Consider the following 112465-nt stretch of genomic DNA (forward strand, 5'->3'; position numbering starts at 1 on the left):
CCAGAGCCAGAGCCAGAGCCAGAGCCAGAGCCAGAGCCAGAGCCAGAGCCAGAGCCAGAGCCAGAGCCAGAGCCAGAGCCAGAGCCAGAGCCAGAATTGGACGCTGTGGATACTTTGCCAACGGCCCCCGAGGCCACTCAACAAAGACGCGGCAGCCTGATTGCCCGTAGCCGGGAAATGGCACGCTTGGAAGCAGAGTTGGCTGCTCAACAGGAAACCAGTCGCTCTCGCCCCCGAGTCAGGCGTATCAGCAGCAATAGCCAAATGACTAGCGAAGAAGCCTTGTATCTTCAGCAATGGGAAGAGCGAGTTGAGCGAATCGGTAACCTCAACTACCCGGAAGAAGCGAGAAGGCAGGGACTCACCGGCAGTCTGCGTTTGCTGGTGTCGATTAATGCCGATGGCAGTATTCGAGAGGCACAGTTGTTGACCGCTTCCGGTCACCAGCTGCTGGATGAAGCGGCCCTGAATATCCTCAGGTTGGCTGCACCCTTCCCGCCCCTGCCGGAAAGCCTGCGTGAGGAATCGGAAGTGCTGGAAATTGTTCGTACTTGGCGCTTTGGAAGTAACTGGCGGGCGAATTAAACTTTTATTCCGCGTATAATTTCGCCATCATCAGGATCCAGACATCAATGAGAGAGTGCTGTGACCAGTTTGCGAGATCATTTTTTGTTAGCCATGCCCCAGCTTAATGACCCCCACTTTAGTGGTTCCCTGACCTATCTCTGTGAGCAGGGCAGCCAGGGTGCTCTGGGTCTGATCGTCAACAAGCCGATGCAGCTTAATTTTTCTGAGCTTCTGGAGCAGATGCAGCTACCCATCGATCACTGCAAACACGGCCAACAACCTATTTACCGCGGCGGCCCCGTGCATACCGACAGAGGCTTTGTGATCCATACTGGCAAACCGGAATGGAAGGCTTCCCTGCAAGTCAGTGAGCAGCTGACGATGACGACCTCGGTGGATATTCTCGAAGCCCTGGCGGAGGGAGAAGGCCCAGACCAGTTTTTGATTGCTCTGGGCTGTGCGGCCTGGGAGGAAGGTCAACTGGAAAAGGAGTTGAAGGAAAACAGCTGGCTGACTTGTGCAGCCTGGAAGCAGGCTCTTTTTGATCTGCCAGCAGAACAGCGTCTGGATGCAGCCGCTGCCAGCCTGGGCATTCAACTGGAGCTGATCAGTGGGCAAGTTGGCCATGCCTGAGCCAAAACCGCGCATTCTTCTCGCCTTTGATTTTGGTAGCAAGCGACATGGAGTGGCCTTGGGTAATGAATTGACCGGCACAGCGAATCCCTTGGATGTTATTCCCGCCAGAGATGGCATCCCTTCCTGGGAGCTGCTTGATCGGTTGGTTGCAGAATGGCAGCCGGATGCTTTTCTGGTGGGTTTGCCGGTGGAGCTGGATGGCTCACCAACCCCCTTAAGCTTAAGAGCTACCAAGTTCGCCCGGCGATTATTTGGACGCTACGGCAAGGCCTGTTACGGCATGGATGAAAGGGGCACCACCAAAGCAGCTAAACGCCTGGTTGCCCAAGCTGGGCACAAGGGTAACTATCGCGAAGACCCTGTGGATAGTTTTGCGGCTGCTTTTATTCTCCAGGCCTGGCTTGATTTGCAGCAGTCACCCGAAGAGGCAGGCGAGGCTGCACGCTACCTGCAACCCTTGGCAGGACCACAGATTTAGATACACAGAAGACTGGTTAGGAGCCAAATGATGAGTCTGACACCCGAGTTGCTACAACCCAGTGTTCTTTTGGATCGCCTGGCGACGGCGCTAAAATCCAGAATGGCTGAGCAGGGAATTGAAGAGCCCTTGCTGGTGGGTATTTATACCGGCGGCTATTGGGTTGCTGAAGCTCTGCGTAAACGGATGCAGGTTAACTGGCCCCTGGGTGGGCTGGATACTTCCTTTTACCGCGATGATTTCTCGGAAAAAGGACTGAACCCAGGTGTTAAGTCTTCAAATTTGCCGCTGGCAACCAAGGACCGTCATCTGATTCTGGTGGATGATGTTCTCATGTCCGGACGCACCATTCGAGCCGCTATGAATGAACTGTTTGATTATGGTCGTCCAGCCTCCATTACTCTGGTGACTCTACTTGACCTGCAAAGACGCGAGCTGCCTATCCAGCCGGATTTGTGTGGGCAGGCTATCGATCTGGCTACAGGCCAGCGTATCAAGTTATCGGGTCCAGACCCCTTGGAATTCAATCTGATCAATCTGAAAGAGGAAGGTCAGGCATGAGCTATCCTGCCAATCCACGCGATATCCAATTGACAGCTGAGGGTCAGCTCAAACATTTTTTGAGTATCAGTGGTCTGCCCAAAAGCCTGCTAACCGAAATTTTGGATACTGCAGAATCCTTTGCCAATATGGGTGAGCAGTCGGTTAAAAAAGTGCCTCTGCTACGCGGCAAGACCCTGGTAAACCTTTTCTTTGAAAATTCGACCCGCACCCGGGCCACTTTTGAACTGGCAGCCAAGCGCTTGTCGGCTGATGTACTGAATCTGGATATCAAGACCTCCTCAACGGCCAAGGGCGAAACCCTGATGGACACCCTGCAAAATATGGAAGCCATGCATGCCGATCTTTTTGTGGTCCGCCATGCCGATTCAGGTGCCGCCCATTTTATTGCCAGTCAGGTCACACCTCAGGTGGCGATTATTAATGCCGGTGATGGTCGCCATGCCCATCCTACGCAAGCCATGCTGGATATGTTCACCATACGTCGGCATAAGGGTGATTTTGCCGGACTCAAGGTGGCTATTGTTGGCGATATTCTGCATTCACGAGTGGCACGCTCACAAATTCGAGCCCTGACCACCCTGGGCGTTGAAGAAGTGCGCCTGGTGGCTCCAAACACGCTTCTGCCCGCTGGGGTTGAGGATCTGGGTGTTCAACTCTATACCCGAATGGAAGAGGGCATCAGGGATGTGGATGTGGTGATCATGCTGCGGCTACAAAAGGAACGCATGAGTGGTGCCCTCTTGCCTTCGGAATCCGAGTATTACCGTTTGTATGGTTTAACTAATGACAAACTGGCTTATGCCCATCCTGATGCCATCGTGATGCATCCAGGGCCGATTAACCGAGGGGTAGAAATAGAATCGGCTGTTGCCGATGGGCCCCGTTCGGTGATTTTGCAGCAGGTGGGTTATGGTATTGCGATTCGCATGGCCGTGATGAGCATGGCTGTCAGTGGACAAATGCAGGAAAGGTCACAGATTTCATGAAGCTTTCTATTCTTGGCGGTCGCGTTCTTGATCCAGCCCAAAACCTGGATCAAATACTGGATGTGCATCTGGATCAAGGCAGTATTCTTGCCCTGGGTGAAGCCCCGGCAGGTTTCCAGGCGGAGCAAACCCTGGATGCCAAGGGTTTGCTGGTAACCCCAGGTTTTATTGATCTTTCCTGCCATCTGCGTGAACCTGGACCCAGCTACAAGGGCAATATCCTCAGTGAAACCCGCGCAGCCCTGGCGGGTGGTTTTACCAGCGTTTGCGCGCGCCCGGATACCCAACCGCCGGTAGACACACCAGCAGTGGTCCGTGTGGTTCGGGAAAGAGCCGAAGCTGTGGCTCAGGCAAGGGTTCTTCCGCTAGGTGCGCTTACTCAGGGTCTGGAAGGTCAATTGCTGAGCAATATGGCTGGCCTGCAAGCTGCTGGCTGTGTGGCTTTAACCAATCTGCGTTTACCGATTCAGGATACGCTGGTTCTCAGGCGCTGCATGGAGTATGCCTCGACCCATGATCTCTTGTTAATCTTCTATCCCGAGGATTTCAGTCTGGCCGCGGGTGGCTGTGCCCATGAAGGGGCCATGGCCTCCCAGCTGGGCCTGCAAGGCATTCCTGAAACAGCAGAAACCCTGGCCCTGGCACAACAGCTGTTGTTAATCGAGCAAACAGGCATTCGGGCACATTTCAGCCAGCTGTCCACAGCGCGCTCTGTGGAATTGATTGCTGCAGCCCGTAAGCGTGGCTTGCCCGTTACTGCTGATGTAGCGATTAGTCATCTGATTTATACGGACCGCGAGCTGGAAGACTTTGATAGTAACTTTCACTTGCAGCCACCTTTGCGTAGTGAAAAAGATCGTCTGGCTCTATTGCAGGGCTTGGTGGATGGACATTTGAGCGCTGTGACCAGTGGTCACTTACCCCACGAAAGAGCGGCAAAAATGGCGCCTTTTTCAGCTTCTGAGCCAGGCATTAGCAGTCTTGAAAGCCTCTTGCCCTGGATGCTGCAGCTGGTTAATGCAGGCTATTTAAGTGAACAGCAATTTGTTGCCAGCCTGACCTCAGGGCCTGCCGGGATTCTGAGCCAGAAGCTGGGTAGCCTGGAACCCGGCCAGCCAGCTGACCTGACCTTGTTCGATCCCCAGCAATCCTGGACTCTGAATGCTTCCAGCTGCTACTCAGCGGGTTACAATACGCCTAGCTGGGGCCAGACCCTTCAAGGGCGAGTCTTGGCAACCCTGGTTGCTGGTGAAGTGCGTTACCGCCTGGATCTATAACAACCAAGAGGAATTGATCATGGCTGCCATCAAGCCTGCTTTTGTACCTGAACTGAAAGAACACACCTGGGAAGCTCCCCTGGGAAAAATTGTTTGTGTGGGGCGCAACTATGCGGAGCATGCGGCAGAATTAAATAACCCGGTTCCTAAAGAACCTTTGTTGTTTATCAAGCCAGCAACGGCAGCAGTGACTATGCAGGGCAACTTACAACTTCCCGCGGGTCGGGGTGGTGTGCACTATGAAACTGAAATAGCTTTGCTGATAGGTCAGCCACTCAAGCAGGCAAGCCCTGAAGAGGCCATGCAAGCCGTGGCCGGAGTCGGTTTGGCTCTGGATCTGACCCTGCGTGATCTGCAGTCCAAGTTAAAAGAAAAAGGCCACCCTTGGGAGGTCGCCAAAGCTTGGGATGCTTCCTGTCCATTAAGTCCTTTTATCGCTGCTTCCCAGGTTGCGGACTGGCAGAACCTGGAGCTGAGCCTGAGTATCAATGGCGAAGAAAAACAAAGGGGTGTGAGTCACCAGATGCTGACTCCTATTCCTCAACTGCTTGCCTATATCAGTCAGCATTTTACCCTGATGCCAGGTGATATAGTGATTACCGGTACGCCAGCAGGTGTGGGTCAATTGCATTCGGGCGATCATTTGCAGCTGGCTTTAAAGGACTTCTTGACCCTAGAAACCCAGGTTGCTTAATTAAGGATCACTATGAGCAAAGTTGACGACTGATAAACTTTTGTGTAATTTTGTTATTTCCATTTGAAAATTGTGGCGTTCTTCCAGGCAAGCGCTTAGGCTGATAGCTATAACTCCTCACTGGAGGTGTGGCTTATGTATGAGAGCAGTTTGGTTAAAGAGCTGAGCCGTTATCACACTCTGCCTGATAAGCTACGCTTTTTGGGTGAACGCATTCGTCAAGAAAATCCCAAGGTAGAGCGCTTTTCGGTTGCGCTTTATCAACCCGGTTCCGATAAGGTCAGAACCTTCTTCACAACCAGCCCTGTGCAGGAAGCCATTACTCAATATGAGTTTCCTTTATCGCAGGCTTGGTCTTTACGTCAGCTTGCACTTGAACGCCATCCCCGGGTGATCAATGACCTGACCCAACTCTTGCCCTCGGAACAGGATAGCCGTCAGGTTAACCCCCACACAGAGAAATTGGTTAAGCAAGGCTGGCGGGCTAGTTTTACTTCGCCTTTGCTTTGTGCCGATGAGCTTTTGGGTTTTGTGTTTTTTAATTCCCGCAGCGTCTTTACGTTTCGAGGCCCGTTATTACAGCAGCTCGAGCTTTACAGCCAGCTGATTGCCCAACTGGTTTATCAGGATCATGCGGCCATACGAACCCTAACCGCTGCGGTGCGTTCCACATTATCCCTTTGCGCAGGCCGTGATCCGGAAACCGGCGGCCACTTGGAGCGGATGGCACAATATGCGCAATTGATTGCCAGTAAACTGGAACCCAAGTGGACCTTTAGTGATCGCCAAATCCAACACCTGCTGCTTTTTGCACCCTTGCATGATTTGGGTAAGGTTGCCATTCCTGACACTATTTTGCTTAAAAAAGGGAAGTTAACTCAGGATGAGTTTCGCAAGATGCAGGAGCATACCCTCAAGGGCATTGAGTTATTGGAAGCGGTTATCAGCCATCATGGCCTGGAAAACCTTCCCGATGTGCAGATGCTGAAGAACATTATTCTCTATCATCATGAAAAAATGGATGGTTCCGGCTATCCCTATGGTGTGAGTGGAGAAGCGATACCGATAGAAGCAAGAATCATCGCGGCTGCCGATGTTTTTGATGCCCTGACCAGTGAGAGACCCTACAAGAAACCCTGGAAGCTGGATGTTGCCTATGCAGAAATGCAGCGTATTGCTGGCAAACATTTGGATATTGATTGTGTTGAAGCCTTGTTAAATCATCCAAGCCAGGTTGCGGCCATCCTGGATCAACATGCCTCGGATGTGGTTGAAGCCTGACGCCCTTTCCAAACCTACTCCAAATAGGTGTAGCCGGTTAAGCCTTCCTCAAAGAGTTTCAGAAATAAGGCTTTTTCTTCACTATTTAGTGGGCTGGCTGCAAGCTGATCTTTTAAGGCTTGCATCAGGTTTTCGCTGTCAAAATTGACATAGCCCAGCACCCGGTCAACAGTATCTCCCTTGATGATGTTTTCCAGGCGGGGTAAACCGGCATCATCCAGAACCACATCAACAGAGTCGGTATCACCAAACAGGTTATGCAGATCACCAAGAATTTCCTGGTAGGCACCGGTTAGAAAAAAGCCCAGCAGTTTTTCTTCATCATCAGACCACTCGGGAAGCGGCAGGGTGGTTTCCAGCCCTTGGCCATCAACATACTGATCAATACGTCCATCTGAATCACAGGTAATGTCCTGAATGATGCCACGCCGCCGAATAGGGCGATCAAGACCACTCAAGGGCAAGACAGGGAAAACCTGCTTGATTCCCCAGACGTCGGGTAGCGATTGAAACAGCGAGAAATTGACGAAAAGCTTATCGGCCAGTTTTTCATGCAGTTCATCCTGAATTTCACGGTGCACCCGGTTACCCAGGCTCAAGCGTCGCTGAATTCTGGCCAGGGTGCAGGTGTAAAGGCGTTCTGCATGGGCGCGGGCACTCAGGTCCAGTAGGCCATGGACATACATATCTTGAGCTTCGGATAAGGCTTGGACAATATCATGCCAGCATTCAACCAAAGAGCGTTCATCGACTTCATCATCAGCTTGTGAATAGATGCGCCAAAGCTCATGAAGAATCAGGGGAGCTTCTTCTTCGGGTTCATCAGGTGGCGTCAGGTCCGGCTGCTCATGGTCAATCACATTGGTGATGAGTACCGCATGGTGGGCTGTGAGTGCCCGCCCCGATTCACTGATCAGGTGTGGGTGAGGCAGCTCGTTGGCTTCACAAACCTGATGAAGAGCATGGACAACATTGTTGGCATACTCTTCCATGGAATAGTTCATCGAGCAGCTACTGCGCGAACGGGTTCCTTCATAGTCGATGCCCAGGCCACCCCCTACATCGACCACTTTAATGGGTGCGTCCAGGGCCAGTAACTCCTGGTAAAAACGGCCACATTCTTTCAAACCGCGTTGAATATCGCGGATATTGGCGATCTGTGAACCCAGATGAAAATGCAGCAGTTGTAGCGAACTCAAAGCATCCGCTGCGCGCAGTTGTTCAACCATGGCCAGTATTTGGCTTGCCGCCAGCCCAAATTTGGACTTTTCACCACCACTGTCCTGCCAGTGCCCCTTGCCTACTGATGACAGCCGGGCACGAACCCCCAGGCGCGGTTGAACGCCCAGCTCCTTTGCCTCTTTGAGTACCAAAGCGACTTCAGACGGCTTTTCAACAACGATATAAACCCGGTGGCCGAGACGCTCACCCAAAAGGGCCAGGCGAATATACTCAGGGTCCTTATAGCCATTGCAGACCAGGGTTGAAGGGGTTTTTGATGAAAGCGCTAGAACGGCCAAGAGCTCAGGTTTGCTGCCTGCTTCCAGTCCCACGCGGGCATCAACCCGGGCCTGGCTTTCCAGTAGCTCCTCAACAACACGTCTTTGTTGGTTAACCTTGATCGGGTAAACCGCTGTATAGCCACCTTTATAGTCGTGGTTTTCCATAGCTTGATCAAAAGCAGCACAGAGCCGGTTTACTCGGTCTTGGAGGATATCAGGAAAGCGAACCAAGACAGGAAGGGTCATGCCATGTGCACGCAGATCATCAACCAGCCTAACCAAGTCCAACTGGTCTTCACGTTGTGAAGAAGGTTGAACACTAACCCGGCCCTGATGGTTGGCAGAAAAATAGCCACTGCCCCAGTGTTTGATATTGTAAACCCGGTTGGCATCTTCGACCTGGTATGCTGGCATTTTTATCTCCCTGTTGGCTGTTGTTTAAACGGCGTCTTTGCCGGTTTCACCGGTACGAATACGAATAACCTGATCCAGGGGCGAAACAAAGATCTTGCCATCACCGATCTTGCCGGTATTGGCAACCTTAACGATGGCATCAATGACGCCTTCGAGTTGATCATCATCGACAGCAATTTCCAATTTGACCTTGGGAAGAAAATCAACAACGTACTCTGCACCCCGATAGAGTTCGGTATGGCCTTTTTGGCGACCAAAACCTTTGACCTCAGTAACAGTAATGCCTTGAACGCCCATGTCAGAAAGGGCTTCACGGACATCATCCAATTTGAAGGGCTTGATAATTGCAGTGACCAGTTTCATTTTTTGACTCCTCGCTTGGTAGTTAAGACCAAGGATAAAGGTTTAACAAAAAAAAGGGCACCCCAAAGGGTGCCCAAACTTCCATGCTCACCTGTTACGGTCAATCAAAGACCAATTACTTGCCTTTGGTGAATTCTGGGTAGGCTTCCAAGCCACACTCAGCGATATCCACACCAGCATACTCTTCTTCTTCGGTAACGCGGATACCCATGATGGCTTTAAGGATCAGCCAAACAACCAAGCTGGTGATGAAGACCCAAGCGAAGATAGCAACACCGCCCAGGATCTGTGCACCAAAGCTCGCGTCAGCGTTGGTCAGAGGTACAGCCAGCAGGCCCCAGATACCAACAACACCGTGAACAGAGATGGCACCAACAGGGTCATCCAGGCGCAGTTTGTCCAGGAAGACGATGGAGGCAACAACAATCACACCACCAACAGCACCAATCAAAGTGGCAGCCTGTCCGCTGGGAGCCAGAGGCTCAGCAGTGATGGCAACCAGACCAGCCAGAGCACCGTTCAGAGCCATGGTCAGATCGGCCTTTTTGAACCAAAGCTTGGAGAAAATCAGGGCAGCAATAACACCACCAGCAGCAGCGGCATTGGTGTTAACGAAAACCTGAGCAACGTTGTTGGCTGATTCGATATCAGACATTTTCAGCTCAGAACCACCGTTGAAGCCGAACCAACCCATCCACAGGATAAAAGTACCCAGAGTGGCGAGAGGCATGTTGGCACCTGGGATGGCGTGAACTTCACCGTTAGGTCCGTACTTGCCTTTACGAGCACCCAGGACGAGTACACCAGCAAGGGCAGCAGAAGCACCGGCCATGTGAACGATACCGGAACCGGCAAAGTCGGAGAAACCAGCCGCATCCAACCAACCTTCACCCCAAGTCCAGTAACCGGAAACAGGATAGATGAAGCCAGTCAGAACTACAGCGAAGGCCAGAAAAGCCCAAAGCTTCATACGTTCAGCAACGGCACCTGAAACGATCGACATAGCAGTCGCTACGAACACAACCTGGAAGAAGTAATCGGAGCGCATGGAGTAGTAAGGAGCATCCTCACCACCGGCCAAAACAGCATCCAGAGTGTTTTCTTGACCAATCAGGAAGCCAAGGCTGGGCAGAATGCCGCCGCCTGGGCTGGAGTACATGATGTAGTAGCCTACGAACAGGTACATGGTGCAAGCAATCGCAAAGAGAGCGATGTTTTTGGTCAGAATTTCTGCGGTATTCTTGGAACGAACCATACCTGCTTCAAGCATCGAGAAGCCGGCAGCCATCCACATGACCAGTACACCACAGATCAGAAAATAAAAAGTGTCGATTGCGTAAGTAATATGCAGTATGTCTTCCATCGTTATGTCCTCAGTTGATCCACCGCTTAAACGGCATCATTGCCACGTTCGCCAGTACGGATGCGGATGGCTTCATCCACAGGTGAGACGAAAATCTTACCGTCACCAATTTTTCCGGTATTGGCTGCATTGATGATGGCTTCAACGACGCCCTCTACACGGCCATCATCGATGGCAACTTCAATTTTCACCTTGGGCAGAAAATCAACAACGTACTCAGCGCCGCGATAGAGCTCGGTGTGACCTTTTTGACGACCAAAGCCTTTGACTTCAGTGACAGTTATCCCTTGAATGCCTATCTCTGATAAGGCTTCCCGTACATCATCCAATTTGAAGGGTTTGATAATGGCTGTTACCAGTTTCATGCCTGTATCCTCTCAGCCGGTTCTTCGATGACGCAGCCAAAGCCACGCCGTTAATTCGTCAACTGGCCTACAGCAGTGGTTGTGCCACCTTTTATTAAATTCTTTAATAACAGGTAGTTAGATTGTTATCGGATGCTGGCTAAGGAAAATCCTGGCGACTGAGAGGTTAAAAAAGCACCATAATGAAGCCGGGGGCTGCGCTTTTGTGGTGCAAAGGCGCTTTAGCTTTTTCCAAAAGTGAGCTGTGCTAAGCTAGCAAGAGGAGGAAACCATAATGATCAATTCAGATATCTTGCAACGACTGACCCAAGAAATATCCGGCCGTCTCAATGCAGCAGGGCAAACAACGCCAGGTTCAACCGCTTTAAAAAGTCTGGTTCAAGAAGCAGTCAGCAAGCTGGACCTGGTCACACGCGAAGACTACGAGCGCCTCTTACAGATCCACCAGCGTACCCGACAGCGCGTGGATGAACTGGCAAAAAGGGTCGAGGAGTTGGAAAACAAGGCTGCTTCTGATAAAAATTAGGGAGATTTGATAGACAAGGAGGTTGCAATGAGTCTGGCGCTAATCAAAAGCCGAGCCCTCTTGGGGTTGGCTGCACCGGAAGTCAGAGTTGAAGTTCACTTAGCGAATGGTTTGCCTGCGTTTAATCTGGTAGGACTGCCAGAAACAGCCGTCAAAGAAAGTCGGGACAGGGTACGCAGTGCTCTACTGACTGCAGGTTTCGAATTTCCCAGCCGACGTATTACCGTTAACTTATCACCCGCTGATCTACCCAAAGAGGGTGGGCGTTATGATTTGCCCATTGCTCTGGGCATTCTGGTGGCTTCTGGTCAGGTGCCGGCAACCCAGGTAGACAACTTTGAGTTTGTGGGTGAGCTGGCGCTGAATGGTGAACTGAGAGCGGTTAAAGGGATTTTACCCACGGCTTTAGCCGTTGCACAAAAAAAGGGCAAGCTGCTTTTGCCCGCGGATAATGCAGCTGAAGCTGCGCTGGTTAGTCAGCTGGAAGTTAGGGCCGCCAGCCACCTGTTGGATGTTTCCGGCTATTTATTGGGGCAGGTGCCGCTACCCTTAGCTGAGGCTGGATCCCTTGCACCGGAAGTGCACACAGGCCCTGACCTTGCCGATATTAAAGGCCAGGCCGCTGCGAAACGTGCGCTGGAAATTGCTGCTGCTGGTGGCCATAACCTGCTTTTCAAGGGGCCGCCCGGGTCAGGAAAAACCTTACTGGCCAGTTGCTTGCCGGGTCTCCTGCCTGCTTTGGATGAAGAAGAGGCCCTGCAGGTTGCGGCTATAGATTCGATTACCCGTGGTTTTGATCCGGGGCGTTGGCGGCAGCGTCCTTTTCGAAGTCCGCACCATTCCAGTTCAGCCGTGGCCTTGGTTGGTGGTGGCAGCAACCCCAGGCCGGGTGAAATCAGTTTGGCCCATCAGGGGGTTCTGTTTTTGGATGAGCTGCCTGAGTTTGCCCGACAGGTTTTGGAAGTCTTGCGTGAGCCTCTGGAGTCCGGAGAAATCCACTTGGCTAGAGCGGCCAGGCGGGCGACCTATCCAGCTCGTTTCCAGCTGGTAGCTGCAATGAATCCTTGTCCTTGTGGGCATTTAGGGAACTCAGAGCAAAGCTGTAGCTGTAGTCCTGGCCAGATTCAACGCTACCAGGGGCGCTTGTCCGGCCCTTTACTGGACCGTATTGACCTCCACTTGGAGGTGCCCGTTTTGCCTCCTGAAGAGCTTTGGAAACCTTCTCAGGGTGAAAGCAGTCAGCAGGTACGCGCCAGAGTGGTGCAGGCAAGGCAACGACAAAAACAACGCGCGGGCAAATTGAATGCCCACCTGAGTGCTGCTGAACTGGAAGCCGGGGTTCCCCTGGATAGCGAGCTGCAACAGCTGCTGAGTCAGGCCATGACGAAAATGAAGCTTTCAGCCCGTGCGGCTCATCGCGTGCTCAAGGTTGCTTTGACTCTGGCTGACTTGGAAGAGCACAAGCTTTCACGCCATCATTTATTGGAAGCTATGGGTTATCGACAATTTCTTTGATCTGTCCCCTAGTCTGAATTTTAGCCCTCAGGCACAATCGGTTAATAACCTTGTAAAATAACTGGATGCTGCCCCTTGCTGAAACAGCTGAAATTACTAACCCAAACCCTGAGAGGTTTTGTATTTTCCGCCATCATGCTGGTGACCCTGGTTGTCTTCCTGGGCGTTACCCTGGCTGCTTCTCTACTTTATGAAAACATCCTGACCCGCCAAGCCGAACAGACCTCGCAAACCCTGGCTGAACAGACGTTCAATGCCATGTTTCAAGTGATGCGCCAGGGCTGGACACGTGAACAGCTGGAAGCTTTTTTGGATGCAACCCAAGCTGCTTTTGCTGATAGTCCTTATGAAGTTGAAATCTACCGAGGTCTCCGTGTTGAAGAGCTTTATGGCAGTGTTCAGCAGCCACCCAAGGATGAAGCCCTGGAAGAAGTCTTTAGAGGCGAGGGTGAACAGGTTATAAGAGATACCAACCTGGTACGTCGAATTTACCCGATGCAGGCGCGTCAGGAATGCTTGAGCTGCCATGTTAACGCTGAAGCCGGCGATGTTCTTGGGGTGATTGATATCCGCCAGGATTTGCAGTCAATCAGTAACGAAATGAGGCGCAACTATATCGCCCTTTTTGTCGCTTGCGGCTTCCTCGTGTTTCTCTTGGCCATTATCATTACCGGTTATGTAGCCAGACGAATAGAGGCTTCAACTGAAGCGTTCAAAGGGCAATTGGTCAAGGTTGAAAGCGTCAAGGATTTCAAACAGCTGGATATCAGTGGCAGCGAATTCCAATTTGCAGAACTTAATGAAGCCTTCAGCAGTGTTAATTATCTGGTTGAGCAGTTGAAGGATGTTGCCGTTGACAAGGATATTTTGGAATTTGAAATTCGCCTGTTGGAAAAATTCATTATCACTTCGGATATCGTTCGGGATTGGCGGGAGTTTATTAAGGACCTGCTGATCGATATCAACACCATTCTGGAAGCTCATTCACTGGTAACCGTTTTCCAGGTTGAGGATGAAGGCTACGAGCTGGAGATTTTCTGGCGGCACCAGGTCAGCGAAGAAACCCGATCTTTGTTTGAGCAGGTTGTACGTCAACAGCTGGAACAGAACTCCCACTTCCATCGGGAAGCACCTATCCTGGGTATTATTCATCATATTGCTGACCCCAGTGTTGAAGAGGTCGCCAGTCAAAAAAGCCTGACCCTTCAGGATATCGATCTACAAACCAAGTCCTTGTTGCTGGAAACACCCAAAATTGGTGGAGTTGTTGGTATAGGGGTGCAGTCGGATATTGCCCGTGATCCCATACGTCATATGGTGATTGGTAGCATTCTGACTACCCTCTTGAATCTGGTTGGATCGGTTAAAGCCATCTACAAGTACACCAAGGACTTAGAATATTATGCCACCCGCGATCCTTTAACCGGTCTTTATAACCAGCGCCTGTTCAGAGAGCTGCTGGGCTATGAAATTGGCCGTTCCCAACGTCATGACACGACCTTTGCACTCTTGATGCTGGATTTGGATAACTTCAAGAACGTCAATGACCGCTATGGCCACAGCTTTGGTGATCAATTCTTGCAAGCTTTTGCCCGAACCCTTGAAGAATCGGTGCGTCCGGGTGATATTCTGGCCCGTTATGGGGGCGATGAATTTGTGTTGGTTCTGCCTGAGTCGGGCGAAGAGCAGGGCTACAACGTGGCCCGCCGCATTACCCGTAACCTGGAAAAGCTGGTCTTGGTGACGCCGGATGGCAACCGGGTTAGAGCAACCAGTTCCGTGGGCATTGCCATTTACCCCCATCACAGCCAGAACCCCACAGACCTTTTTGTGATGGCCGATAATATGATGTACAAGGCCAAACGCAGTGGCAAAAATGCCATTGCTGTTCCGGATGACAATGAGGTCGCAGAGGTTTTCCGGGAAGTGGGTGAGAAAAATGAAATGATCCTCAATGCTTTGGAAGAAAGGCGGATTGAACCCTTTTTCCAACCCATAGTTGATCTTAAAACCGGAGAAATCGCCATTCATGAACTGCTGATGCGCATTCGTGAAGGTGACAAGGTGATCAGTGCTTATGAGTTCATCGAGGTGGCGGAAAATATAGGTGTTGTTCACCGGATGGACTATCAGTTGATTGAAAAGGCCTTTGAACAGATAGAAGCCCAAAAGTACCAAGGCCAGATTTTTATCAACCTTTCCCCGCGTTCGTTAATTATTGGTGAGTTTATCGGGCGGGTTCATGGCTTGGCACGTGCGCATCAAATTGATGCCGAAAGAGTGGTTTTTGAACTGACCGAGCGGGAAACCGTCAGCAATATGTCACTGCTGGAAAAGTTTGTTCTGGATCTGAAGCTGGAAGGGTTTAACTTTGCAATCGATGACTTTGGTTCTGGCTTTTCTTCCTACCATTACATCAAGCACTTCCCCATTGATGTGATCAAAATTGAGGGCGAATTCATTCGCAATATGCTGCAGGATGACAAGTATATGGCTTTTGTGAAAAGTATCGTGACCCTTGCCCAAAATCTGGGTATGAAGACGATTGCTGAATTTGTCGAAGATGAAGCCGTTTTGCAGGCTGTTAAGGACTTGGGGATTGATTATGCTCAAGGCTATTATGTGGGCCGCCCCCGTCAGGAACTGATCAGTAGCGACCCTAGAATGCAGCAGTTATTGAGCTGAATTATTTCAAGTTCTTCAGAATATTCAGTGAAGGGGCGGCTTGGTTCAGGGTATAAAAATGAATACCTGGCGCACCACCATCCAAGAGCTGTTGACAAAGACGGCTGACAACCTCTTCACCAAATTTCTGAATGGATTCAGAATCATCACCATAGGCCTCCAACTGCTTGCGAATATAGCGTGGAATTTCGGCACCACAGGCATCAGAAAAGCGGGCCAGTTTGGTGTAATTCATGATTGGCATGATGCCGGGAATGATGGGTAGCTCAATACCTGCCGCCCGGACACGCTCAACAAAATAAAAGTAAGCATCAGCATTAAAGAAGTATTGGGTAATCGCACTATCCGCTCCTGCTTTGCATTTACGAATAAAATTTTGCAGATCGGCTTCAAAACTCGGTGCCTGGGGATGCGCTTCCGGATAGGCGGCTACTTCAATAATAAAGTCCTGGGCAAATTCTTCACGAATGAATTCAACCAATTCATTGGCATAACGCAGCTCACCACCCATACCCATACCGGACGGCAAATCACCGCGTAGAGCAACCAGGCGCTTGATACCCTTTTCACGATAACGCTGCAGCCGCTCGCGCAATTCCTGACGTGTTGCCCCTATACAGGAAAGGTGGGGCGCTGCTTCTATTCCGGTTTGCTGGTGTAAATCGAGTACCGTTTGCAGAGTGCCATCTTGAGTGGAGCCACCCGCACCATAGGTTACCGAGAAAAATTCAGGCTGGCTGGCTGCCAGTTGTTCACCCACACGCAAAAGTTTCTCCTGACCCGCAGAAGTTTTGGGCGGAAAAAACTCATAACTAATAGGAACACTAAGGTGTGACATGGGTAAAAAATCCACTGCTAGATGAAAGCAGATCAGCTTACCCTGTTATCTGGATGAATAAAATGCTTTAAAATTGAAAGTTATTGCCCTTGCGGATGAATAGAATTCATCCGCTTTGCTTGCGACCCAAGACAGTTGCCAGCCAGATACCCACAAAAATAAAAGCGACGCCCAGCCAATGAAAGGCTTCAAGACGCTCGCCCAAAAACACACTGGCCAAAAGCAGGCCCCAAACAGGAATCAGGTGAATAAAATAGCCCGCCCGATTAGGGGTGAGAATTTCTACCCCCTTGTTCCAAAAAAGAAAGGCTGCAATGGAAGCAAAAACTGCAACATAGCCAATACTTAACAGGCTGGTGGTGTTAAAGGCCAGGCTTTGTTCCAGGACCAGCAGTTCGTATAAATAGAAGGGTGTAAGAAACAGCCAGCCAAGAATAACTGTTAAGCCAAAAAAGGCCATGCCCGGTAGTCCAGTGGGCCTTTTGCGGAGCAAGGCGGAATAGAGTGCCCAACAAATCACTGCACTCAATACCCAAAGGTTCCCATTTCCCGTTGCCAAGTGGTTCAAGACTTCCAGTGGACTGCCTTTGCTGACCAGAGCAATAATTCCCATCAGCGAAACCAGCATGCCAGCAATTTGTAACTGGTTGATTTTTTCACCAAAAAGCACCCAGGAAAATGCCAGAATAAAAACCGGGCAGGCAGATAGCAGCAGGATGGCATTGCTAGCAGGAAGGCTCTGCAGCCCCAAATAGACCAGAGTATTAAAACCTGTGACGCCCAGCAGGGACATCAGGGACAAAAGCTTCCAGTGGCTGATAAAAATCTGTCTGGCTTGCCAAAGTGGCCGGACAATAAACGGCAGGATAAACAGCAATGCTACCAGCCACCGCCACCAAGCGAGGGCTAGCGGGGGAATTTCAGCATGAACCGCGCGACCAACTACAAAGTTGCCACCCCAGAATAGCGTGGTCAGAATCAGCAGCAGGTAAGCCAGCCACTCCAAGCGCAAGGGTCGTGTGTGTAAATTCATCTAGCTGCTTATCCTTAGTATTCGGTAAGTGTACTGCTCAAGATTATCATGTATTCTTGCTTCGCTAGGAAGTTTCCTGAAAACCTCCTAATCCCAATTCAGACTCATAAAAACAAAAGAGGACTTACCAGTGCCGTTGTTAGCGCTGATCGTTCGGATCATCAGCAGGTTCAACATCATCATTGGCCATATGTTTTCCTGGTTTTCACTGGGTATCGTACTGGTTTGCTTTACGGTGGTTGTACTGCGCTATGCTTTTTCAACTGGGGCCATCTGGTTGCAAGACTTGTACGTCTGGCTGAATGCCATGATGTTTATGGGAATTGCTGGCTTTGCCCTGTTCAATAACTCTCACGTTCGTGTGGATATCTTCTATCGCCCTGCATCACGCCGGCATAAAGCCTGGGTGGATATGTTTGGTGGTCTCTTTTTCGTTGGGCCCTTTGCCTGGGTGCTGACCTATTGGAGTCTGCCTTATGTTCAGCGGTCTTGGCGCTTTTTGGAGGGCTCTGCCAATTTTGGAGGTATGCCGGGCCTTTATATTATCAAGAGCTTTATCTTGGTATTTGCGTTTGTGGTCGCACTACAAGCCTTAGCCATGTTCTTGAGAGGTATTCTGGTACTAGCCAATAAAGAAGAACTCCTGCCAGAAGAATATCGCTACCAGGAGGATAAGTAAGTATGGACTATCAACTGATTGGCGAGATTCTCTCGGTGATGATGTTCTTCTCTATCATCGGTGTATTGATGCTGGGTTATCCGGTCGCTTTTTCATTGGCCGGGGTTTCCCTGTTTTTTGCCGGTGTTGGCTACCTGTTTGGTGCTTTTGACCCTTCTAACCTGACCAGCTTGGCACCTCGTTATGTTGGCGTGATGCTCAATGAGGTTTTGGTTGCTGTTCCCTTGTTTATCTTTATGGGGATGATGCTGGAACGATCTGGGATAGCCGAGAAGCTTTTGATCACTATGGGTCGCTTGTTTGGCACTCTGCGTGGTGGTTTAGGTCTTTCGGTGATTGTTGTAGGTGCCCTTCTGGCAGCTTCGACGGGTATCGTTGGTGCTACAGTAGTTACCATGGGTCTCTTGTCGCTACCGGCGATGATGCGTGCCGGTTATGACCCGCGCTTGGCAAGTGGTGTTATCTGTGCTTCGGGTACTTTGGGGCAAATAATACCTCCTTCGACAGTGCTCATTTTCATGGGTGACATGCTGTCTGGGATTAATGCTCGGGTACAAATGGAAATGGGTAACTTTGCACCTACACCTGTTTCGGTCGGCGACCTTTTTGCTGGTGCCTTCTTGCCTGGCATGATGCTGGTTGGGATCTACATGCTGTGGATGATTTTTAAGGCCATCAAGGAGCCTGAGTCCTGTCCTGCGCTGGTAGTAACTGATGAAGAAAGGCGTAACCTGGGCAAGGATATTTTGACCAGTTTGGTGCCGCCACTAATGCTGATCTTTGCTGTCCTTGGGTCCATCCTGACAGGTATAGCAACACCCACGGAATCAGCATCAGTTGGTGCCGTTGGTGCTATGCTCCTGGCAGCTTTGCGTAAAAAGCTAACTTTGACTAATTTGCGTCAGGTGATGCTGGCAACAGCCAATACCACAACCATGATCTTTATTATTCTCTTGGGTGCCTCGGTATTTTCGTTGGTATTCCGAATGATGGGTGGTGAGGATCTGGTCAATGACTTCCTGAATAGCTTGCCGGGCGGAAAGTTGGGTGCGATCATATTTGTGATGCTGCTGATGTTCTTCCTAGGCTTTATTCTGGATACCTTTGAGATCATCTTTATTGTTCTCCCCATTACCGCTCCGGTTTTGTTGATGATGGGTGTTGATCCCATTTGGCTAGGGGTTATGGTTGCTGTGAATTTGCAGACCAGCTTCCTGACACCACCCTTTGGTTTCTCGCTCTTCTATTTACGAGGGGTGGCGCCGAGCAGTGTCTCAACGCGAATGATTTACGAAGGTGTATTGCCTTTCGTGTTCTTGCAGTTGTTTGCAATAGGGATGCTTATTGCCTTCCCAGAAATTGTAACTTGGTTGCCTAATGTGCTTTACGGTCGCTAATAAACACGCTGCCATTAAAAAGCCCCGCTTAAGCGGGGCTTTTTTTGTGCAATAGTTAAGCAGGCTGCTTAGCTGTATTTGATGTACTTTTCGCGGGCCAAGCCAAACTTCTGGTCAACCAGCTCAGTACGTGTACGCAGCAGATTAAAGCTTTTAACAAAGCTTTCTGCTGTTTCACGAGTCAGCGCATCCCGGTGCTCGCGGAGTTCATTGACAATATCCATGGAAGCCTTGGCACCTGCCTCAAGCAGGTCTTCAGGGAAGGTACGCAGGTTAACGCCATGATCTTCAACCAGAGTACGCAGAGCTATGGGGTCATTGGCGTAGAAGTCAGAAGCCACTTGGTCATATTCAGCCTGACAGGCAATTTCAACAACTTTCTGCAGGTGTTCAGGTAGCGCTGAGAATTTAGACTTGTTCACAACCAGTTCGGTTGCCAGACCTGGCTCAATAAAGCTGGGCAGGTAGTATTCTTTACAAATCTGATGGAACCCCAAAGCCAGGTCATTATAGGGGCCTACAAACTCTGCAGCATCCAGGGCGCCAGACTGTAAAGCTTGGTAGATTTCACCAGCAGCCATGTTGGTCACGTTGGCACCCATACGGCTCCAGACTTGACCACCTAAGCCGGGAGTACGGAAATTGATGCCCTGAATGTCATCCAGGCTTTTGATTTCTTGGCGAAACCAGCCGCCAGCCTGAGTGCCTGTATCACCAGACAGGAAGCCTTTAACACCAAACTGATCATAAACCTTGTCCCAAATTTCCTGGCCCCCCATGAAGCGAATCCATGCGGAAAGCTCACGGGAAGTCATACCGTAGGGAACACCAGTAAAAAATGAAGTTGCTGGGCTTTTGTTTTGCCAGTAGTAGGCAGCACCATGACTCATTTCTGCAGAGCCTTCAATAACCGCGTCAAAGGATTGCAGAGGAGGCACCAGCTCACCTGCTGAATAAACACGAACAGTCAGCTCGCCACCGGACATGGCAGTAATTCGGTCAGCCAAGCGTTGGGCACCTACGCCCAGGCCGGGGAAGTTACGAGGCCAGGTGGTAACCATGCGCCAAGTGGTGCGACGGTTACGGGCAATGGCTGGAGCTGCAACACTGGCTGCAGCAGCACCTGCACCTATAGCCGCTGTTTTGATAAATTTGCGGCGTCCGCTGTTCATTTCGTTATTTTTCATGATTGGAAAGCTCCAATTGTCATTTTTCTTGTTAAAAGTAGCAGTCGTCTGTTTCGCATCCCTGACCAGGATGAATTAAAATGCTAATCCAAAACACCGACCTAATTGAATACTACACATAAAATTGTGTAGAGGAACAGAAAAAATTAGGATTTCAACTAATTGAGGAAGAGCCATGATTGACGACTTGCCCGGAGCAGAAGACCCCGAACTTCTACGCCAGAAGCTGGCTTTGGAAACTGCCAGCATAGGTTGGCGTGAGCTGGAGCCTCATTATGCCCGAGGCGTGGTTGTACAGGTGACGGAGAGCTTGGATCTGGTTGAAGTGGGTTTTGAGCTAATACAAGACAACAAATCACAGGTTCAGAAGTGGATGTCTTCGAGTGAACTGGGCCCCGTGAACCCTGAAGAAGCTGATCGCTGGCACCATAGTGAAGCTTCTGTGTGGGCACTGGTGGTTGCGCCTTGGGTTTTGGTGCAGAAAAAAAAGCCCCAATGAAAACAACCTTTGCAGCCGAGGACTACCAGCCCCCTCAAGAACCCTGGCTGGACATTTTGTATCAGGATGACTGGTTGGCTGCGATCAATAAACCATCGGGTCTTTTATCCACACCGGGTCGTGATCCGGGTTTGCAGGACTCGGTGGCAACACGAATCAAATCCCTATCCCCCTATGCAGAGCTGGTTCACCGCTTGGATATGGATACTTCGGGTGTGCTTTTATTAGCACTGCGTAAACAAACTGAAAGCGCCCTCAAGACCCAGTTTCAGGAGCGTAAAACCAGCAAAGTTTATTTGGCCCGAGTTTGGGGGCAGCCACCGGAAGCGGAAGGTGAGATTGATTTGCCGTTAATTTGTGACTGGCCAAGACGACCCTTGCAAAAGGTCTGTTTTGAAAAGGGCAAGCCTTCCAAAACACGCTACCGCTTACTGGAAAAAGACAAAGAGACGAGCTTGCTGGAGCTGCATCCGATTACTGGGCGTTCCCACCAGCTGAGAGTCCATTTAATGAGCCTGGGTTGCCCGATTCTGGGTGATCGTTTTTATGCTCAGGGTAGAGCTTTGGCAGCCAGTAATCGGCTGTTGTTGCATGCACTGCAGCTAACCTTTACACACCCTGAATCGGCTAAGCAAATGACCATGATGGCCCCTTGTGATTTTGCCTAAGCGAAAAAAACCGGAAGCCTTGGCCTCCGGTTTTTTTGGAACTGCTTGATGGATCCATTATTTCTTCATGGCTTTAGCTTTTCTGGCACGCCAAATACCCTTTTCAATTTCCACCAATACCAGCACCAGAGCGCCATAGGCAAGCATCATAATCCAGTGAGTCAACTCCAGAGGAGCACTTTGGAACAGCAGGTTCATCACTGGTGTATAGATGAAGGCCAGTTGCGCCAGAAGCATTGCCCCTATGCCCGCCCAGATCCAGGGGTTGGAGAAGGCGGGTGTCTGGAACAGGCTCACGGTTAGAGAACGGCAGTTGAAGAGGAATACACTCTGAACAACAACAAACAGAGTTACCGCCAGGGTTCTGGCCACCTCTTCACTTTCACCTTGAGCCAGAGCCCATTGGAAGAGGCCGAAAGCACCGATCAGCAGTAGAGTACTGACCGAGACGATGCGTCCCAGCATTTCAGCATTGAGAATGGGTGAGTCAGGCTCGCGGGGCATACGTTTCATAATGCCCGGCTCTTTAGGTTCAAAGGCCAGCATTAGACCCAGCAAGACGGCTGTGGTCATGTTCAGCCAGAGTGCCTGAACAGGTAATACCGGCAAGGTGGCGCCCAGTAGTACAGCAAGCATGATCACCATGCCCTGACCTAGGTTGGTGGGCAGTATCCAGGTGATAAACTTCACCAGGTTGTCAAAGACGTTACGGCCCTCTTCAACAGCACCTTCAATCGTAGCGAAGTTATCATCGGTTAGCACCATATCGGCTGCTTCCTTGGAAACCTCGGTACCGGCAATACCCATGGCAACACCGATATCAGCCTTTTTCAGTGCTGGAGCATCGTTGACGCCATCACCGGTCATAGCAACCACATGCTTTTTGGCCTGGAGCGCGGTGACCAGTTTGAGCTTCTGTTCAGGAGCAACCCTTGCAAAAACAGCGACTTTTTCCACTTCTTTAAGAAGTTCGTGATCGCTCATTTCGGCAAGCTCACGCCCAGTCAGTACCCGGTGCTCATCTGCATCGGGGTCTGGGTTGGTGATGCCGATTTGCTGGGCAATAGCTCTTGCGGTTAAAGCATGGTCGCCGGTGATCATTTTGACGGCAATGCCTGCTTTCTGACAGGTTGCTACCGCACTGATGGCCTCTTTACGAGGTGGGTCGATCATGGCTTGCAGGCCGATAAAGGTTAGTTGCTCGGCTGCTTCCTGGCTCTGAAAGCGATCAAAGGTTTGCTCGTCTTTGGGAACCTTCTGCATGGCAATACACAGGACACGCAGGCCCATGGCAGCAAAGCGCTCAGCCGTGGCGGTAATCTTGTCGCGATCCAGTGCCAAGCTATTGCCTTGCGCATCCAGAGCATCCTTACAGCGAATCAGGGTGCGTTCCAGGGAACCCTTTAGGAAGATGACGTTATTTTGATCATCGAACTCATGCAGGGTGGCCATATACTGGCGATCTGATTCAAAGGGGATGATATCCATACGCGGATACTTATCCATCTGTTCGCTTTGTTGCAAGCCAGCTTTTACAGCCGAAGCAATCAAGGCGCCTTCGGTGGGGTCACCCTGTACCTGCCAAAGCCCTCCATCCTGTTTAAGCTCGGAATCATTGCTGATAGTGCCCGCTAGCAGACACAGGCGCAGACCTTCTTCAAGGTCCTTAAGGGTTTCGCCATCGGTTGTTTTGATTTCACCGTCCGGCTGATAACCACTGCCATCCAGGTCAAATTCCTGATCACCGGCAAAGACTTTTTGCACCGTCATCTGGTTTTCAGTCAGGGTGCCGGTTTTGTCGGAGCAAATGATGGTTGTAGAGCCGAGGGTTTCTACAGCGGGTAGCTTACGGACGATGGCATTGCGAATTGCCATGCGCCTTACCCCGATAGCCAGGGTAATGGTGACCACCGCAGGCAAACCTTCAGGAATGGCGGCAACAGCCAGAGCCACTGCAGCCATAAAGGTTTCCACCCAGTGCTGACCATGAAAGAGGCCGACAATAAAGGTAATGACAGCAAGCGTCAGGATCACATAAAGCAGAATCTTGCTGAAAGCGTGAATCTTCTGGGTGAGCGGGGTATCCAGACTGACGGCTTGAGAAATCATATCGGCTATTTTGCCGGTTTCAGTGTCGTCACCGGTGCCACTGACCACGCCCATGCCGGAGCCATAGGTGACCAGAGTGCCAGCAAAAGCCATATTGACCCGGTCACCCAAGACGGTGTCTTTGTCCAAAGAAGCTCTTTCTTTTTGTACGGCAACCGACTCACCGGTTAGAGCGGATTCATCAATTTGTAGGTCGCGGTTTTTAAACAGGCGCATATCAGCAGGCACCTTGTCACCGGAAGCCAGCAGGACAATATCACCTGGCACCAGTTGGGTAGCCGGGACAGATATCTTCTTGCCCCCGCGTATGACGGTGGCACTGGCCGACATCATTTTTTTCAGGGAATTAATGGCGTCTTCGGCTTTGGCTTCCTGCATATAGCCGATAATGGCGTTAATCAGCACTACTGCAAAAATGACTGCCGAATCAATATATTCTTCCAAAAAGAAAGTGACTGCGGTGGCAACGAGAAGAATATAAATAAGAGGGTTGTGGAATTGCAGCAAAAAACGCTTGATGGGTGAAATAGGTTTTTGGGCAGTGATGCTGTTTTCACCAAACAGTCTCAGCCTTTCTTGAACTTCCTGGTCGCTTAAGCCTTCGTGATGATCACTCTTCAGGGTTTCAAAGACATCCTCTTCGGCGAGATGGTGCCAAAGATCTTTCGGTAAATCTTTCACGGCGCTCCTCCGTTCCAGCACTAGGTAAATCCTACCTGTATACAGGGGTTTAAGTTAGCACAGAACGATTACGGAAGCATTAAGCTGACAAATAATAAGGACAAAAATAAAGTGGCAAAGGACTACAGATGAAACTCTTTCCAGATGCCTGGAGTTTTGACCAGGCGCTCTTGGTATTTAAGCGGCGACCCCTACAAGAGCTGTGGCATATTCAGCAGAAGAATCAAAAAAACCATTCTTCCAGAAGTCTTGCCAACCAGGTTCTCAGCAGGGGTCGCATTGGCTAGTTAGTAGCGATAGGCATCCGTTTTAAAGGGGCCATGTTGGGGAACACCCAAATACTTGGCCTGATCTTCAGTCAGCTGGGTGACGACACCACCAAAGCCTTCCACCATATAGCGAGCCACCTCTTCATCCAGCTCTTTAGGCAGCACTTCCAGGGTAATTTTTTCTGCTTTTTGCTCGGCAGAAAGGTTGGCAAAGCCGCCTTTGAACAGGTGGATCTGTGCCAGCACCTGGTTGGCAAAGGAGCCATCCATAATCCGGCTGGGGTGGCCGGTGGCATTACCCAAATTCACCAGGCGGCCTTCGGACAAAAGAATCAGATAGTCATCACTGGCTTCATTAAACTGGCCGGGTTTGCCGTCACGGAAAACCTTGTGTACCTGAGGTTTGATTTCCTGCCAGGCCCAGTTCTCGCGGGTGTAGGCGGTATCGATTTCATTATCAAAATGGCCGATGTTGCAGACCACCGCACCCTTTTTCAGTGCCTTCATCATGGGCGCATCACAGACATTAACGTTACCGGTGGTGGTGACCAGCAGATCGATTTTGCCCAGCAGTATTTTATCAACGCCGTCATCCTTGCCGGTATTCTTGCCGTTGAGATAAGGTGAAACCACTTCATAGCCGTCCATGCAGGCTTGCATGGCACAGATGGGATCAACTTCAGTAACCTTGACGATCATGCCTTCCTGACGCAGCGAAGCGGCGGAACCCTTGCCGACATCACCATAGCCAATAACCAACGCCTGTTTACCGGACAGTAGGTGGTCGGTGGCGCGCTTGATGGCATCGTTCAGACTGTGGCGGCAGCCGTACTTGTTGTCATTCTTGGACTTGGTAACCGCATCATTGACGTTAATGGCAGGTACTTTCAGAGTTCCGGCTTCCAACATTTCCAGCAGGCGGTGAACACCCGTGGTGGTTTCTTCAGAAACACCGTGGATACCGTCCAACAGGTGTGGGTACTCATTATGCAGGATTTCAGTCAGGTCGCCGCCGTCATCCAGCACCATGTTGGGTACCCAGCCATCCTTGCCTTCAATGGTTTGCTTGATGCACCAGAGGTACTCTTCTTCAGTTTCGCCCTTCCAGGCAAAAACCGGAATGCCGGCAGCGGCGATGGCAGCGGCAGCATGGTCCTGAGTCGAGAAAATATTACAGGAGGACCAGCGAACTTCGGCACCCAGATCAATAAGGGTTTCGATCAGCACGCCCGTTTGAATGGTCATGTGGATACAACCGGCAATCCGTGCACCCTTTAGAGGTTGCTCAGCATGGTACTTCTGGCGAATCTTCATCAGGGCTGGCATTTCGCTTTCAGCAATATGCAGCTCTTTACGGCCCCAATCAGCCAGCTTGATATCAGCAACCTTGTAATCATTAAAGCTCATAAGACACTCCGTTTAACAGTTAAAGACTAACAATCCGCCTCAACAGGCAGAAAGTCGGGTCATTTCAAGTTGAACGGGCGCCGTTGAATGCTGCTTCCTACTTTGAGCCTGACAGACGAAAAAGCTGCTGCAGCGCCCCTCAAAGCAGGGAAGGGAGGCAGCCAAAGCAGCTACCATCTGTTTATTGTAACGCCTTGGGCGGTTTTTGGAAGCAGGATTGGGGTTGGCGTGAATCAGCTGAACTTATTTTGATGCAACCACCTCGCCAGCCAGTCGTAAGCGGGTTCGGGCCTGCCAAAAAAATAACCCTGGTAGGCCAGGGTGCCGGGGGCTTTCAGGAAGTCAGCTTGCTCTTGTGTCTCAATGCCTTCTGCAACCACCTGAAGCTTTAAATTATCGGCTACAGCCAGCATGACATCGACCAGGGCAGCATCCTCAGGGTTTCTGGGAGCATCCTGCACGAAGCTGCGATCAATTTTCAGCTCATCAAAAGGCAGGCGTTTAAGGTAGGCCAAAGAAGAATAGCCTGTTCCAATTTTCGATTTCAAATGTATCTCTGGCAGTCTCTGCCAGTCCCGCCTCAAAATAGATGGCCTGATTGCCACCATGACGCTTGGCGGCTGCCAGAGCCGTACTGGCCTTCTGTAAAAGGTCGTTTGATTGCGCTTCTCGTAAGCCCTGAGTATCGGCAATTCCCAAACTGACAGAAAGTTGGAAGCTTTCGCCATCCAGCTCCAAGGGTTGGTTCATAGCCTGCAATAACGGGTTTTCCAGTGTTATGCAGCTGGCGAGAACAGCAAACTCATCGGCACCCAAGCGATAAACCTGGCCTTGCTTAGCAACCAGTGTGAGCAGGCGCCGGGCAACCTCTTGCAATAGCTTGTCAGCAAGACGGCTGCCTCTGACATTGTTGATGACTTTAAAGCGGTCGAGGTTTATCACCAGAAGCTGCTTCTCGATGGCATCCATGCCTGACGATCCAAATCTTCGAGAAGTGCCGCTCGGTTGGGAAGCTGGGTTAGTTTGTCAAAGTAGGCGAGGTGGTGAATACGTGCCTGACTGGCTTTGAGTGCCGTATTGGAGCGTTGAAGGTGGATGGCAATCAGCGCTAACAGGAAACCAAGTAACAGAAGAAGTATTGAAGCGGGATATTGCACTCTTTCCCAAGCCTCACGAATACTCAAATCACGAGATTCATCAAAAGGAGGCAGGCCCAGTTCCCTTAAGAGTTGATCAATAATGCGATAGTCACCGGGAATGGTAAAACCGGAGATACCCAGGCTCTGTGCGACTTCACCCTGATGAGGTAGAGACTGAAGGCAGGCCGCCAGTAAGGCCAGGAGGCGTCCGGTCATTGATCTGCTCCTGGCTGATCTGGACATGCCTTCTCCCATATTTAGTAAATTAGTGTTACTACATTTTGCTAGTTGTTCCTCTGATAAATCAAGTCCCAAACACCATGGCCAAGTTTTTCACCCCGTTTTTCAAACTTGGTTAAAGGGCGGGATGCAGGGCGAGGCACAAAATCCTGACCCAGTTCAGCGGTGTTTGCATAGCCGGGTGCAGCGTTCATGACATCACGCATGTGTTCGGCATAGGCTTCCCAGTCGGTAGCCAAGTGAAAGCGACCACCGATTTTCAGTTTTTTGCGTACCGTTTCCACGAAAGGCGGCTGGACGATGCGCCGCTTGTGGTGCTTTTTCTTGGGCCAAGGGTCCGGGAAGAAGAGTTGGAAGAGATCAATCGATTCATCCGGCAGGCACTGGTTAAGCACCTCGACAGCATCATCCCGGTATACTCGCAGGTTATCCAAGTTCAGGTCACCCGCTTCACAAAGTAGTTTGCCGACACCGGGCAGATGAACTTCGATGCCAATAAAATCATGATCCGGCATGGCTTGCAGCTGTTCCAGCAGGGAGTTGCCCATGCCAAAACCCACTTCAACCACTAGAGGTGCCTGGCGGCCAAAGACGCCCGCTGGATCAATGCGCCCTTCATCCAGCGAAAGGCCATAACGCGGCAGGAAGTCATTAATGCCGCGTTGTTGGGCTCCGGTCATCCGGCCCTGGCGCAATACAAAGCTGCGAATACGCTTGTCATGAATGGCATCACCAGCCCGGTCATGCTTGTTGTCTTGCTGCTGGCTGCTACTCATGAATTGATCAGTCCTTCCAGAGGTGAGCTGGCGCTGGCATAGGCTTTTCTGGGCATGCGTCCGGCCAGGTAGGCTTCACGTCCAGCCTCGATGGCTTTTTTCATGGCACTGGCCATAAGCACCGGGTTTTGGGCATGGGCAATGGCGGTGTTCATGAGTACACCATCACAGCCCATTTCCATGGCGATGGCTGCATCTGAAGCCGTGCCGACACCTGCATCCACTAATACCGGAACCTGGGCATCTTCCATGATCAGGCGAATATTATGCGGGTTGAGGATGCCCAGGCCTGAGCCTATCAGAGAACCCAGCGGCATGATGGCAATGCAGCCCATGGCTTCCAGTTCTTTGGCCGCGATGGGGTCATCATTGCAGTAGACCATGACTTCAAAACCTTCGGCGATCAGCTTTTCAGTGGCCAGAAAGGTTTCGCGCATATTGGGGTAAAGGGTTTTTTGGTCGCCCAGAACTTCCAGTTTCACCAGGTTATGGCCATCCAGGAGTTCGCGGGCCAGCATGCAGGTGCGCACCGCATCCTTAGCGTTATAGCAGCCCGCAGTGTTAGGCAGCAGGGTATAACGCTCTGGGGAGATAACATCCAGCAGATTGGGCTCATCCGGGTTTTGACCAATGTTGGTCCGGCGCACAGCGACGGTGACGATTTCGGCACCACTGGCAGCGATGGCTTCGCCGGTTTCCTGCAAGTCTTTGTACTTGCCGGTTCCCACCAAAAGGCGTGAAGAAAACTCACGGGTACCCAGTTTAAAAGTGTCTTGTTTAGTCATGCCTGCTCCTGAAATTAACCGCCACCTATGGCGTGAACAATTTCCACCCGGTCATTGGCTTGCAGACGCTGAGTGGTATGACGGCTTTTGGGGATGATTTCTTCATTGACTTCAACGGCCAGGCGTTTGCCAGCCAGCTGCAGCTGCTCAAGGAGATCAGCCACGCTTTGGCCTTCTTCAAGCTGATGGGTTTCCCCGTTCAGTGTGATTTGCATGGGCTCCTCCGATTCATGGGCCTATTCTACCGGATTTTTATTCTCCTGTTATCCTATTAGGAAGCACAAGCACAGTAGTTAATCAGAGTTTTCTTAGGTTGGGGATTTGGACAGGAGAAGGTGGTGGTCAAGGATCAGAAAAAAGCAGTCTTGTTTGCCCTGGGCGCTGTGGCCTGCTGGTCGACGGTGGCCACCGCCTTCAAACTGACCCTGGCGCATTTTTCGGTACTTCAGTTACTCTTGGTGGCAACCAGTTGTTCGGTTATTTTACTGCTGGTGCTTTTGTGGCGTCAGGGGAAGCTGCATCTTTTGGGTTACTGGCTGCGGCAGAGGCCGGGGTTTTTCCTGCTCTCTGGTTTGATGAACCCTTTGCTTTATTATCTACTCTTGCTGTATGCCTATGATTTCTTGCCGGGACAACAAGCGCAAACGCTGAATTATACCTGGGCGATAACGCTAAGCCTCTTGTCAGTGCCTTTTTTGGGGCAGGTGATTCGCAAGCAGGACTGGATTGCCATTTTTCTGGGCTATTTGGGTGCAGCCGTGATAGCGACTCGGGGTGATCTATTGGGATTGAATTTTGTCAGTGGCTGGGGCGTGGCTCTGGCTTTGGCGTCAACACTGGTATGGTCGGCCTACTGGATTATTAACACCCGTAATCAGGCGGACCCCCTGGTGGCTTTAACCCTGAACTTCCTTTTGGGCTTGCCGTTGATTGCTCTGGCGACCTGGATCTGGTCGGATTTTCAACTGCTGGCCTGGCAGGGTTGGTTGGGTGCGGTTTACCTGGGCTTGTTTGAAATGGGTTTTGCTTTTGTGATGTGGTTGCTGGCTATGCAGTATGCAGAAAGCACCGCCAGAATCTCCAACCTGATTTTCATTTCACCTTTTGTGTCCCTGGTGCTGCTGTATTTTTTGGTGGGAGAGCAAATTTATCCCTCCACCCTGATAGGTCTAGTGATGATTATTCTCGCCTTGATGGTTCAGCAGTACCAAGGCAAGCCCAACCCTGAAGAGGGTCGGGCTCCTTCAAGCTAGCATCAAGGTCCTAGAAGAATCTTCACGCTGTCGTCTGCTTCACTGGCTGGCAAATAACCTAAAGCACCAGGGGTGTTGGCAACAGCAGATCTCATGGCGGCCACTGAGTCAAGGCTGCGTGGTGGCTGTCCGCGACCTGTAAATACCTGCTGAGACCAAAATGCATTAAGCTGCGAAAGCGATCGTCCAGTGTAAAGGCTATGAAAAGTAGCTTTATGTGGCGATGAGTCGTTCATCTCTAAGGGAGTTGCAAGGTTTCCATTAGGCAGCTGCTGGCTGCGCCCTAAGAAAATATCACGGACCTGGTTTTGCGTGATCCCATCGGGTACTGAGGGATGGCCAATAACAACCAGATCACCAGCGATCAAAGGCAAACTCAAGAGCAGTGCTGCACAGGTTAGAAGTGTTTTTTTAATCATGATCATCCTTCTTTAAAAGACGCTGTCGAGGCGAAGGCTGTAAATATTGCTGCTGGATCCTGCCAAGCTGCCTGTGCCGAATTGGCTAACAACTCCGCCCAGCTGATCGCTGCTTTCGTCAACATAGGTCCAATCGGCGGTAAGTGAGGTGCTGTTGAGCAGGTCCCAGCGAAGACCTAGGCTGTAGCTTTGGCGGTCAATGTTAAGCAGGTTGTTGGTTTCGTCACGATTACTATCATCCTGGGTTTCTAACCAGGCTGCCGTTGCGTAGGGCGTAAAGGAACCTAAGCGATGGGCGATGGTTAAATAGGCGGCATCACGGTCAGCAATCATATTGGAATCCACCTCAATACGAGTGATTTCGGATGTGATTTGCCAAAGGCCATCATCGTACTCAAGACCAACACCAAAAAAGTTGCCGCGATCACTGGCTGCTAAACTCTCAACAGATACTTCAGCGGTGGCTGCATTAACACGTAGCGTCCAAATATAATCAGTCCAAGAAGCAACACCACCAAAAATATTACGGAACTCAAAGCTGCCCTCTTCAGTGTGACCAGTAAAAGCTTGAACATTGGTGCTGCCATAGGGCAAGAAGTAATTGTAATTAACATCTACACCTGTATAGCTGCTAACAGGTACGCCACCATAAACTTCGTTGTTGGGGCGAAGAGCGGTTTGTGCATAGCCGACTTCTAAAGAATCTGAGTGCATAAATAGAGGTAGACGTAGTTTACCGGCACGCACTTGTAGGCTAGGTGCGAGCTGGTGGCTAAGGTAGGCCCACTCCATATCGGTTGACCAGTCATCGCTGCCTCGTGCGACCATTTGTAAAGTCAGGCTGGTATCGCGACTGAAGTTATAGCGGCCTTGAAGACCGAGCAGGGTGTTTTCTTCCACTGCAGAGCGTTCAGTGTTGCCTGCATAGCCTGCATCATTGGTAGCACGGCTGTAACCAGTGCTGAAAAAACCATTAAAGCGTAGGCGTTCTGCTTCAGGGCTGGCCAGCTGTTGCTGGACATTACTGAGTTGTTGCTCAAGCTGGTTGATACGTGCTTCATCAGCGGCTAGCAAGATGCCACTGTGACTAGCAGCCAAGAGTGCTAGACCTGTCACCAGAGGTGTCAGGGTACATGAAATCTTTTGCATAAGGATTTCCTTAAGTAGTGTGGTTGGTTTTTTACACGCGAAACTGACTAGAGGCTTCTGTTAAGGTGCGGGTAATTTGGTCAATGTCCTGACTTACCTGATCGAGGCGCGAAGTTTCTTCAGTAACTTGTTCTGCATTACTGTGGATATGCTGTACATGTTGAAGAATTGACTCGAAGGTGCTGCTTTGTTCGTGAGTGGCGGCAGCAATTTGCTCATTAATGCCGTTGATATTGCCAACATTGCTAATAATATGCTCTAGCGTTGTAGCTGAGGAGGTGGTTGCTTCAACGCCCTGCTCAGCTTTTTGAACACTAATTTGCATAGCTTCAATAGCTGTTTGTGATGCTTGCCCTAGTTCTTTGATAATTTTGTAGATTTCATCTGCTGCTTCGGAAGTACGAACTGCCAGAACTCTGACTTCATCAGCAACAACAGCAAAGCCTCGGCCATGATCACCTGCCCTAGCCGCTTCTATGGCAGCATTTAAAGCCAGTAGGTTGGTTTGTTCGGCCACATCCTGGATGGTTTTCAAAAGATGCCCAACATTGTTTGCTAGGTCACCAAACCTGTTTACAGCCTCAGAGGTATTGCCCACTTCTTCAGCCAGGCTATTGATAGTGGCAATATTGTTATTGAGTACCTGCTTGCCCTCAGATGCTGCTTGATCTGCATCCTGCGCTTGGTTAGAGGCGTCAGCAGCAAAACGGGCCACTTCATGAACACTCTGCATGAGCTCTTGAATCGCATTGTGGGTTGAAGCGATTGCAGTCGACTGCTCTTGAATGCGGTGGAAGTTGTCGGTGCTTGATGAAGTAAGGCGAGTGGATACTTGGCTAAGCCCTTGAATATCCGTTGCTATACGTCCAAAAGTTTGGTGAAGTTTGTCAATAAATTGGTTGAAGTTATTGACCAGGGGGCGGATTTCATCTTTGCCCTGATACTGAATACGTGTAGTAAGGTCGCCTTGTCCTGAATTCATATCTTTTAACAGCGATGAAACCCGTGCCAAGTTACCAGTAATCGAACGACTCGTGATAAGACTTAAACTAGCCAAGGTAAAAATGGCAATAAATGCAATCAAGGCTGCGATTTGGTTTGCACGGCGCGATTGATCAATGGTGGACTGAATAGCTGAAGTAAACCTATCTTCCGTAGTTAGATTCATTTGTTTAAGTTGTTGATGCAGCTTTTCTAGCCTCTTGGCATTGGTCGTAGCTTGTTCGCTGATCTCTGCAAAATTAACATTTCCACTCATAAACTCTTCTGCAATGCTGCGAGCAGATGAGTACCAATCCTTTAGTGCTTTTTCTGCAGTTTGGCTTTCATTAACGAAATCACTACTCAGCTGGGGCAGCTTTTTCATAGCCGCAAGAGTTTTTTCATAGTTGCCTTGAGCATCATTAAGTGCTTGATCGTCGCCAGTAGTGACCGCACTGTTGATCTGAAACTCAATCAATTGCAATAAGGACTGGTTGCGTGTAGTAAGCTCAACCGCAGGATAGAGCTGGTAGTTTAAGTGCTGGAGAGTTTTGCTATTGCTGCGTTCTGTAATCAGGCTAAAGCCTTGGCTGGTCATAAACGCAAGTAGGGTGATTACAATAAGAATAGCGAATTTTTGGCTGATTTTCAGATGGTCAAGCATTTTGGCGCCCTCAGGAAGCATCATTCCTTGAGCTTTACTTCAAACAGGTGTTTTAATCGGAGCGCATATTAGCTTGTGTAGATACCAACTACAAGGCTATTTTGTGCGAATATGAGTTAATGGTGTTTTTTTTTGGAATGTTTATTAATGGCCTGTTAACAGAAGTTCTTAATTCGTTTTCGGAGGTACTGAATAGCTTGCTACCACATGGGCTACCAGGGTTTCGGCATCGCCTTCACTGTAAAGCTCAACTTCGCCAATAATCAGGCGTTTACCTTGTTTTAAGAGCCTGGCTTTGGCCATCAAGGCTTTATCGGCTTGGGGTTTGTTCAGAAAGTGGCAGGTAAAATCAGTGGTCACCGCCAGAGCAACAGGGCCGATTTTGGAAAGTAGCGCAACATAGATGGCCACATCAGCCAGGGCCATCATGGTTGGGCCGGAAACAGTTCCACCGGGGCGCAGGTGTGAGGTGTCTACGGGCAGGCGCAAAAGGCTGTAGGCTTCCGCAACTTCCGTGATTTCACCGAGATATTGAGGAAACTCCTTTTCCAGGAAAAGGATCATTTCTTCGCGGTTCATTTTTAACGGACTGGTCATTTCAGGCCCCTAGTTATCTTTGTTGTGTTGAGAAAATTATGCAGCAATGACAAGGTCTTGTAAGCACTCGTGAGGCTTCTTGCGTGACTGGTAAGTTTTATTGCTGGTTCCTTGAGAGGTTTGGGATTAAGATGCCGGGGCTTTTCCTTCCCTTTGAGGTTCACCGCTTTGAAACTAATTTCCTTTGACGCTTTGCGTACTTTGGGGTTGCCTGGTGTCCGCTATATCAAGCCAGAACGTATGTATGATCATCTTGATGAAATTCGGGATGCTGACTGGTTGCTATTTCCTGAATACTGGCAGATCAATACGCTGCTCTACGGCCTGAAAAAGCGGATTTTTCCCAGCCCTGCCAGCTATTATTTGGGTCATAACAAGGTTGAGCAGACGCGGGTTTTTCAAGCTGTTTGTCCCGAGCATCTGCCCAAAACGGCAATTCATGGCAGCTCTCGCTCAGCTTTGCAGGAAATACTCGACAAGTTTTCCTTTCCCCTGGTCGCCAAAGCAATCAAAAGCTCTCGGGGTGAAGGTGTTAGCCTGCTGGCTTCGGAAGCGGAACTTTATGACTGGGCAACGCATAATGAAGTGCTATATATCCAGGAGAAACTGGAGATCCACAAGGATCTAAGGGTGGTCTGGGTGGCTGGTGAGCTTCTGGATGCTTATTGGCGAATTGCGCCTGAAGGAGGCTTTTTGAATAACGTTTCCCAGGGTGGCAGGGTCAGTCGGGAAGCTATTCCGCAGGTGGCTCTGGATTTGGTTCGGCGGCTGGCGACCCAGCTCAATATCGATCATGGTGGTTTTGATCTGGCCTTGGTTGATGGTTGGCCTTACCTGTTTGAATTTAACCGCTTGTTTGGCAGTCAGGGTATGCTGGTAGGTAAAGTCAGCTTTAGTGAAGCCTTGCTGAAATACTTAAATCAGCCACAAGCAGCCTTAGCCATTTCTTGAATTACCAATCTGGCCGTTCATCTCCTGGGCAACATCAACGGCATAGTTGTCGGTCATACCGCCAATAAAGTCCAGGGCGCGTCTATAGCTTTGGTAGAGGGGCCAGTCTTCTTCGGGCATGTTTTCACCAATGAGTGCTAGGACTCGTTGATGTTTAAAGCTTAGCTGCCCTTGATGATGGTGGCGGGCATTGCAGGCTTCACAGAAGGTTTCCAGCAGGGTGCCCAGGGTTGAATAGGCACCGATTTCCAGCTTGGCTTTGCGCTGATGGCGAAAAATTCGATCCCTGGCCAGTGTTTTGGCTGCTCTGACTCCTTCAGCTATGTGGGTTGGACAAACATCAATCAGGTCCTGATTAAAGCGCCCTTCCAGTAGTGCCTGCTGGTTTTGAACAAAAACCTCAATGACTGCCTCGGTCATTTTCTCCATGGCCTGACCTCTCAGTGCGGCAATTCGCCTGCGCTGGGAAGCTTTGGCTAGTGTATCAAAACCTTCAGGCTGTCCTTGGCCGATGGTTTCCAGGATGCTGGCTACCTCGTCATATTGCAGGATTTCCATTTCCAAACCATCTTCAAGATCCAATAAGGCATAGCAGATGTCATCAGCCGCTTCGACCAGATAGACCAAAGGGTGTCTGGCCCAGCATTCATCGGCTCTTTGTAATAAACCCAGGTGTTCAGCAGTTAGTTGCAGCAGGTGCTTTTCACTTTGAAAAGCAGAAAACTTGCCCTTTTCGTTGGCATGTTCAACCGTCCAGGGGTACTTAAGCATGGCGCCCAGAGTGGCATGAGTAAGCCGCATGCCACCAGTGAACTGGTTGTATTCGATCTGGGTAACCACTCGGAAACCCTGAGCATTGCCTTCAAAAGTGGTTAAGTCCTGGCGTTCGGCATCACTTAAACCCTGCAGCAGACCCTGACGCTCCGCCTGTTGGAACCAGTCGCGAATGGCATATTCGCCTGCATGCCCAAAGGGTGGGTTACCGATATCATGGGCAAGACAAGCAGCCTGGACGATAACCCCCAGGTCAGCAGGAGCAATCCAATTAGGCAATTGCTCTTTAAGTCGCTCACCGGCCAGCATACCCAGGCTGCGGCCCACACAGCCCACTTCCAGCGAGTGGGTTAGGCGGGTATGAATATGATCATTACTGACCAGAGGATGAACCTGAGTTTTTCGACCCAGACGACGAAAGGAACCGGAAAAAATAATCCGGTCATGATCCTTGTGAAAAGGGCTGCGCCCTGGCTCTTCACGGGATGAACGATGGCTGCCCAAGCGGCTGGCGCTGAGCAGCTGTTGCCAGTTCATCCGGCTATTTACGGTCATGCCCAAGCCTTAGAAATTAAGGCGAAAACCCAGGTGGAAGCCATCTTCAATAGGATCATTAAAGTCCTTGTCATCAGATTTAAGGTGCAGATAACGATAGCCCAAAAAGACATCGGTATTCTGGATCACCCGATAGGCAATGCGCGCACCGGCTTCATAGAGGTATTCGGTATCCCCAAAGCTGGTGACTTGAGGAGCAACCCAGCCATAGCCGCCCAGAGAAATATGAGAAGCACCAGGAACGATATGGTAGAAGAGCCCACCAAACGCCAGGGCAAGGCCTGAAGTAGATTCAGGGGCTGTGTAACCATAAAGACGTGCACCCACAGCTGCACGGAAGGTTCGATTGTCTGTTTCTACGCCCTGAAAGCCGACAGTGAAAACGCTGGCCGAATCATCGGAGTGTTGTTCGGTGTAAAGAATACTGCCATTGATGTGCAGGTTTTGAGCACCAGTAACGGCTCGGTCATATTCAAACTGAATGCTTTCATTATTCAGGTTGGCTTCGAGCGAGCCAGGTGCCAGTGAAAAGGCCGATGCTTGAGCGGAAAACAACAAAGCTGCTGCCGCAACAGTTGAAAAAAGTGACTTGTTAACTGACATGATGACTGTCCTTTGTGAAAACTGGCTTAGCAAACGCCATAGGTCTGGCGGTAATTTTCTATCGCCGGGGCATAAGACTGCAAGTCAGACTTGGTGTTCAGATGTTCAATAATATTATCCAAAGTAATAATGCTGACGACCGGAATGCCCAGATCCTGTTCGACTTCTTGAATGGCTGATCTTTCACCTTGGCCTCTTTCCTGGCGATCCAGTGCAATGACGACACCGGAAATCTTGCCTTTGGCCCCTTCGATCTGCGGCAAAACCTCGCGGATAGCGGTTCCAGCGGTAATGACATCATCAATTAGGAGGACACGTTGGCCTGTAAGGTCGGCACCGACCAGCTGACCACCCTCGCCATGGGTTTTGGCTTCCTTGCGATTGAACGCAAAAGGTGTGATCTTGTTGTAATTGGCTGCTAGGGTACTGGCTGTAGCTGCAGCCAGAGGAATGCCCTTGTAGGCTGGGCCAAAGAGAACATCAAACTCGATACCCGAGCGTTGAATGGCTTCGGCATAACAATGGCCGAGTTTGGTAAGGGCTTCACCGGTATTAAAAAGGCCAGCATTAAAAAAGTAGGGGCTGACGCGACCGGATTTAAGGGTGAACTCACCAAACCGCAATACCTGCTGTTTGATGGCAAAATCGATAAACTCTTGTTGATAATCTAGCACAGCAATTCCCCAAAAGTATTAAGGTCAGGTATCATACACCCTAAATAAATGTGTATCACGCAGGAATGGGAACTACTCACGCTATGAAAGTGATCACCCTGAATGTTGGCGGAATCAAGCAAGCCGTAGAAAAGGGCTTCCTCGACTGGCTCCAGGAGCAGGATGCTGACGTTGTCTGCGTCCAGGATGTGCGCACCAAAGCCTACAAGCTGGGTGATGCCATTGAACGTCCTGAAGGCTGGGAAGGTTATTTCTTTGATGCTGAACAAGATGACTTTGCGGGAACGGGAATTTATTGCCGTTCCATGCCTAAAGCCATTATGACCGGTCTGGGCTTTGAACTGGCTGATCGTGAAGGGCGTTATATTCAGGCCGATTTTGACAAAGTCAGTGTTTGCAGTTTTCAAATGCCTTCGGGGATTAACCCTGCAGAAAAGAAACTCTTTATGGAGCAGTTCCTGGAATACCTCACCAAACTGCGCCGTAAGCGTCGCGAATACATTATCTGCGGTTCCTGGAATATTGCCCACAAGACGCTGGATCTGGCCAACTGGCAAGACAACCAGCTGAGCATCGGCTTTCGTCCCGAAGAGCGTGCCTGGATGGATCAAGTCTTTGGTCCGCTGGGCTATATTGATGCCTTCCGTGAAGTGAATCGGGATGCTGATCAATATACCTTCTGGCCTAATGCAGAAAGAGATCGCGAGCGTCAGGAAGGCTGGCGCTTGGACTACCAGGTGACCGGTCCTAATTTGCGCCGTGCCATCAAAAAAGCCTGGATAGACCCCAGTGTTAAGTTCTCAGCGCATGCACCGCTTTATGTTGAGTATGACCTCTAATTAAGATGCTGCCGGACCCCTTGAGGTCCGGCTTGCTTTTTATTTAGATGGTTTCCAGTGCCTTTTTCTGTAAGGCGGTGATTTCGTTGCAGCCCTTTTCAGCCAGCTCCATCATGGCATTCATTTCCTGGCGGGAAAAAGGCTGGCCCTCAGCAGTGCCCTGAACTTCGATAAACTGGCCGGCTTCTGTCATGACCACGTTCATATCGGTTTCACAGGCAGAGTCTTCTGCATAATCCAGATCCAAAACCGGCTCACCCTTATAAATACCGACAGAGACAGAAGCAATATACTGTTTGAAGGGGTCTTCTTTAAGCAGCTTCTGGAGCTGTAGGCTACGCAAGGCATCGACCAGGGCAACGCAAGCGCCGGTAATCGAAGCCGTGCGCGTGCCGCCATCGGCCTGGATCACATCACAGTCCAGAGTAATGGTGTATTCGCCCAGTTTTTTGAGATCCACTGCAGAGCGCAGTGAGCGGCCAATCAAGCGCTGAATTTCCAGAGTGCGGCCACCCTGTTTGCCACGAGTTGCTTCGCGATTGTTGCGCGAATGAGTGGCACGAGGCAGCATACCGTATTCAGCTGTTAGCCAGCCTTGGTTTTTGCCCCTCAGCCAACGAGGAACGCCTTTTTCGACACTGGCGGTGCAGATCACCTGGGTAGCCCCAAAACTAACCAGTACTGAGCCTTCAGCATGACTGGTAAAATGACGTTTCAGGGTGATTTCGCGTGTCTGATCCGGGGTTCTTCCGCTGGGTCGCATGGTTTCTACCTAAAGCCTTGAATGAATGAACTGCGCATTATACACATTAAGGATTTAACATGATTGCCAGCATGACCGCCTTCGCCCGCCGTGAAGTTCACCTACCCTGGGGTAGTCTGAGCTGGGAAATTCGTTCAGTTAATCAGCGCTACCTGGAACCCAACTTCCGCTTACCCGACAGCCTGCGTAACCAGGAAACGGCACTGAGGCATCGCCTGAAGCAAAAACTGGCCAGAGGCAAGCTGGACTTGAATTTGAAGTTTTATCCAGCTGATGAGCGCCAAGACCTGGTGCTCAATGAAACCTTGTTGGACAAATTAATTGCCAGTGCTGAAAAAGTGCGCAGTAAAATGCCTGCGGCAGCGCCTGTTGATCCTTTGAAACTTTTGGAATGGCCCGGTGTTATTCAAGCCAGTGAAACAGACGAAGAAGAAGTTCAGGCTCAGGTATTGTCACTTTTTGATTTGGCACTGGAAGACCTGCAAGCCCACCGGCTGCGGGAAGGTGAAGCCCTGGCCGCCATGATTGAAGAGCGCCTGGTACAAATCAGTATTCACTTGCAAAATGCCCAGAGCTATCTCCCAGCCGCCTTGGAAGCCTGGCGGGAAAGCCTGCTTGAGAAAGCAGCCAAACTTCAGGTCGAAGTCGACCCTGCACGCCTGGAACAAGAAGTCGTCATGCTGGCGCAAAAACAGGATGTCGCTGAAGAACTGGATCGCCTTGAAGCGCACGTTACCGAAGTACGCCGTGCCCTGAAAACAAAAGGCCCTGTGGGTCGCCGCCTGGATTTTCTGATGCAGGAAATGAACCGCGAAGCCAACACCCTGGGTTCCAAAGCTATGAACCTGGACATGACCCAGGTTGCTATGGACCTTAAGGTGCTTATCGAACAAATGCGCGAGCAGGTGCAGAATATTGAGTAGCTTTGTGATCAACGAGTTGAACTACTAACGATACTTCTCCAGTATTGATTCAAGACTTGACCAGGGTAAGCGGCTACCAGACTCGCGCATTAGTCGTTTGGCAGTGTCAATCTGATCAATAGTGGCCAGCTGGTGTATTAACATTTGTTCTAGTATCCATAGGGTGCCCAGTTTTTCTATTTGCTCTTGGTCTGCAGCCTTACGCAGCGTTTATCGCCGGTTATCAGTGGGCACTGCTCTTGCCTTGCCTTGCCTTGCCAGTGCTAAGGCAAGGCAATCATTGGTGCTGGGGCCAGAGTAGTGCTCAACTAATTGCAGTGCGTAGTCCATGCTTTCCGGAGTAAGCTCTCTCTGTTGAAGCCCTTTAGCTAGAAGATGGTTATGGTGTGCTTCTAATTCTTCTGCAAATAGAATGTCTGGCACAGCAAACTGATAGGGTAGTTGGAAGAGTTCATTAATCAGTCCTCCTTCCTCAAGGTCGATAAGGATATTTGTGTCACTGATCAGTAGCTGTAGCATCCATGCCTCCTAGTTTCCGCTCTTTCCTTAATGCAGAAGTTGATATGCAGAGTAATTCGGCCGCTTTACTCTCTGCTAAGTAATCTTCCGCAAGGGCACGATAGACTAATTGCCGGTAAAGATAGGTTTCTTCACAAGGGTAGGGGTCACCGGGCTCTTTAGTGCGCCACCCTTTACTGGAGAAAATGCGGATCATCTTTTGCTTTTCAGCATCGCTAATTATCTTGCATTGATTAGCTCTGATCAGGCATCCCATCATACTCAGCCCAAACTCGTGCTTGAGCATATAAAGCTCTTGCGGCTCCAAATGACTACGATGCCCACCCAAACGTTGAAGAGTTGATTTTTGAGGTAAAAGGAAAGCCCCAGCAAATCGGTTGCAGGCTTTTTCTTCATCAATTGATTCATCCAGACGCCCATGAAGCAATAGGTGGCCCAGTTCATGGGCAAGAGTAAAACGCTGCCGGTCACCAGGCCAGTGCTTGGAGACAACGATAACGGGAGTACCATTAACAGAAGCTGCCAGGCCATCAAGCTTTTGGTTAACCTCAATTGAGGTGACGATAACTAAAATGCCTCTGGATTCCAGCATGTCAATCATGTCCGGAATAGGGTTTAAACCTAGCTCCCATGCTTCACGAACAGTGTTGGCAACGGCTTCTATTTGAGTAAGCTGGCTTATGAGCTTTGGAAGCCCTTGGGGTGAGGCAAACTTTTTGACTGGGGCTTTAGGGTAAAGAGACACTAGACTAGTCCAGCGTTCTGCTTGGTCAAGAACATCAGCCTCGATTTGGGCCAGAATCTTTTTTGGAGTAGTTGAGCGCTTACGGTATTCGACCCCTTTAAGCTCCACCTTTACAGGTCGAAAGAAATATTCAGACCTTACACTCAGTGCTTTTGAGAGCTTAATGAGCTGCCCTGATGATGGGACAAGGTTACCCTTTTCGTACTTGTTGATGGTAGTTTGGGATACACCTATCTGATCTGCTAAAGCACGTAAAGATAAACCTGCTGCTTTGCGTGCTCGCAGTATGCGTTCACCAATCATCTCTGCCCTCCTTGGGTTTACAAATAAAAAATAATTTTGTTAATTGTAAACTGCAGTGTCCTTCTTGTCATTTTCACAGCGGCAATTTTTAAAGAAATCTTAACCCGATTTTGCCAGCTCAAGAATGGGTCCATCCAACAAGTCCATCAGATCACCAAAGTAGCCGCGAGAGTAGGCGGGGCGGGTGGGATCAGAAGTGATGGCGAGCGCCAGTTGTAACTCAGGGTGAGCGGCGAGTATTTGACCACCAAAACCTCTGGCCAGAATATAACCACTGTCGGTAATGAACCAACCATAGCCATAACCCATGCCGGAGAAGGGCGATTGGGTTTGTGGAATGACAGACGATCGAATCCACTCTTCTGAAATAACCTGCTGACCTTCAAAACGACCACCGTCACGCATTATGAGTGCAACGGAAAGCATGGCGCGTGGTGTTAGGGCCATTTCATTGCCGCCCAGATAGTAGCCTTGAGGATCTCGAACCCAGGGAGGAATACTGATCCCCAGAGGCTGACCCAAGCGCTGACGAGCGAGTTCCAAAAGGCTAAGACCGGAAGCTTCGGTCAGCACAGCGCCCAGCACATGAGTGGTGCCTGTGGAATAGATCATGCGTCCGCCTGGCTGACTGACCAGGGGCCTGGAAAGTGCATCAGCAACCCAGTTGGAAGAGGCAACCCAAGCCCCATACTGAGCACCTGAAGTACCTTGCAAGCCAGCCTGAAGGGTCACCAGATTTTCAAGAGTAATCTGGCTGACCTGTTCACTGGCACTTTTAGGAATCAGGTTGGGTGCAATTTCACCCAAGGGGAGGTCCAGCGAAGTGATTTCCTTGCGTTCAAGACAGCTAGCTAGAAGCAAAGCAACCAGGCTTTTAGAGCAGGATTTGATATTTGCCAGGCTATCCAGCCCAGGCCCTTTGGGTGCCTGGGCATAGATCAATTGATCGCCCTGTTGGATCTGAATGGAGTGAAGCTGATCTAAAGCGCCGATTGCCTGATCGAGTGCTGAACTGCTTTGTCCAAAAGCAGCAGGCAACCAAGGGACGGTCAAACCAGCCAGGGCAAGTTTGTTAAAAGTTCGGCGCGTTATCATGGTTGCTCACAAGTAGTTATTCGGGTCAGGTTTCAAAACGGCTCAGTTGGCTATTAAGTTGACCAACTTCTTGACGAATCAGTTCACTGGCTGTGACAACCCGCTCGGCTTCACCACGGTTATGATCAGCAATACCTGCAATATGTACGATACGTTGGTCAATGTCTTGAGCAACCTGATGCTGCTCTTCTGCTGCTGCCGCAATTTGGGTATTCATTCCTCTGATTTGATCAACCGCTTCAACAATCGCATCCAAGGCTTCGGTGGCCTGATGGACCTGATCAACATTTTCAGTGGCTTCATTGGAATAGTGGATCATTGACTCGGCAGCCCGGCTGGCTTCTGATTGTAGATGGACAATAATGGTGTCAATTTCTCCAATGGAATCCCGGGTACGGCTTGCCAGATTGCGAACTTCATCAGCCACCACGGCAAAACCACGCCCTGCCTCTCCGGCTCGGGCCGCTTCTATGGCCGCATTCAAAGCCAGAAGGTTGGTTTGTTCGGCAATACCCGTGATCACTTCCAGAACCTTGCCTGCTGATTGGGTTTCTTCACGTAATTGGTGCAGGCGATCAGCACCCTCTTTTAAGTTGCTTGATAAATTTGAAAGCTGGTCAGAAGTACGTTTAACCAGTTGTTGACCAGATCGCGCACGTTCATCGGCTGAATCCGCCGCTTCTGCAGCACTGGAAGCATGGCTGGCCACCTCGGCTACGGTTGCTGTCATTTCATTCATGGCGGTAGCCACCTGATCCAGATCCTCGTGCTGCTGACGAATACCTTCACCCGTGGTATGGGCCGCTTCAACCACTTCTTGCACATGCTGGTTGGTGGTTTGGCCGGTGATTTTGGTTTGTTCGAGCAGATTAACGATTTCATCCTGCATACGGTTGTAGGCAGTGAACATCTGACCAATTTCATCTTCTTTATAGGTGACCTGCAAACGCCGGGTGAAGTGGCCTGAACCGACTTGCTGCATGCCTTTTAGTAACACCTGAATATTATCCATCAATTGGCGCATACCGAAGATTCGACCCAGAACAACCAAAACCAGGATGGCTGTGACACACGCAAAGGCCAGCCAAGCCAGGAATCTTTGAGTACTTTCTGCCTTCCGTGTCATAAGAGTAACGGCTTGATTCATTTCTCTCAGCAGAGTGACTGACTCTTGTTCGAGCTGTTGAATATTACTTGAATTGGGATTGTTCACTACTTCTTGTAGCGAGTCTTGTATTTGTTGCCAAAGATCATCGACCCGCTGCATTTGCTGTTGAATTTCCGGGTCATCTATTGCACTGATATTGCGCTCTGGATTGCCCTGGATCAGATCCTGATGAGCCTGTTCAAACTGACGCTGAGTTGCGTTTAAAGTGGCTTGATCGCCAACCCCTTGTGTCAGCAGCAAGGCTTCCTTGGTCATCTTTTGACTGAGCATGCGTTGAGCACCAGCGACATTGATAGTCTCTGGAGAAACAGAAAGGCTCATAAACAAGGAAGCGGAGGCAGTGGCAGCCAAGATAAAAATAAGAGCATAGGAGAACAAAAACTGCCGATCCAGGGTTTTCAAACCCAAGCTTCGCAAGATAACCGAAAGGAGCTTTGCAATTTGCTGATTCATAAGAAAAACCTTGAAGATGAAAGAAAGATTCAAACAGGAGCTAACTATACCTGATCTTTAGGTTTTATCTTATGCGCGACATCAAGCCACGAAGAGTCAAGTTGCTTCTTGCAAGCGACAGTTTTCCCCTTCAATTTCCTGAAGTTCCCGTGTTTTATCCAGAGTTTTGCGCAGTTGGGTAATTTCCTTGCGGTGGGCGGTGCGTAGTTGTTTACGCAGTTTGCCCATGACAAAGCGGCGTAATTCCTGGTCGGTTTCCAGTAGTAGGCCGGGTACAGGAACAGGTTTTTTGGTTTCTTCGTCAACGGCGACCATGGTGAAGTAGGAGGTGTTGGTGTGTTTGACGACATCTTTTTTGAAATCTTCGGAAATGACCTTGATACCCACTTCCATAGAGCTTTTGCCGACATAGTTCACGGATGCAAAAAGGGTGACCAGTTCCCCGACTTCCACCGGGTTGACGAAATCCACGGAATCGACCGAGGCAGTGACACAGTAGGCCTTGGCATGGGTGGCCGCACAGGTGTAGGCAATCTTATCCATCAGGGACAGCAGGACGCCACCGTGTACCTTGCCGCCAAAATTGGCATAGGAAGGAACCATCAGTTCCTTGAGAATCACTTGGGAGGACTGAACACTTTTGAATGGGCTGGAATCAACCATAAAAATTTCCTTGAGACGAGGCCAGAAAAAAGCCGCCCCTGAGGGCGGCAAACACAGCAATTGACTGTTAGTGCTTCTTACCGGGGATTATTAACCGGCTACTGCAGCTTCCTGCTTACGCTCTTCCGGGGAAGGCGTGCGAATCAGGTGGTCAAAAGCACTCAAGGCTGCAGTTGAACCGGCACCCATAGCAATGATGATCTGCTTGTAGGGCACAGTGGTGGCATCGCCCGCAGCAAAGACACCAGGCAGGTTGGTAGCACCCCGGTTGTCGATTTCAATTTCACCAAAGCGGCTTAGCTCAACATCTGAATTTTTCAGCCATTCAGTGTTGGGCACCAGGCCGATCTGAACAAAGATGCCGGCGGCGTCCAGCTGTTTGCTTTCACCACTGGTGCGGTCTGTGTAGGTCAGACCTACAGCTTTCTGGCCGTCACCGCGGACTTCGGTGGTCATAGCATTGGTGATGATTTCCACATTCTTAAGCGAGCGAGCTTTGGTTTGCAGTACCTGGTCGGCTTTCAGAGTGTCGCCAAATTCAAGTACAGTCACCGATTCAACAATACCGGCCAGATCGATGGCGGCTTCGATGCCGGAGTTACCACCACCGATAACGGCGACTTTTTTACCCTTGAACAGGGGGCCGTCACAGTGAGGGCAGTAGGCCACGCCCTTACCACGGTATTCCAGCTCACCAGGCACCTGCATTTCTTTCCAGCGGGCACCTGTAGCCAGAATCACGCTGCGGGTTTTCAAGGTCGCGCCGCTTTCCAGGCCGATTTCAATATATTCGCCCTGCTTAAGGCTGGCTGCCATTTGTTCGGTCACGATGTCGACATCATAGTCTTTAACATGCTGCTCCAGGTTGGCGACCAGCTTGGGGCCTTCGGTGTAGGGAACCGAGATAAAGTTTTCAATGCCGACGGTATCCATCACCTGGCCACCAAAGCGTTCAGCCACAACACCTGTACGTATGCCTTTCCGTGCAGCATAGATGGCCGCAGAAGCACCTGCAGGGCCGCCACCGACAACCAGAACTTCGTAGGGCTCGCGCTCGTTGAGCTCAGCAGCACGGCGCTCACCAGCACCCGAATCGAGCTTGTTGACGATTTCATTCAGAGTCATACGGCCCTGGCCGAAGTGCTCGCCGTTCATATAAACAGAGGGAACGGCCATAATTTGCTTTTCTTCCACTTCATCTTGGAAGAGGGCGCCATCAACCATTTGGTGCGTAATATTTGGATTGATGGTGGCCATTAAATTCAGCGCTTGAACGACATCGGGGCAGTTCTGGCAAGACAGCGAAATAAAGGTCTCAAAGTGATATTCGCCGGGCAGATTACGAATCTGCTCAAGCACTTCCGGCTCGGCCTTGGAAGGGTGGCCGCCCGCTTGTAATAGGGCCAGTACCAGGGATGTAAATTCATGGCCCATCGGGATGCCTGCAAAGCTAACGCGTGGCTCCTGACCTTCAGCTGCTATGGCCAGGCTGGGGGTGCGCTTGGCTGTGCCTTGTTCATTAAGGCTGATTTTGGGAGACAGCTCGGCAATTTCACCAGCCAGCTCCTGGAGTTCTGTAGCTTTGGGTTCACCGTTACTGGACACGCTCAGCTCAATCGGGGTGACGATCTTCTGTAGATAAGTGTCCAGTTGCTTCTTAAGATTGGCGTCTAACATATGCGTGTCCTTGAAAAATAAAGAGAAAAGCGGGGTTCAGATCCCGCCAGCCCGAAGGCTGACGGGTGAAGCTGGCTTTAGATTTTGCCAACCAGGTCCAGAGAAGGAGTCAGAGTGGCTTCACCTTCTTTCCATTTGGCAGGGCAAACTTCGCCAGGATGGTTGCGAACGTACTGAGCCGCTTTAACCTTGCGCAGCAGGTCGTCAGCATCACGGCCAATACCTTCAGCAGTGATTTCCATCGCTTGAATAACACCGTCTGGGTCGATCAGGAAGGTAGCACGATCAGCCAGGCCAGCACCTTCGCGCATTACGCCGAAGTTGTTGGTGATGTTGCCGGACTGGTCACCAACCATGTAGTAGTTGATTTTACCGATGGTGTCGGAAGAGCTGTGCCAAGCTTTGTGGGTGAAGTGGGTGTCGGTAGAAACAGAGAAAACTTCCACGCCCAGCTTTTGCAGTTCTTCGTACTTGTCTGCAACGTCACCCAGTTCAGTAGGGCATACAAAGGTGAAGTCAGCTGGGTAGAAGAAGAAAACAGCCCACTTACCTTTAACATCAGCTTCGGTGATTTCTACAAATTCGCCCTGTTTGAAAGCAGTGGCGCTAAAAGGTTTGATTTCAGTGTTGATTGCTTGTGGCATCAAAATACTCCTTGATTGAGGTTGGTTGAAAGCCCGTTTAATTGACAGGGTTTATACTATAGGGGTTTAGGCAATGTTTGAAATTGATTAAACCCAACAGCATGATTGGCATTACCTATGAGTTGATAAGGACACGCAATGCCAGCACCTTTAACGACGGAACCCTCTCTAGATTTGCTAGAAAAGCCACCAGACAAAGTCATTTTGCTGGTTATAGGGACGTGGGGCCTAAACCGACAGGATTCAAGTGGTGCAGCTCTAAAAGCAGGTGATTCAGTCGCTTCCTTGTTCGGCTCAGGGTAAACTTAGCCCTTTTATTTGACCTTTATGTTTCAGGGAGTTTGTCATGTCGCTTGCTCAGGGCCGTCTTTATATCCTCTCCGCGCCCTCGGGGGCGGGTAAAACCAGCTTGGTTGCCGCGCTACTGGATCAGCTTCCTCATCTGGAAGTATCTATCTCTCATACTACTCGTGCCCCACGTCCGGGCGAAGAAGACGGCAAAAACTATCACTTTGTTGAACGCGAGGCTTTCCAGCAGTTGGTTGAACAGGGTGCCTTTTTTGAGTCGGCAGAAGTTTTTGGTAACTACTACGGCACCTCGCAGCAGGCCGTTGAAGAGCGCTTGGCTGCGGGAGTGGATGTCATCCTGGAGATAGACTGGCAAGGTGCGCAGCAGGTCCGTAAGAAAATGCCCGAAGCGCTGAGCATTTTTATTTTACCGCCCTCTCAACAAGCCCTGCGTGAGCGCCTGCAGGCACGAGGGCAGGATACTGCCGAGGTAATTGAAGGACGCATGCAGCAGGCTATTAGTGAAATGAGCCACTACCCGGAATATGACTATTTAGTGATCAATGATGACTTTACCCAGGCCCTCGCGGAACTGAAGGCAATTTTTGTGACTCAAAGATTAACCCTGCAAAGCCAGGAGCAGTGTCAGGCGGCTCTTCTGGAAGACTTACTAAAGTAAACTGGGCCTTGTTGTCTTTGCCTTGGCTCCGCTACAATAGCCGGTCTGGTAAAAATTCCTCCGCTAGCGATCAGGTGTACCTCCATGGCTCGTGTAACTGTTGAAGATTGTCTTGAAAATGTAGAAAACCGCTTTGAACTGGTGATGGTTGCCACTCGTCGCGCACGCCAGCTAACCTTAGGTGGAAAAGATCCCCACATCGGTTGGGAAAATGACAAGGCAACAGTGGTCGCCCTGCGGGAAATTGCTGAAGGCCACACGGATGTATCCATACTCGATGAAGCTGAAGTCAAGGCTGTAGAGGCGCAGGAAGAACTTCAGCAGCAGGATTACTGATTCCATGCTGCCCATTGCCCGCCGCTTTTTCAGTCTTTGATACCTGAGGTGGGTAATGAATACCATTGAGGATCTTTGTGATCGTTTGAAAGGCTATCTACCTGCTGATGAAATTCAGCAGGTTAGACGTGCCTACTATTATGCTGAGCAGGCGCATGATGGACAGCGCCGCAGCTCGGGCGAACCCTATGTGACCCACCCCCTGGCCGTAGCCACCATTCTTGCGAATCTGCACCTGGATCACCAGGCGCTGATGGCCGCTCTCCTGCATGATGTTATTGAAGATACCGGAGTTGGCAAAGAAGCAGTGGCCCGTCAGTTTGGTGAGCCGGTTGCCGAACTGGTCGATGGTGTTTCCAAGCTCACCCAGATTAAATTTGAATCCAAAGCTGAAGCCCAGGCTGAAAACTTTCGCAAGATGGTTTTGGCTATGGCTGAAGATATCCGGGTCATTATCGTCAAGCTGGCTGACCGCTTGCACAATATGCGGACTTTGGGCGCTCTCAGGCGTGACAAAAAACGCCGTATTGCCAAGGAAACTTTGGATATCTATGCCCCGATTGCCAACCGTCTTGGGATCAACACGCTCCGTTTAGAGCTGGAAGATTTGAGCTTTCAAGCCATTTACCCCATGCGCTACGAACGTTTGCGCAAGGCCGTGTTAAGCGTGCGCGGGCACCGTAAGGAAGTGGTTAAAAAGATTCAGCACCGCCTGCAAGAAAGATTGGAAATGGAAGGCCTGCAAGGGCGTGTTATCGGGCGTGAAAAGAATCTGCTCTCGCTTTATCGCAAGATGAAGCATCAGAGAAAGTCCTTTAGTGAAATTATGGATGTTTACGCTTTTCGTGTATTAACCGAAAGCGTTGATGATTGTTACCGTGCCCTGGGCACCGTGCATAACACCTACAAGCCCGTCCCTGGCCGCTTCAAAGATTACGTGGCGATCCCCAAGGCTAATGGCTATCAGTCTCTGCACACGACCCTCTTTGGTTTGAGTGGCATGCCCATTGAAGTGCAGATACGCACCCGTGAAATGGAAGCCATGGCGAATAATGGTGTGGCCGCTCATTGGCTTTATAAAGCCGGGCAGACCGATCGCCCAATTGCTGAAGGCAGTCACGCACGGGCGCGCCAGTGGGTGAAGGGCTTGCTGGAAATGCAGCAGCGAGCTGGGGATTCACTGGAATTTATTGAACACGTCAAAGTCGACCTCTTCCCGGATGAAATCTATGTCTTCACCCCCAGTGGTGAAATCATGGAGTTGCCTAAGGGCTCCACGCCGGTTGATTTTGCTTATGCGGTGCACACCGACGTTGGTAATGCCTGTGTTGCCTGTCGAATTGACCGCAAGCTGGCTCCCCTGTCAGCCAGCATCCAAAGTGGTCAAACTGTTGAAATTATTACTGCCCCAGGTGCGCGCCCCAATTTAGCCTGGTTGTCTTTCGTGACAACCGGCAAGGCACGTTCCGCAATACGTCATTATATTAAGCAACAGCAACGCAGTGACTCTGAGGCCCTGGGTAAACGCTTACTGGAAAAAGCCCTGGCCCAGTTTGAGGTGCGTTTGGAAGACCTTACTGATGACAGAATGGCGCTTTTGCTTCAGGAAATGGAAGTTAACAGTCAGGAAGAGCTGCTCGAAGCCATAGGTTTGGGTAAGCGGATGGCCTACATGGTTGCCCGGCGTCTATTGGATCATGACACCCTGGAAAGGGTCCCTGAAACCTTGGCTGAAGGCAACATGATCATCCATGGTACTGAAGGTATGGTAGTTAGTTTTGCGCGCTGTTGTCGGCCCATTCCTGGAGATTCCATTTTAGGGCATATCAGTTTTGGTAACGGCATCGTGGTTCACCGTTATAACTGCAAAAATTTACAGGACATTCGTGATAACCCAGATAAGTGTGTTGGTCTTAACTGGGCAGAAGTGACCGAAGGTGAGTTTAGTGTCAATTTGAAGCTGGAAATTGAAGATCAGCGCGGCATTATTGCTCGCATCGCTACCCTCATTACCGAGATGGATGCCAACCTGGAGCGTATCAGTGTTGATGAGCGGGATGCCAAGCTATCAACTCTGACTTTAGAGCTTTCAGTTAAAAATCGAGTGCATCTGGCACGAATCATGAAAAAACTGCGGCTGATACCGGAAGTAAGCCGCGTTGTTCGTTTACGTTGATTAAATTATTTAACAGGAGTTACCCATGAGTAATCGTGCAGTGATCACTACGGATCAAGCCCCTGAAGCAATAGGCACCTACTCCCAGGCTGTGAAGGTGGGGAATACAGTTTACCTTTCTGGTCAAATTCCCCTGGTTCCAGAAACCATGGAAGTTATCGCAGGTGATTTTGAAGCTCAGGCCGTTCAGGTCTTTGAAAACCTGAAAGCAGTCTGTGAAGCTGCAGGCGGCAGTATGGATGAAGTGGTCAAAGTGAACCTCTACCTAACGGATTTGGCTAACTTCGCGACAGTGAACGAAGTGATGGCCCGTTACTTCAGCAAACCCTATCCGGCCCGTGCTGCTGTTCAGGTGGCGGCTCTACCCAAGGGCGTAGAATTTGAAGCGGAAGGTGTTTTGGTTATCGGAGACTAAAGTACTTGAAGAAATCCGCTCTGATCGCTTGTTTGCTCGGCTGCCTGCTGGTGCCTGCGGCCAATGCCGAGGTGGTTGAAGGCAGTCAGTTTTGGCGTGCGGCTGTAGTGGGCACCCTGGGTTTGACGCTGGCCGTTAATCCCTTGGGTGCGGATTCTGCAACTGTAGAAACGGGCTATGGTGAAGAGGTTGCCGCACATCGGCTCGCCTGGCGCTGGCAACTGCAAGAGCACCCGCTCACCACTTTTCTGACCGTGGAAGTTCATGGTCAGGTAGCACTGGAGTACTGGGATGGTCAGTCAGCAGAGCAAAACCGCGACAGAAATAATCTTCTGGTTTTAACGCCAGTATTCAGATTGCAGCCTGCTTCAGCCTGGTTGCCTTACCTGGAAACATCTATTGGGGCTGCTTTGATGTCCGCCAGCAGCTTTCCGGCAACGGGCCATAATTTTGGCCAGAACTACCAGTTTGAGGACACTCTGGCTTTGGGTTGGATGCTTGGCCGGGAGGGGCGCTGGGATCTCGCCCTGCGCTATCGCCACTATTCCAACAACGGCATGTCGCGGTCTAATAATGGAATTGATTTCAATACCCTGGCAGTGACCTACCGCTACTAGTCTTCTGAATCTTTGGGATTGAAGTCGTCTGCACTCATCATATGGCCCAGCTTGCTGGCTTTGGTGTCCAGATAGCCTGCATTGTGCGGATTCATGCCCGTTGTCAGTGGTAAGCGTTCTTCCACCTGTAGGCCGTAGTTCTCAAGGGCAGCAACCTTGCGAGGGTTATTGGTCATCAAGCGCACTTTCTGGATATTCAAATGCTTTAACATTGGGATGAGCATGGAGTAATCACGCAGATCCGCAGCAAATCCCAGTCGTTCATTAGCTTCAACTGTATCGGCTCCAGCATCCTGCAGGTGATAAGCCCGGATTTTGTTAAGCAGGCCGATACCCCGACCTTCCTGCCGCAAATAAAGCAGGGCGCCGCGGCCTTCTTTGGCAATACGTTTCAAGGCTTCCTGAAGTTGAAAGCCACAGTCGCAGCGGAGTGAAAAAAGGGCGTCACCAGTTAAACACTCTGAATGGACACGGGCCAGCACGGCCTGGTCCTCTTCCAGGTCGCCCAGAGTCAGGGCAAGATGTTCCTTGCCGGTTTCTGAGTCTTCAAAACCGTGCATGGTAAAAGTCGCCCAGGGCGTGGGTAAACGGGAAGAAGCAACAAAACGCAGGCTCACGGGTGGATTTCTCTCAGCTGATGGCGAATTAAACCGACTATTCTACTAGGTTGCTGCTGATTCGGCAGCAGCTGATACAAGTTTTTGTTTAGATATCTGTTCATCAGGCTACAATGGGTAGATCAATTTGCAGGTGCCTTTTCTTTGAAAGGGCAGTTTACACCTCTGACTCTGGGAAGTCTTATGACAGAACTGAAAAATGACCGTTTCCTCCGGGCCCTGGCTCGTCAGCCCGTTGATAAAACTCCTGTATGGATGATGCGTCAGGCGGGGCGTTATTTGCCCGAGTATCTGGCAACTCGCAAACAGGCGGGTTCTTTTATGGATCTCTGCCGGAATACTGATCTGGCCTGTGAAGTTACCTTGCAGCCCTTGGAGCGCTTTGATCTGGATGCTGCGATTCTTTTTTCTGACATCCTGACCATTCCGGATGCGATGGGGTTAGGCCTATATTTTGTAACAGGGGAAGGCCCCAAATTCCGCAAAACAGTGCGTACCGCAGCAGAAGTTGATGCTCTGCCAATTCCTGAGGTGGAAAAGGATTTGGACTATGTCATGAATGCGGTGAGTCGTATTCGTCAGGAGCTGAATGGCCGGGTTCCTTTGATCGGCTTTAGCGGCAGCCCTTGGACTTTGGCAACCTATATGATTGAAGGTGAGGGTAGCCGAGAATATCGCCACGCCAAGGCCATGCTTTATGGGCAACCTGATGTCATGCACCAATTACTGGATAAGCTGGCGCAAACAGTGACAGCCTATCTGAATGCCCAGATCCGGGCAGGTGCTCAGGCTGTGCAGATTTTTGATTCCTGGGGTGGCAGCCTGAGTACACCAGCCTATGCCGAATTTTCCCTGCGCTATATGGAGCAGATCGTGCATGGTCTGATTCGCGAACATGAAGGCCGCAAGGTTCCGGTGATTCTGTTTACCAAAGGGGGAGGACAGTGGCTGGAACAGATGGCTGCAACCGGAGCCGATGCTCTAGGCTTGGACTGGACCACAGAACTGGGTAATGCCCGTGCTCGTGTCGGTAACCGGGTTGCTTTACAAGGTAATTTTGATCCCAGCGCCCTCTTTGCGCCCCCTGCTGCGATTCGGGCCGAAGTGGGCCGTATTCTGGACAGCTATGGCCCTGGCAGTGGGCATGTCTTTAATCTGGGGCACGGGATTAATCAGCATGTGCCGCCTGAACATGCCAAGGCCTTAGTGGATGCGGTGCATGAGCTGAGTGAACCCTTGCACCAGAAATAAAAGGTTGCTGGCTGGAAATGTAGCTCTTTGTTAGAGTTGAGTAACCTGGCTTTACTCAACTCTAGTCACCTACGGAGGTGAAAAATGCTGGATGCAAAAGAATCCCAGGCTCTGCCCAGGCTGACCGCTGATTTTCTGGATAGCTTTATGGGAGTGACCCCGGCCGACAATCCTGCCCGGTATAAGGATACCCGCCATTGGTTGAGTGAATTCAATGGCCTGTGTTTAAAAAACCTTTTTGCAGCCAGCCAACTTCAGGAAAACCTCTGGTCACCCTATGGTGTCCCTCGCGAGCTGTTTACCGGTTGGTTGAGGCCCTTGGTTAAAGCCAGTCAAGAGGCAGCCAGTCAAGGCCGTGACCCTGACCTGGTAGCACAAGACAATCTTCGCATAGAAGCAGCCTATGCCTCCAAGCTGCGCAGTTTACTGATTGCTTTGACTTCTGAAATTGATGCCAGTGATGAAGAAAAACTAGCTAAGAGTGATTATCTAACCCGTCAGGGTAAAAAACTGATTTTTGACCGTGACCAATGTAACTGGGCTTGTCAAACCCCTGCTGGACAGACTTGGCTGCTCGGCCAGCTGCTCAGTTTGCAGACACTGGAATGGCAGTATCACAGCTATGGGCAGACGCGCCTGCGTGCTATGAAGAAGCTGTTGCGTTCACTTTTACAGGTGATTGCCAACGAGCCCCTGAGTGAACTCAAGCGTAACCCTTACCGTAAACCCTCTCCAGAAGGAACACCCAGGCAATCGGATGAAGACTATCTGCTGGACTGTGAGTTAAGGCTTTTGGCGCTTTTGGCGCATGATGCGATAGATATCCGGCGCTTTGCCCTGGAGTCACCTCATGCGCGTCTGGGGGCCTGCAAGTGGGAAACAGTACCTGGTTCAGAAATTTATTCGGTCAGGCTAAGGCATTACCTGAGGCCAGCTGGTGTCAAGCCCAATGGCAAGACCCTTTATATGGCCAGCCCGATGATTAACCGTTGTGAGATTTTTGATTTGGCACCGGAGAAGTCGGTTGTTGAGGGGATGCTCCAACTGGGTTACGACGTTTATATGGTGGATTACGGTAACCCTGGCCCGGATCAAAGCCAGCTAGGTCTGAGTTTCTATGGCAAGACGGTTCATGATAACTATTTGAACCTGATTACAGAGCGTCACCCAGAACAGCATATCGAAGTTATGGCCTACTGTATGGGAGGCACTCTCTTTATGCCTTACCTGGCTCGCCGTATCGAAGAGGCTGAGCATGGCGGTAAGGATATTAAAATACGCCAAGTCGTACTCATGACCACCCCCATTTTCTTTGATGATGAAACCAGTGGTCATCAGCCCATGCGTAACCTGATTCGCGAGTCTTATGACTTTTCTATCATGCAAACCTTCTTTGGTAACAGCAACCTGCCACCCCAGACTATAGAAGCGGGCATGCATGCGATCCAGCCAGGCGTTACCTTCAGTGTGGCTGAAGGTTTTTATGCGCGAGCCAATTTTCATGGTGCCTTGGACGATGCTGCGCCCTTCCTGCACTGGCTGAACTCAGGAACCCGCTTCCCGGTTAAGGCACACCGCGAATGGATTGAACGGATTTTCATCAACAATGAAATTTGGGAAGGTGAGTACACGCTACCTTCCAGTATCAAGGCGTTGGATGCTAAGCCTGTGGATATGGATGCACTCAACCGCGCAGATATCGCTATTTTTGATTATCGCGGCCAACGTGACCCCATCGCCCCCGTGGGTTCTTGTAAAACCAGTGAGCGCTGGGGTCGTAAAGACAATGTGCAGATGACTCGTGGCGGCCTAAACAGGACGATCGAGAAGAACATCGGTCATATTTTCGTGGTCAGTAAAAAGCTCCTGGGTGAGTACTTGGAAACGGTCGCTGATTTTCTGGCTGATGAGCCACCGGCCTATCAACCCGGCAAAAGAACCGAGTCCTCAGCGAAACCAGCAGCCTCACCGGCAGCTAAAAAAACAAGCCGTAAGCCTGCCACTGGTCGCCCAGCTACAAAGGCAGGCTCTACTCGAGGGGCGGCGAGTAAGAAAACAGGTCCCTCAAGCTGACCGTCAATTACTTGTCTCTAGGTACCCGCCCCATCAGGTAAAACTCCTGGTTGGGTGGTGTGCCTGTCAGGGAGACCATCCGATTCGACAAGCCAAAGAAAGCGCTGATTGCGCCTATATCCCAGATATCCTCCAAAGTGAAGTCGAAAGCGAGCAACTTAGCTTTCCATTCTTCATTCAACTCGCCGGCTTCCAGGCCAATATAAAAAGCAAAATCCAGCATCACCCGGTGACGTTCACTGATGGGTGAAGTGCGATGATTGACAGCCAACTGGTCTGCCAATACGGGATTTTTGCTATAAATCCGTAAAATTGCACCATGGGCGACAACACAATAAAGGCAGCGATTGCGGGCACTGGTTGCAACCACGATCATTTCTTTTTCTGCTGGGGTCAGCGTATCTGAGTCTCTTTCCATCAGTGCATCATGGTAGGCAAAAAAAGCACGAAATTCGGCAGGACGGTGAGCCAGCATCAAAAATACATTGGGCACAAAACCGGCTTTTTCCTGAACGGCCAAGATGGCCTCTTGAATATCCTGGGGCAGATCTTTGATTTGTGATTCTTCGGGTAGATCAAAATGAGGGCTAAGTTCTGTCATGGCTTTACCTTTTTTTATTTTGGTTGAGTTTATATGCCGTGGCGCGCAACTGAGTCGGTGAGTGGCGTGAGGGGCTGGGTGCCGCTATGTCAGGCTGTCAACAGCAGGATGTTGTGTCGACCTACATGGAAGTAGGAAGTGCAGAAATTCGTCTGGAACGAATTCTGCCAGAGCCAAGCGGTGCGCAGCACCCTCTCTGCAGAGAGTGTTATGTAATCAGTTGGAATACAAGCATAAAAAATGCCCTGGCAGTCACAAGACTGAGCAGGGCATAGGGTGTTGCGATTAGGCTTAGCTGGCGGCTTTCAGAGCCTGATCCAGATCGGCCAGGAGATCATCAATATGCTCAATGCCAACCGATAGCCTTACCATGTCGGCTGTGACGCCTGCGCTGGCCAGTTCTTCATCATTCAACTGGCGGTGGGTGGTGGCGGCGGGAATGGATGAGCAGCTCTTGGCATCGCCAATGTTGACCAGGCGAGTGAAGAGTTGCAGAGCATCGTAGAAGCGAACGCCTGCTTCCTTGCCGCCTTGGATACCAAAGCTGAGAATACCCGAGGCTTTACCATCGAGGTATTTCTGGGCCAGGGCATGGTCTTTATGGTCAGACAAGCCTGCATAGTTAACCCAGCTAACTTGCGGGTGGTTTTTCAGATAGTCAGCAATCTTTTGGGTGTTTTCGCAGATGCGTTCGATACGCAGGGCCAGAGTTTCCAAGCCCTGAAGTAGATTCCAGGCGGCTTGCGCAGAAAGGGCAGCACCCATGTTGCGCAGGGGCACGACGCGGGCACGGGCAATAAAGGCTGCTTCACCCACATCGCGGGTATAAACCACGCCGTGATAAGACACATCCGGCTCATTAAGCTGGGGGAAGCGGTCAGCATGCTTGGCCCAGGGGAATTTACCGGAATCCACAATCACGCCGCCCACGGTGGTGCCATGACCGCCGATGTATTTGGTTGCTGAATGGATAACGATATCGGCACCCTGCTCAATGGGACGCCAGAGGAAGGGCGTGGCGACGGTGTTATCAACAATCACTGGAACACCGTTACGATGGGCGACTTCGACCAGTTTTTCCATATCCACCAGGCTGCCGGAAGGGTTGCCGATGGATTCACAGAAGACGGCCTTGGTTTTGGCATCAATGAGTTTTTCAATACCGGCAAAATCATCTTTGTTGGCAAACCTGACCTCAATGCCCTGTTGCGGTAGAGTATGCGCAAAGAGGTTATAGGTGCCGCCATAGAGTTCGCTGATGGAGACAATATTGTCACCTGCAGCAGCAATGGTTTGAATGGCATAGGTAATGGCCGCCATGCCGGAAGCCACAGCCAGACCTGCCAGACCGCCTTCTAACGCAGTGACACGCTGCTCAAGCACAGCGCAGGTCGGGTTCATGATTCGAGAGTAGATGTTCCCTTCCACTTTGAGATCAAAAAGGTCAGCGGCATGCTGGGCCGAATCAAAGCTGAACGAAGTTGTTTGGTGAATGGGAACGGCGACGGAATGTTGGTCATCAGGTTGATAGCCGTGGTGGAGGGCCAGGGTTTCGCGTTTCATGTCAGTATCCTTTGCTTTTATTGGGTTTTTGATTTTTGGTTATATTGGTGTCTTTTCTTATAACTGTCAACTGGGTTGGATGACGAGCTAATGGCAAAACAAAAGACAGCTTATGTCTGTATAGAGTGTGGTTCAGAATACAGTAAATGGCAGGGCCAGTGTTCGGCTTGTAAGGAATGGAACACTATCCAGGAAGTGCGTTTGGGTACTGCTTCTGGAGGGGGTGCCAGGCCTTCATCAATGCGCACGGGTTTTGCAGGCCAGTTGACTCAACAGGTACAGGATCTTTCCGAGATTAATTTGGAAGAGTTGCCCAGGTTCTCGACGACCTTCAATGAGTTTGATCGGGTACTGGGTGGTGGCCTGGTTCCTGGTTCTGCTGTGCTCTTGGGCGGGCATCCCGGTGCCGGTAAATCCACGCTCTTGCTGCAAACCGCCTGTAAGCTGGCGCAACTGATGAAGGTGCTTTATGTCACTGGTGAGGAGTCCTTACAACAGGTGGCTATGCGTGCCCAGCGTCTGGGTTTGCCGACTCAAGGGCTGAAAATGCTGGCCGAAACCAGCGTTGAAAAACTCCTGGCGGTTGCTGAGCTGGAAAAACCCCAGGTGCTAATAGTGGATTCCATCCAAACCATGCAGTTGGAAGATCTGCAGTCGGCGCCGGGTGGTGTGGCTCAGGTTCGCGAATCTGCCGCTTATTTAACCCGTTTTGCCAAGCAGTCCAACACGGTGCTTTTTCTTGTGGGTCACGTGACCAAGGATGGCTCTCTGGCCGGTCCCAAAGTCTTAGAGCATATGATTGATGCTTCCTTGTTATTGGAAGGAGATGGTGATTCACGGTTTCGTACCCTGCGTGGACAAAAAAATCGTTTTGGAGCCGTCAACGAACTGGGTGTCTTTGCTATGCTGGAAACAGGGCTGAAGGAAGTGAAAAACCCTTCAGCGATTTTTCTGTCACGCGATGAAGAGCCAGCGGCGGGCAGTGTGGTGATGGCGACCTGGGAGGGAACACGCCCTTTGCTGGTTGAAGTCCAGGCCCTTGTTGATGAATCACCGTTAGGTAATCCACGTAGGGTAGCCGTTGGGCTGGATACCAACCGCCTTTCGTTGTTACTGGCTGTTTTACATCGTCATGGCGGCATTTTTACCGGTGATCAGGATGTTTTTCTGAATGTGGTGGGTGGTGTCAAGGTGTTGGAAACCAGTGCCGATCTGGCCGCCTTGATGGCAATCGTTTCGTCGCTGCGCAACCAGCCACTACCGCATGAACTGATGGTGATCGGCGAGGTGGGGCTTTCCGGTGAAATAAGACCTGTCCCTAGTGGTCAGGAGCGAATACGTGAAGCTGCAAAACATGGCTTTAAAAAAGCAATCGTGCCTAAAGGGAATGTGCCCCGTGAGACGATCGGAGGCATGCAGGTGGTGGGAGTAACCCGCTTGAGTGAGGCCCTGGAAGCACTTTGATTGGATGACAAGATGCTGGCAAAAATGAGTGGCAAAATTTTTAACCTAAAAAACTGGCAGTATCTGGTCAGTATTTTTATTTTGGTCTTGGTGCTGGGCGAAATGGCTGGTTTTTGGCCGGTTAAAGGTGTTCAGCGCCTTGAGTGGCTGAGCTATGACTTGCGTGTTCAGGCAACTTTGAGCCATGAAGAAGATCCTTCTATCGTCTTGATCGATTTGGATGAAAGAAGTCTGGCGGAAAAAGGCCAATGGCCCTGGCCAAGAGAAGTTGTGGCTGAGTTGATTGCCACTCTTTTTCTGGATTACCAGATTGACCTCTTAGGGGTGGATATTGTCTTTGCTGAACCTGAAGGCAACCAGCTGGCTTTGCAATGGCAACAGCTTCGTGAGAAATTTCCTGAATTACCTGAAGAATCTCCCTTACCTCGCGGGGATGCCCTTCTTGCTGAAGTTATTAGCCACTTTCCTGTAGTGACCGGCTACTACTTTCAGTCCAGTGTGACAGAGCAAGACCCGCCTTCTATAGGCCAGCTGCCAGCCCCTGTCGTTGTTGACGCAGACTCAGAGTTACTGGCCAGCTTGCCCTGGCCAAAACCAGAGCGTTACACGTCCAACCTGGATGTCATTCAACAGGAAGCCTGGGGTGGTGGCTTCTTTGATAACCCCTTTGTGGATGATGATGGTGTTTTTCGTCGGGTTCCTGTGTTGCAATATTGGGAGGGCGGACTCTATCCCAATTTACCCTTGGCAATGATTTATCAATTGCTCGGTGAGCCGCCTATCCAGTTGGATATTGCTGAAGGCGGTGGCATGCAGCAATTGGAAGGGATAGATGTAGGTGGCTTTAAAATTCCAACGGATGCACGGGGTGGTGCTTTGGTGCCTTGGTATGGCGGCCGCGGGCATTTTACCTATGTATCAGCGGCCGATGTGTTGGCAGGCCGTGTTGATCCTGCAAAACTGGAGGGTACCCTAGCTATTTTTGGCGCTTCGGCACCTGGCTTAATGGATTTGCGCTCAACACCTGTCGCCAGTGTTTTTCCTGGGCCAGAGATCAACGCCAGCATGCTCGCTGGTCTTCTTCATCAGAGTTACCGCGCAGAACCGGCTTATACCAATGCGGCTGGGGTCCTGCTCTTGGGTACTTTGGGGCTGGTAATTACCTTTGCCTTTCCAGCCTTGCATGCGGTTGCTGTGTTGGTTGTTAGCCTGGCTTTGATGGCAATCCATCTGGGTATTAACTTTTGGGCCTGGCAAGCGGGTTGGGTGTTGCCGGTTGCTTCTGGCTTACTGCTGCTGATTCTTTTGGCAGGCTGGCACCTGGCAATGAATTTTTATCGTGAAAGCCGTGAAAAGGGTTGGGTGACCGAGCGTTTTGGTCAATATGTACCTCCAGAACTGGTTGAAGAAATGGTGGATAGCCATGAATCTTTTGGCCTGGAAGGTGAAGAGCGAGAGCTGACCGTACTCTTTTCTGATGTGCGTGGCTTCACCTCTTTTTCTGAAGGCATAGCCCCCGCAGAGCTGACAGGTGTCATGAACCGTTTGCTAACCCCGATCACTCAAGCTATTCATGCGCATCAAGGCACGATTGATAAGTATATGGGTGATGCTGTGATGGCTTTTTGGGGCGCGCCTCTAAAAGATGAGAAACATGCCCGGCATGCCGTTGATGGTGCGTTTGCGATGCTAAAAGCTTTGGAAGAAATCAATGAAGTGTTTACCGCAGAAGGCATGAAACCCTTGGCGATGGGGATCGGCCTGAATACGGGTTACATGAATGTGGGGAACATGGGTTCCGAGTTCAGAATGGCCTACACCGTCATGGGCGATAACGTCAATTTGGGCTCACGATTGGAAGGTTTAACCAAGCCCTATGGCGTTAAAATCATTGTTAGTGAGATGACGGCTGTAGCAGCACCTGAGTATACCTATAGACGCATAGATAAAGTGAGAGTTAAAGGGCGCAGTGAAGCGGTGACTATACTGGAACCTTTGGGTTTGAGTAGTGAGCTGACTCAGGAAACCCGATCTTGGTTAGAGCGTTATGAAAAGGCTATGGACACTTATCATCGGGCAGCGTTTGGCCAAGCGAAAATTCAGTTTGAAGCGCTTAAAAAGGAAAGGCCTGAAGACAGCCTGCCAGATATTTATCTGGATAGAATCGCGCATTATCAGGCTGAGCCGCCCGGTGCTGATTGGGACGGGGTCTGGACGCATACTGAAAAATAAGCGATTAAACTTGAAAGTGAGTGCAGGGTTCCAGAACTTTGAGGCGGGTTGCCTTAAGATCTAGCTTTTCTAATTCGCTGCGAATTTCAAGTTGCTGGCTGGGTTTTAGATGTGAAAGCCAGATTTCACGAGGTGGCTGCTCAAGGTTGTTGATGAGGTCTTCAACCATGGTTGGCGTGAGGTGCTTGGAAACCTTGCCCAGCTCAAACAAGCGGTCAGGAAAGGCGCACTCGGTCATCAGGACATCCAGTTGGCCCAACTGATTAATGGTTTTAACCACTTGCTCACCGTAAGTGGTATCACCTGTGAAGGCGAGGGATTTACCTGTGTCACTTTGCAGGTGGTAGCCACAAGTGGGAACGATATGCTCCACAGGAAAAGGCGTATAGCTGATGCCCTTTACGGTGATCTTCTCACCTATTTTAACGGGATTGAAGTTGACGACTGGATTGGTTGCATTGGGTAGAGTGGAAAAGTCAGGCCAGATTTTCCAGTTGAAAATGTGCTCCTGTAGCGTGTCTAGTGCTTCTGGCAAGGCATAAACCTGTATGGGTTTTTTGATAAACTCAAACAGATTGTCAATAAGCAGAGGAAGAAAGCAAATGTGGTCCAGATGTGAATGAGTGATAAAGATAGTTTCTATCTTTAATAGCTCTTTCTGCGGCAAATTGCCGAGACCACTCCCTGCGTCCAGCAGTGTGTGCTCATTAATTCTGTAACAGGTGGTTTGCTGACCCAGCCCCATACCGCCGCTGCAGCCCAGAATTTCTACCTTCACAGTTAAAGCTCCTTGCTTCAAACCTGGGAAACAGAAGCGAGACGTAACCCAGGCAGATTATCAACGTCCACTTCATCTATTTGTTCTTCACGCAGATGTTTCTTAGCGTAATCAAGGTAGACCTTTTTGTAAACAAAAGCTGCATATAAATCAGGATCCAGGTGATTATCCTCGACCATACGGCCCATAATGGTCAGCGCCAGGGAGAGGGGCATGGGTTTTTTGTAGGGGCGCTCATGGGCAGTCAGGGCTTCAAAGACATCAGCGATCCCCATAATGCGGGCAGGTACAGACATTTGCTCGCGCGTTAGACCTCGAGGGTAGCCTTTACCGTCCATGCGTTCATGGTGACCGCCAGCGTATTCAGGCACTCTTTGCAGGTGGCGTGGGAAGGGAAGTTGTTCGAGCATATTCAGGGTATGTACCATATGACCTTCCATGATTTTGCGCTCTTCTGCATTGAGCGTACCCTTGCGAATGGAGAGGTTCATCACCTCATCATCATTGAGCAGAGGGTGGTAGTCGCCTTTAAGGTCGGTCCAGCCAGTTTGACCGAGAGCTTCAACGCGTGCAATCAGCTCATCAGCCATAAACTCACCACCGGTATTGGCACCCTGCAGGAAAGCCAAATCGTCAGCCAGCTGTTGATCGGCTTGCTGGTAATAGCTTAGACGTTCTGGGCTGAGCTCCTTGCCCTGGCGAACAGCTGCCAGCTCTTCTTTCAGGCGTTCAATTTCCAGATCGCGGCGCAGGATTTCAAAACGATCGGTGACCCAATCGATGCGATCAACGATTGTTTCCAGCTTGGTGGACTTTTCCATGACATGGTGCGGAGTGACGACCTTGCCGCAGTCATGCAACCAGGCTGCGGTCTTGAGTTCGTACATATCCTCTTCAGACATGTAGAAGTCTTCAATGCCTGGAAAACTGGCACCGCTGGCTGCTTCTGCAAGCATCAGGGTGGCATCGGGTACGCGACGACAGTGAGCGCCGGTATGAGCTGATTTGGAGTCGATCGCGCTGGCAATAACTTGGGTGAAACTATCAAACAGGGTGCGCAGTTCATCAATCAGTCGGCGGTTGGTCAGAGCAATAGCGGCCTGAGAGGCCAGAGACTCGGCAATGTCCTGATCACTATCATCAAACTCTGTTGGCTCACCCTGGCTGTCCAGTTTGTTCAATAGCTGCAAGGCAGCAATGACTTCGCCCTCGTGATTGCGCAGGGGAACCGTCAAGAAAGATTTGGATCGATAGCCGGTTTTTTCATCAAAGGCTCGGGTACCAGAAAAATCGAAACCTTCCTCATGGTAGGCATCGGCAATGCGGGCGGTGGTTTTGTTAAGCACCGACCAGGCCACAATCATGCGTTCATTGGGACGCCCATCCTCCAGGTGTAAAGGAATCAAAGGAAAGTTGTCACCCACAGGTGCGCCGCTGCCACCCAGATGAATGTTAAGCTTGTCATTCTGGACCATAACAAAGCGCAGAGACTCACCATCTGGCTCGATCATGTAGAGCGTACCTGCATCGGCCTGGGTTAGCTCGCGAGCACTGCCCAAAATCATTTCCAGTAGCTGGTTCTGATCGTTTTGTGCAGAGAGAGCAATGCCAATAGCATTTAGGCGGCGGATACGCTCATAGCTGGGATTTGATGGTGTTGCGGATGACATTGAAAACCTCTGCCTAAGATAAAAGCTTTTTGATACTAGCAAACTTATGAATAGCAAATGTGAACTAGTTCACATTTGTCGGGGGTTCATTAAATTTCAGTATAATGGTAGATAACAGCCAAGTGTAAATTTCGGTGAGGAAACTATGATCAAAGTAGCAGTGATGGGAGCAGGTGGACGCATGGGTAAGGCCTTGATTCAGGCCATCAACGAAGATCCGCAGACCGTCCTGGCTGCGGGTATTGTCGAACCGACATCCAGTCTTGTGGGCGTGGACCTGGGTGAACTGGCTGGCGTAGGTAAGCTGGGTGTGATGGCCTCAGGCAGTGTAGAAGAAGCGCTGGAAGCTTTTGATGTGCTGATTGATTTCACCACTATAGAAACCACCTTGGCGAATGCCCAGCTGTGTGCAGCGAATGGAAAGCAGCTGATTGTTGGCACTACTGGGTTGAACGACGAACAAAAAGCCCTGCTAGCAGCCGCAGGGGAAAAGACGCCCATCGTGTTTGCACCTAATATGAGTGTTGGCGTTAACCTCTGCTTTAAGCTGCTGGAAATGGCTGCTGCGGCTCTGGGCGATGATTATGATGTGGAGATCGTAGAAGCCCACCACCGGCACAAGGTGGATGCACCTTCAGGAACGGCTCTGGGCATGGGTGAAGCAGTGGCCAAAGCCCTGGGGCGCGACTTGAAAGAAGTGGCGGTTTATGGGCGGGAAGGCCATACCGGAGCCCGTGATTCCAAAACCATTGGTTTTGCCACGATGCGTGTAGGCGATGTCGTGGGTGACCATACCGTGGTTTTTGGCACCGAAGGCGAGCGCGTGGAAATTACCCACAAGGCCTCTAGCCGGATGACTTTTGCTAAGGGCGCTGTACGTGCCTGTAAATGGTTGCAGACTAAGCCTGCTGGCCTCTACAGCATGCAGGATGTGCTCAATCTAAACTAGTTCGAGCAGGCTCATGACTTCAGATCTGAACTTCACCAAGGATGGCAAACCCCTGTCAGATTCAGAAAAGGAAAAAATCCGTCTGGAGCATGAGGCTGCACGCTTATTTATGCGCCTCTATGAAAACTGCTTTCAGGTGCCGATTCGGCATATTTGGCATAATGAACCCAAAAAACCGGATGTGTCCTGCTACCTGAACAAGGAAAAACTGGATCTGGAAATTGCCCACCTCTACGGCAGTGAAGTGGAGGCCATGCTGGTGCTGGGGCGCAATCTGGGCGAAGCCACCTGGCGCTACCTGAATGAATTAGCGGCCACTCCACCGGATGAGCGCCTGCTCACTGCATTGAATCGCCTGCTCGCCAACAAGGCGGATAAGGACTATCACTCCGAAAAAGTCTGGCTGGTGATCCGGAATGCTAATCCTCACTGGTCGCGTGAAGATTTTCGGCAACGCATGGATGCCATTACCCTACCGGAAAAGCACCCTTTTGAAGAGGTCTGGGTGGTGGCTGATTTTGAAGGCATAAGTGGATTGGTTAAAATTTATCCGACTGAGCACAAGTAGCCGGAATCACTGGACAGCTCTTCCTGTAAAGCGTTAAAATTACGGGAATATGCGCCTGCACCTGGAGGGCGTCTTCCGAGGTCCGTTTCAAACCTCGAAATCCAGACCGAATATACGAAGCGGGATGAGCATTTTTTTGTTCATCTCGCTTTTTTGCAACCCAAATTCAGCCCGTAACCAGCCGGTTCGGGCTGCAGCCTGCGATGGGAGGAGGCAGTTTTGACCAGACCCGCTATTCTGGCACTAGAAGATGGCAGTATTTTCCGTGGCACTGCAATTGGAGCCGATGGTCAGACCCTTGGTGAGGTGGTGTTCAATACCGCGATGACGGGCTATCAGGAAATTCTGACCGACCCTTCCTACACCAAACAACTGGTGACCCTGACTTATCCTCATATCGGTAATACCGGTATCAACCCGGAAGATATCGAATCGGCTTCCCTGGGCGCAGCAGGTCTGATCATTCGTGATTTGCCTTTGATGGCCAGCAACTTTCGTAGCGAACAAACCCTGACTGAATACCTGCAGGTCAATCAATTGGTGGCGATCGGTGATATCGATACCCGCCGTTTGACGCGCATTCTGCGTGATAAGGGTTCTTTAAATGGCTGTATTCTGGCGGGCGATGAAGCCACCACTGAAGCTGGTCAGCAAAAGGCATTGGAAGCGGCGCGGGACTTCCCCGGTTTGAAAGGCATGGATCTGGCCAAAGAAGTGACGACTGCCAGCATCAGTAACTGGACTCAGGGTGAGTGGGTGCTGGGTGAAGGCTATGCTCAAATCGATGAAGCCAGTCAGCCTTATCATGTCGTCGCTTATGACTATGGCGTCAAGTTCAACATCTTGCGCATGCTAGCCAGTCGCGGCTGCCGGATTACCCTGGTGCCAGCTCAAACACCGGCCAGTGAAGTGCTGGCGATGAATCCCGATGGTGTTTTCCTTTCTAATGGCCCTGGCGACCCCCAGCCTTGTGATTATGCGATCCAGGCGATTGCTGAGATCCTAGAAACAGATATCCCTGTCTTTGGTATCTGCCTGGGTCATCAGTTACTGGCACTGGCATCTGGAGCCCAATCCGTGAAGATGCCGCATGGTCACCATGGTGCTAACCATCCGGTACAGGATCTGGATACAGGCGTGGTGATGATTACCAGCCAAAACCATGGCTTTGCGGTGGATGAAAACTCCTTGCCCGACACCTTGCGCGCAACGCATAAATCCCTGTTTGATGGCACCCTGCAGGGAATCGAGCGCACCGATAAGGCGGCTTTCAGTTTCCAGGGGCACCCGGAGGCCAGCCCTGGTCCTCAGGATGTTGCGCCCTTGTTTGATCGCTTTATTCAGCTAATCGAAGCACGCAAAACGACTTCAGCCTGAACCCGATAGAGACAACAGAGACAGTCATGCCAAAACGCACAGATATCAACAGCATTCTTATTTTGGGCGCTGGCCCTATCGTCATCGGTCAGGCCTGTGAATTCGACTACTCCGGTGCTCAGGCCTGTAAAGCCCTGCGTGAAGAAGGCTACCGGGTCATTCTGGTCAACTCCAACCCGGCGACCATCATGACCGATCCGGTGATGGCCGATGCCACCTACATCGAACCCATTCTCTGGGATGTGGTAGAAAAAATTATTGAAAAAGAGCGCCCTGACGCGGTTTTGCCAACCATGGGCGGGCAGACGGCACTTAACTGTGCTCTGGATCTGGAGAAGCACGGCGTTCTGGAAAAATACGGCGTGGAAATGATTGGTGCCAATGCCGACACCATCGATAAGGCGGAAGACCGGGATCGTTTTGACAAAGCGATGAAGAAAATCGGCCTGGAGTGTCCCAAGGCTTCCATGGCGCATAGCATGGAAGAAGCCTGGCAGGTTCAGGCGGAACTGGGCTTTCCCTGCATTATTCGTCCTTCTTTCACCATGGGCGGCTCAGGTGGCGGTATTGCATATAACAAGGAAGAGTTTGAAGAAATCTGTCTGCGTGGGTTGGATCTTTCGCCCACTAAAGAGCTGCTGATCGATGAATCTCTGATTGGCTGGAAAGAATATGAAATGGAAGTGGTGCGCGACAAGAATGACAACTGCATTATTGTCTGTGCCATTGAAAATTTTGATGCCATGGGTGTACATACTGGTGATTCCATCACCGTTGCGCCTGCGCAAACTCTGACCGACAAGGAATACCAGTTGATGCGTAATGCTTCCCTGGCGGTGTTGCGGGAAATTGGTGTGGAAACCGGTGGCTCCAACGTTCAGTTTGGTATCAACCCTGATAACGGACGGATGGTCGTTATTGAAATGAACCCCCGGGTCAGTCGTTCTTCGGCGCTGGCTTCCAAGGCGACCGGTTTCCCGATTGCCAAGATCGCGGCCAAACTGGCGGTGGGCTATACCCTGGATGAGCTGCAGAATGATATTACCGGGGGGGCCACGCCAGCATCTTTTGAGCCCTCCATTGACTACGTGGTTACCAAGATTCCACGTTTTACCTTTGAAAAATTCCCTCAGGCCAATGACCGCCTGACCACCCAGATGAAGTCGGTGGGTGAAGTCATGGCCATCGGTCGCACCTTCCAGGAATCCCTACAGAAAGCCCTGCGTGGTCTGGAAGTGGGTGCCAATGGTCTGGACCCGAAAATTGAGAAGTGGGATGACGAAGCTCGCAATCTGCTCAAACGCGAGCTGTTGAACCCAGGTGCTGACCGCATCTGGTATATCGCTGATGCCTTCCGCTCCGGCATGAGCCTGGAAGACGTCTTCCGCCTGACCAATGTTGATCCCTGGTATCTGGTGCAGTTGCAGGAATTGATTCAGTTGGAAGATCAGGTCGCAAAAACCGCTTTTGGTGATCTGGATTACGAGCTGGTGTATCGCCTCAAGCGCAAGGGCTTCTCCGATGCGCGTCTGGCCCAGCTGTTGGGTGTCTCTGAAGCCTCCTTCCGCAAACTGCGTCACCAGTTAAAAGTGCGCCCGACTTACAAGCGCGTAGATACCTGTGCAGCCGAGTTTGCGACCAGTACCGCTTACATGTACTCCACCTATGAAGAAGAGTGTGAGGCCGAACCTTCGTCCCGCGACAAAATCATGGTGCTGGGTGGCGGCCCCAATCGCATCGGTCAGGGCATTGAGTTTGACTACTGTTGTGTGCATGCGGCTTTTGCCATGCGCGATGACGGCTATGAAACCATCATGGTGAACTGCAACCCGGAAACAGTTTCTACGGATTATGACACCTCGGATCGCCTCTATTTTGAGCCGGTGACCCTGGAAGATGTGCTGGAAATTGTACATAAAGAGCAGCCAAAAGGCGTAATTGTCCAGTTTGGTGGGCAAACGCCGCTGAAGCTGGCGCGGGATCTGGAAGCGGCCGGTGTGCCCATTATTGGCACCACCCCGGATGCGATTGATCGCGCCGAAGACCGTGAGCGCTTCCAGCAGATGATTGAAAAGCTGGGGCTCAAGCAGCCACCCAATGCCACGGCGCGCAGCTTTGATGAAGCCCTGGCCAAGGCTGAAGCCATCGGTTATCCACTGGTAGTGCGTCCCTCCTATGTGCTGGGTGGTCGTGCCATGGAAATCGTTTATGGTTCCGATGAGCTGGAACGCTACATGACCAGTGCTGTGAAGGTTTCCAATGACAGCCCAGTGCTGCTGGATCACTTTCTGAACGCTGCGATTGAAATTGATGTCGATGCAGTCAGCGACGGCAAGGATGTGGTGATCGGCGGCATCATGCAGCACATCGAGCAGGCTGGGGTTCACTCGGGTGATTCGGCCTGTTCTTTGCCACCCTATTCCCTGCCACCGGAAGTGCAGGATCAGATGCGGGTGATGATTGCCCAGATGGCGCGTGAACTGGGCGTTGTCGGCCTGATGAACGTGCAGTTGGCCTGGCAGGATGGTGAAATTTATATTATTGAAGTGAATCCTCGGGCCTCACGGACCGTACCTTTTGTGTCCAAGTGTATCGGTACTTCTTTGGCCCAGGTGGCAGCACGCTGTATGGCGGGCACCAGTCTGAAGGATCAGGGTTTTGAAAAGGAAATTATTCCGCCCTTCTACAGCGTTAAGGAAGCGGTCTTCCCCTTCAACAAGTTCCAGGGGGTGGACCCAATTCTCGGCCCGGAAATGAAATCCACCGGTGAAGTCATGGGCAGCGGCACCACCTTTGCGGAAGCCTTCCTCAAGGCGCAATTGGGTGCGGGTGAAAAAATGCCCAAGGCAGGCGGCAAGGCTTTCTTGTCCGTTCGCGAAGCCGATAAAAAAGCCATTGTGGGTGTTGCCGCCTCTCTGACCAAGCTGGGTTACAACCTGGTGGCGACCAGTGGTACGGCGGCGGTGCTCAAGGCGGCTGGCTTTGAAGCAGAAGTGGTCAACAAGGTAGCTGAAGGCCGACCTCATATAGTGGACAAGGTCAAGAACGACGAAATCGTTTACATCGTCAACACCACAGAAGGACGTCAGGCGATTGCCGATTCCTCCGGTATTCGTCGCGCGGCCCTGCAACACAAGGTGCCCTACACCACGACCCTGGCCGGTGCCGCTGCACTTTGTCAGGCGCTGGAATATGGCATGAATATCCAGGTTCGCCGTCTACAGAAGTTGCACGCAGGAGAAGTCTGATGCAAAAAAGCCCTATGACTGTGCAGGGTGAAAAGCGCCTGCGCGAAGAGTTGGAAGAACTGAAAACCGTGAAGCGCCCCCGAGTAATTGAGGCCATCGCCGAAGCACGCGAGCATGGTGACCTGAAGGAAAATGCTGAATACCACGCAGCGCGTGAAGAGCAGGGTTTCATTGAAGGTCGGATTCAGGAAATCGAAGGCAAGTTGGGTAATGCCCAGGTGATTGATGTCAGTCAGTTGCCGAAAACCGGTAAGGTGGTTTTCGGTGTCACCGTCGAGCTTCTTAACCTGGATACCGATGAAGAAGTCAGCTACACCATCGTCGGTGAAGATGAGGCTGACCTCAAGATTAACAAGATTTCCTTTACCTCTCCAATTGCCCGTGCCCTGATCGGCAAGGAAGAAGGTGATGTAGCGGTGGTGAAAACGCCACGCGGTGAAGTGGAATATGAAATCAGTGATGTGATCTACGGCCAAGGCTAATTTTAGTTTGTGCCTGAAAACCCGCCGCTAGGCGGGTTTTTTTATTCGACAAGAGCTTGGAGCTGTTCACGGTGACGCGCTTCACTATTTCTCAGTTCAGCAGGAAGTTTGGCAGCAGCCTTTTGTAGAGCGGCTTCCTTTTCTTGAGGCTCAAGATAAGGGTCGTGCATGAGTGTCAAACGCGTCAGAGCAAAGTCGGTATAGGCCTCTTCCATTCCAAAAAAAGCATCGACGACAGGGGGCTCAAAGACCTGGCGTCTTAAGCGCATTAATTCCTGCTGGGCTGCTTCCAAAACATGAATCTTATATTCGGGCGTTTGTTCCTGCGCGGGAGCCAAGGGCTGAGATAAATACTGGTAGGCCAGCTCCTGATAGCCTAAATACGCATCCAGCAGTTGCTTGGCTTCTTCAGCAGCCTGGGCGGGTAGATGCTGCTCGGCCAGCAGATGGATTTGTTCAATACTTTGCCAAGGATCTTCCAGTAAATTGGCCTGACTTAAGAAGTAATCAAAAAAATCACGAGTTTGTAAACTGATCACTAGCTCACCGGCCTCAGTGGCAGCTAGAAAACCATCTATGCCTGTTCCTTCAAGCACAGGAAGCAATTCAAGTTGGTCGCTTTGCATCGGAGTTTGATAGTGAATAGCGTCCTGATTGCTTTCAGTGTTGGCTGTCTGGGCTGGCTTCTGGGTCATTGCTGACTGATCGTCAGCAACTACAGATGAGGCCGTTTGAGTGTCCGGGGCAGCTGCTGAAACTTCTACTACAGAAGTGCTGCTGGACACCTTGTTGTTCAGTGCTGACCAGATGCTAAAGCTCAGGGCGATAACGGCAAGGAAAGACAGGGTTTTTGTCATAGAAAGACTCCGGAAAGAAGCTGCAGGGGTTGCCCCCTGCAACAGGTATTAAAGTCCGAGATTTTTCAGACGGTTGGCATGAGTCCGATAGGGCGTGACCGGGTTGTGCCACAAGGAGCGAATACCAAAGAGATGGTTGACTGCATCCAAATGGTTGCTGTGGTTATAGTTGGCAAGGACCTGGCCAAATTTTTGAGAACAAACACTGACCAGACCATCATTCTGTTCACCAGCAAAAACCAAGCCAGTGATCGCTAAGGGTCCATCACTGGGATCCAGAAGATTAGTTAGTGTGCCGCGGCCTGTCCAGGAAAAATAATGTTGGGTGTGGCCTGCAACTGTGGCTTGATGCGCGCCTCCGGTGCAGCCATTGGGGTTCAAGCCCTTCCAGCCGGTTTCATCGTTCAGTGCCAGACTACCCTGAGTGGTCAAGGTTTCCATGGCCGCTATACCATCCTGAGTATGGCTTTGTCCGGTAAAAAAATTCATCAACTGGCCCAGAGAAACAGCAATCTGATCAAGAAGATTTTCAGGAAGGCTTTCAGGGTTGAGTTGGCCGCGCAGCAAATCGGCAACGGCGGAGCCCTTGTTCACGCCATTGATGCTGGTGACCGAGGCTACTCTTTCTGGACTCAGGTGGGCCGCATAGCGTGAAGTGGGTGCCCCCTGGCTATGTCCGAACAGATGGTATTTTTCCGCGCCCCAGTTTTCTAGCTGGTTAGCCAGTTGTTGGCCGCGTTCTTGGCTGCTGTTAACGAAAGAAACATTGGCGACCTTGACCGTGGCACCGCTGCGTTCCAGGTGCCAGGGGATGGTATGAAAGTAATTGACCAGACCGCCAATATCATCAAAGCCCATAACACCATGTACTAAGACGATGGGGTGCTGAGTTTGCGTATAGCTAGCCATCAGTGGAGCTGATGCAAAAGACAGACTCAATGCCGCTGCCAGGCAGAAGTTTTTATAGAATTTCATGAATTTTCCTTATTTTTGTCATTGTTATTACGGGATGGATCCAAGATCCAGGGGTAATAATTAGTACAAAACAAGGCATGATACAAGTGTTTGAATCATCCGATTGAATGATTATTTTTTTATAAGCATAAACAGTCACCGGACGGATCCGGTAACTGTTTATTTGTAAAGAGGTTAAGAGTTAATCAGAGATTTCTTAGCTGTGACGGAGAAGGTTGGAGAGCTTGGGATTGGGCTTGCGCGCTGGCCGGTAGTAGAGGCCAATTTTGCCAATGGTTTGCACTACTTCAGCATCCAGTTTTTTGGCCAGGTCGGCGATCATTTCAGCACGCTCATCACGTTCACCAACAAAACGAATTTTGATCAGTTCGTGGTCTTCTAGGGCGCGCTCAGCTTCTTTGATCACGCCTTCAGAAAGCCCTTCTTCGCCAACCAAAACAACGGGATTGAGGGCGTGGCCGATGGCTCTCAGTTCTTTCTTTTGTGCGCCTTTAAGGCTCATGTTAATCTACTCTGCTTCTAGTCAGGGTTGGGCAGTGCCCGCCAATGACTATTCTAGACTGAGTCGCTGTCTGGGTCATCCCCCAGAAGCAAACCTTTCAGCAAGTTTTAGAGGTATTTGTGGCCCGCTCCAAAACCAGTGCTGCCTGGCTAAAAGAACATGTTGATGATCACTGGGTTCAACAAGCCCAAAAGGATGGCTACCGCTCACGTGCGGCCTACAAGCTGGCAGAAATTGATGATAAAGACCGTTTGCTGAGGCCCGGAATGACAGTGATTGATCTGGGTAGTGCCCCAGGTGGTTGGTCACAGTTGGTTTCTGAGCGCTTGAAGGGGCAGGGTAAAATTATTGCATCCGATATTTTGCCGATGGATGCCTTGCCGGATGTCGACTTTATTCAGGGCGACTTTACTGAAGACGAAGTGCTGGACAGCATTTTGCTGGCCATGGAAAAAAATTTGGCTGACCTTGTTATTTCCGACATGGCCCCTAACCTTAGTGGTATGAATGCGATAGATCAGCCCAAGGCGATGTACTTGGTTGAGTTGGCGGTTGATCTTGCCCAGCAGGTACTTAGGCCAGGCGGGGATTATCTGGCTAAGGTCTTTCAGGGAGAAGGCTATGACGACTACCTAAAATTGCTTAAGGGAAACTTCAAGCAGGTGTTGACTCGCAAGCCCAAGGCTTCAAGGGCACGATCACGTGAAGTCTATCTTCTGGCCAGAGGCTTTAAGGGCTAAGCAGGAAAATAAATCGCATTGATACAAAAGATAAATGGAACAGGATCGGGTTTTATTCGGTCTGAGACATGAATTCCTGTAGTATAGGTATATAAGATCTACCCGGCAGGCAAGTTAACAAGAGGGCGTTGCCTTGAACGATATGGCGAAAAATCTCATTCTGTGGCTGGTTATAGCTGCAGTTCTGCTGACGGTTTTCAACAATTTCAACGTTGAGCCTCAGACCAATGCTATTACCTACTCCCAATTTGTGCAGGAAGTACAGCAGCAACAAGTGAGAAAAGTCGTTATTGACGGCTATGAAATTGAGGGCGAAAGAGCGGATGGAAGTCGTTTTCAGACCATTCGCCCAGCAGCTGAAGATCCTCGCTTGATGGATGACTTGCTGAGCAATGAAGTGCTGGTTGAAGGGCGTAAGCCTGAAACCCAGAGCATCTGGACGCGTCTGCTGATTGCCAGCTTCCCGATTCTGCTGATCTTGGCTATTTTTATCTTCTTTATGCGCCAAATGCAGGGTGGCGGCGGCGGTGGCCGCGGCGGTCCTATGAGCTTTGGTAAATCCAAGGCGCGTTTGTTAAGCCAAGACCAAATCAAAACCACCTTTGCCGATGTGGCAGGCTGTGATGAAGCCAAGGAAGACGTTAAAGAGCTGGTTGACTTCCTGAAAGACCCCGGCAAATTCCAGCGTCTGGGGGGCAAGATTCCTCGTGGTGTTCTAATGGTCGGTAGCCCAGGTACAGGTAAAACCCTGCTGGCCAAGGCTGTTGCAGGCGAAGCCAAGGTGCCTTTCTTTACGATTTCCGGCTCTGACTTTGTCGAAATGTTTGTTGGTGTGGGTGCTTCTCGTGTACGCGATATGTTTGAGCAAGCCAAGAAGCAGTCACCCTGTATCATCTTTATTGATGAAATAGATGCGGTTGGCCGTCAGCGTGGTGCCGGCATGGGCGGTGGTCATGATGAGCGCGAGCAAACACTGAACCAGTTGCTGGTTGAAATGGATGGTTTTGATCCTAACGACGGTATTATCGTAATTGCAGCAACCAACCGTCCCGATGTCCTGGACTCCGCGCTTCTGCGCCCTGGCCGTTTTGACCGCCAGGTCGTCGTGGGGCTGCCAGATATTCGTGGTCGTGAGCAGATTTTGGATGTTCACATGCGCAAAGTGCCCTTGGCTGACGATGTTAAGGCGTCACTGATTGCTCGGGGTACGCCCGGCTTCTCAGGGGCTGATCTGGCCAACCTGGTTAATGAGGCTGCACTCTTCGCGGCTCGGAACAACCGTCGCCTGGTGGGCATGGAAGAGTTTGAAAAAGCCAAAGACAAAATCATGATGGGTGCCGAGCGTAAATCCATGGTGATGACGGATAAAGATAAGATCATGACGGCCTACCATGAAGCCGGCCATGCCATTCTGGGTCGACTGCTGCCTGCCCATGATCCTGTCTATAAGGTATCGATCATTCCTCGTGGGCGTGCTCTGGGTGTGACCATGTTCCTGCCGGAAGAAGATCGGATTTCCTACAGCAAACGCTACCTGCTGAGCCGAATAACTTCAGCCTATGGCGGGCGTATTGCCGAAGAAATGTTCTATGGTGCGGATTGGGTTTCTACAGGTGCCCAGAATGATATTCAGCAGGCAACCAAGATGGCCCGCAACATGGTGACCAAGTGGGGCTTGTCGGATAAAGCCGGGCCTGTGCTCTACAGTGAAGATGAAGGTGAGATTTTTGTTGGTGCCGGTCAAGGCATGGGTCAAAGAGCTCACATCAGTGAAGAAACTGCTGAGCTGCTGGATGCAGAGGTACGTAAAATCCTTGATGACTGCTATGCAGAAGCAACCCGCATTCTCGAAGAAAATCGCGATAAAATGGAACTGATGAAAGATGCGCTGATGGAATATGAAACCATCGACTCCCATCAGATTACAGAAATTATGGATGGACGTCCGCCTGGACCACCCAAAGATTGGGGCAATGGTCAGGGCGGTGCGACCACTGATGAAGGGCATCTATCCGGTGAGGATGAAGAGACTTCTGAGGATGCAGATAGCCAAGAATCACCCGGCCGTAAGCCCGGAGACCCCTTGGGCGGTTCAGTTCACTGATCTGCTTCTAGCTTTCAAAACCCCGCTCGGCGGGGTTTTTTTAATTCAGATTTTAAGGGCTTAGCAATAGATGCAGTTAAAAAATACCAAGCGGGTGCTCGATTTAACCGAGCCCCGAATCATGGGTATCGTTAATTTAACACCTGATTCCTTTTCAGATGGTGGGCGTCTTCAAGGGGTTGATGCTGCCCTGGAGCATGCACTTAGGCTAGAGAAGGAAGGTGCCGACTTGCTTGATCTGGGCGGTGAATCAACACGTCCAGGAGCTGCCAAGGTCAGTGTTCAGGAAGAAATGGATCGAGTACTACCTGTTCTTGAAGCGCTGCGCAAAGAAACATCCAGCTGGATATCAATAGACACCAGTACCCCGGAAGTGATGACAGAAGCTGCTCGCCTGGGTGCGGATTTAATTAATGATGTCAGGGCATTGCGTCGCCCGGGTGCTTTGCAGGCAGCCGCTAAAACAGGCTTGCCCGTTTGCTTGATGCACATGAAAGGTGAGCCAGGGTTTATGCAGCAGGAAGCTCACTATGATGACCTCTTGCAAGAAATTACTGACTTTTTAAACGAACGGATCACTGCTTGTGAGCAGGCAGGTATTCAGCGTTCTGCACTGTTACTGGATCCTGGGTTTGGATTTGCCAAACTACTCAAGCATAATTTAGCCCTTTTAAATAACCTGGGCACCTTGCTTGAGCTGCAGCTGCCCCTTTTGGTGGGTCTTTCGCGCAAACGTATGCTGGGTGAAATAACCGGCCGGGAGGTTCATGAGCGCCAAGCGGCGAGTTATGCGGTACATTTGCTGGCTGCCCAGAAGGGTGCCAAAATTCTGCGCGTACATGATGTGGCTGGCATGAAAGACTCCCTGGCTGTTTGGCAGGCAATGCTCAATGCAGAGATTTGATTAGGATAATAAGAAGATGGCAAGACAATACTTTGGAACCGATGGTATTCGTGGACGCGTGGGTGAACACCCCATAACAGCCGATTTTATTCTTAAATTGGGCTGGGCTGCAGGCAAGGTCTTTGCACGTCAGGGTAAGAAGCGCATTTTAATCGGCAAGGATACTCGCCTTTCGGGCTATATGCTGGAGTCAGCACTGGAAGCGGGACTCTCGTCGGCCGGTGTTGATGTTTTTCTGTTGGGACCGATGCCAACCCCGGGAATCGCCTACTTAACCCAAACCTTCCATGCTGACGCAGGTATTGTCATTAGCGCTTCGCACAATCCGTTCGAAGACAACGGCATTAAATTTTTCTCGGGCAATGGTGAAAAACTGCCTGACGAAGTGGAAATGGAAATTGAAGAGTGGCTGGACAAGCCTTTGGAAACTGTAGCGCCTGCACTGCTGGGTAAGGCAAAACGGATTGATGATGCAGCGGGTCGCTATATCGAATTTTGCAAAAACACCCTGCCTTTTAGTGCCAGCCTTGCGGGTATGAAAATGGTTGTTGATGCCGCTCATGGGGCAACCTATCACATCGCCCCAGCAGTTTTTGAAGAACTGGGTGCTGAAGTGATCATGATCGGTGCTCAGCCTGACGGCTTAAATATTAACAAGGAAAGCGGGTCAACCAAGCCTTTGGCCCTTCAAGCCAAGGTAATAGAAGTCGGTGCAGACCTGGGCATTGCTTTTGATGGCGATGGCGATAGGGTGGTGATGGTGACCTCGACCGGCAAGCTGGCCGATGGTGATGATCTGCTGTATATACTCGCCAGCCATATGCAAAACCAGGGGCTTCTTGATGGTGGTGTGGTCGGTACGCTGATGACCAATTTGGGCATCGAACTGGCCCTTAAAGAAATGGGGATCCCCTTCGTGCGCGCTCAGGTTGGTGACCGCTACGTGATGGCCGAGCTGCAAAGCAGAAAGTGGCTTTTAGGTGGCGAGGGTTCCGGACACTTGATTTGCAGGCATGTACAGTCCACGGGCGATGGCATCGTAGCCGCACTTCAGGTATTGCAAGCGATCCAGGAAAGTGGAAAAACCCTGGATGCTTGGCTGCACTCGCTCAAAAAAATGCCCCAGTCTTTGGTTAATGTGCGTACCGGAAATAACAAGGAAGCATTACTTCGTCACCCACAAATCCTGAGCAAGATTGAAGAAACCGAAAAGCAGCTGGCAGGGCGGGGCCGGGTACTGCTCAGGCCTTCAGGCACTGAGCCGCTGCTCAGAGTTATGGTGGAAGGCGAAGAGCAGGAAGAGGTGCAGAGCCTCGCCGAGGAAATCGCTGCACTTATCTCACAGATTGCAGGTTGAGGTTGGCGCGCTTTTTTAATAGAATTCCCGCCCTTGAATAAACTGAGTGGAAGACTGCATGCGACAAAAGCTGGTGGCCGGTAACTGGAAAATGAATGGCAGCTTTGATTTGCTGAAATCCTTGCTCGAACCAGTCAGCCAAGAAAAGGGTTTGTCCTGCCAGCTGCTGGTCTGTCCGCCTTTCCCTTATTTGGCGGCGGCAGCGGATTTGCTTAAATCCAGTGGAGTCTTCTTAGGTGCACAAGACTGCGCTGCAACACCAGTAGGTGCCTACACAGGTGAAGTAGCGGCAGAGATGCTGGCCGAAATGGGTGTTAGCCATGTTATTCTGGGCCACTCAGAACGCCGCCACTACCAGGCTGAGGGTGACGCCCTGGTTTTGGCAAAGGTTAAGCAAGCCCTGGCTGCAGGCCTGAAGCCTGTGGTTTGTGTCGGTGAAACGCTGGAAGAAAAGCAAGCTGGTCAGACAGCCGAAGTGGTGCTGCGTCAAGTGCAAGCAGTAGCAACCCAGTTGAGCTCTGAGCAGCTGGGTCAGCTAATATTTGCTTATGAGCCCGTCTGGGCAATAGGTAGCGGACTGACCGCGACACCTGATCAGGCGCAGGAAGTTCACAGTCTGATTCGCAAAGCGCTGGCTGAACAGGATCAACAGCAGGCAGCAAGAATTCAGCTGCTCTATGGGGGCAGTGTCAAGGCCGAAAATGCGGCATCCCTGTTTGCGATGCCAGATATTGATGGTGGGTTAATTGGTGGGGCATCACTGAATGCCAGCCAGTTTTTAGCAATTGGACACGCAGCGAGTTAATTAACTATGCAAAGTTTGGTATTGGGTATTCATGTAATTCTGGCTGTAGGTTTGGTGGTCCTGATCCTGATGCAGCAAGGCAAGGGCGCAGAAGCGGGCGCCTCCTTTGGTGGTGGTGCCTCTAACACTGTTTTCGGTAGTCTTGGTCCCTTTGGTTTTCTGGGTAGCATGACCGCCTGGTTGGCCGCTGCTTTTTTTGCGACTAGTCTGCTTTTGGCGTTTATGGCTACTCAGCAGCATTCTCCAGATCGTGGTCTGCCTTCTGATGAAGTGATTGAAGAGTTTAGTCGTGACCAGTTGCCATTGCTGGATGATGAGCCTGAAGGCCGCCGTCAGGACTAGTTTTTTTTGCTTAGGGGGTTGCCAACTTGAGGCTGCCCCTCTATTATTTGCCCGCCTTTGCAGACAAGCATTTTTCAGCAAGGGCAGAAGTGATAAAGCCGAAGTGGTGGAATTGGTAGACACGCCATCTTGAGGGGGTGGTGGCCTTAGGGTCGTGCGGGTTCAAGTCCCGCCTTCGGCACCAAGTTGTAAAGAGTTAGGTTGACCTTAACTGACTCTATCTGTATAGTACTTTCCTCTGATGCGGGGTGGAGCAGCCTGGTAGCTCGTCGGGCTCATAACCCGAAGGTCGTCGGTTCAAATCCGGCCCCCGCTACCAAGATTTATCAGAAGCCCCTTTTTTAAGGGGCTTTTTGTTAGGTCGAAAAAGTCTTCGCGCTGGCGGTGCCTTACAACCATCCTTCGAAGTTTTCCGGCCTGGTGATTATCCGTCTGCCTAGGCAGATAGCTGGAGCTTTTCCGTGGCAAGTAAAGATAAACTACTTGAACAGCTCATAGAGCCCGTCGTTCAGTCCCTGAATTTTGAATTTTGGGGCCTGGAGCTTACGGGCAGTGGGCGTCACACCCTTTTACGCATCTATATTGACAGTGATGCAGGCATCAGTGTCGAAGATTGTGCGCTGGTCAGTCGGCAAGTCAGTGCCCTGATGGACGTTGAAGATCCCATCTCCGGTGAATATACACTTGAAGTGTCCTCGCCCGGTATGGATCGTCCACTATTCAAGCTTGACCACTATCGGCGCTGTGCCGGTGAACAGGTACAAATCAAGCTAAGATTAGCCTATGAAGGTCAGCGTAAATATACCGGCCTGCTAAAAGGCGTAGAAGAAGATGAGGTCATCATCCAGGTTGATGATGAAGAATTTTGTTTTCCACTGGAAACGATTGATCAGGCACGAATTAAACCTGTCCTGAATCAGCAAAAGAAAAACCAGGGATAGTTTTCAAGAGGCCTAGGCATGAGTAAAGAAATACTGTTAGTCGTGGATGCCGTCTCCAACGAAAAAGGCGTACCCAAGGACACCATTTTCGAGGCGATAGAAGCAGCACTTGCCAGTGCAACAAAAAAGCGCTTCGTTGAAGAGGGTGTGGATATTCGTGTCAGCATCGATCGCAAAACTGGCGGCTACGACAGCTATCGTCGCTGGACTGTTGTTGATGACGAAGACTACACCGATCCTGACTGTGAAATTCCAGCCTCCGAAGCCAAAGAACAAGGCCTGGTCGTTGGTGATGTGCGCGAAGAAGAAATTGAGTCCATTGAATTTGGGCGTATCGCGGCGCAGACGGCCAAGCAGGTTATTGTACAGAAGGTTCGTGAAGCCGAGCGTGCTGAAGTTGTGCGCCAGTACTATGAGCAACAGGGCCAATTGGTTTCAGGCCTGGTTAAGAAGACAACTCGTGATGGCGTCATCGTTGACCTGGGCGGTAATGCTGAAGCCTATATGGCGCGCCATGAAATGATCCCTGGTGAAAAATTTCGCATGAATGACCGGGTGAGAGCTATTTTGTTGGAAGTTAACCCCAACAATCGTGGCCCTCAGCTGATCTTGTCACGCACCTGCCCGGAAATGATCATCGAGCTGTTTAAAATTGAAGTACCTGAGATTTCAGAGCAGTTGATAGAAATCCGTGGTGCAGCGCGTGATCCTGGCTCACGAGCCAAAATTGCCGTTAAAACCAATGACCGTCGAATTGATCCCGTCGGTGCTTGTGTTGGTATGCGTGGCTCGCGTGTTCAGGCTGTATCCACTGAACTGCACAACGAACGCGTTGATATCGTGCTTTGGGATGACAACCCTGCACAACTGGTTATTAATGCAATGGCACCGGCTGATGTGGCTTCCATCATCGTTGATGAAGATGCCCACTCCATGGATGTGGCTGTTGCTGAAGACAATCTGGCCCAGGCCATCGGGCGCAGTGGTCAGAATGTCAAATTGGCCCGCGAATTGACGGGTTGGCGCCTGAATGTCATGACCGAGGAAGAAGCGGTTGGCAAACAGGAACAGGAAATGGATAGCCAGGTTCAGTTCTTTATTCAGCATTTGGATGTCGATGATGATCTGGCTCGCCTTTTAGTAGAAGAAGGTTTTACCAGTCTGGAAGAAGTGGCCTACGTGCCCGTTGAAGAATTCCTGGAAATTGATGGTTTAGACGAAGACCTGGTCAACGAGCTCCGCCGCCGGGCCAAGGATGAATTGCTGACGCTAGAGATAGCTTCGGAAGAAGCCCTGGCCGATGCCCAGCCTGATGAAGCCCTGCTTAACCTGGAAGGAATGGATCGCAATTTAGCTTCCATTCTTGCCGGTAGACAAATTACTACCCTGGATGATCTTGCCGAGCAATCCATTGATGATCTTATAGATATCGAGGCCATGACCGAAGAGCGTGCAGGTAAGTTGATCATGGCAGCCCGCGCTCATTGGTTTGAAGACGAAGCTTGAGCGCATCGGGTCCTAGTTAGAGGAGATGGATAATGGCCGAAACAAGTGTTAAAGATTTTGCAGACGCTATAGGTAAACCTGTAGATCGTCTTATAGAACAGATGCAAGAAGCTGGACTGCGCCACAAAAGTGCGGATGAGAAGGTTTCTGAAAAAGACAAAGAAACCCTGTTGGGATACCTGAAGCGTAACTCAGGTGCAGGCGAGCCCAAACGAATTACGATGACGCGTAAAGTGACTCAGCAGCTAAAAACCGATGGCCGTAAAAGCGTTAATGTTGAAGTGCGCAAAAAGCGTACTTTTGTTAAGCACAGCGATGTTGAGCAAAACGGCGAACAGGAAAAGCAGGCTGCAGAAGAAGCCCAGCGTAAAGCACTCGAAGCTGAAGCCTTGAAAAAGGCGGAAGAAGAAGCAGAAGCCAAGCGCAAAAAAGTTGAAGAAGAGCGTCGTCAGGCTGAAGAAGCGGCTCGTAAACAGCTTGAAGCTGAAGAAGCCGCTCGTAAGGCTGAGCAGGAAAGCAAATCTAAAGAAGCGCCACCTGTGGCAGCCAGTGCTGAAGACCTGGAAGCTCAAAAGAAAGCGGAAGCTGAACGTGAAAAGCGTAAGCAGGAAGAAAAGCGCCGTGCTGAACAAGCCCGCAAGGCGCGCGCCAACCCTGTCGTCGTGGGTGCTGATGAAACAGCCACGGACGAGCCGGAAGTAGAGCTTCCCAAGAATACCAAAATTGACGATGACAAACCCAAGCACAGCAAACCAGGTGGCCGTAAATCTGCCGGAGGCCGCAAGGGTGGTAAGCGTGATGAAGATCATGAAGATCGCCGCTTGAGTCGTCGCAACAAAGATGAAAAGCGTAAAGGTGGTCGTCGTAGTGCGGGTGGCGGTGCTCCCAAAAAGCATGGCTTTGAAAAACCCACGGCACCGATCAAACGCGAAGTCCTGATTCCTGAAAGCATCACTGTTGCCGATCTGGCTGACCGCATGGCCATCAAGGGCGCGGAAGTCATCAAGGTGATGTTCAAGATGGGTGCCATGGCAACCATCAACCAGGTCATCGATCAAGACACAGCCGCAATCGTTGTTGAAGAAATGGGCCACACACCCAAGCTTCAAAAAGAAAATGCGATTGAAGACGAGGTTTTGGACAACATCAGCTATGAAGGTGAAGCCATCACCCGAGCGCCGGTTGTTACCGTTATGGGTCACGTTGACCACGGTAAAACATCGCTACTTGACTATATTCGCCGTGCCAAAGTGGCTGATGCAGAAGCGGGTGGCATCACCCAGCATATCGGTGCTTATCATGTGGATACACGTGACGGCAACATGGTTACCTTCCTGGATACACCGGGCCACGCAGCCTTTACTGCAATGCGGGCAAGGGGTGCGAAAGCCACCGACGTCGTTATCCTGGTGGTTGCAGCCGATGACGGCGTTATGCCACAAACCATCGAAGCTGTTGAGCATGCCAAGGCAGCCGGTGTGCCTTTGGTGGTTGCAGTTAACAAAATGGACAAAGAAGGCGCTGATCCTGACCGGATTAAGAATGAGCTTTCCCAGCATCAGGTTATCCCTGAAGACTGGGGTGGTGATACGCCCTTTGTTCCTGTTTCAGCTAAAGCCGGTATGGGTGTTGATGACCTGCTTGAGGCTGTCCTGTTGCAATCGGAAATTCTGGAACTGACCGCTGTACCTGAAGCGCCTGGTAAAGGCGTGGTCGTTGAGTCCCGCTTGGATAAAGGCCGTGGTTCTGTAGCTACGGTACTGGTTCAAAACGGTACCCTGAGCAAGGGTGATATCGTTCTGGCAGGCCTGAATTATGGTCGGGTAAGAGCACTGATCGATGAAAACGGCAAGCAGGTAGACTCAGCTGGCCCATCTATCCCGGTTGAAATTCTGGGTCTTGATGGTACTCCTGAAGCCGGTGATGAATTTACCGTTGTTCAGGATGAGAAAAAAGCACGTGAAGTGGCTCTTTTCCGCCAAGGCAAATACCGTGAAGTGAAGCTGGCCCGCCAGCAAAAAGCCAAGCTGGAAAATGTCTTCAATCAGATGGAACAGGGCAAAACAGCTACTGTTAACATCATTCTGAAATCGGATGTCCGTGGTTCTGTTGAAGCCATCGTTGGTGCTCTGAAAGATTTGGAGACTGATGAGGTTAAAGTGAACGTGGTCTCCTCTGGTGTTGGCGGGATTACTGAAACAGATGCCAACCTGGCGCTGGCTTCCGATGCTATTTTGATCGGCTTCAACGTACGTGCCGATGCCGCTGCCAAGGTGATCATCGAGCGTGAAGACATCGACTTGCGCTACTACAGCATCATTTATGAGCTGATTGAGCAGGTCAAGCAGGCGATGTCCGGTAAGCTGGCACCTGAGTTCAAAGAAGAGATTGTCGGTATTGCTGAAGTTCGTGATGTCTTCAGGTCACCCAAGCTCGGTCAAATTGCTGGCTGTATGGTGGTCGAAGGCACGGTTTACCGTAATAAGAAAATCCGCGTCCTGAGAGACAACGTGGTGATCTATGAAGGTGAGCTGGAATCACTGCGCCGCTACAAGGATGATGCCAATGAGGTTCGTAATGGCATGGAGTGTGGTATCGGCGTGAAGAACTACAATGATGTCAAGGTCGGAGATAAGATCGAAGTCTTTGATAAGATTAGGGTAGAGCGTAGTCTCTGATACCTGAAAACTGACAAGCAGCAGCCTCCTTCTGGTATTCAGGAGTGAGGCTGTTTGCATTTTAGTCAGCAGCAACAAAGTGAGGTTGCTATGAAAGAATTTAGCCGTACAGACCGGATCGCCGATCAAATTCAACGCGAACTGGCCGTCATGATTCAGCGTGAAGTTAAAGACCCCAGGCTGGATGCCATGATTACGGTCAGTGGTGTCAAAGTCAGTAAGGATTTGGGATATGCCGATGTTTACGTCACCGTGCTGGGTAAAGAAGATCGCCAGGAAGTGATTCAGGAAAACCTGGCGATCCTCAAGCAGGCCGCTGGTTTTTTACGTGGTCGTATCGGCCAGAGCATCAAGTTGCGCGTCGTACCTCAGCTACGCTTTCACTATGACGAAAGTGTTCGTCGTGGTCAGGAGCTAAGCAGCCTGATTGAAAAGGCTGTTGCTGAAGACCGCAAACGCAACCCTGATCAGGAAAGCTGAAGCCTATCACCATGCAACGCAAAACACCCAGACGCCGTGTTGACGGTGTGCTTTTGCTCGACAAGCCTCTGGGCTGGACGAGCAACAAGGCTCTACAAAAAGTACGCTGGTTATTGAAAGCAAAAAAGGGGGGGCATACGGGTAATCTCGACCCTCTGGCGACTGGTGTGCTGCCCTTATGTTTTGGCGAGGCGACCAAGTTTGCCCAGTTTGGCTTGGATGCAGACAAGATCTACCAAACGCGTATTCAACTGGGTGAGTCGCGGGATACTGGTGATGCCGAAGGTGAAGTCCTGGAAAGAGCGGCCCTGCCGGACCTGTCTGAAGCAAGGTTGGGGCAACTGCTGGAAGACTTTACTGGAGCCCAGCAGCAGGTGCCGCCGATGTATTCAGCACTGAAGCATCAAGGTAAAAAGCTTTATGAACTGGCACGCTCTGGGCAAACGGTTGAGCGTCCAGCCAGAGCTATTGTTTTGCATGAACTGCGCTTGCTGAACTGGGGTGTTGATTTTATAGAACTTGAAGTACGCTGTTCCAAGGGAACCTATATCCGTGTTTTGGGTGAAGATCTGGCCAGGGCTTTAGGCACTTTGGGTTACCTGGCTTCCTTGCGGCGAATTCAATCAGGCCCCTACAAAGAAGATCAGTTGGTGAGTCTGGATAGGTTTGAACAGCTGCACCAGGAAGCGGGCGAGGAGGCTCTGGACACCTTGCTTAAACCGGTTGATCTTCTGGTCGAGCACCTGCCATCTTTTCAGCTGGATGAAGAAGGCAGTCAAAAATTGACGCAGGGTCAAGCAATAGAACTGCTGGACTCGACGCTGCAAATCGGGGAAAATGTGCGCCTTTACAATCCTGAGCTCAAGTTTTTGGGTCTAGGTGAAGTAAAGGAATCCGCTAGTAAACAACGTCTTCTGGCACCCAGAAAGATTTGTGTAGCTTAAGTTTTTTATCAGGCCTGCTGTAACGTCGCACGGCAGCGCCCGAGTTATCAAGCGACTGTGGAGTTGTAAAAATGCTGACTGCTGAAGAAAAAGCTGCAATTGTTAAAGATTTCGCTCGTGGCGAAGGTGATACCGGTTCTCCTGAAGTTCAGGTTGCCCTGCTGACTAACGACATCAACAAGCTGCAGGACCACTTCAAGGACAACAAAAAAGACCACCATAGCCGTCGTGGTCTGATCCGTAAGGTTAACCAGCGTCGTAAGCTGTTGGACTACCTGAAAGGCAAGGACACTAGCCGTTACAGTGATCTGATTAAGCGTCTGGGCCTGCGTCGCTAAGACCCGCCCTAAGCTTGTCAAAGCCCCGCCTGATAGCTCAGTGCGGGGCTTTTTATTTTCCACTAGCCTGAAGGGCCGGTAATGCTTTGTTTGTCCTCTTAGGCAGCGTATGATAGTAGGGCTAATTAATGGCGACTAAAAATTGAAATGAAGGAAAGATCCGTGATTCCAGAAGCAAAGAAAAAAACCTTCCAGTATGGCAAGCACCAGGTAACTTTTGAAACGGGCCGCATGGCTCGCCAGGCCAGCGGCGCTGTACTGGTCACTGTGGACAAAACCAGTGTTCTCTGTACTGTTGTAGCTAAAAAAGATGTAAACCCCGACCAAGACTTTTTCCCGCTGGCTGTTTTCTACCAGGAAAAAACCTATGCCGTCGGCAAAATTCCCGGTGGCTTCTTTAAGCGTGAAGGCCGTCCAACTGAAAAAGAAACCCTTGTTTCCCGCCTGATTGACCGTCCTATCCGTCCGCTGTTTCCCAAAGGCTTCATGAATGAAGTGCAGATTATCTGCAGCGTGGTTTCAGCAGAGCGGGGCGTCGAAGCCGATGTGGCAGCCATGCTGGGTGCCTCTGCTGCGCTAAGCATTTCCGGTGTGCCCTTTAATGGTCCTCTGGCTGCTGCACGTGTCGGCTATAGCGATGAGCAGGGCTATCTGCTGAACCCCAATTCAAAAGAGTTGGAAGCTTCTCGTTTGGACATGGTTGTTGCCGGCACTGAAGCTGCGGTACTGATGGTTGAATCCGAAGCTCAAGAGCTGACCGAAGACCAGATGCTGGGTGGCGTGCTCTATGCACACGACCAAATGCAAGTAGCGATCCAAGCAATCAAGGAATTTGCGGCTGAAAATGCCAAACCTTCCTGGGACTGGCAGCCAGCTGTTAAAGACACTGCAACTGAAGACCTGGTTAAGCCTTTGGTTGCCAGCCAGATCAAAGAAGCCTACAAGATTACTGACAAGATGCAACGCTATGCGCGTCTGGATGAAATCAAAAAAGCAGCGATCGAACAGTTGGTTACTGATGCAGAAAGTGCACCTTCAGCTGATGCGGTTAAGACAGCTTTTGCCCGTTTGGAAAAAGACATTGTTCGTAACAGTGTTCTCGACGGTGAGCCACGTATTGATGGCCGCGACCACACCACCGTGCGTCCGCTGACCATCGAAGTGGGTGTGCTGCCCAAGGTACATGGTTCTGCTCTGTTTACCCGCGGTGAAACCCAGGCTCTAGTGGTAACCACGCTGGGTACTGCGCGTGATGCCCAGATTATTGAAAGCCTGGAAGGCGAATACCGCGATAACTTCCTGTTCCACTATAACTTCCCTCCTTACAGTGTCGGTGAAGCTGGCTTCATGGGTGGCCCCAAGCGTCGTGAAATTGGTCATGGTCGTCTTGCCAAGCGTGGCGTAGCGGCAATGATGCCCAGCGAAGAAGCTTTTCCCTACACCATTCGCGTGGTTTCAGAGATTACTGAATCCAATGGTTCCAGTTCCATGGCCTCGGTTTGTGGTTCATCCCTGGCATTGATGGATGCGGGTGTACCCTTAAAAGCACCGGTTGCCGGTATTGCCATGGGTCTGGTTAAGGATGGCGAGCGCTATGCCGTTCTGACCGATATCCTGGGTGATGAAGATCACCTGGGTGATATGGACTTTAAAGTGGCCGGTTCTGAGCAGGGTGTGACTGCACTGCAGATGGACATCAAGATTGAAGGCATCAATGAAGAAATCATGGAGAAGGCACTGCAACAGGCTAACCAGGCCCGTCTGGAAATCCTTAAGCAGATGAATGCTGTTTTGCCTGAAGCCCGTACTGAACTTTCAGACAATGCGCCTACCATGACCAGCCTGAAGATAGATCCCGAGAAAATTCGTGATGTTATCGGTAAAGGTGGTGCAACTATTCGTAGCATTACCGAACGCACGGGTGCCTCTATTGACATCGAAGATACCGGCGAAATCAAGGTCTTTGCGGATACACAAGAAGCAGCTAAGGCAGCCATAGAAATCATTCTGGGTCTGACCGCCGTTGCTGAAATCGACAAGGTATACAAAGGCAAGGTTGCACGCCTGGCTGATTTTGGTGCCTTTGTTACTTTCCTGCCTGGTCAGGATGGTCTGGTACACATTTCCCAGATCGACAACAAGCGCGTTGAATCAGTTAAAGACTACCTGAGCGAAGGCCAGGAAGTGCTGGTCAAGGTTATCGATATCGATAATCGTAACCGCGTTAAGCTGTCGATCAAAGAAGTCAGCGACGAAGATCGTGCCAGCTTTGCTGCTGAGAATCCTGAAGGCTAAGCCCTCAGCTTTCTTTTAGCAGGCAATAAAAAAACCCGGCCAGAGTGCCGGGTTTTCTTTTTAGAGCTTTAGCACTTAACGTTCTACTGCCAGGGCAACACCTTGGCCACCGCCAATACACAGGGTTGCCAAGCCTTTTTTGGCATCACGTTTGGTCATTTCGTGAATCAGGGTAACAAGTACACGACAACCGGAAGCACCAATCGGGTGGCCTAGGGCAATAGCGCCACCATTAACATTGACCTTCTCCGTATCCCAGCCCAGCTGACGGTTGACGCAAAGAGCCTGGGCGGCAAAGGCTTCATTCGCCTCAACCAGATCCAGCTCATTGATATCCCAGCCTGCTTTTTCCAGACATTTTTGGGTGGCAGGAATAGGGCCCGTACCCATGATTTTGGGGTCAACACCGGCAGAAGAGTAGGCCTTGATGCGAGCAAGGACAGGCAGGCCCAATTCTTCAGCTTTTTTGGCTGAGCAAAGAATGACCGCAGCAGCACCATCGTTAATGGAAGAGGCATTGCCTGCGGTTACTGTGCCATCTTTTTTGAAAGCAGGGCGCATGCCGGCGAGCTTTTCAACGCTGACATCACGCGGGCCTTCGTCAGTATCAAAAATGATGGGGTCGCCTTTACGCTGGGGAATGCTGACCGGGAAGATTTCATCCTTAAAGCGGCCTTCTTTAACGGCCTTGCAGGCTTTGGCTTGAGACGCCGCGGCAAAAGCATCTTGGTCTTCACGGCTGATGTTGAATTTTTCGACGATATTTTCTGTGGTGATACCCATGTGGTAGTCATTGAAAGCATCCCAAAGGCCATCAACGATCATGGTATCTTTAGCGGCCCAATCACCCATACGCTGGCCATTACGTGAGTTGGGCAGGATGTGCGGTGATTGACTCATGTTTTCCTGACCACCGGCAATAATAATCTCAGCATCCCCACAGCGAATGGCCTGAGTCGCCAAATGCAGAGCTTTAAGGCCTGAGCCGCAGACTTTGTTGATGGTCATGGCTGGAGTGGTTTCGGGAAGACCCGCATGGATCATAGCCTGGCGGGCCGGGTTTTGGCCGCAGCCAGCTGCGAGTACCTGGCCGAGAATGACTTCATCAACCTGGTCAGCGGCGACACCGGATTTTTCCAGAAGCCCCTTGATAACGGTTGCGCCCAAAAGGTGAGGGGCAACACTGGCAAGTGATCCTCCAAAACCACCGATGGCTGTACGACCGGCTGCTACTATAACGACGTCTTGCATGATGTACTCTCCTGTTGAGCCTCTTAATGAGGTGGAAGCCTTGATTAATGCAGTGCAAAATTAATATTAGCAAGGTAACAGAAGAAGGACAGAAAAGGATATACCCCAGCATTAAAATGCCGGTAGTCAGGGGTCAACTTTAGACTAATTTAGGGCAGCTGGAGAGGCTGCCCTGGTAAGAAAGCGTTCAGGTTTTTAGGCAACCTGAACGGGGATGGCATTGCTGGTGTGGCTGACGGCATTACCTTCAGCCATATAAATCAGCGCAGGCTTGTGCTTGATTCTTTCCGCTTCAGTAAAGTTGGCATAAGCACAAATAATGACGCGGTCACCGACACTGGCCAGATGAGCAGCGGCACCATTGACTGAAATAATACCTGAACCTGGCTCACCACGAATGATGTAGGTGGTGAAGCGCTGTCCATTCTCCAGATTATAAATCTGAATTTGTTCGTACTCATGCAGGCCGGCCATATCCAGAAGATCACCGTCGATTGCGCAGGAGCCTTCGTATTCCAGTACCGCGTGAGTAACACGTGCCTGGTGGAGCTTGGCTTTAAGCATAATGGTTTGCATGATAAAAGAACCTCTTTTTGCCTGCCGGGGCAAGCGACAAATTGTTGATTACAGGCAGAGCCGCTTTATACAGGGTTGCGGCGCCTACGTCTAGTCCCTTATTCGCCTTTGCGAACCACCAAATTGTCAATCAATCTGGCTTTGCCAAGGCGTGCAGCAGCAAGCAGTACCCATTCCCTGGCATCAATTCGTGCCGGGCTCAAATCCAGTGAACGTATTTCCACGTACTCGGGCGAAAAACCCAGCTCGGCGAGTCTGGCTCGCGCCAGGTGGGTCAGTTCATGAAAATGGGTATTGCCGGCTGCCAGCTTCTCACCAATGGATTTTAAAGTGGCATAAAGGCCCGCTGCTTTACGGCGTTCAGCCTCGGTCAGATAGGCATTGCGTGAAGACAAGGCCAGGCCATCGGTTGCCCGCTGTGTGGGTACACCAATAATTCGAATCGGGAAGTTAAGATCTCGGGTCATTTTTTGGATGACCGCCAGCTGTTGATAGTCTTTTTGTCCAAAGCAGGCAACATCCGGTTGCACAAAGTTGAACAGTTTGCTGACCACCGTGGCAACACCATCAAAGTGTCCGGGTCGTTTTTGGCCGCAGAGGCCTTCACTCACTTGGGGGACCTGAACCCGTGTCTGATTTTCCTGGCCCTCAGGGTAGACTTCGGTGACCGAGGGATTGAACAGGTAATCGCAGCCCGCAGAAGCCAGCTTTTCGCTATCCTCTTCAAGCGTTCGAGGATAGTTGTCAAAATCTTCATGGGGCCCAAACTGCAAGGGGTTAACGAAGATAGTGGTCAGAACCTTGTCAGCATGGCGCCGGGCTTCTTCAACCAGGCGCAGGTGCCCAGCATGAAGGTTGCCCATAGTGGGCACCAACGCAAGGGTTAGCCCTTGGCGGCGCAATTGGCTGACCTCTTTCCTCAGTTCAGCAGTTTGGGTGAAGGTAACCAAGGATGCTGTCATTGGAAACTATGCTCTTCTGCTGGAAAGCGACCTGTCTTCACGGCTTCATGATAAGCCTTGAGGGCAGCCGGGATGGAGTCGGCCTCAGTCATAAAATTTTTGACAAATTTGGCCGTTTTTCCAGGTGTGATGCCCAATAAATCATGCAGCACCAAAACCTGGCCATCGGTATGAGGACCTGCGCCTATACCTATGACAGGGCAGTTGACCGCTTCAGTAACGGCTTTACCGATTTCTGTTGGTACGCACTCAAGAAGAATAAGGCTGGCCCCTGCTGCTTCCAGGTTTTTAGCGGCGTCAACCAGAGCCTTGCCTGCTTCACCGCGTCCTTGAACCTTGTAACCGCCCAGTTGATTAACTGTTTGGGGCGTCAAGCCCAGATGGGCGCACACAGGGATTCCTCGGCGGGAAAGTTCGGTGATGCCTGCAGCTAGCCAAGTATCGCCTTCAATTTTGACCAGATGGGCACCCGCACGCATTAAGGCCGCAGCATTTTCCAGCAGCGTAGGGATGCTGGAATCTGACATAAAGGGGAGGTCGGCCATAATCAGGCAGCGACTGTTACCGGCTTTGACTGCGCGGGTGTGGTAAACCATGTCATCCAGGGTGACAGGTAAAGTTGAATCATGCCCCTGAAGTACCATGCCCAGAGAATCACCAATCAGCATGACATCGATGCCTGCTTCATTAATACGCTGCGAGAAGGCTGCATCATAGCAAGTGATGACACTAAACTTGTCACCTGCCGCTTTGATATCTTTGAGAGTCGTTACTGTCACTGCTTTCATGATCACGTCCGTCATCAGAAGTTCTAGGATCAGGGAGGAGATTGTTACCCCTGGTAACCTAAAAGTCAAAATTATGAAGGCATCTTTGCTTCCAGAGGTAACACCGTTTTAAGGGTGTTGCCGGAATTAAGGCGCTCTACCAAGTCAGCAAGCCTGCCATGTTCCGGTAGTTCAAGGTGGGAATCAAGTTCCATCAGTGGCTCCAGCACAAAAGGGCGCAAGTGCATTTGCGGGTGAGGAAGTTGCAGGCGGGGGTGATCCAGTTGCAGCTGATCGTAAAGCAGCAGGTCCAGATCCAGGGTTCTTGGCCCCCAGTGTTGCTTGCGCACTCTTTGATGGGCCTGTTCGAGGGCCTGAAGCTGATCGAGCAGGTCCAGAGGCAGTAGCTGGGTGTCCAGTAGGGCGGCGGCATTGATGAAATCAGGTTGATCTTGAGGCCCCAGAGGTTTGCTGATCCACAAGCGTGAGGCCTTAAGAAGTTGTGTAGATGGCAGGTCGCCCAGCTCAACCAGCGCCGTTTTCAGTTGCTGTTCCGGGTCGTTCAGATTACTGCCAAGTCCTATCCAGGCGTGTGCCATCGACAAAACCTCAGTTAACTTTTGGGCGTAGCTGGCTTGGCTTTACGGGGTCGCCTGCGCCGGGTTGTTTTGGGTGCAGGTCCCAGTTGATTCAACAGTGTTTGTTGGCCTGCTTCATCCGTAGCCTGAAACTCTGTCCACCAAGCAGCCAGCCCTTCTGTTGCCTCACCGGCAGTTTCTCTGAGTAGTAAAAAGTCATAACCGGCACGAAAACGAGGCTCACTCAAGAGTTTCCAAGCCTGTTTGCCACGCCGCTTGGGCAGCTTTAATTGCAGGTCCCAGATTTCCCGCATTGGGAAGGCGAAGCGCTTGGGGATGGTGATGTGTTGGCTTTGCCTTTGCAGTAAGCGATTACCTGCCTGCTGCATCGCTGGAAAAGGTGGCGTACCGCGTTTTTGCAGATCTTCCCATATCTGTTGCAGGCCTGGCCAGAGTAAAGCAGCATACAAAAAGGCAGGGGTAACCGGGCGTTGTTCACGGATACGCTTGTCGGTATTGGCCAGTGCCTGCTCAACCAGGGCCTGGGCGGTTGGTTGGGTTTTAAAAGCTTCATGACTGGCAGGAAAGAGCATGCCAAAAAGTTGATAGTCCTGCAGCAGGTGAAAGGTTTTGAGGGCGTCACCTGACAGGAAAAGTTTAAGGACTTCATCAAAAAGGCGAGCCGGGGGAACCTGCAGCAGAAGTTCTGCATGTTCGCGTATTGGCGCTGCTGTGGCAGCTTCCAGCTCAAAATCAAGTTTGGCCATAAAACGTATGGCTCTGAGCATGCGGACCGGATCTTCGCGGTAGCGGGTTTCAGGGTCGCCGATAAGACGCAACTGACGATTTTCTAAGTCGTTCAATCCACCCGTGAAGTCGTAAACAGAAAAGTCAGCAATGCTGTAATAGAGGGCATTGATCGTAAAATCGCGTCTGGCTGCATCCTCTTCGATATTGCCCCAGACATTGTCACGGAGCAGCATGCCGGCTTCTGATTGCTTGTGGTGTGCCGAGTTTTGGGTGTTGGCCTGGCCTCGGAAGGTGGTTACTTCAATAATCTCACGTCCAAAACGAACATGAACGATGCGAAAGCGGCGACCAATGATGCGTGAGTTGCGGAACAACTGATTGACTTCTTCTGGCGTGGCATCTGTTGCCACATCAAAATCTTTGGGATTTTTACCCAGGAGTCGGTCACGAATGCAACCACCGACCAGATAGGCTTGATGTCCGCTTTTGTGGAGCCGATAAAGAACCTTGAGGGCTCCCTCATGGATTTCGCTACGGCTTATTGGATGCTCAGCACGTGTTAAAATCTGCTGTTGCGGTTCTGGCTCAGCGCTACGCTTGAGTCGATTGGAAAGAAAGCGAGTAAATCCTTTAAGCATCAGTGATGTTCTTCTTTAAACAGGCAAAGCGGCAGTTTAACCGAGAGGCAGGCTGGGGCAAAGGCTGAAACGCAATAAAGTAAGGGGAAAGCCTTGGCTTTCCCCTTATAATCATCGATTGACTTGTGGCTATCCATTTCCGGTTAGGGAGATATTTCTAGATCGCCCTGAATACGCATCACAGTCATCAAACGGCAGCCTTGTTATTTTTGTTGGCTCTTCCGGGAAGACCATCTCGTATTCAAAACAATTTAGCCTCAGCTTGGGCGTTTTCCTGGAGCTTTTGTTGTTTTTGTTGGCTCCTTGGATGCTGTCGGCTTTTGTTGTTGTTTTTTGCCTGAGCATCTGCTTTCGCTGAAGACCGGTGACCCTGAGTACATTTGTTATTTTTGTTGTTCTGAAGCTGGTAACTGGAATTGTTTTTGTTGTCAGTAACCAGGGGTCATTCACCAGACTTCCTGTTGTTTTTGTTGTTTGGAAGTCGGTTCGGCCAGGTGCAGGGTTGTTTTTGTTGTTGCTGCAATACTGGCGCCGGTGTTCTTGTTATTCTTGTCTATTACAATGCTCGATACGTGCCAGAAATGAAAAAATCATTTATAAACAGTCTTCTAGGATATTTTGGTGTCTGTTTGTGCGTTTCGAAGCAGGTAGTGTTACCTGAAATCCACACTTGAAGTTTTGAATGTGAGGTCATAGGTAACACCTGTGGATGGCTGGAAGCTGCTATTTGCTACTTGCTGTTTTACGTTTTGGGATGCCCAGGCGCTGGCGCCTTTCCCAAAGACATTTTCTTGAGATGCCCAATTTCTTTGCCAACTCGGTTTCACTCATTTGATCTTCATTTTCCTGTACGAAACGCACAAAGTAATCTTCCAGTGAGAGGTCATCAGCGGGCAGGTGGGCAGGATCATGGTCAGCATCAGCAAACTGGCTGGTTTTGGTTTGCGGTTCGGCAAAGTTGCTGCTGATAAAACTGGCTTTCTTGATGCTGGCCGCTTTGGGTAGCTGTAAATCTTCTGCATGTAACAGGGTGTCGTCCGCCAAAATAACGGCTCTTTCTACACGGTTTTCCAGTTCCCTTACATTCCCCGGCCAGGAGTAACTCAGAAGGGCGTTGCGTGCAGATTTCGCAAAGCGTGCCTGGGGCTTGCCGAGGCGTTCGCAACTTTGCTGAAGCAGATGTTCGGCCAGCAGCAGAATGTCATCACCTCGTTCGCTGAGGCAGGGCAGTTCCAACTCAACTACATTCAGGCGGTAGTAAAGGTCAAGCCGGAATTTGCCCTGATCGACCAGAGTTTTAATGTCACGATGGGTGGCTGCCAAAAGACGAACATCTACTTTGCGTGATTCCACCGACCCCAGGCGGCGAATCTCCCCTTCCTGTAAAACCCGTAAAAGTCGCGCCTGGGCTTCCAATGGCAGTTCGCCGATCTCATCCAAAAACAAGCTGCCGCCATCAGCAGCTTCTATTAAGCCATTGCGACTGGTATTGGCACCGGTAAAAGCGCCTTTCTCGTGGCCGAAAAGTTCGGATTCAATCAGGGTTTCGGGTATGGCTGCACAGTTTACGGAGATCAGAGGGGCGGAATGGCGTGGACTGAGTTGATGAAGAGCACGGGCGACCAGTTCCTTACCTGTACCTGATTCACCCAGAATTAGTACACGGCAGTCATAGGGCGCAACCTTGTGGATCTGTTGAAAAACGGCTTGCATAACATCACTTTCACCAAGCATGCCAGCAGTGTGCTGTTCTGAGGCCGGTGTTTGCGATGTCGTTTCTTCGGTTGGCTTTTGTTGACGGCGGTGCTGATTAAGAATGTGGTTAACTGCAGTCAACATTTCATCATGATCAAAGGGCTTGGCAATATAATCGACGGCACCCTGTTTCATGGCATCAACCGCTGACCTTAGGCTGGCATAGCTGGTCATGATGAGTACGGGCAGTTGTTCGCCAATCAGCTCAGTGCCAGCTTCTCCAGGCAGGCGGAGGTCGCTGATAATCAGATCAAACTGATGAGTGTCCAGGTGTTTGCGCGCCTCAGGCACGGTGCCGGCTTCAGTGATCTGGAAACCATTACGCTCCAATAGTCTTCTCAAGGCAGAGCGGATAATGCCTTCGTCTTCAACGATCAGAATATGACTCATGGTCGTCAGGTATCTCCTGGTTGGCTAGATTCGGGGATAGCGGAAATCGGCACTGGAAACAGCTACCTTTACCAAGCAGTGGGCTGGGGCTGATTGCATGAATCTGCCCTGAATGTTCTTCGACAATACTATAAACCAGTGCAAGACCCAAGCCTGTCCCTTCACCTGCTTCCTTGGTGGTATAAAAGGGATCAAAAAGATGCTCCAGTTCTTCGCTGGCTATTCCGCAGCCATCGTCATGAATTTCGATCCAAGCTTCTGAGCCCTGAAGCTTACCAGTACAGGTGATTTGCCCCTCTTCATGGGTCGCATCCCGTGCGTTGGCAATCAGGTTAACAAAGACCTGGATTAATCGCTGGGCATCGCCCTGGATATAGAGGTCTTGGGGGCAGAGGTTTTGGTAAAAACGATGACGTCCTTTGGGGCTTAAAGAAATTAAATTGATAGCCTCATCCAAAGTGCTGGCCAGGTTAACGGCTTCGAACTGCTGCTGCTTATCCTTGTGACGTCCAGCGTGAGAGAAGCTGACCAGTGATTGAACAATCCGGGTGATGCGTTGGGTGAGCTGAAGAATTTGTAGGCTGGTTTCACGAACCGTTTCTGGGTCTTCAGCATCATACTTGAGGTTTTGAGCCAGGGATGAAATACCGGTCACCGGATTGCCTATTTCATGGGCAACACCTGCAGCAAGGCGCCCTATGGAGGCCAGGCGCTCATTGTGGATGAGTTCATCTTCCAGGTGTTTGACGTCGCTTTGATCTTCAACCAAAAGAACGGTCCCGCCCATGAGTGCAACGGGGTCGTCCAACCGGGCTTTATGCAGGCTCAACCAGAGGTGGCCTTTTTCCAGTTCCAGGGCTTGCCGATAAACCTGCTGGCGCTCTTCAGCAAGGAAGCTATCCAATAGCTGGTTCCAGGGGGCAGGCAAGTGGCGAATTCGTGAACCTATGACCTCTTCACCGCAGATTCCAGTCAGCTTTTCCATGGCATGGTTCCACATCAGGACTTCCTGATCGCGACCTAGGGTACAAATGCCCACAGGCAAGTAAAGGAGCGTTTGGCGATGGTGGCGTCTTAGCTTGTCCAGTTCCTTGGCCATCCCGGTCAAGCGGGTGCGGTAGTCTTCAAGATGGCGTTCAACAAAATGGATATCATCATCATTGCCATTATCACTGCTTTTCCAGGGCAGGTAGCGATCAATTAATTCCTGGGCAACCGCGGGCCCCATCATACCCGACAGATTGGCTTGAATGCGATCACGCAGACGCCTGAGTGCATAGGGGCGGGCATCCTGTTCATGGAGGCTCAGTTCTTTTAAGGCACGCTGTACTTCCTGCTGGGCTGTGGTTTGTCCCAAGGGAATACTTAAAAAGCGTATGAAGTCGGCAGAATTGCGTGCTTTGAGCTGGAGGCGTTTGGAATGCAGAAGGGAGTCTTGTGAGCAGGCCTGGGCGCCAATTTTTTCTTCCTCACTGGGCTCGGTTGTCAGGGAAATAAGAATAAAAATCAATATGTTGAGTGTGATAGATACGAGCGTGACTTGATACCAGTCATCCATGCCAAGGAGTGGAATGACGCCTCCCGGCCAATGAAGCTCAGTGACTCCAAACATCAGGGGTAGGCCCAAACCTATAAACCAGATGCCAAAGCCGACGGTGAGTCCAGCCAGTAACCCCTTGCGATTTGCTGCAGGCCAATAGAGCAGGGCAAGAATCCCCGGTAAAAACTGTAGCGTACCTATGAAGGCGGTTAAGCCTAGGGTGGCCAAGTCATGTTTGACGCTGAGGACCAGATAAACCAGATAGGCAATAAAAATCAGGCTGGCAATCAGCAGGCGGCGCATCCAGACCAGCCAATAATAGATATCAAACTTGGCAGGGGGCTGATACACCGTTAGTACCAGGTGATTTAAAACCATCGGGGCTAGGGCCAGGGTCATGACAATGATGGTGCCACTTGCCGCAGCCAGGCCAGCAATAAAGGATAAGAGACTCCAGTAACCTCCTAAGGAAAGACTGGCATATTCAATTGGCAGCGTGCTTTGCAATGCCTGGTGCGCCCAGTAGATGACCGGAACCGGTAAAGCGAGAAGTAGTAAAAAAAGAGGCAGCATCCAGGTTGCTTGCATCAAGGCGTCTTCGGAAGGGTTTTCAGTGAAGATGATATGGAAGATATGCGGCATGGAAACTGCCGTGGCTACAAAGAGTAAAAGCAGTGTGCGCCATTGGTTGTCTTCCAGCGGCTGAACTGACGCTGCCAGAGTGTCGCCATGGGTGGCCAGCCAGCTTTCCAAACCCTCGAAACCACCAAACACAGTAAACAAGGCAACGCCGCCCAGCAGTAAAAAAGCGACCAGCTTTACCAGGGATTCCAGGGCAATGGCGACCAAAAGACTTTCATGGCGCTCCTGCAGGGAAATATGACGAGCGCCAAAGAGGATGGCAAAAAGGGTGATGACAGCACAGAACACAAAAGCCAGATGGTAAGGTGAGGATTCATTGGTCAGCAGGTGGATGACATCACCGATGGCCTGAATCTGCAGAGCCAAAAGCGGCATGCTGGCAAAGAGTAATCCCAGAGTCACTAGCATACCCACCCAGCGGCTGCGGTAACGAAAGGCGAGTAGATCAGGTAATGAGGTGAGCTGATAGGTACGGGTTAAGCGCAATAGCGGCAGTAGAAGTACCGGTGCCAGTACAAAGGCTCCGGCAATGCCAAGATAGTAGGTTAGGTAACCATAGCCATAGCGTTCGGCCATGCCAAAAGAGCCATAAAAAGCCCAGGCACTGGCATACATCCCCAAGGCCAGAATATAGATCAGGGGATGGCGAACCAGGCGTTTGGGTAGCCAGTCTTTTTCAACCAGCCAGCCACATGCAAAGAGCAGGGAAAGATAACCAACACCGAGAAGAAAGATTTGGGTCAGCGTGAAGCTCATCGAGAAGGCCTTTTCTTTTAGAGTTGCTCAAGGCGGCGTTTTTGTTCCAGCCAAAGCGTTGCGGCAATCAGCCCTGCCCAAATCAGAAAAGGCTTGTACCAATCGGTGCCTCCCCAGGGTACGAGAAACCAGGGAGAAAAGAGATAACCCAGAGTCACCAAAACCAGAACTAGTCGGTAGAAATGCATGTCTTCAAGGACTCCTCGGGTAGCTGGGTCACTTTGGGAACCCGTTCCAGCTGCCAGTTTTTGGCTGCTTCTTCGAGCAGGGTTGCTGGCTTTTCCTGAAGCCAGGCTGGATCAACTCTTTGTTGCAGGACCAGCAGGGAGCGATAGAGCAGTTGGGTCGCCTGAGTCGTATCCAATGCAGGCGCTAGATTTTGCTTGGAGAGCTTCTGGCCCTGCTTGTTCACTATAACGGGCAAGTGGGCGTATTGAAAAGCAGGCGCTTCGGGTTGGAGGGCCTGCGCCAAATTAATCTGCCAGGGTGTGGAATCAAGCAGGTCGATACCTCGGACAATATGGGTAATGCCCTGCTCAAGATCATCCAGAGTAACCGCCAGTTGATAGGCCCAGAGTTGGTCCTTGCGCCGAATAACCACATCACCTGCGTCTGCCAGTGACCAGTACTGAGGGCCCTGGATAGCATCCTGCCAGCGAGCTTTGAGGTTGTTATCAACGGCAAAGCGCCAGGCTAGAGGGCGGTTTGGATAACGTGGCCCCTGGCGACAAAAGCCAGGATAGATTGAAAAGCCAGCTAACTCCTTGCGGGTACAGCTGCAAGGATAGGCTAGCTGCTTGTCCTGGAGCAGCTGTAAAGCCTGCTGATAAGCGGCTGAGCGTTGGCTTTGGTAAACCAGCGGACCATCCCAGAACAGACCCAGCTGTTCAAGGCTATAGAGAATCTGGTCGGCTGCGCCTGGTTCCTCTCTGGGTGGATCCAGGTCTTCAATGCGTAGGAGCCACTTGCCTTGCTGGCTACGGGCATCCAGCCAGCTGGCCAGAGCAGTGACCAGTGAACCCAGGTGCAGGGAGCCAGAAGGTGTAGGCGCAAAGCGGCCAACATACTGCATTTAGCCGCCGATCTGTTTTTCCTTGATTTCTGCCAGACTTTTGCAGTCTACACAGAGAGTCGCGGTGGGACGGGCTTCAAGACGGCGGATACCGATTTCTATGCCACAGGCATCACAGTAGCCGTAGTCCCCTTCATCAATCTTTTCCAGGGTGTCATTGATCTTTTTGATCAACTTGCGCTCACGATCACGGGTACGCAATTCCAGGCTGAACTCTTCTTCCTGGGTCGCTCGGTCAGCCGGGTCCGCAAAGTTGCTGGCTTCTTCTTTGAGGTGCTGAACAGTGCGGTCAACTTCTTCCATCAACTCCTGTTTCCATTGCAGCAGCAGCTTGCGAAAGTGTGCCAACTGCTCATCGTTCATGTACTCTTCCCCTTCAGCGAGTTGATAAGGGACAAAGTCTTGATTTGTTTCTAGTTGTTGATTGCTTTCTGGCATAACCGCCTCGCGACTTTAAAAATCTTCCTGTTTCGGCAACTGCCGGACGAAAAAAAGACTAGCTTATTTACTGGAATATCCGTGAAATTGCAAGACAAAGCGTATGCACTTTAGGGGGGAAATATTTTGAGCCTAAGCGTTGGGAAGCTGCTATCAGTAAGGTATTGGCTGTTTTGGGCGGGTTTTCTAGGTAGTTGGCTGCTTTTTGTCGATGTTGTACGAGCGGCAGACGATCGTGAAGCCTGGCTGGCCAGCGAACAAAGAGATCATCCTTTAGTCGGGCAGCTTTGGTCTTACGCCGAACAGGATTTTGTTGATCCAGCGAATTTGTTGGCCGGCCTTGAACTCGGTTCCTGGCTCTTTATTGGTGAACAGCACGACCATCCTGATCATCAGCGTCTGGCACTCTATTGGTTGAAAGCCTTGCAGAAATCGGATCGCCTGGGCTGGCTGGCGTTGGAAATGGCGAGTCGAAGCCAACAGCCGCTCTTGGACCGGCACCTGGGTGCGCAGGCAGTAGCTCCTGAAGACCTGCAATGGCAGGACCGTGGCTGGCCCTGGACGCGCTATGACGACCTGGTCCAGGCGGGACTGACTGGGTCGGCGGGAGTGATCGCCGCTGATTTGGATCGCGAAGCCCAGATGCAGGCTTATCAAGAGGGGGCACCACGTCCTGCGATCAGTGATCAGCAAGCCAAGGCACTGGATGAGTTGATCGATCAGGGTCACTGCGGTCTTTTGCCCGAGGAGCGACTACCCAGCATGCGCCAGGTTCAGCTGGCGCGGGATCAGGCCATGGCTGAGGCCTTGAGTCAGGCCGTAGGCCACCAAGGTATCCATTTGCTGATCACCGGTTCAGTCCACTCACGTCAAGATTTGGGTGTTGCCCGTTGGTTGCCAGGGGAGGTAAAGGTTACCAGTGTGCTCTTGCAAGCCGTTGATGAGGAGCGCCAAGAGCCACAGGCTTACCAGCCCGAAGGGATCGATAGCCTGCCGGCTTTTGACTACATCTTTTTTACCCCAGCCCTTCCTCCGGTAGATTATTGTGAAGAGCTGCGGCGTTCTCTTGAGGGCTAGTCATCAAGTTTTAGATGATCACGTATCAACTTGACCAGGGTTTGGCTGGCTGCTGGAGCATCCGTATCCACGGTTACTGCACAAGCCAGCTCACCTTCAGCCAGGGGCTCACGGTTGGCGAGCTGTTGTTCGAGAACCGCCAAGTCAGCTTCAGCAACCTTTTCGCCCGCTTGCTGGCGCTTGGTAATGCGCCTTTTTAAGGTGGCTTCATCCGCCTTGAGGGCGATAATCAGTGAGGGCAAACCCAGGTTTTCAGCAACTGCACGCAGCCGGTCACGCTGAGCACGTTTTAGGTTGGTTGCATCCATAGTGACTGGAAAGCAGGAGCGTAGAACCAGGTCGGCCAGTTCAGTGAGTCGCTGGTAGGTTTGTTCCGTTGCCTCGGGGGTATAAATGCCGCCGGATATGCTGGATTGGCTATTGGCTTCTGCATCCAGGCCAAATAATCGCTTGCGCTCTACATCGGAGCGGATACGAATTCCTCCCAGCTCGCGCACCACATTTTCGGTGAGGGTGCTTTTACCACTGCCAGAAACCCCGTAGGTAATCATCAAATAGGGCGGATTGAAGTCAGTATAGCTTTCAGCCAGATCGGTATAACTACGATACTGGCGCATGACAGTGGCCTTATCTTCATCGTCCAAGCCAGGTTGACCCAGGCGGAAGAGATTGATCTTGGCGCGAACCAAGGCGCGGTAGACTTTATAGAAGCAAAGTAGCTGCAAGCCTTCGTAGTCGCCGGTTTTTTCGAGATAGTAATTAAGCGTGATGTTGGCGAGTTTCTTAAGTCCACGGTCTTCCAGATCCATGAGCAGGAATGCCAGGTCACTGATCACATCACACCAGCGAAAACCCGGGTTGAATTCGATGCAATCAAAGGCCACTACCTTGCCTTGCCAAAGAGTGGCATTACCCAGGTGAAGGTCGCCATGACACTCACGCACATAGCCCTGAGCATGGCGCTGGTTGAAGGTTTCTTGCAAACGCTCAAAGGTATCTACTGACCAGGCTTGAAGAAGATCCAGTTGTTTGAGTGCTTCTTCATCGGTGAGTAGGCCGCGGATTTGATCAAAGTTTTGCTGAGCAGGGGCCCAGATGGCTGAGGCTGTTCCCAGGTCATCAGGGGGCGTTTGCCCAGCCAGCTGCCCGTGGAAGTCTGCAATTTCACCGGCAAGCTGCAGTAGGTGTTCTTCCTTGAGTTCCCCTCTTTGTTGCAAGCCATTCAGTAACTGGCTGTCATCAAATTGGCGCATCTTTAAGGCGTATTCAAAGGGATCGCTGGCATCACCAACCCTGGGAGCTTCAGGGCTGCCCGAGATGGGCAGGACTTCCAGATAGAAATCAGGAGCCAGGCGCTTGTTGAGTTGCATTTCCAGTTCAAGAAACTCTTTGCGCTTTTCCAGAGTGGAGTAATCAAGGAAACCAAAATCAACAGGTTTTTTGATCTTGTAGGCAAAGTCCCCGGTCAGCAGTACCCACGAAATATGTGTTTCGCGGACCTGGATGGCTTCAGCGGGATGGGGAAAGGCAGCTGAAGTTTTTAGGGTCTGGATCAGGGTTTCAGTCATGGTTAGGCTCCTGCCTTAAGTTGGGCAAAGGCTTGTTCAGCGGCAGCCAGGGTGAAGGCCAGTTCCTTTTCACCGTGAGCGGCAGAAACAAAGCTGGCTTCATAAGCAGAAGGCGCAAGATAAACCCCCTGATCAAGCATGGCATGGAAGAACTGCTTAAACTGTTCAAGGTTGCACTGGGTGGCTTCTGCGAAGGTGGTGACCTTGGGGGCGTCGGTAAAGAAAATACCGAACATACCGCCCGCCTGCTGAGTGGTTAGTGGAATCTTGGCGGCTTGGGCACGCGCTTCCAGGCCTTCACAAAGCTTCTGGGCGTAATCGCTGAGTTGTTGATGAAAGTTGGGCTGGCGCAATTTGTTCAGAAGCGTAATACCTGCAGCCATTGCCAGGGGGTTGCCGGATAGTGTACCGGCTTGATAGACGGGGCCCAGAGGAGAGAGCTGGTTCATAACTTCCTCTTTGCCGCCAAAAGCACCCACAGGCAGGCCACCGCCAACGATTTTGCCTAGAGTGGTCAGATCCGGTGTGACGGCATAGGCTTCCTGAGCACCACCCAGGGCAACCCTGAAGCCTGACATGACTTCATCAAAAATAAGCAGGGCACCTGACTGGTCACAAACTTCACGTAGGGTTTCCAAAAAGCCAGGCTCAGGTGGAATACAGTTCATGTTGCCAGCTACTGGCTCGACAATAATACAGGCAATCTGGTCGCCGATTTCTTTAAAGCAGTCGCGTACTTCTTGGCTGTCATTGAAGGTGAGTGTCAGGGTGTGTTTGGCAAAATCTTCAGGGACACCTGGAGAGGTAGGTACGCCAAAGGTCAGGGCGCCTGAGCCGGCTTTGACCAGCAGTGAGTCGCTATGGCCATGGTAGCAGCCTTCAAATTTGACGATCTTGTCACGTCCAGTGAAACCCCGTGCCAAGCGAATGGCGCTCATGGTGGCTTCAGTACCTGAGTTGACCATGCGCACGCGATCCATAGAAGGCACCAGCTCACAAAGCAGTTCAGCCATTTCAGTTTCCAGGCCGGTCGGTGCGCCATAGGAAAGGCCCAGATCAAGCCTGGAACGAACTGCATTCAAAATATCCGGATCAGCATGCCCGGTAATCATTGGCCCCCAGGAACCGACATAGTCCAGGTAACGGCGATCATCCTCGTCCACCATGTAGGCGCCTTCGGCTTTCTTGATGAACAGTGGCGTGCCTCCCACGCTTTTAAAAGCACGTACCGGCGAGTTGACGCCACCTGGGATGGTTTTTTGGGCGCGTTCAAAAAGTTCTGCTGAGCGAGTCATGCTGTACCTCGGTTGGTAATGAATTCAGAAGGGTATCTTTAATGGCTTGATGATACTGATGAACGGCTTGCTGGGGATTGGATTGCGCAAAAATACCTTCGACAGCGGCAATCATGCTGGCCCCGGCTGCCTTGACTTCAGCCGCTCTTGCAGGTGAGTTGATGCCGCCTATGCCAACCAGGGGTAAGCCGAGGTGAGCGGCCTGGGTAAAGATGGCCAGACTGGTGGCAGGAGCGGAAGGTTTAGTTGACGAAGGGTAGCAGCGGCCAAAGGCCAAATAGTCAGCTCCCTGGATTTTGGCTTCTTCTGCCAGCTGCAAACTATTGTGGCAGGTGCGACCGATGAGGACATCAGGGCCCAGGTAATCCCGCGCTTGCAGAAGCACGCCATCTTCCTGGCCAAGATGAATGCCATCTGCGCCACTGGCTTTTGCCAAAAGCACATCATCATTGATGATTAAAAGGCAGCCATAATGGCCGCAAAGCTCTGCAAGGCCTCTTGCCTGACGCAGGGCTTTACTGGCATCAGCCTTTTTGTCTCGGTATTGCAGGCAGCTGAGACCTGCTTTTAACGCGGACTCAACAGCCATGAAGAGCTGGGTATCATCAGGCAGCAGCTGCGGGTCCGTGATCGCGTAGATTCCGTTAAGCTGTTGGCGGTCAGACATTTGCAATATCCTTGATGCGTAAGGGTAGATGCTGGCCTTCACTCAGTTTGAGGGCCTGTTTCAGGCTATGCCAAGTAAAGTCCTGGGCAACTTGTGATGCTATTTCCAAAGACTCACCGCGTGCAATAAGGGCGGTGATGGCCGCAGCAAGCGTACAGCCACTGCCATGATATTCATGAGGCAGACGAGGCCAGCGACTATTTTGAACACTGGACTCCAATGACAGATAAAGCTGATTGCGCACCGCTTGGGTTTCTGCATGAGTGCCAGTAACCAGGACCGCTCTGCAGCCAGTCTGGATCAGCTTTCTTGCCTTTTCATCGGTGGTGCTTTTGCCCGGCACCAGTAGCGCCAGTTCAGGCAGGTTGGGGGTGACCAGCGTGGCTCTGGGAAGTAGTTGGTCTTGCCAATGATAAAGCTGTTCATCGCTGAGAAAGCGTTTGCCTGAAGTGCTGGCAATCACGGGGTCTAAAATCAGGGGAATATCATCATTACGGCGCAGCCAGCTGCCAATAATTTGTTGGATGGCCAGGCTGCCGGTGACGCCAATTTTAACGGCCTGGGGTCTCAGGTCCGCTGTTAAGGTTTCCAGCTGATCTTCAAAGGCATCCGGGTTTTGCGGATAAACATCGACAACGCTATGGCTGTTTTGGCTGGTCAGTGCAGTTATGAGCGTTAACGGCCAGGCCTTGAGGGTCAGCATGGCCTGGGCATCGGCAAGTATGCCTGCGCCGCCGCTGGGGTCATGTCCGCCTATGGCAAGCACACAGGGGTATTTCTTTTGAAAATGCTGATTGGTTCCAGGTTCAAGCATGCTTCACCAGGGTTTGATTACGACCAGTAGAGTAATAAAAACAAGTAAAAAGACAGGAAGTTCATTAAACACACGATACCAAATATGGCTGTGACGATTTTCGTCCCGTGCAAAGGCCTTCAATAAATAGCCGCACCAAAAATGGTAGATAACCAACAGACCAACCAGTAGCAGTTTGGCATGCATCCAACCCTGCTGTAGATAAGCACTGAAATTGAAGCTTAACAAGGCAACACCTAGTAGAATGACGGCCAGCATAGATGGTGTCATGATGCCGCGATAGAGTTTTCTTTCCATGACTTTGAAGCGCTCACTGCCCTGATTATCCCCTTCTGCGAGTGCCAAAGTATGATAAACATAGAGGCGTGGTAAATAAAAAAGAGCGGCAAACCAAGTCACCACGGCCATAATATGGAACGCTTTGAGTAGCAGGTAACTCATGATGCACCTTGTCTGGAATTAAAGGGCGTAGCATACCTCAAGTGTCAGTTCCTAGGTAGGCGCGTTCACCTTGTGGTTTCTGGAATTGAAAAGGTGGCATACAGGCCGCCAGATTTTGTGTATGATTCAGCGCTAAACTTTTGGATTGTTTGGAAAGGTCTTGGAGGTTCAGGTGGTTAACTTAGGCATAGTAGGTGGAACAGGTTATACCGGTGTTGAGCTTCTGCGTCTTTTGGCATCGCACCCTGAAGCCAAGGTTAAGGTAATAACCTCACGATCTGACTCAGGAATGCTGGTTGCTGATATGTATCCAAGTCTTAGAGATCACTACCCTGACCTCTGTTTTACTGAGCCTGATGCAGCAACCCTGGCTGCCTGTGATCTGGTGTTTTTTGCCACGCCTCATGGTGTTGCCCATGCTCTGGCCGCGGACCTTTTGTCTGCAGGAACCCGGGTGGTGGACTTGTCTGCAGATTTTCGCTTGCGCGATGCTGATGAATGGTCGCGCTGGTATGGTCAGCCCCATGGTGCGCCTGAACTTTTGCCTCAGGCCGTTTATGGGCTTCCCGAAGTGGCCCGTGAGGAGATTCGTGAAGCCCGTTTGATTGCTGTGCCCGGGTGCTACCCAACAGCTGTTCAGCTGGCGCTGATTCCTCTGTTAGAAAAGAAGTTGATTACCACTCAAGGCATTATTGCCGACTGTAAATCGGGTGTTTCTGGCGCGGGTCGTTCAGCAAAAGTTGGCTCTCTTTACTGTGAGACTTCTGAAAGCATGAAGGCCTACTCTGTTGGTAAGCACAGGCATCACCCCGAAATTACTCAGGGTTTAAGTCAGGCTGCCCAGGAAGCCGTGGGTATTACCTTTGTGCCTCATTTGACACCCATGATTCGTGGCATTCATGCAACCCTGTATGTGCGCTTGAAACCAGAGCAACAACAGCTAACCAATGAAGAGTTGCAAGAGCTGTTTGAAACCCGTTATCAAAATGAACCCTGCGTTGATGTTATGCCTTGGGAATCCTGCCCTGAGACGCGCAGTGTTAAAGGTGCCAATATTTGTCGGATCGCCCTGCATCGTCCCCATGACAGTGATCTGCTCGTTGTCTTGGCAGTAATTGATAATCTGGTGAAAGGAGCAAGTGGGCAGGCAGTACAAAATATGAATATTATGTTTGGCCTCGAAGAGTCAACAGGTTTAAAGTTTGCAGGTTTGTTGCCTTGAACTTTTTTGGTAGTGGATGCTGAGTGATGAATACAGGACAGCAAGAGCGTTTGGAAATAGTTGCTTACAATCCTTGGAAGCGCTTTTTTACCCGGGCGGTAATTGCCCTGATCATGGTTACTTTAGGTGTGGGTGGCTATTACTATGGGCGCTGGAGCGTATGGCATGAAAGAGGCACTGCAGTTATTGAAAGAGACGAACTACGCCTGATCACTCGTGAGCAGGAAGAAGAATTGAAAGAGTTGCGTCGCCGGGTGCTGGTCACTGAAAGTAGTAATGCGGTTGATCGTCGTGCCTATCAGGAAGTTCAGCAAACGGTTTTGAACTTAAATGCGCGTATTGCTCAGCTGGAAAATGAACTCCACTTTTATCAGCGGGTAATGGCACCTGAAAAAACTGATCAAGGTTTGCGAATTGATAGCCTGGACCTGCGGCCCACAGGTGAGAATCGAACTTATGAGTATCAGTTGGTGATTACTCAGGTAACGGATAACAACACTTTTATAGAAGGACGGGCATTGGTGAGTATCATTGGTCAGCGTGGCCAGACAAAGAATGTCACGTTACCACTGAAGGATGTCTCGGATGATGTTGATGATCTGAGTGTTCGTTTCCGATTCCGTTTCTTCCAGAATGTTGCCGGGCAGCTACAGTTGCCTGAAGATTTTGAACCTGAAAGAGTTCAGGTGATCTTGCAATCAACAGGAAGAAAAGCAATGCGTATTGAACAAGAATTTGACTGGTCAAGCCAGGAGGCTCTCTAAATGTTTGGTAAAAATGCTCCTCCAAGCAATCACTTTGATACCCTGATTTCCAGTAAAGCTGAAATAGTGGGTGATATCCACTTTTCAGGCGGTCTGCATATTGATGGTAGGGTTTACGGTAATATTATTGCTGATGATGAGTCGAAGGCCGTGCTCAGAGTGAGTGATAAAGGAGTTGTTGAAGGAGAGGTGTCAGTCCCCCACGTGATCGTGAATGGTGCCATTGTGGGTGATGTTCATTCCTGTGAGCATATTGAACTTGCCGCTAAAGCTGCTATTAAAGGCAATGTTTTCTACAACACCATTGAAATGGTTATGGGTGCCCAGGTTGAAGGGCGCATGGCTCACCGCTACAAGAGCATCAAGGGTAGTGAAAAGCCCAAAATGCCTAAGCAGGTGACCCGTGAAAAGCCTATTCCAAGCCAGGCCCTGACTGCGGAAGGTAAAGACCAGCAGGCGAAAGAGCAGCAAGCAAAAGACGCAGCTGTTCAACCAAAGCCAGCAGTTGCTGCAGCTGTTGCCCCTGCTTCCGATAAGCCAGGGCAATCCAGCTCAACTTCTTCAGATAAACCGACTGCTCAAAAATGATCAAGCTGCCTCCCTGGATTTAGCCCAGGGAGGTGCCGTTGATACTTGACTAAATTACTTGGTTAAGCCAGACTGCTTAGGCAGATTAACGGAGTTGGCGAGATATGACCTCAGCAGTAAGCTTTGTTCCCCAAGCACTTTTTATTACCCCGGCCGCGATTGAAAAGGTTAAGGGGCTCGTAGAATCCGAACATAACCCAGGCTTGATGCTTAGGGTTTATGTGACCGGTGGCGGCTGCTCCGGTTTTCAGTATGGTTTCGACTTTTCTGAAGAAATGCAGGATGATGACACCCTGATTGAAGAGCAGGGCGCGCGCTTTGTGCTGGATGCTCTTAGTTATCCTTATCTCGTTGGTTCGACACTGGATTATGTTGAGGGCCTTGAGGGTTCGCGCTTTATCCTGACTAATCCCAATGCATCCACAACCTGTGGCTGTGGATCTTCCTTTTCGATTTAATTAGGCTGGATAGTAGCCGCCAAGGATGCGCTCTCCTTTTGCCCCAGTCACTTCAGGTAAATTTCCACTGAGGCCTTGTTGGTGGCGGTAGGCAAGCCATGCAAAAGCAAGGGCTTCAACATCCTGCGGCGGAATGCCCAGCTCATCCGTTGTTAGCGTTGTCCGTTGGCTGACTGTAGCAATTCTCTCCAGTAAATAACGATTCTTTGCGCCACCGCCACAAACCAGAAGCTTGGCGGTGCCTTGAGTATCCAGGGTATTGATGGCCTGGCAAAGGCTAACAGCAGTGAGTTCAGTCAGAGTGGCCTGAATATCCTCATCGGCAAGCTGTGAAGAGCTAAATTCTGCAAGCTGATCTTGAAGCCAGTTTAAGTTGAACTTCTCGCGTCCCGTACTTTTCGGAAAGCCCTGAGTAAAGTAGCTGTCCTTTAGGAGATGTTCGAGAAGCTCAGTGATCAGTTGCCCGCCTCTTGCCCAATGCCCCTTATTATCAAAGGCTTGCTGCTGCTTGAGTTGGCACCAGCCATCCAGGAGAATATTGGCTGGGCCAGTATCCATTCCCAAAGAAGGCTGATCGAGCTGAGCAGGCAGCCAGGTTATATTGGCAATGCCGCCCAGGTTAACAATGATGCGATCTTCGGCATCGGAAGCCATAAAGCTCTGATGAAAAGCTGGCGCTAAGGGTGCGCCCTGGCCGCCAGCTGCCAAGTCCCTGCGCCTAAAATCACAGATGACATTGCATCCTGTCAATTCGCTTAGCAGGCTGGGGTTTAACAACTGCAAGGTGTAGCCTTGATTGGGGCGGTGCTCAATGGTTTGACCATGGCAGCCTAGAGCCAGGGGAGTGATGTTGGGGTACTGTTGACTGAGAAGCTTCCAGCATTGGGCATAGCTTTGGGTTAAGAGTTCTTCTGCTGCTGAAAGGTCACTAAAACTGACCAGATCACTGCTTGCCAGCTTTAAAAGAAGTGCTCTGAGTTGGGGTGGAAAATCAACACTGCTCCTGCCGATGACTTCCAGGTCTCCTGCCCCACCAAAGTAACTAGCAACGGCGTCCACCCCATCCAGGCTGGTGCCTGACATCATGCCTACATAGATCTGTTTGCGATTCATCTGCCTGCCTGGAGCTCTCGTTCCCATCAAAGGTGATGGTATACTCTGCCACATTCATCTTGCTTGCACTAGCAGCACTCACTTTCAATGATTAAAGGAAGATAAATGAGCACCACTCAAGAAGCCCTTGATCTGATCAAACGTGGCACCCATGAAATTTTAATCGAAGAAGAGCTGGTTAAAAAACTGGAAACAGGAAAGCCGCTGCGTATTAAAGCAGGCTTTGATCCTACAGCGCCAGATTTGCACTTGGGGCATACGGTGTTGATTAACAAGCTACGGCAGTTCCAGGATCTCGGGCATCAAGTGCTTTTTTTGATCGGTGACTTTACCGGGCGCATTGGCGACCCTACAGGTAAAAATGTCACCCGCAAACCTTTGACTGAACACGAAGTTAAAGCGAATGCCCAGACCTACAAAGAACAGGTGTTCAAGATTCTCGATCCAGCAAAAACAGAAGTAATGTTCAACTCTCACTGGATGGGTGAAATGAATGCAGCAGGTCTGATAGAACTGGCTGCTCAATCCACAGTGGCACGTATGCTCGAGCGTGACGATTTTGAAAAGCGCTACAAGGGTAACCAGCCGATTGCCATTCATGAGTTTCTTTATCCACTGATTCAAGGTTATGACTCGGTTGCTATGGATGCTGATGTTGAGCTCGGCGGCACCGATCAGAAATTCAATCTGCTGATGGGTCGTGAAATCCAGAAAAGTAAGGGTCTGGAGCCTCAGGTTGTTATCACTATGCCGCTTCTGGAAGGTCTGGATGGTGTGCAGAAAATGTCCAAGTCCTTGGGTAACTATGTGGGTATCGATGAAGCCCCAGGAGTTATGTTCAACAAAATCGTTTCCATGCCCGACAGCCTGATGTGGCGTTATTTCGAACTGCTGTCTTTCCGCAGCATGGAAGAAATTGCTGGGCTTAAGCGGGAGGTTGAAGGTGGAACTAACCCGCGCGATATCAAAATCTTACTGGCACGTGAGCTGATAGCTCGCTTTCATGATGAAGAAGCAGCCGCCAATGCGCATAAATCTGCAGGTAATCGCCTAGCCGAAGGAGAATTGCCCGAAGATCTTCCTGAAGTTGAAGTTGATCTTGCAGGTGAGGCTGACCTACCAATTGTAGCTGTTATTAATCGTGCAGGACTAACCACTAATGCTGCTCAAGCAAAGGATGCCGTTAAAAGAGGAGCAGTGCGAGTGGATCATCAAGAAGTGAATGCTGACTGTCGCTTAACAGTAGGAAGCGAGCAGGTGATTCAGGTCGGTAAAAAGAAGTATGCCCGAGTTCGTTTAGTCTAGTTGTAAAAAAATTTCATAAGGGTCTTGCATCTGTAAGAATTGTGCCTATAATACGTCTCTCTTGTCGGGGAGGTCTTGAAAAAGCGCTTGGCAAGGGAAGGCAAGGAAGTCTGCAAGCGGTTGATTTTCTTTAGATTTTTTAAAGGCGATCAAAAATAAGTGCTTGACACTGGAGAGAAACGCTGTAGAATGCGCTCCACTGATTCGGCAGCAACAGCTGCACAGAATCGACGCTCTTTAAGAAAGCATCAGGTACATTCATGTGGGCGCTTGCGGGATGGGTTGGAGGCGCTGGACTTTCAAAACCTTTCGGGGTTTTATCTAGGAAGCCAGTTAAGTCACTAAAACATCAAGGCAAGCGACTCGTCGAGATTTTCGGATCTCAATTATTCGTTTGAACCTTGAGCCAAGTTTGATTCTCTTAAAGAATCGATGATTTTAAACTGAAGAGTTTGATCATGGCTCAGATTGAACGCTGGCGGCAGGCCTAACACATGCAAGTCGAGCGGAAACGATGGGAGCTTGCTCCCAGGCGTCGAGCGGCGGACGGG

The 112465-nt window shown here is 50.7% G+C and carries 109 protein-coding genes, 2 tRNA genes, 1 rRNA gene and 1 riboswitch; of the genes, 56 read left to right on the plus strand and 56 right to left on the minus strand.

Annotated elements, in window-relative coordinates; translation table 11 throughout:
* Nucleotides 1-105: 105 nt before the first annotated feature.
* The 8 genes from BM185_RS14680 to BM185_RS11180 all read left to right on the plus strand — a co-directional run bounded on the left by BM185_RS14680 (nucleotide 106) and on the right by BM185_RS11180 (nucleotide 6483).
* Entirely contained in the window at nucleotides 106-585 is a 480-nt protein-coding gene (locus tag BM185_RS14680) for an energy transducer TonB (protein WP_177203537.1), read from the plus strand.
* Between the two features lie 60 nt (nucleotides 586-645).
* The gene (locus BM185_RS11150) at nucleotides 646-1200 is read left to right on the plus strand and encodes a YqgE/AlgH family protein (protein ID WP_091963584.1); all 555 of its coding nucleotides are present in this window, start codon (nucleotides 646-648) and stop codon (nucleotides 1198-1200) included.
* Nucleotides 1193-1681 carry a Holliday junction resolvase RuvX gene (ruvX, locus tag BM185_RS11155; protein ID WP_091963901.1) on the plus strand — a complete coding sequence of 163 codons (489 nt, stop codon included), beginning with the start codon at nucleotides 1193-1195 and terminating at the stop codon, nucleotides 1679-1681. The genes BM185_RS11150 and ruvX overlap by 8 nt, the downstream gene beginning before the upstream one ends.
* 27 nt (nucleotides 1682-1708) lie before the next feature.
* Entirely contained in the window at nucleotides 1709-2242 is a 534-nt protein-coding gene (gene pyrR / locus BM185_RS11160; protein ID WP_342713698.1) for a bifunctional pyr operon transcriptional regulator/uracil phosphoribosyltransferase PyrR, read from the plus strand.
* Nucleotides 2239-3231, plus strand: coding sequence for an aspartate carbamoyltransferase catalytic subunit (locus tag BM185_RS11165; RefSeq protein WP_091963590.1), 993 nt, complete (start codon nucleotides 2239-2241; stop codon nucleotides 3229-3231). The genes pyrR and BM185_RS11165 overlap by 4 nt, the downstream gene beginning before the upstream one ends.
* The gene (locus BM185_RS11170; protein WP_091963593.1) at nucleotides 3228-4508 is read left to right on the plus strand and encodes a dihydroorotase; all 1281 of its coding nucleotides are present in this window, start codon (nucleotides 3228-3230) and stop codon (nucleotides 4506-4508) included. The genes BM185_RS11165 and BM185_RS11170 overlap by 4 nt, the downstream gene beginning before the upstream one ends.
* A 19-nt stretch (nucleotides 4509-4527) precedes the next feature.
* A complete protein-coding gene (locus BM185_RS11175; protein ID WP_091963596.1) occupies nucleotides 4528-5202 on the plus strand; it encodes a fumarylacetoacetate hydrolase family protein in 675 nt (224 codons plus the stop codon).
* A 135-nt stretch (nucleotides 5203-5337) separates the two neighbouring features.
* Entirely contained in the window at nucleotides 5338-6483 is a 1146-nt protein-coding gene (locus BM185_RS11180) for an HD-GYP domain-containing protein (protein ID WP_091963599.1), read from the plus strand.
* A gap of 14 nt (nucleotides 6484-6497) precedes the next feature.
* On the opposite strand, the gene speA is transcribed toward BM185_RS11180, so the two are convergent.
* The 4 genes from speA to glnK (BM185_RS11200) all read right to left on the minus strand — a co-directional run bounded on the left by speA (nucleotide 6498) and on the right by glnK (BM185_RS11200) (nucleotide 10490).
* Entirely contained in the window at nucleotides 6498-8399 is a 1902-nt protein-coding gene (speA, locus tag BM185_RS11185; protein ID WP_091963602.1) for a biosynthetic arginine decarboxylase, read from the minus strand.
* A gap of 24 nt (nucleotides 8400-8423) precedes the next feature.
* A complete protein-coding gene (glnK, locus tag BM185_RS11190) occupies nucleotides 8424-8762 on the minus strand; it encodes a P-II family nitrogen regulator (RefSeq protein ID WP_091963607.1) in 339 nt (112 codons plus the stop codon).
* Nucleotides 8763-8877: 115 nt separating this feature from the next.
* Complete coding sequence (locus BM185_RS11195; protein ID WP_091963610.1) at nucleotides 8878-10125, minus strand: ammonium transporter; 1248 nt, start codon at nucleotides 10123-10125, stop codon at nucleotides 8878-8880.
* Between the two features lie 26 nt (nucleotides 10126-10151).
* On the minus strand, nucleotides 10152-10490 hold the full coding sequence (glnK, locus tag BM185_RS11200; protein WP_091963613.1) for a P-II family nitrogen regulator: 339 nt from the start codon (nucleotides 10488-10490) through the stop codon (nucleotides 10152-10154).
* Nucleotides 10491-10764: 274 nt separating this feature from the next.
* Between glnK (BM185_RS11200) and BM185_RS11205 the strand changes: the two genes are divergently transcribed.
* The 3 genes from BM185_RS11205 (at nucleotide 10765) to BM185_RS11215 (ending at nucleotide 15216) form a co-directional block, all read left to right on the plus strand.
* Nucleotides 10765-11016 carry an accessory factor UbiK family protein gene (locus BM185_RS11205; protein WP_091963617.1) on the plus strand — a complete coding sequence of 84 codons (252 nt, stop codon included), beginning with the start codon at nucleotides 10765-10767 and terminating at the stop codon, nucleotides 11014-11016.
* A gap of 27 nt (nucleotides 11017-11043) precedes the next feature.
* Nucleotides 11044-12531, plus strand: a complete 1488-nt coding sequence (locus BM185_RS11210; RefSeq protein WP_091963620.1) for a YifB family Mg chelatase-like AAA ATPase — start codon at nucleotides 11044-11046, stop codon at nucleotides 12529-12531.
* A 75-nt stretch (nucleotides 12532-12606) separates the two neighbouring features.
* Nucleotides 12607-15216, plus strand: coding sequence for a putative bifunctional diguanylate cyclase/phosphodiesterase (locus BM185_RS11215; RefSeq protein WP_245751753.1), 2610 nt, complete (start codon nucleotides 12607-12609; stop codon nucleotides 15214-15216).
* Between the two features lies 1 nt (nucleotide 15217).
* Here the strand turns inward: BM185_RS11215 and metF are convergent, their stop codons facing one another.
* Complete coding sequence (metF, locus tag BM185_RS11220; protein WP_091963623.1) at nucleotides 15218-16054, minus strand: methylenetetrahydrofolate reductase [NAD(P)H]; 837 nt, start codon at nucleotides 16052-16054, stop codon at nucleotides 15218-15220.
* 106 nt (nucleotides 16055-16160) lie between these two features.
* Nucleotides 16161-17087, minus strand: coding sequence for a DMT family transporter (locus BM185_RS11225; protein WP_091963625.1), 927 nt, complete (start codon nucleotides 17085-17087; stop codon nucleotides 16161-16163).
* Nucleotides 17088-17217: 130 nt separating this feature from the next.
* On the opposite strand from BM185_RS11225, the gene BM185_RS11230 reads away from it, so the two are divergent.
* Together BM185_RS11230 and BM185_RS11235 are read left to right on the plus strand one after the other, a co-directional pair.
* Complete coding sequence (locus BM185_RS11230; RefSeq protein ID WP_091963628.1) at nucleotides 17218-17766, plus strand: TRAP transporter small permease subunit; 549 nt, start codon at nucleotides 17218-17220, stop codon at nucleotides 17764-17766.
* 17 nt (nucleotides 17767-17783) lie between these two features.
* Nucleotides 17784-19163, plus strand: a complete 1380-nt coding sequence (locus BM185_RS11235; RefSeq protein ID WP_425434207.1) for a TRAP transporter large permease — start codon at nucleotides 17784-17786, stop codon at nucleotides 19161-19163.
* 68 nt (nucleotides 19164-19231) lie between these two features.
* On the opposite strand, the gene BM185_RS11240 is transcribed toward BM185_RS11235, so the two are convergent.
* Nucleotides 19232-20350, minus strand: coding sequence for a TRAP transporter substrate-binding protein (locus tag BM185_RS11240; protein WP_218149431.1), 1119 nt, complete (start codon nucleotides 20348-20350; stop codon nucleotides 19232-19234).
* A gap of 175 nt (nucleotides 20351-20525) precedes the next feature.
* On the opposite strand from BM185_RS11240, the gene BM185_RS11245 reads away from it, so the two are divergent.
* Both BM185_RS11245 and rluA read left to right on the plus strand, forming a co-directional pair.
* Nucleotides 20526-20849, plus strand: coding sequence for a DUF2288 domain-containing protein (locus BM185_RS11245; RefSeq protein WP_091963635.1), 324 nt, complete (start codon nucleotides 20526-20528; stop codon nucleotides 20847-20849).
* Complete coding sequence (rluA, locus tag BM185_RS11250; RefSeq protein WP_091963909.1) at nucleotides 20846-21517, plus strand: bifunctional tRNA pseudouridine(32) synthase/23S rRNA pseudouridine(746) synthase RluA; 672 nt, start codon at nucleotides 20846-20848, stop codon at nucleotides 21515-21517. Before BM185_RS11245 ends, rluA begins: the two co-directional genes overlap by 4 nt.
* A 57-nt stretch (nucleotides 21518-21574) precedes the next feature.
* On the opposite strand, the gene BM185_RS14970 is transcribed toward rluA, so the two are convergent.
* Nucleotides 21575-24307, minus strand: a complete 2733-nt coding sequence (locus BM185_RS14970; RefSeq protein ID WP_091963638.1) for a cation-transporting P-type ATPase — start codon at nucleotides 24305-24307, stop codon at nucleotides 21575-21577.
* Nucleotides 24308-24435: 128 nt separating this feature from the next.
* On the opposite strand from BM185_RS14970, the gene BM185_RS14685 reads away from it, so the two are divergent.
* Complete coding sequence (locus BM185_RS14685; protein ID WP_177203538.1) at nucleotides 24436-24594, plus strand: hypothetical protein; 159 nt, start codon at nucleotides 24436-24438, stop codon at nucleotides 24592-24594.
* Here BM185_RS14685 and ahcY read toward each other — a convergent pair whose 3' ends face one another.
* From ahcY to thiS, 7 genes are all read right to left on the minus strand, one after another.
* Entirely contained in the window at nucleotides 24595-25983 is a 1389-nt protein-coding gene (gene ahcY, locus BM185_RS11260) for an adenosylhomocysteinase (protein WP_091963641.1), read from the minus strand.
* Nucleotides 25984-26051: 68 nt separating this feature from the next.
* Nucleotides 26052-26130: riboswitch (S-adenosyl-L-homocysteine riboswitch) on the minus strand.
* 86 nt (nucleotides 26131-26216) lie between these two features.
* On the minus strand, nucleotides 26217-26498 hold the full coding sequence (locus BM185_RS11265) for an EAL domain-containing protein (RefSeq protein ID WP_177203539.1): 282 nt from the start codon (nucleotides 26496-26498) through the stop codon (nucleotides 26217-26219).
* Complete coding sequence (locus tag BM185_RS11270; protein WP_091963647.1) at nucleotides 26485-26952, minus strand: diguanylate cyclase domain-containing protein; 468 nt, start codon at nucleotides 26950-26952, stop codon at nucleotides 26485-26487. The genes BM185_RS11265 and BM185_RS11270 overlap by 14 nt, the downstream gene beginning before the upstream one ends.
* Nucleotides 26922-27338, minus strand: coding sequence for a GGDEF domain-containing protein (locus BM185_RS11275; RefSeq protein WP_091963650.1), 417 nt, complete (start codon nucleotides 27336-27338; stop codon nucleotides 26922-26924). The genes BM185_RS11270 and BM185_RS11275 overlap by 31 nt, the downstream gene beginning before the upstream one ends.
* A gap of 68 nt (nucleotides 27339-27406) precedes the next feature.
* Nucleotides 27407-28138, minus strand: coding sequence for a tRNA (guanosine(46)-N7)-methyltransferase TrmB (gene trmB / locus BM185_RS11280; protein WP_091963654.1), 732 nt, complete (start codon nucleotides 28136-28138; stop codon nucleotides 27407-27409).
* A complete protein-coding gene (locus BM185_RS11285; protein ID WP_091963657.1) occupies nucleotides 28135-28923 on the minus strand; it encodes a thiazole synthase in 789 nt (262 codons plus the stop codon). The genes trmB and BM185_RS11285 overlap by 4 nt, the downstream gene beginning before the upstream one ends.
* Before the next feature lie 14 nt (nucleotides 28924-28937).
* The gene (thiS, locus tag BM185_RS11290) at nucleotides 28938-29138 is read right to left on the minus strand and encodes a sulfur carrier protein ThiS (RefSeq protein WP_091963660.1); all 201 of its coding nucleotides are present in this window, start codon (nucleotides 29136-29138) and stop codon (nucleotides 28938-28940) included.
* A 123-nt stretch (nucleotides 29139-29261) separates the two neighbouring features.
* Between thiS and BM185_RS11295 the strand changes: the two genes are divergently transcribed.
* A complete protein-coding gene (locus tag BM185_RS11295; RefSeq protein ID WP_091963662.1) occupies nucleotides 29262-30176 on the plus strand; it encodes a DMT family transporter in 915 nt (304 codons plus the stop codon).
* A 2-nt stretch (nucleotides 30177-30178) separates the two neighbouring features.
* Here the strand turns inward: BM185_RS11295 and BM185_RS11300 are convergent, their stop codons facing one another.
* The 4 genes from BM185_RS11300 to BM185_RS11315 all read right to left on the minus strand — a co-directional run bounded on the left by BM185_RS11300 (nucleotide 30179) and on the right by BM185_RS11315 (nucleotide 33986).
* Nucleotides 30179-30595, minus strand: coding sequence for a type 2 periplasmic-binding domain-containing protein (locus tag BM185_RS11300; protein WP_218149433.1), 417 nt, complete (start codon nucleotides 30593-30595; stop codon nucleotides 30179-30181).
* A 12-nt stretch (nucleotides 30596-30607) separates the two neighbouring features.
* The gene (locus tag BM185_RS11305; protein WP_091963665.1) at nucleotides 30608-31744 is read right to left on the minus strand and encodes a hypothetical protein; all 1137 of its coding nucleotides are present in this window, start codon (nucleotides 31742-31744) and stop codon (nucleotides 30608-30610) included.
* Nucleotides 31745-31775: 31 nt separating this feature from the next.
* A complete protein-coding gene (locus BM185_RS11310; protein ID WP_177203540.1) occupies nucleotides 31776-33389 on the minus strand; it encodes a methyl-accepting chemotaxis protein in 1614 nt (537 codons plus the stop codon).
* A 168-nt stretch (nucleotides 33390-33557) separates the two neighbouring features.
* Nucleotides 33558-33986, minus strand: a complete 429-nt coding sequence (locus BM185_RS11315; protein ID WP_091963671.1) for a PaaI family thioesterase — start codon at nucleotides 33984-33986, stop codon at nucleotides 33558-33560.
* 168 nt (nucleotides 33987-34154) lie between these two features.
* Between BM185_RS11315 and BM185_RS11320 the strand changes: the two genes are divergently transcribed.
* Nucleotides 34155-34937: an ATP-grasp domain-containing protein gene (locus BM185_RS11320; RefSeq protein WP_091963674.1), complete on the plus strand. Its 783-nt coding sequence runs from the start codon at nucleotides 34155-34157 to the stop codon at nucleotides 34935-34937.
* On the opposite strand, the gene BM185_RS11325 is transcribed toward BM185_RS11320, so the two are convergent.
* Genes BM185_RS11325 through pyrE form a run of 3 tightly spaced genes read right to left on the minus strand, consistent with a single transcriptional unit; the run spans nucleotide 34923 to nucleotide 37543 of the window.
* A complete protein-coding gene (locus tag BM185_RS11325) occupies nucleotides 34923-36266 on the minus strand; it encodes a deoxyguanosinetriphosphate triphosphohydrolase (RefSeq protein ID WP_245751754.1) in 1344 nt (447 codons plus the stop codon). The two genes, BM185_RS11320 and BM185_RS11325, sit on opposite strands and share 15 nt — an antisense overlap.
* 9 nt (nucleotides 36267-36275) lie before the next feature.
* Entirely contained in the window at nucleotides 36276-36869 is a 594-nt protein-coding gene (locus BM185_RS11330; protein ID WP_091963677.1) for a YfaZ family outer membrane protein, read from the minus strand.
* Between the two features lie 26 nt (nucleotides 36870-36895).
* On the minus strand, nucleotides 36896-37543 hold the full coding sequence (gene pyrE / locus BM185_RS11335) for an orotate phosphoribosyltransferase (RefSeq protein ID WP_091963680.1): 648 nt from the start codon (nucleotides 37541-37543) through the stop codon (nucleotides 36896-36898).
* Nucleotides 37544-37626: 83 nt separating this feature from the next.
* On the opposite strand from pyrE, the gene BM185_RS11340 reads away from it, so the two are divergent.
* Entirely contained in the window at nucleotides 37627-38382 is a 756-nt protein-coding gene (locus BM185_RS11340; protein WP_091963684.1) for an exodeoxyribonuclease III, read from the plus strand.
* 43 nt (nucleotides 38383-38425) lie between these two features.
* Here the strand turns inward: BM185_RS11340 and rph are convergent, their stop codons facing one another.
* Entirely contained in the window at nucleotides 38426-39145 is a 720-nt protein-coding gene (rph, locus tag BM185_RS11345; RefSeq protein ID WP_091963687.1) for a ribonuclease PH, read from the minus strand.
* 59 nt (nucleotides 39146-39204) lie between these two features.
* On the opposite strand from rph, the gene BM185_RS11350 reads away from it, so the two are divergent.
* The gene (locus BM185_RS11350; protein ID WP_091963690.1) at nucleotides 39205-40068 is read left to right on the plus strand and encodes a YicC/YloC family endoribonuclease; all 864 of its coding nucleotides are present in this window, start codon (nucleotides 39205-39207) and stop codon (nucleotides 40066-40068) included.
* Nucleotides 40069-40278: 210 nt separating this feature from the next.
* Here BM185_RS11350 and BM185_RS14740 read toward each other — a convergent pair whose 3' ends face one another.
* The 7 genes from BM185_RS14740 to ahpC all read right to left on the minus strand — a co-directional run bounded on the left by BM185_RS14740 (nucleotide 40279) and on the right by ahpC (nucleotide 47335).
* Nucleotides 40279-40587, minus strand: a complete 309-nt coding sequence (locus BM185_RS14740; RefSeq protein WP_218149434.1) for a PIN domain-containing protein — start codon at nucleotides 40585-40587, stop codon at nucleotides 40279-40281.
* Nucleotides 40565-41635 carry an XRE family transcriptional regulator gene (locus BM185_RS11360; protein WP_091963693.1) on the minus strand — a complete coding sequence of 357 codons (1071 nt, stop codon included), beginning with the start codon at nucleotides 41633-41635 and terminating at the stop codon, nucleotides 40565-40567. Before BM185_RS11360 ends, BM185_RS14740 begins: the two co-directional genes overlap by 23 nt.
* Before the next feature lie 99 nt (nucleotides 41636-41734).
* Nucleotides 41735-42730 (minus strand): serine hydrolase domain-containing protein, encoded by a 996-nt coding sequence (locus BM185_RS11365; RefSeq protein ID WP_091963697.1) that lies wholly within the window; start codon nucleotides 42728-42730, stop codon nucleotides 41735-41737.
* A gap of 25 nt (nucleotides 42731-42755) precedes the next feature.
* Entirely contained in the window at nucleotides 42756-44351 is a 1596-nt protein-coding gene (locus BM185_RS11370) for a methyl-accepting chemotaxis protein (protein WP_091963700.1), read from the minus strand.
* 96 nt (nucleotides 44352-44447) lie between these two features.
* A complete protein-coding gene (locus BM185_RS11375; protein ID WP_218149435.1) occupies nucleotides 44448-45014 on the minus strand; it encodes an acyl-CoA thioesterase in 567 nt (188 codons plus the stop codon).
* 90 nt (nucleotides 45015-45104) lie between these two features.
* The gene (gene ahpF, locus BM185_RS11380; protein ID WP_091963703.1) at nucleotides 45105-46691 is read right to left on the minus strand and encodes an alkyl hydroperoxide reductase subunit F; all 1587 of its coding nucleotides are present in this window, start codon (nucleotides 46689-46691) and stop codon (nucleotides 45105-45107) included.
* A gap of 77 nt (nucleotides 46692-46768) precedes the next feature.
* A complete protein-coding gene (gene ahpC / locus BM185_RS11385; protein ID WP_091963706.1) occupies nucleotides 46769-47335 on the minus strand; it encodes an alkyl hydroperoxide reductase subunit C in 567 nt (188 codons plus the stop codon).
* Nucleotides 47336-47681: 346 nt separating this feature from the next.
* Between ahpC and gmk the strand changes: the two genes are divergently transcribed.
* The 5 genes from gmk (at nucleotide 47682) to BM185_RS11410 (ending at nucleotide 51846) form a co-directional block, all read left to right on the plus strand.
* On the plus strand, nucleotides 47682-48302 hold the full coding sequence (gene gmk / locus BM185_RS11390) for a guanylate kinase (protein WP_091963709.1): 621 nt from the start codon (nucleotides 47682-47684) through the stop codon (nucleotides 48300-48302).
* Between the two features lie 84 nt (nucleotides 48303-48386).
* Nucleotides 48387-48638, plus strand: a complete 252-nt coding sequence (gene rpoZ, locus BM185_RS11395) for a DNA-directed RNA polymerase subunit omega (RefSeq protein WP_091963712.1) — start codon at nucleotides 48387-48389, stop codon at nucleotides 48636-48638.
* A 55-nt stretch (nucleotides 48639-48693) separates the two neighbouring features.
* Entirely contained in the window at nucleotides 48694-50814 is a 2121-nt protein-coding gene (spoT, locus tag BM185_RS11400) for a bifunctional GTP diphosphokinase/guanosine-3',5'-bis pyrophosphate 3'-pyrophosphohydrolase (protein WP_091963714.1), read from the plus strand.
* A gap of 25 nt (nucleotides 50815-50839) precedes the next feature.
* A complete protein-coding gene (locus BM185_RS11405) occupies nucleotides 50840-51229 on the plus strand; it encodes a RidA family protein (protein WP_091963717.1) in 390 nt (129 codons plus the stop codon).
* A gap of 5 nt (nucleotides 51230-51234) precedes the next feature.
* Nucleotides 51235-51846, plus strand: coding sequence for an acyloxyacyl hydrolase (locus tag BM185_RS11410; RefSeq protein WP_091963720.1), 612 nt, complete (start codon nucleotides 51235-51237; stop codon nucleotides 51844-51846).
* Here the strand turns inward: BM185_RS11410 and ribA are convergent.
* A complete protein-coding gene (gene ribA / locus BM185_RS11415; RefSeq protein WP_091963723.1) occupies nucleotides 51843-52463 on the minus strand; it encodes a GTP cyclohydrolase II in 621 nt (206 codons plus the stop codon). The genes BM185_RS11410 and ribA overlap by 4 nt on opposite strands.
* A gap of 183 nt (nucleotides 52464-52646) precedes the next feature.
* Between ribA and hemE the strand changes: the two genes are divergently transcribed.
* Entirely contained in the window at nucleotides 52647-53714 is a 1068-nt protein-coding gene (hemE, locus tag BM185_RS11420) for a uroporphyrinogen decarboxylase (protein ID WP_091963920.1), read from the plus strand.
* Nucleotides 53715-53798: 84 nt separating this feature from the next.
* Complete coding sequence (locus BM185_RS11425) at nucleotides 53799-55787, plus strand: alpha/beta hydrolase (RefSeq protein WP_091963726.1); 1989 nt, start codon at nucleotides 53799-53801, stop codon at nucleotides 55785-55787.
* Between the two features lie 7 nt (nucleotides 55788-55794).
* Here BM185_RS11425 and BM185_RS11430 read toward each other — a convergent pair whose 3' ends face one another.
* Together BM185_RS11430 and BM185_RS11435 are read right to left on the minus strand one after the other, a co-directional pair.
* The gene (locus BM185_RS11430; RefSeq protein WP_091963730.1) at nucleotides 55795-56388 is read right to left on the minus strand and encodes a peroxidase-related enzyme; all 594 of its coding nucleotides are present in this window, start codon (nucleotides 56386-56388) and stop codon (nucleotides 55795-55797) included.
* A gap of 291 nt (nucleotides 56389-56679) precedes the next feature.
* On the minus strand, nucleotides 56680-57951 hold the full coding sequence (locus tag BM185_RS11435; protein WP_091963736.1) for an O-acetylhomoserine aminocarboxypropyltransferase/cysteine synthase family protein: 1272 nt from the start codon (nucleotides 57949-57951) through the stop codon (nucleotides 56680-56682).
* 90 nt (nucleotides 57952-58041) lie between these two features.
* On the opposite strand from BM185_RS11435, the gene radA reads away from it, so the two are divergent.
* Nucleotides 58042-59415: a DNA repair protein RadA gene (gene radA / locus BM185_RS11440; RefSeq protein WP_091963739.1), complete on the plus strand. Its 1374-nt coding sequence runs from the start codon at nucleotides 58042-58044 to the stop codon at nucleotides 59413-59415.
* Nucleotides 59416-59427: 12 nt separating this feature from the next.
* Nucleotides 59428-61647 (plus strand): CHASE2 domain-containing protein, encoded by a 2220-nt coding sequence (locus BM185_RS11445; RefSeq protein WP_091963923.1) that lies wholly within the window; start codon nucleotides 59428-59430, stop codon nucleotides 61645-61647.
* A gap of 4 nt (nucleotides 61648-61651) precedes the next feature.
* Here BM185_RS11445 and BM185_RS11450 read toward each other — a convergent pair whose 3' ends face one another.
* Both BM185_RS11450 and BM185_RS11455 read right to left on the minus strand, forming a co-directional pair.
* Nucleotides 61652-62425: a 3',5'-cyclic-nucleotide phosphodiesterase gene (locus tag BM185_RS11450; protein WP_091963741.1), complete on the minus strand. Its 774-nt coding sequence runs from the start codon at nucleotides 62423-62425 to the stop codon at nucleotides 61652-61654.
* A 17-nt stretch (nucleotides 62426-62442) separates the two neighbouring features.
* Nucleotides 62443-64095, minus strand: coding sequence for an HD family phosphohydrolase (locus BM185_RS11455; protein WP_091963744.1), 1653 nt, complete (start codon nucleotides 64093-64095; stop codon nucleotides 62443-62445).
* Between the two features lie 145 nt (nucleotides 64096-64240).
* Between BM185_RS11455 and dapB the strand changes: the two genes are divergently transcribed.
* The 5 genes from dapB to greA all read left to right on the plus strand — a co-directional run bounded on the left by dapB (nucleotide 64241) and on the right by greA (nucleotide 70719).
* Entirely contained in the window at nucleotides 64241-65044 is an 804-nt protein-coding gene (gene dapB, locus BM185_RS11460) for a 4-hydroxy-tetrahydrodipicolinate reductase (protein WP_177203541.1), read from the plus strand.
* Nucleotides 65045-65057: 13 nt separating this feature from the next.
* On the plus strand, nucleotides 65058-65612 hold the full coding sequence (locus tag BM185_RS11465) for a hypothetical protein (RefSeq protein WP_091963747.1): 555 nt from the start codon (nucleotides 65058-65060) through the stop codon (nucleotides 65610-65612).
* A gap of 219 nt (nucleotides 65613-65831) precedes the next feature.
* Nucleotides 65832-66989 (plus strand): glutamine-hydrolyzing carbamoyl-phosphate synthase small subunit, encoded by a 1158-nt coding sequence (gene carA / locus BM185_RS11470; RefSeq protein WP_091963750.1) that lies wholly within the window; start codon nucleotides 65832-65834, stop codon nucleotides 66987-66989.
* Nucleotides 66990-67015: 26 nt separating this feature from the next.
* Nucleotides 67016-70237 (plus strand): carbamoyl-phosphate synthase large subunit, encoded by a 3222-nt coding sequence (gene carB, locus BM185_RS11475; RefSeq protein WP_091963752.1) that lies wholly within the window; start codon nucleotides 67016-67018, stop codon nucleotides 70235-70237.
* Nucleotides 70237-70719 (plus strand): transcription elongation factor GreA, encoded by a 483-nt coding sequence (greA, locus tag BM185_RS11480; RefSeq protein ID WP_091963755.1) that lies wholly within the window; start codon nucleotides 70237-70239, stop codon nucleotides 70717-70719. Before carB ends, greA begins: the two co-directional genes overlap by 1 nt.
* Before the next feature lie 41 nt (nucleotides 70720-70760).
* On the opposite strand, the gene BM185_RS11485 is transcribed toward greA, so the two are convergent.
* The 3 genes from BM185_RS11485 to yhbY all read right to left on the minus strand — a co-directional run bounded on the left by BM185_RS11485 (nucleotide 70761) and on the right by yhbY (nucleotide 73053).
* Complete coding sequence (locus BM185_RS11485; RefSeq protein ID WP_091963759.1) at nucleotides 70761-71576, minus strand: lipase secretion chaperone; 816 nt, start codon at nucleotides 71574-71576, stop codon at nucleotides 70761-70763.
* Between the two features lie 48 nt (nucleotides 71577-71624).
* Entirely contained in the window at nucleotides 71625-72551 is a 927-nt protein-coding gene (locus BM185_RS11490) for a lipase family alpha/beta hydrolase (RefSeq protein WP_091963763.1), read from the minus strand.
* 196 nt (nucleotides 72552-72747) lie between these two features.
* Nucleotides 72748-73053 (minus strand): ribosome assembly RNA-binding protein YhbY, encoded by a 306-nt coding sequence (gene yhbY, locus BM185_RS11495; protein WP_091963766.1) that lies wholly within the window; start codon nucleotides 73051-73053, stop codon nucleotides 72748-72750.
* Nucleotides 73054-73172: 119 nt separating this feature from the next.
* Here yhbY and rlmE point away from each other — a divergent pair, with 119 nt between their 5' ends.
* From rlmE to pnp, 15 genes are all read left to right on the plus strand, one after another.
* Nucleotides 73173-73793: a 23S rRNA (uridine(2552)-2'-O)-methyltransferase RlmE gene (gene rlmE / locus BM185_RS11500; RefSeq protein WP_091963769.1), complete on the plus strand. Its 621-nt coding sequence runs from the start codon at nucleotides 73173-73175 to the stop codon at nucleotides 73791-73793.
* 133 nt (nucleotides 73794-73926) lie between these two features.
* A complete protein-coding gene (gene ftsH / locus BM185_RS11505; RefSeq protein ID WP_091963772.1) occupies nucleotides 73927-75897 on the plus strand; it encodes an ATP-dependent zinc metalloprotease FtsH in 1971 nt (656 codons plus the stop codon).
* A 70-nt stretch (nucleotides 75898-75967) separates the two neighbouring features.
* Nucleotides 75968-76801, plus strand: a complete 834-nt coding sequence (gene folP / locus BM185_RS11510; protein ID WP_091963776.1) for a dihydropteroate synthase — start codon at nucleotides 75968-75970, stop codon at nucleotides 76799-76801.
* A 16-nt stretch (nucleotides 76802-76817) separates the two neighbouring features.
* Nucleotides 76818-78158 carry a phosphoglucosamine mutase gene (gene glmM / locus BM185_RS11515; protein ID WP_091963779.1) on the plus strand — a complete coding sequence of 447 codons (1341 nt, stop codon included), beginning with the start codon at nucleotides 76818-76820 and terminating at the stop codon, nucleotides 78156-78158.
* A 58-nt stretch (nucleotides 78159-78216) separates the two neighbouring features.
* Nucleotides 78217-78963 carry a triose-phosphate isomerase gene (gene tpiA / locus BM185_RS11520; protein ID WP_091963782.1) on the plus strand — a complete coding sequence of 249 codons (747 nt, stop codon included), beginning with the start codon at nucleotides 78217-78219 and terminating at the stop codon, nucleotides 78961-78963.
* 6 nt (nucleotides 78964-78969) lie between these two features.
* Complete coding sequence (gene secG / locus BM185_RS11525) at nucleotides 78970-79305, plus strand: preprotein translocase subunit SecG (RefSeq protein WP_091963785.1); 336 nt, start codon at nucleotides 78970-78972, stop codon at nucleotides 79303-79305.
* 97 nt (nucleotides 79306-79402) lie between these two features.
* Nucleotides 79403-79489 (plus strand) — tRNA-Leu (locus BM185_RS11530).
* Between the two features lie 58 nt (nucleotides 79490-79547).
* Nucleotides 79548-79624, plus strand: a tRNA-Met gene (locus tag BM185_RS11535).
* A 142-nt stretch (nucleotides 79625-79766) separates the two neighbouring features.
* Complete coding sequence (gene rimP / locus BM185_RS11540; RefSeq protein WP_091963788.1) at nucleotides 79767-80246, plus strand: ribosome maturation factor RimP; 480 nt, start codon at nucleotides 79767-79769, stop codon at nucleotides 80244-80246.
* Between the two features lie 18 nt (nucleotides 80247-80264).
* Nucleotides 80265-81752, plus strand: coding sequence for a transcription termination factor NusA (gene nusA, locus BM185_RS11545; protein WP_091963791.1), 1488 nt, complete (start codon nucleotides 80265-80267; stop codon nucleotides 81750-81752).
* A gap of 32 nt (nucleotides 81753-81784) precedes the next feature.
* The gene (gene infB / locus BM185_RS11550; protein ID WP_091963794.1) at nucleotides 81785-84430 is read left to right on the plus strand and encodes a translation initiation factor IF-2; all 2646 of its coding nucleotides are present in this window, start codon (nucleotides 81785-81787) and stop codon (nucleotides 84428-84430) included.
* 90 nt (nucleotides 84431-84520) lie between these two features.
* Nucleotides 84521-84910, plus strand: a complete 390-nt coding sequence (gene rbfA, locus BM185_RS11555) for a 30S ribosome-binding factor RbfA (RefSeq protein WP_091963928.1) — start codon at nucleotides 84521-84523, stop codon at nucleotides 84908-84910.
* Nucleotides 84911-84921: 11 nt separating this feature from the next.
* Nucleotides 84922-85854, plus strand: a complete 933-nt coding sequence (gene truB / locus BM185_RS11560) for a tRNA pseudouridine(55) synthase TruB (RefSeq protein WP_091963797.1) — start codon at nucleotides 84922-84924, stop codon at nucleotides 85852-85854.
* Nucleotides 85855-85925: 71 nt separating this feature from the next.
* Nucleotides 85926-86192 carry a 30S ribosomal protein S15 gene (rpsO, locus tag BM185_RS11565; protein WP_091963800.1) on the plus strand — a complete coding sequence of 89 codons (267 nt, stop codon included), beginning with the start codon at nucleotides 85926-85928 and terminating at the stop codon, nucleotides 86190-86192.
* Nucleotides 86193-86339: 147 nt separating this feature from the next.
* Nucleotides 86340-88487 (plus strand): polyribonucleotide nucleotidyltransferase, encoded by a 2148-nt coding sequence (pnp, locus tag BM185_RS11570; protein ID WP_091963802.1) that lies wholly within the window; start codon nucleotides 86340-86342, stop codon nucleotides 88485-88487.
* A 75-nt stretch (nucleotides 88488-88562) separates the two neighbouring features.
* On the opposite strand, the gene BM185_RS11575 is transcribed toward pnp, so the two are convergent.
* The 12 genes from BM185_RS11575 to dksA form a co-directional block, all read right to left on the minus strand.
* Entirely contained in the window at nucleotides 88563-89738 is a 1176-nt protein-coding gene (locus BM185_RS11575; RefSeq protein ID WP_091963805.1) for an acetyl-CoA C-acetyltransferase, read from the minus strand.
* A gap of 195 nt (nucleotides 89739-89933) precedes the next feature.
* Entirely contained in the window at nucleotides 89934-90314 is a 381-nt protein-coding gene (gene panD / locus BM185_RS11580; protein ID WP_091963808.1) for an aspartate 1-decarboxylase, read from the minus strand.
* Nucleotides 90315-90412: 98 nt separating this feature from the next.
* Nucleotides 90413-91264 carry a pantoate--beta-alanine ligase gene (panC, locus tag BM185_RS11585; RefSeq protein ID WP_425434208.1) on the minus strand — a complete coding sequence of 284 codons (852 nt, stop codon included), beginning with the start codon at nucleotides 91262-91264 and terminating at the stop codon, nucleotides 90413-90415.
* 8 nt (nucleotides 91265-91272) lie between these two features.
* Nucleotides 91273-92064 (minus strand): 3-methyl-2-oxobutanoate hydroxymethyltransferase, encoded by a 792-nt coding sequence (gene panB / locus BM185_RS11590; protein WP_091963931.1) that lies wholly within the window; start codon nucleotides 92062-92064, stop codon nucleotides 91273-91275.
* 71 nt (nucleotides 92065-92135) lie between these two features.
* Nucleotides 92136-92642 (minus strand): 2-amino-4-hydroxy-6-hydroxymethyldihydropteridine diphosphokinase, encoded by a 507-nt coding sequence (gene folK / locus BM185_RS11595; protein ID WP_091963813.1) that lies wholly within the window; start codon nucleotides 92640-92642, stop codon nucleotides 92136-92138.
* 14 nt (nucleotides 92643-92656) lie between these two features.
* The gene (gene pcnB / locus BM185_RS11600; RefSeq protein WP_091963816.1) at nucleotides 92657-94009 is read right to left on the minus strand and encodes a polynucleotide adenylyltransferase PcnB; all 1353 of its coding nucleotides are present in this window, start codon (nucleotides 94007-94009) and stop codon (nucleotides 92657-92659) included.
* A gap of 129 nt (nucleotides 94010-94138) precedes the next feature.
* Nucleotides 94139-94459 (minus strand): hypothetical protein, encoded by a 321-nt coding sequence (locus BM185_RS11605; protein ID WP_091963819.1) that lies wholly within the window; start codon nucleotides 94457-94459, stop codon nucleotides 94139-94141.
* Between the two features lie 273 nt (nucleotides 94460-94732).
* On the minus strand, nucleotides 94733-96154 hold the full coding sequence (locus BM185_RS11610) for a sigma-54-dependent transcriptional regulator (RefSeq protein ID WP_091963821.1): 1422 nt from the start codon (nucleotides 96152-96154) through the stop codon (nucleotides 94733-94735).
* A complete protein-coding gene (locus tag BM185_RS11615) occupies nucleotides 96132-99092 on the minus strand; it encodes an ATP-binding protein (protein WP_091963825.1) in 2961 nt (986 codons plus the stop codon). The genes BM185_RS11610 and BM185_RS11615 overlap by 23 nt, the downstream gene beginning before the upstream one ends.
* Before the next feature lie 17 nt (nucleotides 99093-99109).
* Nucleotides 99110-99280 carry a hypothetical protein gene (locus tag BM185_RS14690; RefSeq protein ID WP_177203543.1) on the minus strand — a complete coding sequence of 57 codons (171 nt, stop codon included), beginning with the start codon at nucleotides 99278-99280 and terminating at the stop codon, nucleotides 99110-99112.
* Nucleotides 99262-100164: a tRNA glutamyl-Q(34) synthetase GluQRS gene (gene gluQRS / locus BM185_RS11620; RefSeq protein WP_091963828.1), complete on the minus strand. Its 903-nt coding sequence runs from the start codon at nucleotides 100162-100164 to the stop codon at nucleotides 99262-99264. The genes BM185_RS14690 and gluQRS overlap by 19 nt, the downstream gene beginning before the upstream one ends.
* Complete coding sequence (dksA, locus tag BM185_RS11625; protein ID WP_091963830.1) at nucleotides 100165-100602, minus strand: RNA polymerase-binding protein DksA; 438 nt, start codon at nucleotides 100600-100602, stop codon at nucleotides 100165-100167.
* 126 nt (nucleotides 100603-100728) lie between these two features.
* On the opposite strand from dksA, the gene BM185_RS11630 reads away from it, so the two are divergent.
* Nucleotides 100729-101679 (plus strand): ChaN family lipoprotein, encoded by a 951-nt coding sequence (locus tag BM185_RS11630; protein WP_177203544.1) that lies wholly within the window; start codon nucleotides 100729-100731, stop codon nucleotides 101677-101679.
* On the opposite strand, the gene BM185_RS11635 is transcribed toward BM185_RS11630, so the two are convergent.
* Genes BM185_RS11635 through hemJ form a run of 5 tightly spaced genes read right to left on the minus strand, consistent with a single transcriptional unit; the run spans nucleotide 101676 to nucleotide 106464 of the window.
* Nucleotides 101676-103247: a bifunctional aminoglycoside phosphotransferase/ATP-binding protein gene (locus BM185_RS11635; RefSeq protein ID WP_091963836.1), complete on the minus strand. Its 1572-nt coding sequence runs from the start codon at nucleotides 103245-103247 to the stop codon at nucleotides 101676-101678. The two genes, BM185_RS11630 and BM185_RS11635, sit on opposite strands and share 4 nt — an antisense overlap.
* A gap of 2 nt (nucleotides 103248-103249) precedes the next feature.
* The gene (gene hemL / locus BM185_RS11640; RefSeq protein ID WP_091963839.1) at nucleotides 103250-104542 is read right to left on the minus strand and encodes a glutamate-1-semialdehyde 2,1-aminomutase; all 1293 of its coding nucleotides are present in this window, start codon (nucleotides 104540-104542) and stop codon (nucleotides 103250-103252) included.
* A complete protein-coding gene (gene thiE, locus BM185_RS11645; protein WP_091963842.1) occupies nucleotides 104517-105209 on the minus strand; it encodes a thiamine phosphate synthase in 693 nt (230 codons plus the stop codon). Before thiE ends, hemL begins: the two co-directional genes overlap by 26 nt.
* Entirely contained in the window at nucleotides 105202-106023 is an 822-nt protein-coding gene (gene thiD / locus BM185_RS11650) for a bifunctional hydroxymethylpyrimidine kinase/phosphomethylpyrimidine kinase (protein ID WP_091963844.1), read from the minus strand. The genes thiE and thiD overlap by 8 nt, the downstream gene beginning before the upstream one ends.
* A gap of 3 nt (nucleotides 106024-106026) precedes the next feature.
* Nucleotides 106027-106464, minus strand: a complete 438-nt coding sequence (hemJ, locus tag BM185_RS11655; RefSeq protein WP_091963847.1) for a protoporphyrinogen oxidase HemJ — start codon at nucleotides 106462-106464, stop codon at nucleotides 106027-106029.
* A 172-nt stretch (nucleotides 106465-106636) separates the two neighbouring features.
* Between hemJ and argC the strand changes: the two genes are divergently transcribed.
* The 4 genes from argC to erpA all read left to right on the plus strand — a co-directional run bounded on the left by argC (nucleotide 106637) and on the right by erpA (nucleotide 109496).
* Nucleotides 106637-107686 (plus strand): N-acetyl-gamma-glutamyl-phosphate reductase, encoded by a 1050-nt coding sequence (argC, locus tag BM185_RS11660; protein ID WP_091963934.1) that lies wholly within the window; start codon nucleotides 106637-106639, stop codon nucleotides 107684-107686.
* A 26-nt stretch (nucleotides 107687-107712) separates the two neighbouring features.
* Complete coding sequence (locus BM185_RS11665; protein ID WP_091963851.1) at nucleotides 107713-108450, plus strand: DUF6776 family protein; 738 nt, start codon at nucleotides 107713-107715, stop codon at nucleotides 108448-108450.
* Nucleotides 108451-109038: a bactofilin family protein gene (locus tag BM185_RS11670; RefSeq protein ID WP_091963854.1), complete on the plus strand. Its 588-nt coding sequence runs from the start codon at nucleotides 108451-108453 to the stop codon at nucleotides 109036-109038.
* Nucleotides 109039-109142: 104 nt separating this feature from the next.
* Nucleotides 109143-109496 carry an iron-sulfur cluster insertion protein ErpA gene (erpA, locus tag BM185_RS11675; RefSeq protein WP_091963857.1) on the plus strand — a complete coding sequence of 118 codons (354 nt, stop codon included), beginning with the start codon at nucleotides 109143-109145 and terminating at the stop codon, nucleotides 109494-109496.
* Here erpA and BM185_RS11680 read toward each other — a convergent pair whose 3' ends face one another.
* Nucleotides 109497-110609 (minus strand): anhydro-N-acetylmuramic acid kinase, encoded by a 1113-nt coding sequence (locus BM185_RS11680; RefSeq protein ID WP_091963858.1) that lies wholly within the window; start codon nucleotides 110607-110609, stop codon nucleotides 109497-109499. It lies immediately after the preceding gene.
* A gap of 105 nt (nucleotides 110610-110714) precedes the next feature.
* Here BM185_RS11680 and tyrS point away from each other — a divergent pair, with 105 nt between their 5' ends.
* Nucleotides 110715-111914: a tyrosine--tRNA ligase gene (tyrS, locus tag BM185_RS11685; protein ID WP_091963860.1), complete on the plus strand. Its 1200-nt coding sequence runs from the start codon at nucleotides 110715-110717 to the stop codon at nucleotides 111912-111914.
* A 440-nt stretch (nucleotides 111915-112354) separates the two neighbouring features.
* Nucleotides 112355-112465, plus strand: a 16S ribosomal RNA gene (locus BM185_RS11690); the annotation flags it as partial.

This window comes from Marinospirillum celere, from assembly GCF_900112235.1.
Taxonomy (GTDB): Bacteria; Pseudomonadota; Gammaproteobacteria; order Pseudomonadales; family Halomonadaceae; genus Marinospirillum; species Marinospirillum celere.

Bases quoted from the DNA above. Each gene is read 5' to 3' on its own strand.
- BM185_RS11360 (WP_091963693.1), bottom strand. From the start codon at position 41,635: ATGATTGGTGAACGCATACTGCGAGCACGCAAAGCAGCAGGTTTATCT.
- rph (WP_091963687.1), bottom strand. From the start codon at position 39,145: ATGCGACCCAGCGGAAGAACCCCGGATCAGACACGCGAAATCACCCTG.
- thiS (WP_091963660.1), bottom strand. From the start codon at position 29,138: ATGCAAATCACACTGAACGGGGAAACCCATCAGCTTGAAGAAGGCCAA.
- erpA (WP_091963857.1), top strand. From the start codon at position 109,143: ATGACCTCAGCAGTAAGCTTTGTTCCCCAAGCACTTTTTATTACCCCG.
- glnK (WP_091963607.1), bottom strand. From the start codon at position 8,762: ATGAAACTGGTCACTGCAATTATCAAGCCCTTCAAATTGGATGATGTC.
- hemJ (WP_091963847.1), bottom strand. From the start codon at position 106,464: ATGAGTTACCTGCTACTCAAAGCGTTCCATATTATGGCCGTGGTGACT.
- BM185_RS11610 (WP_091963821.1), bottom strand. From the start codon at position 96,154: ATGAGTCATATTCTGATCGTTGAAGACGAAGGCATTATCCGCTCTGCC.
- BM185_RS11205 (WP_091963617.1), top strand. From the start codon at position 10,765: ATGATCAATTCAGATATCTTGCAACGACTGACCCAAGAAATATCCGGC.
- secG (WP_091963785.1), top strand. From the start codon at position 78,970: ATGCAAAGTTTGGTATTGGGTATTCATGTAATTCTGGCTGTAGGTTTG.
- tpiA (WP_091963782.1), top strand. From the start codon at position 78,217: ATGCGACAAAAGCTGGTGGCCGGTAACTGGAAAATGAATGGCAGCTTT.
- BM185_RS11340 (WP_091963684.1), top strand. From the start codon at position 37,627: ATGAAAGTGATCACCCTGAATGTTGGCGGAATCAAGCAAGCCGTAGAA.
- BM185_RS11490 (WP_091963763.1), bottom strand. From the start codon at position 72,551: ATGAAATTCTATAAAAACTTCTGCCTGGCAGCGGCATTGAGTCTGTCT.
- dksA (WP_091963830.1), bottom strand. From the start codon at position 100,602: ATGCCAGAAAGCAATCAACAACTAGAAACAAATCAAGACTTTGTCCCT.
- rbfA (WP_091963928.1), top strand. From the start codon at position 84,521: ATGAAAGAATTTAGCCGTACAGACCGGATCGCCGATCAAATTCAACGC.
- glmM (WP_091963779.1), top strand. From the start codon at position 76,818: ATGGCAAGACAATACTTTGGAACCGATGGTATTCGTGGACGCGTGGGT.
- folK (WP_091963813.1), bottom strand. From the start codon at position 92,642: ATGGCACACGCCTGGATAGGACTTGGCAGTAATCTGAACGACCCGGAA.
- panD (WP_091963808.1), bottom strand. From the start codon at position 90,314: ATGCAAACCATTATGCTTAAAGCCAAGCTCCACCAGGCACGTGTTACT.
- truB (WP_091963797.1), top strand. From the start codon at position 84,922: ATGCAACGCAAAACACCCAGACGCCGTGTTGACGGTGTGCTTTTGCTC.
- BM185_RS11680 (WP_091963858.1), bottom strand. From the start codon at position 110,609: ATGAATCGCAAACAGATCTATGTAGGCATGATGTCAGGCACCAGCCTG.
- metF (WP_091963623.1), bottom strand. From the start codon at position 16,054: ATGTCACACCTTAGTGTTCCTATTAGTTATGAGTTTTTTCCGCCCAAA.
- BM185_RS11165 (WP_091963590.1), top strand. From the start codon at position 2,239: ATGAGCTATCCTGCCAATCCACGCGATATCCAATTGACAGCTGAGGGT.
- nusA (WP_091963791.1), top strand. From the start codon at position 80,265: ATGAGTAAAGAAATACTGTTAGTCGTGGATGCCGTCTCCAACGAAAAA.
- yhbY (WP_091963766.1), bottom strand. From the start codon at position 73,053: ATGAGCCTTAAAGGCGCACAAAAGAAAGAACTGAGAGCCATCGGCCAC.
- BM185_RS11285 (WP_091963657.1), bottom strand. From the start codon at position 28,923: ATGACTAAACAAGACACTTTTAAACTGGGTACCCGTGAGTTTTCTTCA.
- greA (WP_091963755.1), top strand. From the start codon at position 70,237: ATGCAAAAAAGCCCTATGACTGTGCAGGGTGAAAAGCGCCTGCGCGAA.
- hemE (WP_091963920.1), top strand. From the start codon at position 52,647: ATGACAGAACTGAAAAATGACCGTTTCCTCCGGGCCCTGGCTCGTCAG.
- BM185_RS11310 (WP_177203540.1), bottom strand. From the start codon at position 33,389: ATGCTTGACCATCTGAAAATCAGCCAAAAATTCGCTATTCTTATTGTA.
- carB (WP_091963752.1), top strand. From the start codon at position 67,016: ATGCCAAAACGCACAGATATCAACAGCATTCTTATTTTGGGCGCTGGC.
- BM185_RS11175 (WP_091963596.1), top strand. From the start codon at position 4,528: ATGGCTGCCATCAAGCCTGCTTTTGTACCTGAACTGAAAGAACACACC.
- BM185_RS11350 (WP_091963690.1), top strand. From the start codon at position 39,205: ATGATTGCCAGCATGACCGCCTTCGCCCGCCGTGAAGTTCACCTACCC.
- BM185_RS11195 (WP_091963610.1), bottom strand. From the start codon at position 10,125: ATGGAAGACATACTGCATATTACTTACGCAATCGACACTTTTTATTTT.
- panB (WP_091963931.1), bottom strand. From the start codon at position 92,064: ATGAAAGCAGTGACAGTAACGACTCTCAAAGATATCAAAGCGGCAGGT.
- BM185_RS11425 (WP_091963726.1), top strand. From the start codon at position 53,799: ATGCTGGATGCAAAAGAATCCCAGGCTCTGCCCAGGCTGACCGCTGAT.
- glnK (WP_091963613.1), bottom strand. From the start codon at position 10,490: ATGAAACTGGTAACAGCCATTATCAAACCCTTCAAATTGGATGATGTA.
- infB (WP_091963794.1), top strand. From the start codon at position 81,785: ATGGCCGAAACAAGTGTTAAAGATTTTGCAGACGCTATAGGTAAACCT.
- BM185_RS11240 (WP_218149431.1), bottom strand. From the start codon at position 20,350: ATGAAAAATAACGAAATGAACAGCGGACGCCGCAAATTTATCAAAACA.
- BM185_RS11405 (WP_091963717.1), top strand. From the start codon at position 50,840: ATGAGTAATCGTGCAGTGATCACTACGGATCAAGCCCCTGAAGCAATA.
- BM185_RS14740 (WP_218149434.1), bottom strand. From the start codon at position 40,587: ATGCTACAGCTACTGATCAGTGACACAAATATCCTTATCGACCTTGAG.
- radA (WP_091963739.1), top strand. From the start codon at position 58,042: ATGGCAAAACAAAAGACAGCTTATGTCTGTATAGAGTGTGGTTCAGAA.
- BM185_RS11375 (WP_218149435.1), bottom strand. From the start codon at position 45,014: ATGGTTGATTCCAGCCCATTCAAAAGTGTTCAGTCCTCCCAAGTGATT.
- BM185_RS11485 (WP_091963759.1), bottom strand. From the start codon at position 71,576: ATGACAAAAACCCTGTCTTTCCTTGCCGTTATCGCCCTGAGCTTTAGC.
- rpoZ (WP_091963712.1), top strand. From the start codon at position 48,387: ATGGCTCGTGTAACTGTTGAAGATTGTCTTGAAAATGTAGAAAACCGC.
- spoT (WP_091963714.1), top strand. From the start codon at position 48,694: ATGAATACCATTGAGGATCTTTGTGATCGTTTGAAAGGCTATCTACCT.
- BM185_RS11275 (WP_091963650.1), bottom strand. From the start codon at position 27,338: ATGACCGGACGCCTCCTGGCCTTACTGGCGGCCTGCCTTCAGTCTCTA.
- hemL (WP_091963839.1), bottom strand. From the start codon at position 104,542: ATGACTCGCTCAGCAGAACTTTTTGAACGCGCCCAAAAAACCATCCCA.
- pnp (WP_091963802.1), top strand. From the start codon at position 86,340: ATGAAGGAAAGATCCGTGATTCCAGAAGCAAAGAAAAAAACCTTCCAG.
- BM185_RS11325 (WP_245751754.1), bottom strand. From the start codon at position 36,266: ATGACCGTAAATAGCCGGATGAACTGGCAACAGCTGCTCAGCGCCAGC.
- BM185_RS11245 (WP_091963635.1), top strand. From the start codon at position 20,526: ATGATTGACGACTTGCCCGGAGCAGAAGACCCCGAACTTCTACGCCAG.
- BM185_RS11465 (WP_091963747.1), top strand. From the start codon at position 65,058: ATGACTTCAGATCTGAACTTCACCAAGGATGGCAAACCCCTGTCAGAT.
- trmB (WP_091963654.1), bottom strand. From the start codon at position 28,138: ATGAGTAGCAGCCAGCAGCAAGACAACAAGCATGACCGGGCTGGTGAT.
- BM185_RS11455 (WP_091963744.1), bottom strand. From the start codon at position 64,095: ATGTCATCCGCAACACCATCAAATCCCAGCTATGAGCGTATCCGCCGC.
- rluA (WP_091963909.1), top strand. From the start codon at position 20,846: ATGAAAACAACCTTTGCAGCCGAGGACTACCAGCCCCCTCAAGAACCC.
- BM185_RS11270 (WP_091963647.1), bottom strand. From the start codon at position 26,952: ATGGATGCCATCGAGAAGCAGCTTCTGGTGATAAACCTCGACCGCTTT.
- BM185_RS11575 (WP_091963805.1), bottom strand. From the start codon at position 89,738: ATGCAAGACGTCGTTATAGTAGCAGCCGGTCGTACAGCCATCGGTGGT.
- BM185_RS14690 (WP_177203543.1), bottom strand. From the start codon at position 99,280: ATGCATTTCTACCGACTAGTTCTGGTTTTGGTGACTCTGGGTTATCTC.
- thiE (WP_091963842.1), bottom strand. From the start codon at position 105,209: ATGTCTGACCGCCAACAGCTTAACGGAATCTACGCGATCACGGACCCG.
- BM185_RS11435 (WP_091963736.1), bottom strand. From the start codon at position 57,951: ATGAAACGCGAAACCCTGGCCCTCCACCACGGCTATCAACCTGATGAC.
- ahpF (WP_091963703.1), bottom strand. From the start codon at position 46,691: ATGTTAGACGCCAATCTTAAGAAGCAACTGGACACTTATCTACAGAAG.
- speA (WP_091963602.1), bottom strand. From the start codon at position 8,399: ATGCCAGCATACCAGGTCGAAGATGCCAACCGGGTTTACAATATCAAA.
- BM185_RS11365 (WP_091963697.1), bottom strand. From the start codon at position 42,730: ATGATAACGCGCCGAACTTTTAACAAACTTGCCCTGGCTGGTTTGACC.
- gmk (WP_091963709.1), top strand. From the start codon at position 47,682: ATGTCGCTTGCTCAGGGCCGTCTTTATATCCTCTCCGCGCCCTCGGGG.
- BM185_RS11665 (WP_091963851.1), top strand. From the start codon at position 107,713: ATGAATACAGGACAGCAAGAGCGTTTGGAAATAGTTGCTTACAATCCT.
- thiD (WP_091963844.1), bottom strand. From the start codon at position 106,023: ATGCTTGAACCTGGAACCAATCAGCATTTTCAAAAGAAATACCCCTGT.
- BM185_RS11430 (WP_091963730.1), bottom strand. From the start codon at position 56,388: ATGACAGAACTTAGCCCTCATTTTGATCTACCCGAAGAATCACAAATC.
- rpsO (WP_091963800.1), top strand. From the start codon at position 85,926: ATGCTGACTGCTGAAGAAAAAGCTGCAATTGTTAAAGATTTCGCTCGT.
- BM185_RS11370 (WP_091963700.1), bottom strand. From the start codon at position 44,351: ATGAATCAGCAAATTGCAAAGCTCCTTTCGGTTATCTTGCGAAGCTTG.
- BM185_RS11210 (WP_091963620.1), top strand. From the start codon at position 11,044: ATGAGTCTGGCGCTAATCAAAAGCCGAGCCCTCTTGGGGTTGGCTGCA.
- BM185_RS11445 (WP_091963923.1), top strand. From the start codon at position 59,428: ATGCTGGCAAAAATGAGTGGCAAAATTTTTAACCTAAAAAACTGGCAG.
- BM185_RS11300 (WP_218149433.1), bottom strand. From the start codon at position 30,595: ATGATTAAAAAAACACTTCTAACCTGTGCAGCACTGCTCTTGAGTTTG.
- tyrS (WP_091963860.1), top strand. From the start codon at position 110,715: ATGAGCACCACTCAAGAAGCCCTTGATCTGATCAAACGTGGCACCCAT.
- folP (WP_091963776.1), top strand. From the start codon at position 75,968: ATGCAGTTAAAAAATACCAAGCGGGTGCTCGATTTAACCGAGCCCCGA.
- BM185_RS11670 (WP_091963854.1), top strand. From the start codon at position 108,451: ATGTTTGGTAAAAATGCTCCTCCAAGCAATCACTTTGATACCCTGATT.
- BM185_RS11170 (WP_091963593.1), top strand. From the start codon at position 3,228: ATGAAGCTTTCTATTCTTGGCGGTCGCGTTCTTGATCCAGCCCAAAAC.
- BM185_RS11180 (WP_091963599.1), top strand. From the start codon at position 5,338: ATGTATGAGAGCAGTTTGGTTAAAGAGCTGAGCCGTTATCACACTCTG.
- BM185_RS11225 (WP_091963625.1), bottom strand. From the start codon at position 17,087: ATGAATTTACACACACGACCCTTGCGCTTGGAGTGGCTGGCTTACCTG.
- BM185_RS11305 (WP_091963665.1), bottom strand. From the start codon at position 31,744: ATGCAAAAGATTTCATGTACCCTGACACCTCTGGTGACAGGTCTAGCA.
- BM185_RS11635 (WP_091963836.1), bottom strand. From the start codon at position 103,247: ATGACTGAAACCCTGATCCAGACCCTAAAAACTTCAGCTGCCTTTCCC.
- BM185_RS11615 (WP_091963825.1), bottom strand. From the start codon at position 99,092: ATGAGCTTCACGCTGACCCAAATCTTTCTTCTCGGTGTTGGTTATCTT.
- BM185_RS11315 (WP_091963671.1), bottom strand. From the start codon at position 33,986: ATGACCAGTCCGTTAAAAATGAACCGCGAAGAAATGATCCTTTTCCTG.
- ahpC (WP_091963706.1), bottom strand. From the start codon at position 47,335: ATGCCACAAGCAATCAACACTGAAATCAAACCTTTTAGCGCCACTGCT.
- ruvX (WP_091963901.1), top strand. From the start codon at position 1,193: ATGCCTGAGCCAAAACCGCGCATTCTTCTCGCCTTTGATTTTGGTAGC.
- pyrR (WP_342713698.1), top strand. From the start codon at position 1,709: ATGATGAGTCTGACACCCGAGTTGCTACAACCCAGTGTTCTTTTGGAT.
- gluQRS (WP_091963828.1), bottom strand. From the start codon at position 100,164: ATGCAGTATGTTGGCCGCTTTGCGCCTACACCTTCTGGCTCCCTGCAC.
- BM185_RS14685 (WP_177203538.1), top strand. From the start codon at position 24,436: ATGAAACTCTTTCCAGATGCCTGGAGTTTTGACCAGGCGCTCTTGGTA.
- BM185_RS11330 (WP_091963677.1), bottom strand. From the start codon at position 36,869: ATGTCAGTTAACAAGTCACTTTTTTCAACTGTTGCGGCAGCAGCTTTG.
- ahcY (WP_091963641.1), bottom strand. From the start codon at position 25,983: ATGAGCTTTAATGATTACAAGGTTGCTGATATCAAGCTGGCTGATTGG.
- pcnB (WP_091963816.1), bottom strand. From the start codon at position 94,009: ATGCTTAAAGGATTTACTCGCTTTCTTTCCAATCGACTCAAGCGTAGC.
- dapB (WP_177203541.1), top strand. From the start codon at position 64,241: ATGATCAAAGTAGCAGTGATGGGAGCAGGTGGACGCATGGGTAAGGCC.